The organism is Variovorax sp. GW821-FHT09A10 (assembly GCF_059418385.1).
In genome coordinates this window covers 995,594-1,104,628 of the sequence record NZ_JBWKPT010000001.1, presented here as the reverse complement: position 1 = coordinate 1,104,628, position 109,035 = coordinate 995,594, and the positions used below count along the sequence as shown (strand labels likewise).

The following is a 109,035-nucleotide window of genomic DNA, read 5'->3' as shown; positions in this document are numbered from 1 at the left end:
ACGGGCCTGCGACGCCAGGCCGTGATCGACGGCATGCGACCCTTGCGATTGGCCGGCGCACTGCGCGTGGCCGAAGGCGTGACGACCATCGAGGAAGTGCTCAGCGCCACGCCTCCGCTGGAATAGGAGCAGCGGCCTCGGGTCCTACGAGGCATGAGGCATTTCGGGTTATCCCTAGTCCCCCGGTTAGTGGAATCCACATCAGCCTGACCGGAGGCTGACTCGACAATCCCGCATCGAAATTGTTCGAGGAGACTGTTCGTGAAAATCAAAAGTCAGAAAGACTTTTTCTCGGGACTGATGTTCACCGTCGTGGGCGTGGCGTTCGCATGGGGCGCCACCACCTACAGCGTGGGCAGCGGCGCCCGCATGGGTCCGGGTTACTTCCCGCTGATGCTGGGCATCCTGATGGCGCTGATCGGCCTGGGCATCATGTTCAGCGGGCTCTCCGTTGAAACGACCGACGGCGAAAAGATCGGCAAGTGGGCCTGGAAGCAAGTGGTGTTCATCCTGGGCGCCAACCTCGCCTTCGGCGTGCTGCTCGGCGGCCTGCCGAGCATCGGCGTGCCGGCCATGGGCATGATCATCGCGATCTACGCGCTCGTGATCATCGCCAGCCTCGCGGGCCACGAGTTCAAGCTGCCGACCGTGCTGATCCTGGCCACCATCCTGGCCATCGGCAGCTACGTCGCATTCATCTGGGCGCTCAAGCTGCAGATCCAGGTCTGGCCGACCTTCATCACCGGTTGAGAAGAAAGCTGCTCACACCATGGAACTGTTTGAACACCTCTCGATGGGTTTTGGCGTTGCCTTTACCTTCACGAACCTGCTGTACTGCCTGGTCGGCTGCATTCTGGGCACGCTGATCGGCGTGCTCCCGGGCATCGGCCCGGTCGCGACCATCGCGATGCTGCTGCCCGCCACGTACGCGCTGCCGCCTGTGTCGGCGCTGATCATGCTGGCCGGTATCTACTACGGCGCGCAATACGGTGGCTCGACCACCGCGATTCTGGTGAACCTGCCGGGCGAATCGTCGTCGGTGGTGACCGTGATCGACGGCTACCAGATGGCGCGCAAGGGCCGTGCAGGTCCGGCGCTCGCTGCGGCCGGCCTGGGCTCGTTCTTCGCAGGCTGCGTCGGCACGCTCATTCTTGCCGCCTTCGCACCGCCGCTGACCGAGCTGGCCTTCAAGTTCGGCCCGGCCGAGTACTTCTCGCTGATGATCCTGGGCCTGATCGGCGCCGTGGTGCTGGCCTCGGGTTCGCTGCTCAAGGCGATCGCGATGATCGTGCTGGGCCTGCTGATGGGCCTGGTCGGTACCGACGTGAACTCGGGTGTCGCACGCTACAGCTTCGACATTCCTGAGCTCACCGACGGCATCGGCTTCGTGGCCATCGCCATGGGCGTGTTCGGCTACGGCGAAATCATTGCCAACCTCTCGCGCCCGGACGACGAGCGCGAAGTGTTCACCGCCAAGGTCTCGGGCCTGTTCCCGACCAAGGAAGACTTCAAGCGCATGGTGCCTGCCGTGCTGCGCGGCACGGCGCTGGGTTCGGCCCTGGGCATCCTGCCCGGCGGCGGTGCACTGCTGGCGGCTTTCGCGGCCTACACGATCGAGAAGAAGACCAAGCTGAAGCCGGGCGAAGTGCCCTTCGGCAAGGGCAACATCCGCGGCGTGGCAGCTCCCGAGTCGGCCAACAACGCCGGCGCGCAGACCTCCTTCATTCCGCTCTTGACGCTGGGCATTCCGCCCAACGCCGTGATGGCGCTGATGGTGGGCGCGATGACCATCCACAACATCCAGCCGGGCCCGCAGGTGATGACCAGCAACCCCGAGCTGTTCTGGGGCCTCATTGCCTCGATGTGGCTGGGCAATGCGATGCTGATCATCCTGAACCTGCCGCTGATCGGCATGTGGATCAAGCTGCTGTCGGTGCCCTACAAGTTCCTGTTCCCGGCGATCGTTCTGTTCTGCGCGATCGGCGTGTACTCGACCAACAACAACACCTTCGATATCTGGATGGTGGGCATCTTCGGTCTGGTGGGCTACACCTTCTTCAAGCTGGGTTGCGAGCCTGCGCCGCTGCTGCTGGGCTTCATCCTGGGCCCGATGATGGAAGAGAACCTGCGCCGTTCGCTGCTGCTGTCGCGTGGCGACTGGAGCGTGTTCGTCACGCGTCCGATCTCGGCCAGCCTGCTGGCGGCGGCGGCCCTGCTGCTCATCATCGTGCTGTTGCCGGCCGTGAAGTCCAAGCGCGAAGAGGCCTTCGTCGAAGACTGATCGACGGGCTTTCTCTGAACGCACAAACGGCGCCCTCGGGCGCCGTTTTTCTTTGGGGGACGCCGTCGTCCCTATCGGCCCAGCGCGCTGAGCACCGCGACGGTCATCGCGTGCACGCCGGTCTTGATCGACGGCTCGGGCACCGGCGCGAAGAAGGGCGAATGGTTGCGGGCCAGCGGCTTGCCGCCGGGTTGGGCGGAGGCCGCGATGTCCCGCGCATCGAGCACGCCGATCGTGAAGTACATCGACGGCACGCCGGCGTTGATGAAGGCCGAGAAGTCTTCGCTGCCCGTCGACGGCACCGTGGAGGCGATGACCTGCGCTGCGCCCAGCGCTTGCTTGAGCGCGGCGGCCGCGCGGGTCACGACCGCTTCGTCGTTGACCAGCGCTTCTCCGCCCGGCACCAGCTTGACCACGGGTTCGGGCGCCCCGCTCGTTGCCGCAGCCGCCATGGCCATGCGGCGCACGCCGGCCAGCAGCTGCTCGCGCACCTGCGGCTTGTACGAGCGGATGGTGCCGCGCAGCGTGACCGTGTCGGGAATGATGTTGCCGGCGGTGCCGCCCTGGATGGCGCCGATGGTCACGACACCGAATTCGGCCGGGTCTTTCTCGCGGCTCACCACGGCCTGCACGTCGGTCACGAAGCGCGCGGCGATCACGATCGGGTCGATGGTGGTGTGCGGCCGCGAGCCGTGGCCGCCGCGGCCCTTGAAGACGATTTCCAGCGCGTCGGAGTTGGAACTGCTGATGCCGATGCCGTAGCCGATGGCGCCGTGCGGCGTGGGCGCCGTGTGCAGCGCGAACGCGGCGTCGGGCTTGGGAAAGCGCGTGAACAGGCCGTCCGCGAGCATCGCCTTGGCGCCCGAGACGGTTTCTTCGGCGGGCTGGCCGATGAACATCAGCGTGCCTTTCCATTGGTCCTTGAGCGCGACCAGCGTGCGCGCGGTGCCGAGCCAGCTGGCCATGTGGATGTCGTGGCCGCAGCTGTGGGCCACGAAGCTGTCGCGCCCGCCCCAGTCGGTGCGGGCCTGGCTGGCGTAGGGCAGGCCGGTCTTCTCTTCCATCGGCAGGCCGTCCATGTCGGTGCGCACCATCACGACCGGCCCGGGGCCGTTGCGGTACAGCGCCACGACGCCGGTGCCGCCGACCTTCTCGGTCACCTCGAAGCCGATGGCGCGCATCTCGGCGGCGAGCAGGGCGGCGGTGCGCGTTTCCTTGAAAGCGAGCTCGGGGTGGGCGTGCAGGTCCTTGTAGAGGGCGTCGAGCCGGGGGTACATCGCATCGACGAGCGGCGGGATCGCCGACGCCTGCGGTGATGCGGCGGGCTGGGCCTGCGCGCCTGCGCCGAGGCTGAGGGCGAGGAGGGCGGCGGCGGCCAGTGAACGAAGGGCGAAGGTGTGTGCGTGGGTCGGCATGGAATGAGTGCAGGGGCGCATGAAGAGGAAGATCAGAAGATGTGGCGGATGCCGAAGTCGTAGCCCGTGGCGCTGCGCGGGCGCCAGCCGCTGGCGGCCAGGTAGCCCGGATAGGGCGCGTCGCTGGCGCTCGTCACGGCGCCGATCGCCTTGTCGTTCTGGCCGTCCCGGATGCGAACGCGCGCGAACGTGGCGTACAGCGCCGTGCGGCGGGACAGGTGGTGCACGTAGCCCAGCGCCCATTGGCTGGCGCTGGCGCCTTGCGCGGTGTCTCCCGGCAGGCCGGTGGCGCCGGCCTTGTAGCTGACGCGACCGAACGAGGCGCGGACGAGTCCCGGGCCCACGGGCACCGTGGCGCCCACCAGGTAGCCGTTGTACTTGTCGGTGCGATCCTGCATCCACGGCTGTGCCTGCGCGCGCCGGTGCCGCAGTTGCGACAACTCGCCCAGCAGCTTGACGGGGCCGAAGTCGTAGGTGGCACTGAGGCTGACGGTCTTCAGCCGGTCCTCGCCGCCGGCGTCGACGGGCGGCTTGGCTGCCGAACCCGAGGGCAGGCGGTCCTTGTTGTCTTCACCGAACGCCAGCGCCACGTTGAGCGGTCCCTTGGCGTAGCCGAAGCGCCCGCCCAGGTAGCGCCCGCGCGCGTTCGTCGGCGTCACGTCCGGGCTGTAGCGGGTGTTCTCGGGCAGGGCGTACTGGAGCTGCCCGTGGAAGCCGCCGAGGTCCGGCGGCAGGAAGTAGCCGATGCTGTTGCTGGCGCGCGCGTAGTTGTCGCCGGCCGCCACGCCGGCCGGTGCGCCGCCCAGGAGCGTGGACGAGGCGCTGTTGACGCGCGCGATCACCGACAGGCCCGCGCCCTGCACGGCGAAGGGGTCGGCCAGCGAGTCGTTGCGGAAGATCGGCGTGTAGTCGCGGCCCAGCCGCAGCTCGCCGAAGCCGCCCGACAGGCTCAGCGTCGAACGCTTGGCGAACGAGGCCAGGCCCGTCTTGCCGTCGTCGTTGGCGATGTTCGACTCCAGCCAGAAGCTCGCCGCCAGGCCACCACCCAGGTCTTCCGTGCCCCGAAAGCCCAGGCTGCTGCCGCGGTAGCCGCCGCGCGACAGCGTGGTCTGGCTTTGCGTCACCCGCGGCACGGCCGCGGCGAGCACGGCGGCGGCAGGGCGCCTCGGATCGAACGCCGGGCGGTACTCGCTGACGGTCTCGAAATGGCTGACGCCCGCATCCATGACGCCGAACAGCGTCACCGAGGACTGCGCCGAGGCCGCGCCGGCCAGCGCCAGCAGGGCCAGGCCGAGCGGGTGCCGCTTCACGCGAAGAACGCGCGAGCTGAAGCAGAGGGCGCCGGCATCGGCGCCCTCGAAGGAAGGAAGGTTCAAGGGGAGGTCTCCTGTGCGCCACTTCTGTGTCGAGTGGACTGGCGCGACTATCGGACGGCAGGGCGCCCGGGAGGAAATACCGTTTGCTGATGCGACCCCATCGCTATTTCTGATGGTCGGGCGCGGGGCCTCGCGCCGCGTGATGGCCGTGGCCACATTGATGCGCCAGATTCATATATCTATCCGATAAATCCATTTCCCTTTTCAATGCCCAGCGTGTCCAATCCTGCGGCCACGTCGGACAAGGCGCGCTCCCGACACACCACCTCGGACACAATGAATTCCATGAAACGAACCACCCGCGCCGCGCTTGCCGCGGCTGCGCTGGTGCTGGCCGCGGTGCCCGCACTGGCCCAGAACTACCCGAACCGGCCCATCCGCCTGATCGTGCCGTTCCCGGCGGCCGGTGCCACCGACCTGTTTGCCCGCACGCTGGGCCAGAAGATGGGCGAGAAGCTCGGCGCCACGCTGGTGGTCGACAACAAGCCCGGCGCGGGCGGTGCGATCGGTTCCGACCAGGCCGCCAAGGCGCCGCCCGACGGCTACACGCTGCTGCTCGCGACCACGAGCACGCACGCCATCGGCCCGGCCATCACGCCGAAGCTGCCCTACGACACGGTGCGCGACTTCACGCCCATCGCCCACGTGGGCGATGCGCCGAGCATCATGCTGGTGCCGATCAACACGCCCGCCAAGACGGTGCGCGAATGGATCGACAACGCCAAGAAGAACCCCGGCAAGCTCAACTACGCATCGAGCGGCAACGGCACCATCGTGCAGCTCACGGCGGAGCTGTTCAAGGCGCAGGCCGGCGTGTTCGTCACGCACATCCCCTACCGCGGCACGGCGCTGGCGGTGCCCGATCTCATCAGCGGCAAGGTCGACGTGCTGTTCGACTCGCTGCCCACCGGCATGCCGCACGTGCGCGACGGCCGGCTGCGCGCGCTGGGCGTGACCTCGCTCAAGCGCAGCCCGCTCGCGCCCGAGCTGCCGCCCATCGCCGACACGCTGCCCGGCTTCGAGTCGACCACCTGGTTCGGCTTCTACGGCCCGAAGGGCCTGCCGGCCGACATCGTGGCGCGCGTGAACAAGGCCGCCAACGAGGCGCTGGCCGATCCGGAGCTGAAGGACAAGCTCGCGCGCCTGGGCATCGAGCCGGCGAACGCGGGCACGCCCGAGCAGTTCGCAAAGATGGTGGCCATCGACGCCGCCAAATGGAAAAAGATCGTCGTCGATCGCAAGATCACGAACGACTAACGAGAGCACGCCGACATGAACTTCGACTTCAACAATCCCTACCTCTCGACCCGCCTCCCGGTCTTTGCGCGCAACGTGGTCGCCACGTCGCACCCGCTGGCTGCACAAGCCGGCCTGCGGATTCTTCAGCAGGGCGGCAACGCGGTCGATGCGGCCATTGCCACGGCCGCCGTGATGACGCTGGTCGAGCCCGTGAGCAACGGCCTGGGCAGCGACGCTTTCTGCATCCTGTGGGACGGCAAGGAACTGCACGGCCTGAACGCTTCGGGCCCTGCGCCGAAGGCCTGGACGCCCGACTACTTCAAGGCCAAATACGGCGCCGACGCCGCCACGCCGCCGATGCGCGGCATCGATTCGGTGACGGTGCCGGGCGCGGTGCGCGGCTGGGTCGCGATGAGCGAGCGCTTCGGCAAGCTGCCGTTCGCCGACCTGATGGCGCCCGCCATCGACATCGCAGAGCGCGGCTACCTCGTGCCGCCGGTGGTGCAGGGTAAGTGGGCGGCGGCCACGCCGATCCTGCAGTCGCAACCCGGCTTCGCGCAGGCCTTCCTGCCCTGGGGCCGCGCGCCCGAGGTCGGCGAGCTGTTCCGCTTCACCGCGGCGGCCCGCGCGCTCAAGGCCATCGCCCGCACCAAGGGCGAGGCCTACTACAGCGGCGAGATCGCCGAGGCCATCGCCAAGTTCTCGAAGGAGCAGGGCGGCGCGCTCACCGTGGCCGACATGGCGGCCTACCAGCCCGAGTGGGTCAAGCCCATCTCGCGCGACTACCGCGGCCACACGCTGCACGAGATCCCGCCGAACGGCCAGGGCATCGCCGCGCTGATCGCGCTGGGCATCCTCGAGAAGTTCGACATCGCCTCGCTGCCGGTCGACTCCGTGCAGTCGCAGCACCTGCAGATCGAAGCCATGAAGCTGGCCTTCGCCGACGTGTACCGCTACGTGTCGGAGCGCAAGACCATGGAAGTGACGACCGAGCAGATGCTCGACGACGCCTACCTCGCCTCGCGCGCCCGCCTCATCGACGTGAACAAGGCGCAGGACTTCAAGGCCGGCAACCCCGTCAAGGGCGGCACCATCTACCTCACGGCCGCGGACGAGAGCGGCATGATGGTGAGCTTCATCCAGAGCAACTACATGGGCTTCGGCTCGGGTTGCGTGGAGCCCGAGTTCGGCATCAGCCTGCAGAACCGCGGCCACGGCTTCAGCCTCAAGGCCGAGAGCCCGAACGTGGTGGCACCGGGCAAGCGCCCGTTCCACACCATCATCCCGGCCTTCCTCACCAAGGACGGCCAGCCGGTGATGAGCTTCGGCGTGATGGGCGGCAACATGCAGCCGCAGGGCCACATGCAGACGCTGGTGCGCATGCTCGACTACGGCCAGAACCCGCAGGCCGCGTGCGATGCACCGCGCTGGCGCTTCAACGCGGGGCTCGAGATCAACGTCGAGGCCGCGATGAATGCCAACACGCTGCAAGGCCTGCGCGACCTGGGCCACCACCTCGAGGTGATCAACGACTCCTACCAGGACTTCGGCGCCGGCCAGTTCATCTGGCGCGCGGGCGAGCCTTCGGTGGAAGGCTACGTGGCCGCGAGCGATCCGCGCCGCGACGGCCTCGCTGCAGGCTACTGAGGATCAAGGGATGATCGGGGGATGAACAAGACAGCCGCATCGGTCGGCATTCCCCCGCACGGACACGAGGCCGCCCGCAAGGGCTACGCCACCGGTCTCGTCCTGGCCACGCTGGGCGCCATCGCGTTCAGCGGCAAGGCCATCATCGTCAAGCTGGCGTACCGCTACGGCGTCGACGCCATCACGCTCATCATGCTGCGCATGCTCTTCGCGCTGCCGCTGTTCGCGCTGATGGCGTGGTGGGCCGGGCGCGGCAAGCCGGCGCTCACGACGCGCGACTGGCTCGGCATCCTCGGGCTCGGCTTCTCGGGCTACTACCTCGCGAGCTTTCTCGACTTTGCGGGGCTGGCCTACATCTCGGCCAGCTTCGAGCGGCTGATTCTTTACCTCAACCCCACGCTGGTGCTGTTCTTCGGCTGGCTGCTGTACCGGCGCCGCCCGACGCGCCCGCAGGTGTTCGGCATGGTCGTGAGCTACGCCGGCGTGCTGCTGGTGTTCGGCCACGAGCTGTGGACCGGCGGCGACGGCAAGGGCGGCGGCGCGGCCGCGTGGGGCGCGTTCCTCGTGTTCCTGAGCGCGGTGAGCTATGCGGGCTACCTCGTGTACAGCGGCGAGTTCGTCAAGCGGCTCGGGTCGCTGCGGCTCGTGGGGCTGGCGACCACCGTGGCCTGCGTGCTGTGCATCCTGCAGTTCGTGCTCACGCGGCCGATGAGCGCGGCGATGGCGGTCGCGCCCGAGGTGATCTGGCTGTCGGTGCTCAACGCCACGCTGTGCACGGCGGTGCCTGTCCTCATGGTGATGATGGCCATCGAGCGCATCGGCCCCGCCATTGCGGCGCAAACCGGCATGATCGGGCCCCTGTCGACCATCCTCATGGGGGTGGTCATACTGGGTGAGCCGTTCACCGCGTGGATCGCGGCCGGCACGGTGCTCGTCATCGCGGGCATCTTCGTTTTCACACGCAAGGGGCGTTAGCCGTCCTTGCAACATCGATCGATCGATCGACGGGAGCAAACACATGGATCTGGGCATTGCAGGCAGGACCGCACTCGTGTGCGGCGCGAGCAAGGGGTTGGGCTACGGCTGCGCCGAGGCGCTGGTGCGCGAGGGCGTCAACGTGGTGATCGTGGCGCGCGGCGCCGAGGCGCTCGACGCAGCAGCCAAGCAGCTGGTGGCAGCGGCCGGGCCGTCGGGTCCGTTCGTCAAGCACGTGGCGGCCGACATCACGACCGAAGCCGGCCGCGCGGCCGTGTTCGCGCTGGGCCACGACTTCGACATCGTCGTCACCAACGCTGGCGGTCCGCCCCCCGGCGACTTCCGCAACTGGGACCGCGAGGCGTGGATCAAGGCGGTGGACGCCAACATGCTCACGCCCATCGAGCTCATCAAGGCCACGGTGGACGGCATGGCCAAGCGCGGCTTCGGCCGCATCGTCAACATCACGTCGAGCTCGGTGAAGTCGCCGATCGACATCCTGGGCCTGTCGAACGGCGCGCGCAGCGGCCTCACGGGCTTCGTGGCCGGCGTGGCGCGCACGTCGGTGGCGGCGCAGGGCGTGACCATCAACAACCTGCTGCCGGGCTCCTTCGAGACCGACCGCCTCAAGGGCACGATGGCCGGCGCGGCGCAGAAGTCGGGCCAGGATTTCGACACCGTGTGGGAAGCGCGCAAGAAGAACATTCCGGCCAAACGCTTCGGCAACCCGGCGGAGTTCGGCGCGATCTGCGCCTTCCTGTGCAGCATGCAGGCCGGCTACATGACCGGCCAGAACGTGCTGGCAGACGGCGGCGCGTACCCCGGCACTTACTGACCGAAGCAGCGGCGCGTGTTCAGCGCCGCGACGACACCACGATCCCGCCCACGATCAGCACGAAGGCGGCGCCGTGGTACCAGTACGGCGCCTCGCCGAGGAAGGCCGCCGACAGCACGGCCGCGAACAGCGGCGTGAGGTTCATGAAGATGCTCGCCGCCTGCGGCCCCGCGCGCTGCACGCCGGTGCCCCAGCAGCGGTAGGCCAGCACGGCCGGGCCGATGCCGATGAACAGCATCGCCGCAATGAGCGGCCAGCCCAGGTCAATGTGGGCAGGTGTGAACGTCCATTCGCCGGCGGCCAGCGCACCTGACCAAGCCACGCCGAACACCAGCTGCGCCATGAGGAAGGCGGCCCAGTCGCTGCGCACATTGACGGGCTCGTGCGTGCGTGCCAGCAGCCAGCTGTAGAAGGCCCAGGCGATGGTGCCCGCGATCATGTACAGGTCGCCCGGCACCAGCCGCAGCGCCAGCAGCTGCTGCCACTCGCCGCGGCTCAGCACCAGCAGCACGCCCAGCATCGACAGCAGCGCGCCGCCCAGCGCGCGCCGGCTGACGCGCGCGCCGAAGCACAGCGTGCCCACGGCCAGCATCCACAGCGGCAGGCTGGAGCCCACCAGCGTGACGTTGATCGGCGTGGAGGTCTGCAGCGCCAGGTACTGGAAGGCGTTGTACAGGCCGATGCCCAGCAGGCCCAGCAGTGCGTAGCGCCGCCAGTGCGCCCACAGCGGGCTGTCGCGGCGCAGCACCCAGGCCGCCAGCGGCAGCAGCAGCACGAACGCGATCACCCAGCGCACGAAGTTCAGCGTCAGCGGCGACACCAGCGCACGCACCAGCCGGCCGACCACCGCGTTGCCGGCCCACAGCAGCGGCGGCACGGTGAGGAGCAGGGCGGTGAGGGGCGTGAGGCGGTGGTGCGATGCGGAAGACATGGCCGCCGACTCTACCGGGCCCGCGCAGTGTCCGTGGCCCGTCGAGAAATGGTCAAACGTGGCACGATGCCCGTCCCATTCTTTTTTCCCCTGCGTGGAGACAGCAACGATGTTGAGCAAAGCCGTCCGTATCGACCGCCACGGCGGTCCCGAGGAACTGAAGGTCGTCGAGGTCGAGGTGGGCGAGCCCGGCCCCGGCGAGATCCGCATCCGCCACAAGGCCGTGGGCCTGAACTTCATCGACACCTACCAGCGCACCGGCCTGTACCCGTTCCAGATGCCGCTGCAGCTGGGCATGGAAGCCTCGGGCATCGTCGAGGCGGTGGGCGAGGGCGTGACGCACCTGAAGGTGGGCGACCGCGCCGCCTACGCGAGCCAGCCGCCCGGCGCGTATTGCGAGCTGCGCGTGATGCCGGCCAAGTGCGTGTGCAAGCTGCCCGACGACATCTCCTTCGAGACCGGCGCGGCCATGATGCTCAAGGGCCTCACCGCGCAGTACCTGCTGAAGAAGACGCTGCCCGCCGAAGGCTTGCAACCCGGCGACTTTGTGCTGTTCCATGCGGCGGCCGGCGGTGTCGGCCTCATCGCCTGCCAGTGGGCCAAGGCGCTCGGCCTGCAGCTCATCGGCACGGCCGGCAGCGACGCCAAGTGCCAGCTCGCGCTGGCGCACGGCGCGGCGCACGCCATCAACTACAGCACCGAGAACTTCGCGGCACGCGTGAAGGAGATCACCGGCGGCCAGGGCGTGAAGGTGGTGTACGACTCGGTCGGCAAGGACACCTTCGAAGGCTCCATCGACAGCCTGCGCCCCTTCGGCCTGCTGGCGATCTTCGGCAACGGCTCGGGCCCGGTGCCGCCGGTCAACCTCGGCCTGCTGGCCTCGAAGGGTTCGCTCTACGTGACGCGCCCGACGCTGTTCACGCACATCGCCACGCGCGAGCGCACGCAGGCCATGGCCGACGACCTGTTCGCGGTGGTGCAAAGCGGCGCGGTGAAGATCCCGATCGACCAGCGCTACGCCCTGGCCGACGTGCAGCAGGCGCACCGCGACCTCGAGGCGCGCAAGACCACGGGCTGCACGATCCTCACGCTCTGAGTCCGACGGCGGCCGGCGGGTGATGTCCTACGCGCGGTGGGGTGTCACACCTTCGACTTGTGGCGGGCGCAATTTGTAGCCTGCACTTGTCCCTCCCGCAGAGCCCGCCATGACCACCGTCCGCGCCTTCATCGTCGAAGACAACCCCGCCCAGCGCGCCAGCCTGGCGGGCACGCTGCGCGAGATGGCGCGCATCGATCCGGTCGGCCAGGCCGAATCGGAGGCCGAGGGCACGCGCTGGCTCACGCGCAACCCGGCGCTGTGGGACCTGGCCATCGTCGATCTGTTTCTGGGCGACGGCACCGGCTTCAGCGTGCTCGAGGCCTGCCGCAACCGCGACCCGAGGCAGAAGATGGTGGTGCTGAGCAACCACGCCACGCCCGAGACGCGCCGCAAGTGCGCGCAGCTCGGCGCCGACGCGGTGTTCGACAAGGCCACCGAGGTCGAGGAGCTGATCGACTTCTGCGTGCGCCAGCGCCAGGAGCGCTTCTTCAGCGCGCCTTCGTCGGCGGGGCCGCGGGCGCCTCACTGAGCGCGGCCGTCTCGCGCACCATGCGCCAGACCCGCTGCGCGAGCGGCGACAGCTCGCGGTTGCGGCGCCGGATCAGCATGATCGCGCGCTGCACGTTGGGCACCAGCGGGCGCACCACCAGCCGCGCCAGCCCCTCGGGCGGCAGCGACAGGCCCGGCATCACGCTGATGCCGATGCCGGCCTCGACCATGCGGAACACGGTGGTCGCATGGCCCAGCTGCTGCTTCACGTCGCAGCGCGCGCCGTGCCGCTCCAGCGCCTGGTCGATGAGGCGCCGGCTGCCCGAGGCGTGGTCGAGCAGCACCAGCGGCTGGCCGTCGAGCGCCGACCAGTTCACCGAGGCTTTCTTTTCCGTCAGCCGGTGGCCGGGCAGCGTGACCACCATGAAGGGGTCGTTGAGGATCGACTCGCAGTGCAGGTCGTCGGCCTCGGAGGGCTCGATCACCACGCCGAAGTCGACCTCGCCGCTGCGCACGCTGTCCAGCACGTCCTGCTGGATGCGGTCGAGCAGCAAGAACTGGATGCCCGGCGCCTGCACCGCGCAGGCCGCGATGCAGTCGGGCATGAGGTTGGCCGAGAGCGTGGGGCTGCTGGCCACGCGCACCTTGCCGCCGCGCGCGCTGGCCAGGCCGGCCACGTCCTGCAGGGTCTGGTCGAGTTCGTCGAGCACGCGGTCGAGCCGGGCCGCGAACGAGTGGCCGGCTTCGGTCAGCACCACTTCGCGCGTGGTGCGGTCCAGCAGCTTGAGGCCGAGCTGGGCTTCGAGCTCCGAGATCGACCGGCTCACCGCCGGCTGGCTCAGGCCCACCTGGTCGCCGGCGCGGCTGAAGTTGCGGCCCTCGGCCACCGAGCGGAAGACGCGGAGTTGGCGCAGCGTGACGTTCATGCGCTCAAATCATATATCCATCCGATAAATCCATTTCTCTTTTGAATGGGCGGAAGGTCCAATGCAGGCCATGGCACGTTCACGCTTTCTCCCCGACAACTTCACGCTCACGCTCGTCGCGGTCGTCACCCTGGCCAGCCTGCTGCCCGCGAGCGGCCGTGTGGCGCATTTCTTCGAGGGCCTGACCACGGTCGCGATCGGGCTGCTGTTCTTCCTGCACGGCGCCAAGCTGTCGCGCGAGGCGATCCTCGCGGGCATCACGCATTGGCGGCTGCACCTGCTGGTGTTCGCCTGCACCTTCATCCTGTTCCCGGTGCTGGGGCTCGCGCTGCGGCCTGTGCTGGGGCCGCTGGTGACGCCGCAGCTGTACACGGGCGTGCTGTTCCTGTGCGTGCTGCCGGCCACGGTGCAGTCGGCCATCGCCTTCACGGCCATGGCGCGCGGCAACATGCCGGCCGCCATCTGCAGCGCGTCGGCCTCGACGCTGCTGGGCGTGTTCATCACGCCGGTGCTGGTGAGCCTGGTGGTGCTGCCTGAAGGCGGCGCGGTGGCGTCGTCTTCGTCGCTCGACGCGATCGGGCGCATCCTGCTGCAACTGCTGGTGCCGTTCGTCATCGGTCACCTGTCGCGCCCGCTGATCGGCAAGTGGATCCAGAAGCGCGCCGCGGTGCTGAAGTTTGTGGACCAGGGCTCGATCCTGCTGGTGGTCTACACGGCGTTCAGCGCAGCCGTGATCGAAGGGCTCTGGAAGCAGATTCCCGTGAGCGCGCTGCTGGGCCTGCTGCTGGTGTGCGGCGTGCTGCTGGCGCTGGCGCTGGGCCTCACGACGTTCATGGCGCGGCGCTTCGGCTTCAACATCGAAGACGAGATCACCATCGTCTTCTGCGGCTCCAAGAAGAGCCTGGCGAGCGGGATTCCGATGGCCAAGGTGCTGTTCGCCTCGCACGCCGTCGGCGCGATCGTGCTGCCGCTGATGCTGTTCCACCAGATGCAGCTGATGGTGTGCGCGGTGCTGGCGCAGCGCTACGCACGGCGCGCGGCGCCAGCCCCGGCGCCTGCGCTTCGCACGGCCGAGTAGCCTTTTCGGCGCAAGGCGTTCACGCACCGGCCGGCGCGTGAACGCAAAACAACACCCGCGAGGGGAGGGCTGGTGTCCACCAGATTCCTCCAATTTTGAACAGGACCATCCGGTCAGCGGCTCGATGAAGAGCAGCTGAAAACCCCGGAGAAACCTGAATGAAGAAATCCCTCACGGCACTCGCCGCGCTGGCCGTCACCGGCCTGGCTTCTGCCCAATCGTCGGTCACCCTGTTCGGCGTCGTCGATGCCGGCGTGAGCTACCAGAGCGCCACCTCGCGCAACCCCGTCACGGGCACCACCAGCAAGCAGAGCCAATGGAGCCTGGCCAACTCGGGCTACAACTCCAGCCGCATCGGCTTTCGCGGCACGGAAGACCTGGGCGGCGGGCTCGCCGCCAGCTTCTGGCTCGAGGCGCCGATCAGCAACGACGACGGCGCCACCGGCATCGCCAACTTCAACCGCCGTTCCACCGTCAGCCTGTCGGGCGGCTTCGGCGAAGTGCGGCTGGGCCGCGACTACACGGCCACGTTCTGGAACGACACGGTGTTCGACCCGTTCGGCACCAACGGCTCGGGCTCGAGCGTGATCAACACGGTGAGCGGCAGCACCGCGCTGGGCAACACGAACTACGTGCGCGCCAGCAATATGGTTGGCTACTTCCTGCCGCCGAACCTGGGCGGCTTCTACGGTCAGCTGCAGTACAGCCTGAACGAGAACACGAAGACGAGCGCGACCGACACCACCGCTGCCACCAGCAGCAGTGCGGGCCGCTACGTCGGCGGGCGTTTCGGCTATGCGAACGGGCCGCTGGACATCGCGCTGGCGGTGGGCCAGAACGTGGCGGTCGACACCACCACGCTCACGCGCAAGGTGCAGACCATCAACCTCGGCGCGTCGTACGACTTCGGTCCGGTCAAGCTGTTCGGCGAGTTGTCGAACGTGAAAAACAAGTTCGACCTTGCGGCGCTGGGCAACCGCCGCGACAGCTACAACGGCTACCTGATCGGCGCGAGCATGCCGGTGGGCGCGGGCCTGATCCGCGCGTCGTACTCGACGGTGCGCTACAACGAAGGCGCGGTCGGCGTCACGGGCGACGATCCGCGTGCGAACAAGCTCGCGATCGGCTACGTGCACAACCTGTCCAAGCGCACGGCGCTGTACGCCACCGTGGCGCGCGTGAGCAACCGCAACGACGCGAACTACACGGGCAGCCTCACGGCCGCCAGCACCACGGGCTACGGCAGCACGGGCGTGGGCTACTCGGGCCTGCCGCGTTCGTCGACGGGCTACGACTTCGGCATCCGCCACGCGTTCTGACCGGCCTCCGTTCGCGTGTGGCGGCGCTGCCGGTGCACGCGAACGGGCCCTGCCGTCGAACCAGTCATGCATCGATTCACATGATCCGAATTCATCACCTCGCAGGCGTGCTGGCAGCCCTTGGCCTGTCGGGCTGCATCGTGCTGCCGCCGCCTCTTTTTCCGCCCGGGCCACCGCCGGGGTTTCGCGAGGGGCCCCCGCCACGCTGCGAGGCTCCGAGCGGCTGCGCGCGGCCGGCCTTTCCTGAAACGCGCTGAGGACTGGCGACCGTGTACGGCAGTTCACTCGGCCTGGTCATTGCCACGCTCATCGGCCTCGGCCTGACCGGCGTGCTCGCGCTGATGGGCGCGCTGTTCGTCGCCAACGCCCGCGCGGCCGTGCACGCCCGTGGCCTTGCGCAGCAGGCCCGCACCGAGCTGCACCAGCACCTGGCGGACAGCCGCGTGCAGGATCTGCGGCCTTTGCTCGGCACTGAATCTGGCGATGCAACATCGCTGCACCTCGATGTGGACCTGCCCGCGGAAGCGGTGCCGGTCTTCGGCATTCCATCGGAGCTGCGCGAGTTGCTGGCCAAGGTGGCCGCGCATGCCGCGCGCGTGATGGCGGCGGACGCGACGCTGCAGGTGCGCGCGCGCATCGAAGGCACGCAGGCCGTCGTTCACTGGCGCGACCTCGACGCTGACAGCGAACGGCCCCCGCTGGCGCGCTTCTTCGATGCGCTCGACGCCGCCTCGCTGGCCAGTGCGCGCATCTGCGAGCGCATCGCGGGGCGCCACGGCGGGCGCATCTATTCGGCGCCGGACGACGGCGGCGTGCTCGGGTTGACGCTGCGCCTGCCGCTGTACGCGCCGGCGGTGGCCGCCGGATCAGTCGACTGAGGTGCGCGTCGGCCCCGACGCGGCCGGTACGCCCGAAAGTTCAAGGGCTTCGAGCGCCTCGTACTCCACCGCCAGGAAGTCCACCAGCTTGCGCACCGACGGCAGCAGGCCGCGGCGCGAGGGGAACACCGCATGCACGATGCCGCTGCGCGGCGCCCATTGCGGCAGCGCGTCGACGAGGCGGCCGGCCTGCAGGTCGTCGCGCACCATCATCGTCGGCATCTTGGCCACGCCCACGCCCTGCAGGGCGGCATGGCGCAGCGCGGCCATGTCGTCGGTCACCAGGCGGGGCTGGTGGCGCACCTCGGCGCTCGCGCCGTCGGGGCCTTCGAGCGACCAGGTGTGGTGCGGCTGGGCCGGGCCGAGGTCCAGGCTGGGCAGCAGGCCGATGTCGGCGGGGCTGGCCGGCGCCGTCAGGCCTTCGAGCAGGCGCGGGTGGGCCACCAGCCGCTGCGTGCTGTGGCCCAGCACCTTCATCACGAGGTCGGTGTCTTCGAGGGGCGGAAAGCGCACGCGCAGCGCGAGGTCGAAGCCTTCGCGGATCACGTCGACACGGCGGTTGGTGCTCTCCAGCTGCACCGTCACGCGCGGGCATTCGGTCATGAAGCGGGCGATCATCTCGGCCACCTGGTAGTACACGAGCGCCGGCGGGCACGACAGCCGCACCAGCCCCTGCGGCTGGGCCTGCAGGCGGTCGATGGCCTCCTGCGCGGCGTCGGCCTCGACCAGCATGGCCACGCAATGCTCGTAGTACTGGCGGCCGATGTCGGTGACGCTGAAGCGGCGCGTGGAGCGCTGGATCAGGCGCACGCCCAGCCGCTCCTCGAGCAGCGCGATGCGCCGGCTCAGGCTCGACTTGGGCACGCTGAGCGCGCGGCCGGCCGGGGCAAAACCGCCGTGGTCGACCACCTGGGCGTAGTAGTAGAGATCGTTCAGGTCGCGCATGGCTTTTTTGGGGCCCTCCGTGCCGTTGATCGTTCGCCAGATGGAACGATGAGGGCGAATTCTGGCATCTACTCAAAGCATCGTTGCGGCCCCATCCTTGATCCATGGCTTTCCCGTTCCGGGCGAGCCGCCAGATGGAAAGGAACACAGACCATGAAGAAGATCCTCGGCACCTACAGCGCACCGCGCCCGCACTGGGTGGGCGACGGTTTTCCCGTGCGCTCGCTGTTCAGCTACGACACGCTGGGCCGCCACGCCAGCCCCTTCTTGCTGCTCGACTACGCCGGCCCGGCTCAGTTCACGCCGACCGCACAGCCGCGCGGCGTGGGCCAGCACCCGCACCGCGGCTTCGAGACCGTGACCATCGTCTACAAGGGCGAGGTGTCGCACCGCGACTCGACCGGGCAGGGCGGCACCATCGGCCCCGGCGACGTGCAATGGATGACCGCCGGCGCGGGCATCCTGCACGAGGAGTTCCATTCCGAAGCGTTCACGCGCGACGGCGGCGAGCTCGAGATGGTGCAGCTGTGGGTCAACCTGCCCGCCCGGGACAAGATGGCCACACCCGGCTACCAGGCCATCGTCGATGCGCAGATTCCGTCGGTGCCGCTGCCGGAAGGCGCGGGCAGCGTGCGCGTGATCGCGGGCGACTACCTCGGCCACAAGGGGCCGGCCCGCACCTTCACGCCCATCGACGTGTGGGACCTGCGCCTGAACCAGGGTGCGCAGGTGACGCTGCCGGTGCCCGAAGGCCACACGGCTGCGGTGGTGGTGCTGCGCGGCACGGTGCAGGTGAACGGCGAGACGGTCGTGCGCGACGCGCAGATGGTGCTGCTCGACCGCGCGGGCGACGCGCTCACGCTGGACGCCAACAACGACGCGGTGGTGCTGCTGCTGAGCGGCGAGCCGATCGACGAGCCCATCGTCGGCCACGGCCCGTTCGTGATGAACACGCGCGACGAGATCGTGCAGGCGATGAAGGACTTCGGCAGCGGGAAGTTCGGGCAGATGCCGGAGGCCGTGGCGCACTGAGCGCCCACCGCCGCCCTGGTTGAAGAATCAGGCGGCGGTGAGCATGCCGCGGGTTTCGATGAAGGCGACCACCTCGGCGACGCCCGTGAGCGTCTTGAGGTTGGTCATCACGTAGGGGCGCTGGCGGCGCATGCGCTGGGTGTCCTGTTCCATCACGTCGAGGTTCGCGCCCACGTAGGGTGCGAGGTCGGTCTTGTTGATGACGAACAGGTCGCTCTTGGTGATGCCGGGGCCGCCCTTGCGCGGGATCTTTTCGCCGGCCGCCACGTCGATCACGTAGATGGTGAGGTCCGACAACTCGGGGCTGAAGGTGGCCGCGAGGTTGTCGCCGCCCGATTCGACGAACACGATGTCGGCGTCGGGAAAGTCTTCGAGCATGCGGTCGATGGCTTCGAGATTGATCGACGCGTCTTCGCGGATCGCGGTGTGCGGGCAGCCGCCGGTTTCCACGCCCATGATGCGCTCGGCCGGCAGCGCGCCGGCCACAGTGAGCAGGCGCTGGTCTTCCTTGGTGTAGATGTCGTTGGTGATGGCGACGAGGTCGTACTTGTCGCGCATCGCCTTGCAGAGCATTTCGAGCAGGGTGGTCTTGCCCGAGCCGACGGGGCCGCCGATGCCCACGCGCAGCGGCGGGAGCTTCTTGGTGCGGTTCGGGATGTGGTGCAGGGCGGAGGTCATGGGCGAAAAGGTCCGGTTCGGTCAGCTTCGGAAGAGGCGGGAATATTGTGTTTCATGGCGGGCCGACAACACCGCCAGCAGGGGCGCGAAGGCCTGGCGCTCGTCGTCGCCCAGGGCCATCGCACGGTCGACGGCCGCAGGGATTTCATTCGCGAGCCGCGCGAGGATGCGCTGGCCCGCGCTCTGACCCAGCGGCACGGCCTTGACGGCGGCGGCGACCATGTTCTCGGCCCAGCCGAAGGCGAAGGCCAGGCAGCCGTCCTGCACCGAGGCTTCGGTGCGGCTGGCGGCGAACGCGAAGGCCACGGGGTAGGTCGCGGGCAGGCCGGCGAAGACCTCGGCCGTGTCGGCGTGGTGCAGCTTGAGCCACTCGACGAAGGAGCGGCCCATCTGCTCGGTCTGCAGGAAGAACTCGGCGGATTCGCGGGTGTGCAGCACCCAGTCGTTGAGGGTGCGGATGCGTTGCGCGTCGTTCGCGCGCCAGGCGGTGATCGCCTGGGCGGCCAGGGCGAGGTCGCCGCGCGCGAAGCTCAGGTGCAGCTGGTCGGAGAGCCACTCGGTGGCGCTGGCTTCTGAATGGATGCCGGCCCATTCGACCGCGGCCTCGACGCCCTCGGAATACGAGAAGCCGCCGACCGGCAGGGCGGGGGAGGCCAGCCAGATGAGCTGGAGGAGGCTGTGCGGGGTCGGCATTTGTTTATGGGCGCGCGCCGCTGTTCAGGGCGCGTGCGCAGGCCACCGGGCACTTCCCTCCGCGAATGTCCCCCGGGCTTCGCCCTCCTCCTTGACTTCGCTGCGGGAAGCACCCAGTGTCCTGCGCACGGGAAGGGCGGTGGGTCATTTCAATGCGAGTGGCTGTGGCCGTGATCGTCGTCGAGCAGTTCGGGGGCGAGCACGAGGGGCTTGGGGCCGCTCTTGCCGTGGGAATGTCCGTGGTCGTGGCCATGGTCGTGGTCATGACTGTGGCCGCCATGCGAATGCCCTTGCGCGCCGTACGCGCCGCCTTCGGGCTCGAAGGCTTCCTCGACGGCGACGACGATCAGGTGCATCGAACGCAGCATGTCGGCCAGCACGTGGTCGGGTTCGATCTTCAGGTGGTCGGGCTTGAGCTCGATCGGCACATGCCGGTTGCCCAGGTGGTAGGCCGCGCGCGTCAGGTCGAAGGGCGTGCCGTGGGCGGTGCAGTGCGTGATGCGCAGCACCGGCTGCGGCGCCGCGATCACGCGCACCAGCGAGCCGTCTTCCGCCACCAGCACGTCGCCGCCGCGCACCGCGGTGCCGCGCGGCAGGAAGATGCCGATCTGCCGGCCCTGCGAGTCGGTGGCGTCGAAACGGCTTTTCTGGCGCACGTCCCAGTCGAGTTCGATGGTGGCGGCACGCTTGAGCAGCACGGGCGCGAGACCGCGGCCCTGGGGCATGAGTTTGTTGGCGGTGAGCATGGCGGGTTGCGGGGTCGAATGAGGCCGATGAATGTAGCGCCTCTTGCAGCCCCTGTTCGGCGTGGTGTCCCAAGCCCGTCGGCGAGGCCAACGTGCCGAGAACGGGCTTTCCTTGGTTAGCAAATATCGGGCCTTGTGGGCTCGGGGGCTTGCCTGCGCGCCCCATCCGCCCCAGCATCCGCGTCATGAACAGCCTGGCCTACCTGACGACCGATGTCGCGACCCCGCTGCGTTTCGACTACTGGCACGACGTCGTGTGCCGCCACTGCATTCCCGCGGCCAGCCGTGCGATGACGGCCGAGCCGTTCGAAGGGCGGCTCGATGTGCGCGACGTCGGCGCGGTCAGCGTCAACCGCATGTCGGCGCCGGTGCATCACTGGTCGCGCGACGCGCCCCACCTGCGCCGGCATCCGCTGGACGACCTGTGGCTGGCGTTCGTGCAGGAGGGCGAGGGCACCTTGGTGCAAGGCGGGCGGCAGGGGCGGTTGCGCAGCGGCGACATGCTGCTCTACGACGCCGGCCGGCCGTTCGAATGCACGCTGGACGCGCGCTCGGTCTACCTGGCGCGCATGCCGCGCCGGCTGCTGCTGCGGCGTTTCGCGAAGGCCGAGGACTTCACCGCCCGCACCATCGCCGCGGACCGCCCCGGCGCGGCGCCGCTGCACGCGATGCTGCGGGAGACGGCGAACCCGGCCTTTGCGCAGCCCCAATCCGCCGCGGCCGAACGCTTCGGCGGCGCGCTCATCGACCTGCTGGCCGTGACGCTCGAGCTGCAGCAGGACATGACTGGCGACGCCGGCGCCGAGCGCGGCCTGCATGCGCGCATGACGGCCTACATTGAACGCCACCTGGACGACCCGGCGCTGTCGCTCGAGGCGCTGGCGCAGGCGCACCATGTCTCGGCACGCACCGTGGCGCGGGCGTTCGCGCGCCAGGGCGAGACGGCGATGGGGGCGGTCTGGCAGGCGCGCCTGGCGGCCAGCCGCGAGGCGCTGGTGGGCGGGCGCGCGCACAGCGTGACCGACGTCGCGTTCCAGCACGGGTTTTCCGACCTGTCGCATTTCAGCCGGGTCTTCCGCAAGGCCTACGGCTGCGCGCCGCACACGCTGCTGAAGCCGCGCTGAGCGCCGCGTGCGGGGTGTCCGCCCCAGCACAAGTGCATGTCCGAAAGAGACCAGCGCGGGCCGCCGTGCGCCGATAAGGTTCGCCCGGGGTGGCAGCTTCGCCACTTGGATTCAGACCTTCTTTCTCAACCCTACACATGCGGGAGTCAGTCATGGCGGACAAGGAATTGCATCATCTCGAACTGCTGGAAGTCGGCCGGCAGATCCAGTCGCGCGAGCGCTCGTCGGAAGAGGTCACGCGCGCCATGCTCGCGCGCATCGAGGCCGTCGACGGCCGCTTGCGCAGCTACGCGACGCGCATGGACGCGCAGGCGCTCGACGAAGCGCGCCGCGCCGACACCGAAATCGCCGCCGGCCGCGCGCGCGGACCGCTGCACGGCGTGCCGCTGGCCGTGAAGGATCTTCTGTGGACCGAGGGCGTGCCGAGCGCGCACGGCATGACGATCCACAAAGCGTTCCGCCCGACGGAAGACGCGACCGTGGTGCACCGCCTGCGCGAGGCCGGCGCGGTGATCCTGGGCAAGCTGCAGCAGACCGAAGGCGCCTTTGCCGACCACCATCCGCAGATCGCGTCGCCGGTCAACCCGTGGGACGCCACGCTGTGGCCCGGCGTGTCGTCCAGCGGCTCGGGCGTGGCCACGGCGGCGGGGCTGTGCTTCGGCGCGCTGGGCACCGACACGGGCGGATCGATCCGCTTTCCGTCGGCGGCCAACGGCATCACCGGCCTGAAGCCGACATGGGGACGGGTGAGTCGCCACGGCGCCTTCGAACTCGCCGCCTCGCTCGACCACATCGGCCCGATGACGCGCAGCGCCGCCGACGCGGGCGCGATGCTGGCGGCCATCGCCGGCGCCGACCCGCGCGACCCCACGGCGAGCACACTGCCGGTGCCCGACTACCTGGCGACGATGACGCGCGGCCTGGCCGGCCTGCGCGTGGGCATCGACCCCGCGTGGACGCTGGACCGCGTGGACGCCCCCACGCGCGCCACGCTCGCGGCTGCGATCCGCACGGTCGAATCGCTGGGCGCTTCGGTGCGCGAGGTGGTGTTTCCCGACACGACGCAGGCCGTGCTCGACTGGTCGCCGCTGTGCGCGGTCGAGACCGCCGTGGCGCACGAGGCCACGTACCCGTCGCGGCGTGCGGAGTACGGCCCGGGCCTCTCGGGGCTGATCGACCTGGGCCTGTCGCAAAGCGCCACCGACTACCAGAAGCTGCTGCTGCGCCGCGCCGATTTCACCGGCCGCGTGCGCACGTTCTTCGAAGAGGTCGACCTGCTGCTGATCCCGGCCATTCCCTTCGCGGCGCCGACGCTCGAGCGTGCCGGCCAGCTCGGCGTGGACCCGGAGCTGCTGGCAGGCATGCTGCGCTACACCTGCCCGTTCGACCTCACGGGCAGCCCCACGCTCACCTTGCCGGGCGGCGCCACCGAGGCGGGCGTGCCGGTGGCCTTCCAGTTCGTGGCGCCGCACTTCGGCGAAGACCTGCTGGTGCGCGCGGGCTGGGCGTTCCAGCGGGCGACCGACTGGCACCGTCGGCACCCGGCGGTGTAAGTCACCGCAGCAGCCCCAGCGCGGCTTCGTTCAGAACAGGAAGTAGCGCTGCGCCATCGGCAGCACCTTGGCCGGCTCGCAGGTCAGCAGCTGGCCATCGGCGCGCACGGCATAGGTCTGCGCGTCGATCTCCATCTTCGGCGTGTAGCCGTTGTGGATCAGGTCCTGCTTGCGCACGTTGCGGATGTTCTTCACTGCGCTGAGGTGCTTGCTCAGGCCGTAGCGTTCCTTGATGCCCGCGGCCAGCCCGGCCTGCGAGACGAAGGTCAGCGAGCTCTTGGCGAGCGAGCCGCCGTAGGCACCGAACATCGGCCGGAAGTGCACCGGCTGCGGCGTGGGAATCGACGCGCTGGGGTCGCCCATCGCGGCCATCGCGATGGTGCCGCCCTTGATGATGGTGAAGGGCTTCACGCCGAAGAAGGCCGGCTTCCAGACCACGAGGTCGGCCCACTTGCCGACTTCGATGGAGCCCACCTCGTGCGCGATGCCGTGCGCGAGGGCCGGGTTGATCGTGTACTTGGCGACGTAGCGCCGCGCGCGGAAGTTGTCGTTGCGCTCGCTGTCCTCGGGCAGCGTGCCGCGCTGCTGCTTCATCTTGTGCGCGGTCTGCCAGGTGCGGATCACCACCTCGCCGACGCGGCCCATGGCCTGGCTGTCGGAGCTGAACATGCTGATCGCGCCCAGGTCGTGCAGCACGTCTTCGGCGGCGATGGTTTCCTTGCGGATGCGCGACTCGGCAAAGGCCAGGTCCTCGGCGATGCCGGCATCGAGGTGGTGGCACACCATGAGCATGTCGACGTGCTCGTCGAGCGTGTTCACGGTGTAAGGCATCGTCGGGTTGGTCGACGAGGGCAGGAAATTCGACTCGCCCACCACGCGCAGGATGTCGGGCGCATGGCCGCCGCCCGCGCCCTCGGTGTGGAAGGCGCAGATGGCGCGCCCGCCCACGGCGGCGATGGTGTTCTCGACGAAGCCCGATTCGTTCAGCGTGTCGCTGTGGATCGCCACCTGCGTGTCGGTGGCGTCGGCCACGTCCAGGCAGTTGCTGATGGCCGACGGCGTGGTGCCCCAGTCTTCATGCAGCTTCAGGCCCATGACGCCGGCCTCGATCTGCTCGTGCAGCGCGTCGGGCAGGCTGGCATTGCCCTTGCCGAGGAAGCCCAGGTTCATCGGGAAGGCGTCGGCCGCCTGCAGCATGCGCTCGATGTGCCAGGGGCCGGGCGTGGCGGTGGTCGCGAAGGTGCCGGTGGCCGGGCCGGTGCCGCCGCCGAGCATGGTCGTCACGCCCGAGGCCAGCGCTTCCTCGATCTGCTGCGGGCAGATGAAGTGGATGTGGCTGTCGATGCCGCCCGCAGTGACGATGGTGCCCTCGCAGCTGATGATCTCGGTGCCCGGGCCGATGACGATGTCCACGCCCGGCTGCACGTCGGGGTTGCCGGCCTTGCCGATGGCGGCGATGCGGCCGTCCTTCAGGCCGATGTCGGCCTTCACGATGCCCCAGTGGTCGAGGATGAGGGCGTTGGTCATCACCGTGTCGACGGCGCCCTGCGCGCGCGTGCGCTGCGACTGCGCCATGCCGTCGCGGATCGTCTTGCCGCCGCCGAACTTCACCTCTTCGCCGTAGCCGCCGGCGCGCAGCGTGTAGTCGGCCTCCACTTCGATCAGCAGGTCGGTGTCCGCAAGGCGGACCCGGTCGCCCACGGTGGGGCCGAAGATTTCTGCGTAGGCGCGTCGCCCGATGGTGGCCATGTTTTAGAGCTTTCCTTGAACCAGGCCGCGAAAGCCGTAGACGATGCGATCGCCCGAGAAGTCGACCAGCTCGACGGTGCGTTGCTGGCCCGGCTCGAAGCGCACCGCGGCGCCCGAGGCGATGTTCAGCCGCATGCCGCGCGCGGCGGCGCGGTCGAAGTCGAGGGCGCCGTTGGTCTCGGCAAAGTGATAGTGCGAGCCGACCTGGATCGGCCGGTCGGCCGTGTTGCGCACCACCAGCGTGAGGGCGCGGCGGCCGGGGTTGAGCGTGTGCTCGCCGTCGTCGGTGAGGAGTTCGCCGGGCGTCATGGCCGCCTCAGACCGCCTGGGCCAGCAGCGTGGCGCCCAGGGCGACGACGGCGGCACCGGCCACGCGCGGCAGCCAGGCGTTGGCATGGCGCAGCGCCCAGCCCAGCGCGATGCCGGCCGCGTGCAGCAGCAGCGTGGCGCTGACCATGCCGGCCAGCGTGAGGGCCGCGCCGTGCTCGCCCGCGAGTTCGTGGCCGTGCGCCACGCCGTGGAAGACGGCGAACAGGCCCACGACGGCCATGGCGACGCCGGCCGGCAGGTGCACGCGCGTGGCGACCAGCAGGCCCAGCACCAGCAGTGAGGCCGCGATCATCGGTTCGACGGCCGGCAGCTGCACACCGGCCAGCCCGGCCAGCGCGCCCGCGAGCAGCATGCCCGCGAAGGCCAGCGGCGCCCACAGCAGGTCGGGCCAGGCGCGGCGCGCGACCAGCGCGCTCCACAGGCCGACCGCGACCATCGCCGCGAGGTGGTCGGCGCCGGTGAGTGGGTGCATGAAGCCGGTGACGAAACCGTGGTGCACGCCGCCGTCGACGCCCGTGTGGGCGCTGGCGGCCAGCGGCAGCAGGAGGGTGACGAGCAGGGCGGAAGTCTTTGCGAAGCGCATGAAAGGGTCTTTCTTCTTGTGGCGGAGGTTCAGACGATCGGCTGGTGGACGGTCACGAGCTTGGTGCCGTCGGGAAAACTGGCCTCGACCTGGATGTCGGGAATCATCTCGGCGATGCCGTCCATCACGTCGGCGCGGGTGAGCACGCTGCGGCCCTCGCTCATCAGCTCGGCGACGCTCTTGCCGTCGCGGGCGCCTTCCATCACGGCGGCGGTGATCAGCGCGACGGCTTCCGGGTAGTTGAGCTTGAGCCCGCGCGCCTTGCGGCGCTCGGCCAGCAGCGCCGCCGTGAAGATCAGCAGCTTGTCTTTTTCGCGCGGGGTCAGTTCCATGGCGGGAGTGGGGTCGGGTGGCGGTCGGTGATTATGGGCAAGGCTGTGGCTTTGCAACAGTCGTGCCCTGTTCGCCAAATGCCGTACCCGGTGGCACGGAAGCTGCACCGAAACGGTGTGAATCCCGCCGACCCACCTCTCCTGACCGACGACGCCCCCCAGCGCATCGTCAAGGTGCGGCGCGACTACAACAGCTGGGTCGCGAGCGAAACGCTCGAGGACTACGCGCTGCGCTACACGCCGCAGCGCTTTCGCAAATGGTCCGAATGGCGGGTGGCCAACACGGCGTTCGGGGCGGCCTCGTTCCTGGTGCTGGAGGCGGTCGGCGCCACGCTGCTGGTGCAGTACGGCTTTGCCAATGCCTTCTGGGCGATCCTGGTCACGGCGCTCATCATCTTCCTGGCCGGACTGCCGATCAGCGTGTACGCGGCGCGCTACGGCGTCGACATGGACCTGCTCACCCGCGGCGCGGGCTTCGGCTACATCGGCTCCACGCTCACCTCGCTGATCTACGCGAGCTTCACCTTCATCTTCTTCGCGCTCGAGGCGGCCGTGATGGCCTATGCGCTCGAGCTGGCGCTGGGCATTCCGCCGGTGTGGGGCTACCTGGTGTGTGCGCTGGTGGTGATTCCGCTGGTCACGCACGGGGTGTCGGTGATCAGCCGGCTGCAGCTGTGGACGCAGCCGCTGTGGCTGCTGATGCTGGTGGTGCCCTTTGTCTTCGTGCTGGTGCGCGATCCTGGTGCGTTCGCGGGCATCACGCACTACGGAGGGGCGAAGTCGGGCGCACAAGGATTCAACCTGCACCTGTTCGGTGCCGCGCTGACGGTCGGCATCGCGCTCATCACGCAGATGGGCGAGCAGGCCGACTACCTGCGCTTCATGCCGGCGCGCACCGCGGGCACGGCGCGCCGCTGGTGGGCCGGGGTGCTGGCTGGCGGGCCGGGCTGGGTGGTGCTGGGCGTGGTCAAGATGCTGGGCGGCGCGGCGCTGGCCTACCTGGCGATCACGCACATGGTGCCGGTGGAGCGCGCGGTCGATCCGAACCAGATGTACCTGGCGGCCTACGAGTACGTGTTTCCGAACTACGGCTGGGCGGTGGCGGCGACGGCGCTGTTCGTGGTGGTCTCGCAGCTGAAGATCAACGTGACGAACGCCTATGCCGGTTCGCTGGCCTGGAGCAATTTCTTCTCGCGCGTGGCGCATAGCCATCCGGGGCGCGTGGTGTGGGTGGTGTTCAACGCGCTCATCGCCTTCATGCTGATGGAGATGAACGTGTTCGAGGCGCTGGGCGATGTGCTGGGGCTCTTCGCCAACATCGCCATCGCCTGGATGATGGCCGTGGTGGCCGACCTGGTCGTCAACAAGCCGCTGGGGCTGTCGCCGCCGGGCATCGAGTTCAAGCGCGCGCACCTGTGGGACATCAACCCGGTGGGCGTGGGCGCGATGGCGCTGGCGTCGGTGCTGTCGATCACCGCGCACCTGGGCGTGTTCGGGCCGCTGGCGCAGGCCTTCTCTGCGTTGATTGCGCTGGGCACGGCGCTGGTCGCGTCGCCGCTGCTGGCGTGGGCCACGGGCGGCAAGTACTACCTGGCGCGCACCTCCGACGCGGGCGGCTCGGTGCTGTTCACGCCGGCCGCGGGCGGGCGCAAGGTGCGCTGGGCGCGGGTCGAACCCTCGCCGGACGAGGGTGGCAGCTACCAGCGATTGAAGGTGCAGCACTGCGTGATCTGCGAGCGCGAGTACGAAGGCCCCGACATGGCGCACTGCCCGGCCTACCAGGGCGCGATCTGCTCGCTGTGCTGCACGCTCGACGCGCGCTGCGGCGACCTGTGCAAGCCGCACGCGAGCCTGTCGGCGCAGTGGTCCGCGGTGTTGCGCTGGCTGCTGCCGCGCCGCAGCTGGCGCTACCTGGACACGGGGCTCGGGCACTTCCTGCTGCTGATGCTGGTCATCGTGCCGCTGCTGGCGGTGGTGTTCGGCGTGCTCTACCAGCAGGAGCTGCGGGCCCTGAGCGAAGGCGCACTCGCGCTGGCGGCGCAGGCCGACGTGGGCGGGGCGCTGGTCGCGGTGCAGCAGGCGTCGCTGCGCTCGGGTTTTCTCAAGGCCTACATGGCGCTCTTGGTCATCGCGGGCATCGTCGCGTGGTGGCTGGTGCTGGCGCACCAGAGCCGCAAGGTGGCGCAGGAAGAGTCGAACCGCCAGACCCACCTGCTGGTGCGCGAGATTGCCCTGCACCGCGAGACCGACCGCGCACTGCAGGACGCCAAGCAGAGCGCCGAAGAGGCCCGCGAGATCGCCGAGCACGCCAAGCTCGCGGCCGACCAGGCGCGGCGCGCGGCGGACCTCGCGAACCAGGCCAAGAGCCGCTACATCAGCGCCATCAGCCACGAGCTGCGCACGCCGCTCAACAGCATCCTGGGCTACGCGCAGCTCATGGGCGAAGACCACTCGGTGCCGCCGCACCGCCAGCAGGCGGTGGCCGTGATCAAGCGCGGCGGCGAGCACCTGCTGTCGCTCATCGAGGGCACGCTGGCCATCGCCCACATCGAGGCCGGCAAGCTCACGCTCGATGCGCGGCCGATGCGCTTTGCCGATGCGATGCGCGAGCTGGCCGACATGTTCGAGCTGCAAGCGGCCGAGAAGGGCCTGCGCTTCCGTTTCGAGGCGGCAGGCACGCTGCCCGACGTGGTGCGCGCCGACGAAAAGCGCGTGAGCCAGATCCTCATCAACCTGCTGGGCAATGCGATCAAGTTCACGGCGGCGGGGCAGGTGACCTTGCGCATTTCGTACGCGCGCGAGTTCGCCGCCATCGAGATCGAGGACACCGGGCCGGGCATGACGGCGGCCGACATCGAGCGCATCTTCGAGCCCTTCGCGCGCGGCCACGCGGCGGTGTCGTCGGCGCCGGGCGCGGGCCTGGGCCTGACCATCGCGAAGATGCTGACCGACCTGATGGGCGGCGAGATGAAGGTGCGCAGCACGCCGGGCGAGGGCTCGCTGTTCTGCGTGCGGCTGTTCCTGCCGCGGGTGCACGAGGCGGTCGCGGGCAGTGCGCGCGTTGCACCGGCGCCGCGCGCGCGGCGCGGCTACGAGGGCGCGCGCCGGCGCCTGCTGGTGGTCGACAACGAGGAGGCCGACCGCGAGCTGCTGGGCCATGTGCTCGCGCCGCTGGGCTTCGAACTGCGCAGTGCGGCCAGCGGGCACGATGCGCTGGACCTCATCGCCGCCGGCTACCGGCCCGACGCCATGTTCGTCGACCTCGCGATGCCCGGCATCGACGGCTGGGAGACCATCCGCCGCGCGCGCAAGCTGGGGCTGGCCGAGGCGTCGGTGGCCATCGTCTCGGCCAACGCTTTCGACAAGGGGCTGGACAACGACGTGGGCATTGCGCCCGAAGATTTCTTCGTCAAGCCTGTGCGCCACACCGAACTGCTCGACTGGCTGGAGCGTCGGCTGGCCCTGCAGTGGACCGACACCGCCGACCGGCCCGCGCCCGCCGCGGCCGCGCCGCGCGCGATGCAGCCGCCGTCGCTGGCGCGCTTGCGCGCGCTCGACGAGGCGGTGAGCCTGGGCTACTTCCGGGGCATCATGAACCAGCTCGACGACATCGACGCCGCGCAGCCCGAGTGCGCCGCGTGGACCGAGGCCCAGCGCGCGCTGGCCCGCCAGTTCCAGTTCGAGGCCATGGGCCGCGCGCTGGCCGAAGCCGCCGAGGGCGCCGCATGACCCTGTTGTCTCCACCGACCCTGCCCGCTTCGCCGCTCGCCCGGACGCTGCGAGAGCAGCAGGGCTCCCACGGCGACCTGGTGCTGATCGTCGACGACGTGCCCGACAACCTCGCCGTGCTGCACGACGCGCTCGACGAATCGGGCTACACCGTGCTCATCGCCACGAACGGCGAGCAGGCGCTGCAGCGCGCCGCGCAGGCACGGCCCGACATCGTGCTGCTCGACGCGATGATGCCGGGCATCGACGGCTTCGAGGTGGCGCGCCGGCTCAAGGCCGATGCGGCCACCGCGCACATCCCCATCGTGTTCATGACGGGCCTCACCGAAACCGAGCACCTCGTGGCCGCGCTCGAGGCGGGCGGGGTCGACTACGTCACCAAGCCGATCAAGCCGAAGGAAGTGCTGGCGCGCATGAACGTGCACCTGCAGGGCGCCCGCCGCGCGCGGCAGGAGGCGCACCAGGCCGGGCAGGCGCGCAATGCGCTCGACGCCTTCGGCTACGCGAGCATCACCGTGCGGCTGCCCGAGGGGCGGCTGATCTGGCAGACGGCGCTGGCGCGCGAGCTGCTGGCGCGCTACTGCGAGACGCAGGCGCCCGAGACGCCGCCGGCCGTGCTTGGCTGGCTGCGCCAGCACGCGCCCGACGCCCGCGCACGCGGCATCGAGCCGCCCGCGCTGGTGATCGCGCAGGGCGCGCGCAGCCTGAGCCTGCGGCTGCACCGCCAGACCGGCGAGGACGACGCCGGCGACGAATGGATGATCGTCATGCGCGAGGTGTCCGACACCGCCGTGATCGAGGCCATGAGCCTGAGCCTGAAGCTCACGGCGCGCGAGGCCGAGGTGCTGTACTGGGTGGTCAAGGGCAAGACCAACAAGGACATCGGCGAAATCCTCGGCAGCAGCCCGGCCACCGCCAAGAAGCACCTGGAGCGCGTGTACGTGAAGCTGGGCGTGGAGACGCGCACGGCAGCAGCCGGCGTGGCGATCAAGCGCATCCGCGAGCTGCAGCCGCAGTTCGAGTTCTGAGGTCGTGAAGGGTGCGAGGGCCGCGCCGCGTCATGGCGTGGACTTTCCGGCTTCCTAGAATGAGGCAGGGCTCTCTGAGGGAAGCACGAGATGAAGAACAACAACAAACGCACCGCACGCCTGCTCGTTGCCGCCGTCGCGGCGTTGCCGGGCCTCGGCGCGCAGGCCGCCGGCCACTTCGATGTCGACGATGCCGGCACGCTCGATCCCGGCCAGTGCCAGTACGAAACCTGGTGGGGCCGCAGCGGCGCCGAGCCTGTCACGACGGGTTTCCATGTCGGGCCGGCCTGCCGGGTCGGGCCGGTCGAGCTGGGGCTGAACTTCGACCGGCTCTCGGCGCAGGGCGTTCATTCGGTCACGGGCGGCCCGCAGCTCAAATGGACCTTTGCCGGCACCGCCGCCGACGCGCCTTTCAGCGCCGCCGTGTCGATGGGCGCGGTGGCCGACCTGCGGCGTGGCGGTCGCTGGGGCGGCCAGCTGGTCGTGCCGCTCACCTGGCGGCCCACCGACAGCCTGCAATTCCACGCCAACCTGGGCGCCGACTGGGCGCTGGGCACCGGCGCACGCACGCCGCGCGGCGGCCTGGCGGTGGAGTGGGCGCTGAACGACGCCGTGTCGCTGATCGCCGAGCGCAACCGGGCAGGGGGCCTGTGGACCTCGCGCGTGGGCGGCCGCTTCAGCCTGACGCCGCTGATCAGCGTCGACATCAGCACCTCACGCACCGGGCCGCAGGGCGTGCGCGGCGTGGTGATCGGGCTGAACCACGAATTCACGTGGAAATAAGTGAAGGAAATCTGAAATCCACTGCAATGGGATGAACTCCCGTATCGTGGATTTCGTTGATTTTGAATAAGATTCGGTCACATTTATTAACGAGTCAACGATCCGTGACCCCATCGCCCGTTCTGGACTTCAAGTTCACCGCGCCGCCGGAGAACCCCGCGCAGACCTTCCTGCCGGGCCGGCCGGCCGGGGTGCTCGGCCGCTCGTTCACGCCGCAGCGCAACCCGCGCCTGCAGGGGCTGCAGTGCCTGCGCTGCGACACGCTGTACCCGGTCACGCTCGCCAACGACGGCTGCCCGGCCTGCCGGCAGGCCGGCTTTCACGTCGGGCTGCGCGCCAGCTACCGGCCCGGGGGCCCGGACGTGGTGCCGATGCCCTACGTGCAGGGCTTTTCGCTCGGCGAGGGGAACACGCCGCAGCACGACATGCCCGATCTCGCGCAGCAGTTCGGCGTGGCGCGCCTGAGCATCAAGGACGAATCGCGCAACCCGACCGGCTCGCCCAAGGACCGGCTGACCGCGATGGGCGTGGCCCAGGCGCTGGACGCCGGCGCCCACACGCTGGTGCTCGCTTCGTCGGGCAACACGGCGGTCTCGGCGGCGCATTACGCGTGGGCCGCGGGGCTCGGTTGCGAAGTGGCCACTTACGAGGCGATGCCCGCCACCTATGCCCGGCAGCTCGACGCGTTGGGCGCGCGGCGTTACGTGTTCGCCGACAACACCGGCCGCTGGGGCTTCGTGCGCGAGCGCTCGCAGTACCCGGGCTATTTCGCGCTCTCCAACTACCGCCTGCCGGCGCTCGGCAGCGCGCCGTTGGGCGTGGAGGGCTACAAGGCCATCGCCGAAGAGTGCCTGCAGGACGGCGGCCTGCCCGACCACGTCGTGGTGCCGACCGGGCGCGGCGACATGGCCTGGGGCATCTACGCGGGCTTTCGTGACCTGCTGGCGGCGGGGCGCATCGCGCGCCTGCCGCGGATGTGGCTGGTCGAGCCTTTCCCGCGGCTGTCGCGCGTGCTTGAGGGCGGGGCGCTCAACGGCAGCTACCCCGGTCGCACGGCGCAGCTGTCGAGCGCGGGCGCGACGGTCACCTATCTGCAATGGCAGGCCGCCACGGCCAGCGGCGGCGGTGCCGTGGTGGTGGGCGACGACGAAGCTCGCGCGGCGCGGCGGCTGCTTACTGCGGCCGGCGTGAGCGCCGAGCTGGCGGCAGCAGCGGGCCTGGGGGCGGTGCGGCAACTGCGCGAGGCCGAGACCATTGCGGCCGATGCGCACGTCGTGCTGGTGCTGACCTCCGACGCGTCGAGCGATCCGAGCTGGCCCGATCGCGCTGTTGCCTGAGCGGCGCGTGCCGTGCGGCTACGGGGCTCAGCGCCCCGTGTACACCTTGATGCGGATCGTCGCGACGTCCCAGCCCCGGTTCTTCAGCCGCGTGACCAGCATCGGCGACAGCTGGCGCAGCTTGGCGGCTGCGGCACTGCCCTTGACCAGCAGGCACCACACGTCGCCCTCGGCTGGCCCCGGCTGGATGGCCGCGCGCATGGCCGGCGGAATCAACCCTTCGATCGCCTTCAGCCGCTCGGCCGTGTCCCGCGCGCGCGCCATCAGGCTCCCCAGGGTGGGGGCGCCTGCCGCAGCTTCGTGCAGTGAAATGGCGGGGGGAAGTCGGCGATACATGGGTAATCCAGGGGTTAGAAACAAGACAGCTAAAATGCCCGGTTTGCCGACGCGTGCGTCGGCGTTTGTTCCGGAACGGGGCCATCCGACTTCGAGACTTGCCAAGCTTGCATTCGAAGAAGGTGCGCCCAACTGCTTTCACCATATCTTAGGGAATCCGGTCGCAGTGCCTGTCGTGTCAGGTGCCCGCCCCTCTCCACGCCCATGGCAACCAACTTCCTGACCCAGATCTTCGGCAGTCGCAACGACCGGCTCCTCAAGCAGTATCGCAAGACGGTGACGCGCATCAATGCGCTCGAACCCGAATTCGAAAAGCTCAGCGACGACGCGCTGCGCGCCAAGACGCAGGAATTCAAGGACCGCATCGCCAAGGGCGAGTCGCTCGACGACCTGTTGCCCGAAGCCTTCGCCACCGTGCGCGAAGGCTCCAAGCGCGTCATGAAGATGCGCCACTTCGACGTCCAACTGCTCGGCGGCATGGCGCTGCACAACGGCAAGATCTCCGAAATGCGCACCGGCGAAGGCAAGACGCTGACCGCCACGCTGCCCGTGTACCTGAATGCGCTGTCCGGCAAGGGCGTGCACGTGGTCACGGTGAACGACTACCTGGCCAACCGCGACGCGACCTGGATGGGCCGCCTGTACAACTTCCTGGGCCTGTCGGTCGGCATCAACCTGCCGCAGATGCCGCGCGAGGAAAAGCAGGCCGCCTACGGCAGCGACATCACGTACGGTACGAACAACGAGTACGGCTTCGACTACCTGCGCGACAACATGGTCTACGAGCCCGGCGACCGGGTGCAGCGTGGCCTGAACTTCGCGATCGTCGACGAGGTGGACTCCATCCTGATCGACGAGGCCCGCACGCCGCTGATCATCAGCGGCCAGGCCGAAGACCACACCGACCTGTACCTGGCGATCAACAAGGTGGTGCCGCTGCTCAAGAAGCAGGAAGGCGAAGCCGATCCGCGCACGGGCGAGGGCGTCACGGTGCCTGGCGACTTCACGGTCGACGAAAAGACCCACCAGGTGTTCCTGACCGAAGACGGCCACGAGAACGCCGAGCGCATCCTGGGCGAGCTCAAGCTGATTCCCGAGGGCGCATCGCTGTACGACCCGGCCAACATCACGCTGATGCATCACCTGAATGCTGCGCTGCGTGCCCGCCACCTGTACCACCGCGACCAGCACTACGTGGTGCAGCAGGGCGAAGTGGTCATCGTCGACGAATTCACCGGCCGCCTCATGAGCGGTCGCCGCTGGAGCGATGGTCTGCACCAGGCCGTGGAAGCCAAGGAAGGCGTCGAGATCCAGGCCGAGAACCAGACGCTGGCCTCGATCACCTTCCAGAACTACTTCCGCCTGTACGGCAAGCTGGCCGGCATGACCGGCACGGCCGACACCGAGGCCTACGAGTTCCAGGAAATCTACGGTCTCGAGACCACGATCATTCCGCCGAACCGCATCAGCAAGCGCGACGACCAGCTCGACCGCGTCTACAAGACGACGCGCGAGAAGTACGAAGCGGCCATCCAGGACATCCGCGAGTGCTACGAGCGCGGCCAGCCGGTGCTGGTGGGCACCTCGTCCATCGAGAACTCGGAAATCATCGACGCCCTGCTTGAGAAGGCAGGCCTGCCGCACCAGGTGCTCAACGCCAAGCAGCACGCCCGCGAAGCCGACATCGTCGCGCAGGCCGGTCGCACGAAGATGATCACCATCGCGACCAACATGGCCGGCCGCGGCACCGACATCGTGCTGGGCGGCAACATCGAGAAGATGATCGAGGCGATCGAGAACGACGAAGGCCGCGACGAAGCCACCAAGCAGGCCGACATCGCCCATGTGCGCGCCGAGTGGACCAAGGACCACGAGTTCGTGAAGTCGCTGGGCGGCCTGCGCATCATCGCCACCGAGCGCCACGAGTCGCGCCGCATCGACAACCAGCTGCGCGGCCGTTCGGGCCGCCAGGGCGACCCGGGTTCCTCGCGCTTCTACCTGAGCCTGGACGATCCGCTGATGCGCATCTTCGCGGGCGACCGCGTGAAGGCGATCATGGACCGCCTGAAGATGCCCGACGGCGAAGCCATCGAGGCCGGCATCGTCACGCGCAGCATCGAGAGCGCGCAGCGCAAGGTCGAGGCGCGCAACTTCGACATCCGCAAGCAGCTGCTCGAGTACGACGACGTGTCGAACGACCAGCGCAAGGTGATCTACCAGCAGCGCAACGACATCCTCGACGCGGCCGACCTCACGGCGCAGATCGCCGCGCTGCGCGAAGGCTGCTTCACCGACCTCGCGCGCCAGTACGTGCCGCGCGAATCGGTCGAAGAGCAATGGGACCTCGACAGCCTCGAGAAGAGCCTGTTCAGCGAGTGGGGCATCGACATGCCGCTCAAGCAGCAGGTCGAGGCCGCCGATGCCATCTCCGACGAGGAAGTGGTCGAGAAGATCGTGGCCTACGCCAACGAGAGCTTCGACGCCAAGGTCACGCTGATCGGCCAGGAGAACTTCACCCAGTTCGAGCGCATGGTGCTGCTGCAGAGCATCGACACCCACTGGCGCGAACACCTGGCCTCGCTCGACTACCTGCGCCAGGGCATCCACCTGCGCGGCTATGCGCAAAAGCAGCCCAAGCAGGAATACAAGCGCGAGGCCTTCGAGCTCTTCGGCCAGCTGCTCGACTCGGTCAAGAACGAAGTCACCCGCCAGCTCATGACGGTGCGCGTGCAGTCGGGCGAACAGCTCGAGCAGGCGGCCGAGGAAATGGAAAGCCGCGGCGAGAACGTCTCGAACATCACCTACACCGCGCCCACCGAGACCGGCGAGGTCGAGGTGCGCGTCGACGAAGAGAACCAGCGTCGCCTGGCGGCCGTCGGCACGGGCGCCCTGAGCGCCGAAGCCGCCGCCTTTGCGCGCGTCGGCCGCAACGACCCCTGCCCCTGCGGCAGCGGCAAGAAGTACAAGGCGTGCCACGGCAAGCTGAGCTGAGCTGAAGTCCCGCACCTTTCATTGAGAGAAATCCCATGCCCGTGAACCTGTCCGCTCCCGATCCCGCCGCCTTGTTCGCGGTGCCCGGCGTCCGCATCGGCGTGGCCGAAGCCGGCGTGCGTAAGGCCAACCGCAAGGACCTGACCGTCGTGCTGATCGACGAAGGTTCGGCGGTCGGCGGCGTGTTCACGCAGAACCGTTTCTGCGCCGCGCCCGTGCAGGTCTGCCGCGACCACCTGAAGGCCAGCTACGGCATTCGCGCGATGGTGATCAACACCGGCAACGCCAACGCCGGCACCGGCGAAGACGGCCTGATGCGCACGCGTTCCACCTGCATCGCGCTGGCACGTCACCTGGAGCTGGCACCCGAGCAGATCCTGCCGTTCTCGACCGGCGTGATCATGGAGCCGCTGCCCGTGGACCGCATCGAAGCCGGCCTGCCGGCCGCGCTGGCCGACGCGTCGGAAAACAACTGGGCCCGTGCCGCCGAAGGCATCATGACCACCGACACGATCCCCAAGGCGTTCAGCCGCCGGGTGCAGATCGGCGGCGCTACGGTCACGATCACCGGCATCAGCAAGGGCGCCGGCATGATCCGCCCGAACATGGCGACCATGCTTGGCTTCATGGCGACCGACGCGAAGATCGACCCGGCGCTGATCCAGCCGCTGGCCACGCAGCTGGCCGACGCCTCGTTCAACCGCGTGACCATCGACGGCGACACCTCGACCAACGACTCGTTCGTGGTCATCGCCACGCAGAAGGCCGCGCACACGACCATCACCTCGCTCGACTCGGCCGACGGCCAGGCGCTCGTGGCCGCAATGCGCGACGTGGCCCGCCTGCTGGCGCAAGCCATCGTGCGCGACGGCGAAGGCGCGACCAAGTTCATCACCATCCACGTCGATGGCGGCAAGGACGGGGCCGAGTGCCGCCAGGTGGCTTATGCCGTGGCGCATTCGCCGCTGGTCAAGACCGCCTTCTTCGCCAGCGACCCGAACCTGGGCCGCATCCTGGCGGCCGTCGGTTACGCCGGCATTGCCGACCTCGACCAGACCGGCATCGACCTGTTCCTGGACGACGTGCATGTGGCGGTGAAGGGCGGGCGCAACCCGTCGTACCGCGAGGAAGACGGCCAGCGCGTGATGAAGCAGAGCGAAATCACCGTGCGCATCGGCCTGGGCCGCGGCACCGCCAGCGACACCGTGTGGACCTGCGACTTCAGCCACGAGTACGTGACCATCAACGCCGACTACCGGTCATGAACGAGCAGTTCCAGAAGCTCATCGAGCGCGCCGAACAGCTCATCGGCCGCATCGAATCGATCCTGCCGCAGCCGCTGTCGGCCCCTCCCGACTGGAATGCGTCCATCGCCTGGCGCTACCGCCGTCGCAACTCCGGCCATGGCGTGTTGGAGCCCGTGAAGCACGTGGCCACGATGGCGCTCGATTCGCTCAAGGAAATCGACGTCCAGAAGGAAAAGATCGAGCGCAACACGCGCCAGTTCGTCGAAGGCAAGCCGGCCAACAACGTGCTGCTGACCGGCGCACGCGGCACGGGCAAGTCGTCGCTGATCCGCGCCTGCCTGCAGGCCTACGCGCCGCAGGGCCTGCGCCTGATCGAGGTCGACAAGGCCGAACTCACCGACCTGCCCGACATCGTCGAGGTGGTGTCGCAGCGCCCCGAGAAGTTCATCGTCTTCAGCGACGACCTGAGCTTCGACGAGGGCGAGCCGGGCTACAAGGCGCTCAAGTCGATCCTGGACGGATCGATTGCCGCCTCGACGCCCAACGTGCTGATCTACGCGACCAGCAACCGGCGCCACCTGCTGCCCGAGTACATGAAGGACAACCTCACGTACAAGCACACGGACGACGGCGAGGTGCATCCGGGCGAGGTGATCGAAGAGAAGATCTCGCTGTCGGAGCGCTTCGGCCTCTGGGTGAGCTTCTACCCCTTCAGCCAGAACGAATACCTGACGATCGTGGGCCAGTGGCTCTCGTCGTTCGGCGTCGACGACGCGGCCATCGCGGCGGCGCGGCCCGAGGCGCTCGTGTGGGCGCTCGAGCGCGGCTCGCGCAGCGGTCGCGTGGCCTACCAGTTCGCGCGCGACTACGCAGGACGGGCCGGCGCGTGAGCGAGGTGACGCGCAAGCACACCGAAGTGGCCGTCGGCGTGCTGATCCGGCTGGCCGACGATGCGTTGTTGCTCACCACGCGGCCCGAAGGCAAGGCCTATGCGGGCTACTGGGAGTTCCCGGGCGGCAAGATCGAGGCCGGTGAAACGGTCGAAGAGGCCCTGCGCCGCGAACTGCAGGAAGAGCTGGGCATCACCATCGGCGGTGCCGAGGTCTGGAAGGTCACCGAGCACGACTACCCGCACGCGCTGGTGCGCCTGCACTGGTGCAAGGTGACGGACTGGACCGGCGAATTCGAAATGCGCGAAAGCCAGGCCATGGCCTGGCAGCAGCTGCCGCTGGAGGTGGCGCCGGTGCTGCCGGGCGCGCTGCCGGTGCTGCAGTGGTTGGTCGAGGAGCGCGGGCTGCCCGCGTCGGCCGCCGAGGCGGTGTCGACCCTCGCCTGACGTTGCACGGCGAGACCGTGGTCGAGAAGTAAGAGACATGCATCCCAAGTACCGTGCCGACATTGACGGCCTGCGCGCCGTGGCCGTGGCCTCGGTCGTCATCTTTCACGCGTTTCCGAAGCTGCTGCCTGGCGGCTTCATCGGCGTCGACATCTTCTTCGTGATCTCGGGTTTCCTGATCACGACGATCATCATGCAGAGCCACGCGGCCGGCGATTTCAGCTACCGCGATTTCTATGCGCGACGCATCCGCCGGATCTTCCCGGCGCTGATGCTGGTGCTCGCGGCGGTGCTCGCCTTCGGCTGGTTCGTGCTGCTGAACAAGGAGTTCGTCGAGCTGGGCAAGCAGGCGCTGGGCGGCGTGGCCTTCGTGGCCAACTTCGTCTTCTGGAGCGAGGCCGGCTACTTCGACACGGCCGCCGAGACCAAGCCGCTGCTGCACCTGTGGTCGCTGGGCATCGAGGAGCAGTTCTACATTTTCTGGCCGCTGCTGCTCGGGCTGGCCTGGCGCCGGCGCTGGCCGATCGTGCGGGTGTTGTGGGTGCTGGCGGTGGTGTCGTTCCTCATCAACGTGACGACGATCCACCCGTTCCGCACGGCGGCCTTCTATTCGCCGGCCTCGCGCTTCTGGGAACTGATGGTGGGTGGCATCCTGGCCTGCATGCGGCTGAAGCCTTCGGTGCCGAACATCTGGCGCAGCCATGTGCAGTCGGTCCTGGGCGTGGGCCTGATCGTGCTCGGCCTCGTGATGATCCGCAGCGACAAGGCCTTCCCGGGCTGGTGGGCGCTGCTGCCGACCCTGGGCGCGGTGAGCTGCATCGCGGCCGGCCCGACGGGCGTGCTGAACAAGTATTTCCTTTCCAACCGCGTGATGGTGTGGATCGGCCTGATCAGCTATCCGCTGTACCTCTGGCACTGGCCGCTGCTGGTGTTCGAGCGGATCATCAAGGGCGCCGAGTTGTCGGTGGCCACGCGTGTGACGATGGTGGTCGCGAGCGTGCTGCTGGCCTGGCTGACCTATCGCTTCATCGAGCGGTTCACCCGGGCTCGCGTGGGCGTGGGCATGCTGCGCAGCCTCGTGGGAACGGGCGCCTTCGTTGCGGTGGCGGGCCTGGCCGTGTTGAACGGCCTGCCGGCACGCCACAACAGCGAACTGCTGCAGAAGGTGACCGACGCGACGGTGGACGGCGATTACTACGCCGGCTTTTCTTCGGAAAACTTCGGACCCTACGCGGTGAACCGCATCGGCAACGGTGCTCGCAAGGTGCTGCTGATCGGCGACAGCCACGTCATCGAGTACGGCCCGCGCGCCGCAGAGCTGGCACGCATCGCGCCCGAGCGCATGGCGACGACCTATTTCTTCACCTATGGCGCGTGCCCGGCCATTCCGAACGTCTTTGCCGAGCAGAACCCCGGCTGTGGCCCGGCCCGTGACCAGTGGATGGCGATGGCGCGCGACCCGCAGATCGACACCGTGGTGATCGGGAGCTGCTGGAACTGCTACTTCACGGGCGAGTTCCCGCTGGACTACGTGCTGCGCCAGAACGGCGCGTCGCTCTCCCTGACCCGCGGCGACCGCGCCGGCATCGAGCCCTCGCTGGTGGCGCTGCAGGCGTGGGTGACCGAGCTGGTCAAGCAAAAGAAAAAGGTCTACCTGCTGCTGGACAACGCGCTGGGCGATGATTTCGAACCCCGCCGCATGATCGAGGGCAGCCGCCTGCGCACGCTGTCGGTGGTGGGCAATTCGCCGACCGCGCCCGTGCTGGCCGATCAGGTGAAGCTCAACCAGCGGCTCCTGCAGATCGCGGCCGCCAGCGGCGCGGAGGCGATCGACGTGCTGGGCGCGCTGTGCAAGGACGGTCAGTGCCCGCGGACGATGCCCGATGGTGCGCCCGCCTACAAGGACCACGGCCACCTGCGGCCTGCGTTCACGCGGCAGTTTGCGACCTACCTGGACAAGGTGTTCCTGGAAGAGGGCGTGCAGCCCGCGACGGCCAACTGACGGCGACCTCGCAGCCCTGGGGCTGCGGCGCCGCTGGACAACAACCTATTGCGTCAGTTTGGGATCGCCGAAGGGCTCTTCGTCAGGCGGCGCCTCCGCCGGCATCCTGAACTCTTCGCTGGCCCAGGCACCGAAGTCGATGCCCTTGCAGCGTGCACTGCAGAACGGCCGGAACGGGTTGCGTTCGGCGTAGATGCTGTCGCCGCCGCAGCTCGGGCAGCGGACGATGCGCTCGTCTTCTTTCTTCGTGCTCACGCCGGGCCTCACGCGCAAAGCGTCAGTTCGAAGGGGGTGTCCCCCGTGCTCGGGTGCAGGCGGTCGTCGGCTTCGTGCCGCATAAGCCGCACCGAGACCATGAGGCGGTTGCCACTGATTTCCGGGACCAGGCCCAGCTTGGGATCGATGCGCAGCCGCAGCAGCTGGAAGCTGCGTCCCTGCGGCAGGTTCTGCTGGAACTGCCCGTGGGTGGCGATCACCTTGTAGGGCACGTCGGCGTCGCGCAGCAGCTTGAGCAGCAGGTAGATCGACGAGGCCAGCGGCGACAGCGTGTTCGACCAGCGTTCCAGGTCGGCGCGGCGGCTGGCCGGCGTGCGGTGCTGCCAGGCGTAGTAGGCGGGCAGGTCGAACTCGCAGGTGCCGCCGGGAATGCCGGCGCGGCTGCGGATGCTCATGAGCCACTCGTTCTCGGTGAGCGCTTGGCCCGCCTTGCCAGCGACGCCGTTGAGCGCGCTGAAGTTGCGCTCGAGCTGGTCGACGACCTGGTTCAGCACCGTCTCGGCAATGGCCGGATTGCCCCGGTAGCTGTTGAAGACGTTCTTGTGCTTGTCGAGGTCGCGCAGCACGTCGGCCTTGAGGTCGGCGCGTGCCGCCACGTCCATGATCTCGAAAATCGTGACCAGGGCGTAGTGGTGCGAAAGCGGCGATTCCGAGGGCACCAGTTCCCCGAGACGACGGAACAGATGCTCCAGCCTCAGGTACGTGCGGATGCGCTCGTTGAAGGGGTACTCGTAGAGGATCACGCGTATTTGTCGGTTTCCTGTCGCGGAATCATAACTTCAGGGCGATTTGGAAGGGGGTGTGGGCATCACTTCGCGCACGGCGGCCAGCATGCGCTCGCCTAGCGCGAGCTGTCCGTGCATGGACATGTGCGTGTCGTTCGAGAAGTAGAAGTCGCGGATCTGCGTGTGCTTTTCGCGGGTGAAGGCGTAAAGGTCGGGGCCGAGCTTCGCATCGCGCAAACCGCTTTCGAAGTCCTTCGAGAAATCGGGCTTGAGGTAGACCGTGGTCTTGTTGGGCACCACCATCCACAGGAGCGGGATGGTGCTGTGCGCAGCGGTGAAGTTCTTCATTCGCGCCAGCGTGTCGAGGGTCAACGGGCCATTGTCTTCGTCTTCCTGGAAGAAGGGCATCCGGTCGCACTGGCGATGCGAGAAGAATTTGCAACCGTCGGGGACTTTCCTTACCCAGGTGTCACGATCGAAATAGGTGTCTACCGGCGAGTTCTTGGCCTTCCATGTGTGGTAGTAGGTCACGACGCCGGTCATGTACTGGACTTCCCAGTTGGGCGCGAAGGCCGGCACGGTCTCGTCGGGCTCGATGAGGGGCTCGGCCTTGGCGCTGTAGGGGAAGATGGTCTTGCCGTCCTTGCAGCGCTCGCTGTAGCGCATGCGCATGTCCAGCAGGCGCTCCACGCTTTCGATGATGACCAGCTTGCCCTTGAAGCCGGAGTCGTGGACCCACTGGCTGAAGTCGCCGCACAGCGATTCGCCGTACTGGCCCCAGTAGGAGGTCGAGACCCGGTAGCCGGCCTTGGCGAGCACGGACTGCCAGCGGTGCGTCATGGAGAAGCTGTCGCCCACGACCATCACGTCCGCCTGTTCGATGGGCGTGCTGGCAAGGTAGACCGGGTCGACCTTGGGTGGTGGGTCACGCCAGCCGAACTCGCGTTCGGACAGGCGTCCGATGCGCGTGAGGTCGCCGTAGGGCACCGGGCTGGTGAGCGAAATGATCCACAGGGCCATCAGGACGAAGTAGCCGAAGAGGAAGAACCGCAGCCAGACTTTCGCGGGCGTCGTGGTCGTCGTCATGTCGAATCAGAATTGGAAATAGAGGAAGGGGCTGTAGCCGCCCAGCTTCGAAACGCACCACGCGAACAGTGCGAAGGTACCGATGGCGAGCACCACGGTCGACAGGCGGGCCATCACCGGACGGCCGGCCATCGACTTCGGATGAGGGATCCAGCGTTCCAGGGTGATGGTCGGCGGCAGCGTCAGGCAGATGACGATCGCCACCAGCATGAGCTGGAAGAACTCCGGCTTGCGGAACGGCACCTTGCCGAATTCGCTGAACGCCGAGGCCGGCGCGCCGTGCAGGCCGAGCATGCCCTTGTAGATCGACATGGCTGTGTTCATGCCGTCGGCGCGGAAGACGATCCAGGCCACCACCACGCACAGGAAGGTCAGCAGCCAGCCCAGCACGCGCGCGATGCGCCCCGGGGTGGCGTTGCGACGGACCTTGGCGTTCCAGAGGTGGTTGACCATCAGGAACGCGCCGTGCATCGCGCCCCAGACCACGAAGGTCCAGGCCGCGCCGTGCCACAGGCCGCCCAGCAGCATCGTGAGGAACAGGTTCAGGTAGCGCCGCGCCGGGCCCTTGCGGTTGCCGCCCAGCGGCACATAAAGGTAGTCGCGCAGGAAGGTCGACAGCGAGATGTGCCAGCGGCGCCAGAACTCGATGATGTTGGTCGACTTGTAGGGTGAGCGGAAGTTGAGCGGCAGCTGCACGCCCAGGCACATCGAGAGGCCCACGGCCATGTCCGAGTAGCCCGAGAAGTCGAAATAGATCTGCAGCGTGTAGGCCAGCGCGCCGAACCACGCGGTGTACAGCGTGGGCTCGATGCCCTTGTGAACGCCGTTGAACATCAGGTCGGCGTACTGCCCCATGGGGTCGGCGATCAGCAGTTTCTTGGCGAGGCCGAAGACGAAGATCGTGAGGCCGATGGCGACCTTGTTCGGGTCCATCCGGTAGGTCGCGGGGTTCGCGAACTGCGGCATCATCTGCGCGTGGTGCAGCACCGGGCCCGCGATCAGGTGCGGGAAGTAGGTGACGAACAGCATGTAGTGGATGAAGCTGCGCTCGTGCACCTTGCCCTGCCAGCAGTCGACCAGGAAGGCGATCTGCGTGAAGGTATAGAACGAGATGCCGATCGGCAGCACGATGTGCACCAGGTCGATCGGCGTGAGACCCGCCGCGACCAGCCCGGCGTCGACGTTTTCCAGGAAGAAATTGGCGTACTTGAAGACGGCCAGCACGCCCAGGTTGATCACCAGCGCGGTGATCAGCAGCGTCTTGCGCTTGCGGTCGTTGCGGCCCGGCGCGGGTGTCAGCTGCAGGCCGAACCAGTAGTTGACGCAGATGGAGCCCAGCAGCAGCGGCAGGGCCTGCATGCTCCACCAGCCGTAGAAGAACAGCGAGGCCAGTCCGAGGAAGCCGGCGGCGGCGCGGGTGTTGCGCTTGCCGATCAGGAAGAACCCGATCAGGACCAGCGGGAAATAGACAAAAATGAAGGGATACGAGTTGAAAAGCATCTCGGGGAGGGCACTGCAGTGGCGAGCGCCTTTTTGTCGTAATCGTTATAGAGCCGCCGGGGCGGCTGGTCTCCGATTATCGCGTGGTGGCCGCGGCCCACAGCTTCCAGAGACCCCGCACCTCGGTGCCCAGTTCCGCGAGCGTCAGTGACTCGTTGTAAATCACGGCGTCAGCGGCGGCCCGGCGTGCCTTGCGCGGGGCCTGTTGGGCGATCACGGCGCGCACGGCCTCGGGCGTCCATCCCGAGCGTGCGACCACACGCTGCAGCTGTGTGTCTTCGCAGGCATCGACCACCAGCACGCGGTCCACAAGGGCGCGCCAGCGGCCGGATTCAACCAGCAAGGGCACGTCGAACACGACGACGGCATCGTTGCCGGCCGCGGCGGCCTGGCGCTGGGTCTCGGTGCCGATCAGCGGGTGCAGGATGGCTTCGAGGCGGGTCTTGGCGCCTGCATCGGTGAATACCAACTGGCGCATGGCGGCCCGATCTAGGCTGCCATCGGAGGCGATGACGGAAGGGCCGAACGCGGCCTCGAGAGCGGGCATCGCAATGCCGCCGGCCTGCGCGATGCTGCGTGCGATGGCGTCGGTGTCGACCAGCACCGCCCCTTCAGCCACCAGCAGCGCTGCGACCGTGCTCTTGCCGCTGCCGATGCCGCCGGTCAGGCCGATGCGCTTCACCGCCATGCCGCTGCTGTTCCTAGAGCGCCAGGGCCCCGAAGGGGAATGCGAAGGGGATCCACTGCTTCACGACGGCGGGACCGGCCACGAGGCAGATCAGGCCGGCACCGGCCAGGAAGGGGCCGAAGGCGATGGGAATGTCCTTGTGGGCCAGCTTGCCGGCAAAGCGCAGCGTGAGGCCGATCACGGCGCCCACCACCGAGGAGACGAGGATGATCGCGATGAGGTAGTCGGCGCCGAGCCAGGCGCCCAATGCGGCGAGCAGTTTGAAGTCCCCATGTCCCATGCCTTCCTTGCCTGTGGCCAAGCGATAGCCATGGTACACAAGCCACAGGCTCAGGTAGCCGAACACGGCGCCCCAGACGGCGGCACTCAGGGCAACGCCGGTCCAGCCCATGGCGGCGCCGACCAGACCGAGCCAGAGCAGCGGGTAGTTCAGCGCATCGGGCAGGAACTGGGTGTCGAAGTCGATGAGAAACTGGCAGATCAACACGGCACCGAAGGCCGCCCACAGTGCGCCGGTGGGGGTGAGGCCGAAGCGATATGCGCACAGGGCGAACAGCGCGCCTGTGATGAGCTCAACGAGAGGGTAGCGGGGGCTGATCGAGGTCTTGCAACTGGCGCATCGGCCACGCAGCAGCAGGTAGCTCAGCACGGGGATGTTCTGATACCAGCGAATCTTGTGACCGCAGGCACCGCACCGAGACGCAGGGCGCGACAGGTCGAAAGGCGGCAGCTTCTCGAGGGCTTCGGCCGCCTTGTCCGCCGCCGCTTCGAGGCCCGCGGGCGGCTTCGCCTTCGGGCCGAAGACCAGCGACCAGAGCGATGGCATGTCCTTCGACGACATGAGGTTGGCGACCGCATCGCTCAGCCAGCCCCGGTACATCATGACCGGGGTGCGGTAGATCACCACATTCAGGAAGCTGCCGACCAATAGCCCCAGCACACCGGCCAGCGCGGTGTCGAACCCTTGCGACACCAGCATCAGACGACCTGGCCGAGCTTGAAGATGGGCAGGTACATCGACACCACGATGCCACCGATGATGACGCCCAGGAACACGATGATGATGGGTTCCATCAGGCTGGAGAGTCCGGCGACCATGTCGTCGACTTCGGACTCGTAGAAGTCCGCGGCCTTGCCGAGCATGTGGTCGATCGAGCCCGACTCCTCACCGATGGCGGTCATCTGGATCACCATCGAGGGGAACAGGTTGACGTTGGTCATGGCCGTCGTGAGGCTGGTGCCGGTCGAGACTTCCTGCTGGATCTTGGCCGTGGCATCGCCGTACACGGAGTTGCCCGAGGCGCCGCCCACGGAGTCGAGGGCTTCCACCAGCGGCACGCCGGCTGCGAACATGGTGGCGAGCGTTCGGGTCCAGCGGGCCACGCAAGATTTTTCGATCAGCGCGCCGAAGATGGGCAGGCGCAGCAGCAGGCGGTCCATGACCTTCTGGACGCGCTCGTTGCGCTTCCAAGCTTGCAGGAAGAAGTAGATGCCGCCGCCGAGCACGCTGAAGATCAGCCACCAGTAGGAAACGAAGAACTCGCTGATTCCCATCACGATCAGCGTCGGCGCGGGCAGGTCGGCACCGAACGAGGTGAACACCTCCTTGAACGCGGGGATCACGAAGATCATGATGATCGCCACCACGATGAAGGCCACGACGACCACCGAGGTCGGGTACATCAGTGCCGACTTGATCTTCGACTTGATCGCCTCGGTCTTTTCCATGTAGGTGGCCAGACGGTCGAGCAGGTCTTCCAGAATACCGGCCGCCTCACCGGCTTCCACCAGGTTGCAGTAGAGGTTGTCGAAATACTTCGGAAACTTGCGGAACGCGGCCGACAGCGAGGTGCCGGTCTCGACATCACTGCGGATGTCGTTCAGCAGCTTGGCGACACTCGCGTTCGCGTTGCCGCGACCCACGATGTCGAAGGACTGCAGCAACGGCACGCCGGCCTTCATCATGGTCGCGAGCTGGCGCGTGAAGATGGCGATGTCCTTGGGCTTGATCGCCTTGCCCGAGCGCATGCGGCGCTTCTTGATCTTGGACGCCAGCACGCCCTGGCGACGCAGTGCCGCCTGCACCTGGTTCTCCCCGGCGGCGCGAAGCTCGCCGCGCACCAGCTTGCCGTTGCGGTCCTTGCCTTCCCATTCGAAGACGAATTCCTTGTGTGTGACCTGCGAGCGGGAGGGTGCCACTGTTGCCATTCGATCTCCGGTTCAGTGTGTTCGTTATAGGTTGGTGCAGGCCACGACTTCTTCGAGCGAAGTGAGGCCCTGCATGACTTTGCGAAGGCCGGACTGGCGCAGCGAGCGCACGCCTTCGGCTTCGGATTGGTTCGCGATGTCCAGTGCGCTGCCATCGCGCAGGATGATTTCCTGGATGGCTTCCGAAATCGGCATCACCTGGTAGATGCCGACCCGGCCCTTGTAGCCGCCGCTGCAGGCGGCGCATCCGACCGGGCGGTAGGGCTTCCAGGTGCCGTTGATGTCTTCCTCATTGAAGCCGGCTTCGAGCAGGGCTTCACGCGGGATATCGATCGGCGCGCGGCACAGCATGCACAGCCGGCGCGCGAGGCGTTGCGCGGTGATCAGGATCACGCTCGACGCGATGTTGAACGGTGCGATGCCCATGTTGCGCATGCGCGTGAGGGTGGTTGGGGCGTCGTTGGTGTGCAGCGTCGACAGCACCAGGTGACCGGTCTGCGCGGCCTTGATCGAGATGTCGGCGGTTTCGAGGTCGCGGATTTCGCCGACCATGATGATGTCGGGATCCTGCCGCAGGAAGGCACGCAGCGCCGCCGCGAAGGTGAGGCCGGCCTTCTCGTTGACGTTGACCTGGTTGACGCCAGGCAGGTTGATTTCCGACGGATCTTCCGCCGTCGCGATGTTGACGCCCGGCTGGTTGAGCAGGTTCAGGCAGGTGTACAGCGACACGGTCTTGCCCGAACCCGTGGGGCCGGTCACCAGCACCATGCCATAGGGGCGACCGATGGCGTGGAGCAGTCGTTCCTTTTCGTCGGCGTCGTAGCCCAGGGCATCGATGCCCATGCGCGCGCTGCTCGGGTCCAGGATACGCACGACGATCTTCTCGCCGAACAGCGTGGGCAGCGTGCTCACGCGGAAGTCGATCACGCGGTCGGGACCGATCTTGAGCTTCATGCGGCCGTCTTGCGGCACGCGTTTTTCCGAGATGTCGAGCCGGGAAATGACCTTGATGCGCGAGGCCAGCTTGTCCTTGATGACCGTGGGCGGGGAGGCGATTTCGCGCAGTTCGCCGTCGACCCGGAAGCGCACCCGGTAGTGGTGTTCGTAGGGCTCGAAGTGGATGTCCGAGGCCCGCATGCTCACGGCGTCGAGCAGCATCTTGTGCAGGAAGCGCACCACAGGTGCGTCTTCGACCTCGGCGATGGCCTGTTCGTTGGCGTCACCCGAGGTGTCGGCCGTGACATCGTCGAACTCGAATTCGGCGCCGACGATGCTGTTGATGGACTCCGCCGCGCTGACCGCAGCGGCCTCGATCATGCGAGAGAGCTTGTCGTACTCCGCAATGACCCAGTCCACGCCCATCTGCGAGGCGAACTTGATTTTTTCAGCAGCCTGTTGGTCCGATGGGTCGGCCGTTGCGACGATCAGGCGGTTGTTGCGCTTGCTGAGAACGACGATGCGGTACGCATGGCAGAGCTTCGGATCGAGCAGGTCCTTGGGCAGGCGCTGGTGATCGATGGCATCGAGGTCGAGCAGTGGGGCGCCGAAAGCGCTTGACAGGGTGTGGGCGAGGTCTGCGGCCGAGACGGCACCGGTGCCGGTCAATTCGGCGATGAAGCTCGTGCGCCCGCTCAGTGACTTCTGGTAGATATCTTCGGCTGATTTCGCTGCAAGCTTGCCGGCGGACACCAAGGCGCGCGCCAAGCCGGGAAGGGCGATCTGCGTAGTTTCTTTAACGGGAATTTCGGCAGCGGCCATTCAGCGAATGCAAAAGATGTGAAAAAGTGCTTCACGATCATCGCTGAACACGCCTGTGCTGTAAATCGTTACACAGCAACAGGAGCTGACATTAACTGGACCAGTCGAGAAAAACTGGTCGGGGTGAGAGGATTCGAACCTCCGGCCTCTACGTCCCGAACGTAGCGCTCTACCAGGCTAAGCTACACCCCGATTGGTTGCAAAAATGAAATCGTCCTAGAGGTCAACTCTGGTGAGGTGTTCAGGCACGTCGCTCAAGCAACTGAGCCGCTAATTGTAGCAAACCTGAAGCGTGCAAATTCGACGGAAGGTCGCGCAATGCATGAATTGCGCGTTCGGCCTCTGCCGCGGCCGCTGCACGCGAGGCTTCCAGCGCGCCCGTTTCGCGAACGATCTCGACGATTTTTCCCAGCTGGGCAGTGTCGCCGGCCTCGATGGCGGCGCGCACCAGCGCGCTCTGTTCGGGCGTGCCGCGCTGCATGGCGAAGATCAGCGGCAAGGTCGTCTTGCCTTCGCGCAGGTCGTCGCCGACGTTCTTTCCGGTTTCCTGGGCGTCGCCCGCGTAGTCGAGCACGTCGTCGATCACCTGGAAGGCGGTGCCCAGTGCTTGCCCGTAAGTGGCGCAGGCCTCTTCGACTTCGGGCGTGGTGCCGGCCAGCACGGCTGCCAGCCGGGTGCTCGCCTCGAAGAGTTTGGCGGTCTTGGAGCGGATCACGCGCAGATACGCCGCTTCGTCCAGCGAGGCGTCGTGCATGTTCATCAGTTGCAGCACTTCACCTTCCGCAATCACGTTGGTCGCTTCGGCCAAGATCTGCATGATGCGCATGTTGTTTGCATCCAACATCATCTGGAAGGCGCGCGAGTACAGGAAGTCGCCCACCAGCACGCTGGCGGGGTTGCCGAAGGATTCGTTGGCGGTGGCGCGGCCCCGGCGCAGGGTCGATTCGTCGACCACGTCGTCGTGCAGCAGGGTGGCGGTGTGGATGAACTCCACCACGGCCGCCAGATTGAAGCGTTGGTCGCCGGTGTAGCCGAGTGCGCCTGCCATGAGCAGCAGCAGCGCCGGCCGCAGCCGCTTGCCGCCCGCCGAGATGATGTATTGCGAAACCTGGCTGACCAGCGGGACGCCGGTGTTGAGGCGCTGGGCGATCACACGGTCGACTTCGACCATGTCGCCGGCAATCAGGTCCAGCACGGTGGCGGTGGGGGAGGTGTCGGCGGCGGGAACTGGCAAAGCGAAGGCGCGGGGCGCTGCGAAGATGAGGGCGGCCCTGGGGGCCGGAACGCCGGAATTATAGGGAGCCGTGCACGAATCCCAGGCGTGTCTCAGAGTCGGGGTGGTGAGCGATCGCAAACCGCGCTATAATCTTGGGCTCTGCGGAATTCGCTGCGGGGACTCATTTCTAAGAGGTTTACATGTACGCGGTCATAAAAACCGGCGGCAAGCAATATCGCGTTGCTTCCGGCGAAAAAATTAAAGTAGAACAGATTGCTGCGGACGTAGGCCAGGAAATCGTGATCGACCAGGTTCTGGCTGTCGGAAACGGCGCTGAAATCAAGGTTGGTACGCCCCTGGTGTCCGGCGCAACGGTGACAGTCACAGTACTGTCGCACGGCAAGCACGACAAGGTCGGCATCTTCAAGATGCGCCGTCGCAAGCACTATCAGAAACGTCAAGGCCATCGCCAGCAGTTCACCGAACTGCAAATCGGCGCGATCGCCGGCTAAGGAGCACATTCCATGGCACAGAAAAAAGGCGGCGGCTCCACGCGAAACGGGCGCGATTCCAAGCCCAAGATGCTCGGCGTGAAGGCCTTCGGCGGCGAACTGATCAGCGCAGGCTCGATCATCGTGCGCCAGCGCGGCACCCAGTTCCACCCCGGCGTGAACGTCGGCGTGGGCAAGGACCACACGCTCTTCGCCCTGGTCGACGGCCACGTGTCGTTCGGTCACAAGGGTGCGCTGAACAAGCACATGGTCAACGTGACGCCCGCGGCCTAAGCCCCGCAGTCACTTCGATCTTTCCGAGGCCCCGCATTGCCGGGGCTTCTTCATTTGTAAACTGGACATCCCATGAAGTTCGTCGACGAAGCCTTCATCGACATCGCCGCGGGCGATGGCGGCAACGGCTGCGTGTCGTTCCGTCATGAGAAGTACAAGGAGTTCGGCGGCCCCAACGGCGGCGACGGCGGCCGTGGCGGCCACGTGTTCGCGGTGGCCGACTCGAACCTCAACACCTTGGTCGACTTCCGCTACTCGCGCCGGCACGAAGCCAAGCGCGGCGAGCACGGCATGGGCTCCGACATGTTCGGCGCCGCGGGCGATGACATCGTGCTCCGGATGCCGGTCGGCACGATCATCACCGACGCCGAAACCGGCGAGGTTCTGTACGAGATGCTGACGGAAGGTGAGGTCGTCACCATCGCCAAGGGCGGTGACGGCGGTTTCGGCAACATGCGCTTCAAGAGCGCGATCAACCGTGCGCCGCGCCAGAAGACGCCCGGCTGGCCCGGTGAGAAGAAGAGCCTCAAGCTCGAGCTCAAGGTGCTGGCCGATGTGGGCCTGCTGGGCATGCCCAACGCGGGCAAGTCGACCCTGATCAGCGCCATCTCGAATGCCCGTCCCCGTATCGCGGACTACCCCTTCACCACGCTGCACCCCAACCTGGGTGTGGTGCGCGTCGGCCCGGAGCAAAGCTTCGTGGTCGCCGACCTGCCCGGGCTGATCGAAGGCGCATCCGAAGGCGCCGGCCTCGGTCACCTGTTCCTGCGGCACCTGCAGCGCACGCGCCTGCTGCTGCATGTGGTCGATATGGCACCGTTCGACGATGCCGTTGACCCGGTCGCCCAGGCCAAGGCCATCGTGGGCGAACTGAAGAAGTACGATGCCGCGCTCTACGACAAGCCGCGCTGGCTGGTGCTGAACAAGCTCGACATGGTGCCTGGCGACGAGCGCGCGGCACTGGTCAAGGACTTCGTCAAGCGGCTGCGTTTCAAGGGCCCGGTCTTCGAGATTTCGGCGCTCACGCGCGAGGGCTGCGAGCACCTGATCAAGGCCGTGTACCAGCAGGTCAAGGCGCAGCAGGTGGCCGAGCACGAAACCGTCGTGGTTGATCCGCGCTTCGTTCCGCTGCCGCCCGAAGAAAACTGAGGGCGTTGCGGCGCCTTCGGTGCTGCAAAATGGATAGCAAGCAGCGCAGGCTGCATCCCTGAAACACGCCTTCTTCCTTCATGACCTCGAATTCCGGTTCCACTGCCTTGCGGGATGCCCGCCGTATCGTCGTCAAGGTGGGCTCCAGCCTCGTGACCAACGAGGGGCGCGGCCTCGACGAAGCAGCCATCGGCGAGTGGTGCCGGCAACTGGCGCAGCTGGTGCGCGACGGGCGCGAAGTGGTGATGGTGTCGAGCGGCGCCATCGCTGAAGGCATGAAGCGCCTGGGCTGGAAGACCCGGCCGCACGAGATCCACGAACTGCAGGCGGCAGCCGCCGTCGGGCAGATGGGCCTGGCCCAGATGTACGAGACCAAGCTGCGTGAGAACCAGATCGGCAGCGCGCAGGTGCTGCTGACGCACGCCGACCTCGCGGACCGCGAACGCTACCTCAACGCACGCTCGACCCTCGTCACCTTGCTGCGCCTGGGCGTGGTGCCGGTGATCAACGAGAACGACACCGTCGTCAACGACGAGATCAAGTTCGGCGACAACGACACGCTGGGCGCGCTGGTCGCCAACCTGGTCGAGGCCGACGCCCTGATCATCCTGACCGACCAGAAGGGCCTGTACACGGCCGACCCACGCAAGGACCCCGACGCCAAGTTCGTGCACGAAGCCGCTGCCGGCGACCCGGCGCTCGAAGCCATGGCCGGCGGCGCCGGCTCGAGCATCGGGCGGGGCGGCATGATCACCAAGATCCTCGCGGCCAAGCGCGCGGCGGGTTCCGGTGCTTCCACGGTCATCGCCTGGGGTCGCGAAGCCGATGCGCTGTTGCGGCTCACGCGTGGCGAATCCATCGGCACGCTGCTGGTGGCGCAGACCGCCAAGCACCAGGCGCGCAAGCGCTGGATGGCCGATCACCTGCAACTGCGTGGTGCCGTCATCGTCGACGCCGGCGCGGCTGCGAAGGTGCGCGGCGAAGGCAAGAGCCTGTTGCCGATCGGCATGACGGGCGTGTCGGGTGAGTTCTCGCGCGGCGACGTGATCGCGGTGCGCGACGTCGACGGCGTCGAGCTGGCCCGTGGATTGGCCAATTATTCGAGCGTGGAGGCCCGGCTGCTGTGCCGCAAGCCTTCGGCCGAGTTCGAGCGGCTGCTGGGCTACGCGGCCGAGCCGGAGATGGTGCACCGCGACAACATGGTGCTGATGCCGGGTTGATCTTCAGGGCGGGGCGCCGTGCCCCGCCACCGCCTCAGGGCAGTTCGCGCAGCGGATTGCGGATGTTCTGCACCATCTCTGTGACCGAGCTGCGCGGCGCGTTGCCGCGGCACAGGCCCTGGGTCGCCAGCGCCGGCACGTAGCTGGAGTTCATGTCCCTCACGCGCTTCCATTCGGGCGACTTCGTTTCCTGCCAGGCACCGTTGTTGAAGCGGGCATAGCTCTTCATCTCTGCTGTCGAGCAGCGCACGCCTTCATAGAACGCATTGACGGCGCCGCCGGCCCGGTTCTGTGCCACCACCACGTAGCGCACGATGCCGTCCTTCGTGATGGCGATGGTGTTCGGGTCGACGCCAAACTTCAGTGTCATGTAGGGCGGCATCGCGATCGGTAGCAGACGGCTTTCGCTGAAGGTCGGCGGTGGCGGCACCGCGGTTTCTTCCCACTCCTTGTCCTGCTCGGTGCTCTTGGGCGCCGGTGGCATGCCAGTCTGGGCCCAGTCGGGGTTGTCGGTGTCGTAGCCGCGGGAGGCGCAGGCGGCCAGCAGGCTGACGCAGGCGATGACGAGCGCACGCTCAGCGTGGCGTCGGGAAAGAAGAAGACGCGCTGTTCTTGGGAGGAGGTTCATCGCTCGCAGAAGGAAGGTCGGGATGCGGATCGAAGCTGCCGCCGGGCGGCAGGTCGAGGCCCGCAGGTGCTCCATGGTCCAGCGTGTGGCGCTCGAATTCTCGGGCGCGCACATTGCTGCGCAGGAAGCGGTTGCGGAAATCCTGCCGGGGCAGGTAGCGAGCAAGCTCGGTAAGCGCCATCTCGTAGACGCCGCGCTTGAACTCGACGACCACGTCGAGCGGGACCCAGTAGTCATGCCAGCGCCAAGCGTCGAATTCGGGATGGTCGGTGGCACGCAGGTTGAGATCCCAATCGTGGCCGACAAGTTGCAGCAGATACCAGATCTGCTTCTGGCCTTTGTAGTGGCCCCGTGCGTCACGGCGGATGAACCGATCCGGCACCTCGTAGCGCAACCAGTCGCGGGTACGGGCCACGATGCGCACATGCTCCGGGTGGAGCCCGACTTCCTCGTGCAGTTCCCGGAACATGGCTTGCTCGGGACTTTCGCCACGGTCGATGCCGCCTTGCGGAAACTGCCAGGAATGCGTGCGTATGCGCTTGCCCCAGAAAACCTGGTTTCTCTGGTTGAGCAGGATGATGCCGACGTTGGGCCTGAAGCCGTCCCGGTCGAGCATAATCAAACCCCAATTTTTGAACTGAGTCGATTATGCATGCCGGGTTGCCCTCGGCAAGCGACCGGTTCCGGGCTCTCAGGGTCTCTCCGGGGTGCCTGTCTCCCTCCTCACTTCGAACCCACCTGCGCGATCCCGATGAAAGCTTCCCGATTTTTTGTCTCCACCCTGAAGGAAGCGCCCGCTGACGCCGAGGTCGCGAGCCATCGGCTCATGATGCGCGCCGGCATGATCAAGAAGCTCGGCACGGGCATCTACACGTACATGCCCATGGGCCTGCGCGTGATCCGCAAGGTCGAGGCGATCGTGCGCGAGGAAATGAACCGCGCCGGCGCCGTCGAGCTCACGATGCCCGTGGTGCAGCCGGCCGAGTTCTGGCAGGAGACCGGCCGCTTCGAGAAGATGGGCCCTGAGCTCTTGCGCATCAAGGACCGCCACGACCGCGACTTCGTGATCCAGCCGACCAGCGAAGAAGTGGTGACCGACATCGCGCGCCAGGAAATCCGCAGCTACAAGCAGCTGCCGAAGAATTTCTACCAGATCCAGACCAAGTTCCGCGACGAGCGCCGTCCGCGCTTCGGCCTGATGCGCGGGCGCGAGTTCATCATGAAGGACGCCTACAGCTTCGACCGCGACCTCGACGCGGCCAAGGCCAGCTACCAGGTGATGGCTCAGGCCTACCGCAACATCTTCGACCGTTTCGGCCTGCGCTACCGCGCCGTGGCGGCCGACAGCGGCGCCATCGGCGGCGACCTGAGCGAAGAGTTCCAGGTGATCGCCGCCACCGGCGAAGACGCCATCGTCTACTGCCCCGACAGCAATTACGCCGCCAACATGGAAAAGGCCGAGGCGCTGGCCCCGGCCGGCCCGCGTCCCGCCGCCGCCAACGCGCTCGAGAAGACGCCCACGCCCGGCAAGAGCACCTGCGCCGACGTGGCCGAGCTGCTCGGCGTGCCGTTGGCCACCACGGTCAAGTCGCTGGTGCTGGCCACCGACATCCTCGACGATGCCGGCAACATCAAGGGCGCGCAAATCTGGCTGCTGCTGCTGCGCGGCGACCACGACATGAACGAGATCAAGGTCAGCAAGCTGCCCGGCCTGGACAAGGGCTTCCGCTTCGCCACCACCGCCGAGATCGACGAGCACTTCGGATGCAAGCCGGGCTACCTCGGCCCGCTGAACCTCAAGAAGCCCGTCAAGCTCGTCGCCGACCGCGAGGCCGCCGTGCTGGCCGACTGGATCACTGGCGCCAACGAGATCGACTTCCACATGACCGGCGTCAACTGGGGCCGTGACCTGCCCGAGCCCGACCTGGTCGCCGACCTGCGCAACGTGGTCGCCGGCGACGCCTCGCCCGACGGCAAGGGCGTGCTGGCCATCGAGCGCGGCATCGAAGTGGGCCACGTCTTCGTGCTGGGCACCAAGTACAGCAAGGACATGAACGCCACCTACCTCGACGAAGGCGGCAAGCCGCAGTTCCTCGAGATGGGTTGCTACGGCATCGGCATCACGCGCCTGCCGGCCGCCGCCATCGAACAGAACCACGACGAGCGCGGCATCATCTGGCCCGACGCGCTGGCACCGTTCACCGTGGTGGTCTGCCCGATCGGCATGGACCGCAGCCCCGAGGTCAAGGTCGCGGCCGAAGCGCTCTACGAAGAGCTGCTGGCCAAGGGTGTCGACGTGCTGCTCGACGACCGCGGCGAGCGCCCGGGCGCGATGTTCGCCGACTGGGAACTGATCGGCGTGCCGCACCGCGTGGTCATCTCCGACCGCGGCCTCAAGGAAGGCCAGCTCGAGTACCAGGGCCGGCGCGACACCGCCGCCACCAAGGTGCCCGCGGCCGGCATTGCCGACTTCATCGCCGGCAAGCTCGCGGCATGAGCGTGGCGGGGGGCCTTTCGCGACGCAGCTGCCTGTTAGGTGTGGGCAGCGCTGCGGCAGGCGCCCTGACGGTTCTGTCGCTGCCGCAAACGGCCTGGGCCGGTGCGCAGATCGAAGAGCCGCTGATCGACTCGGTGCGCACCGCGCTGAGTTCGGCCATCCACAACAAGGCGCCGCCGGTGCCGCAGTTTGCCGACACCGAGGCCCGCCTCGCGTACCTGCGGTGGCTCGGCGAGATGAGCGAACGCCTGCGCAAGAAGGTGGCCGATGCGTCCACGCGCATCGAGTTCCTGCAGACCGTCTGGTACGAGGCCAAGCGCTCGGGGCTCGACGTGAGCCTGGTGCTGGGCCTGATCCAGGTCGAGAGCAACTTCCGCAAGTTCGCGGTCTCCAGTGCGGGCGCGCGCGGCTACATGCAGGTGATGCCGTTCTGGACCCGCGTGATCGGCGACAGCGACTCCGCCAAGCTGTTCCACATGCAGACCAACCTGCGCTTCGGCTGCGTGATCCTGCGCCACTACCTCGACCGCGAGAAGGGCGACCTGTTCATGACGCTGGGCCGCTACAACGGCAGCCGGGGCCGGGCGCCGTACCCGGACGCCGTGTTCGCGAACCAGCGGCTTTGGGCGTACGCCGACAAGGACCGCGAGCGCGACCGCTCGGCCGCCTGAACACTGTCGCTCAGTCGGCGACCACGGCCTTCGCGGTGGCCGAGCCCCTGGTGACCATCACCTGGTCGATGCGGTAGCTGTCGACGTCCATCACCTCGAAGGTGTAGCCGCCCCAGGTCACGCTGTCCGTGCGCTTGGGCACGCGACGCAGCATCACCATCAGGAAGCCGGCCAGCGTCTCGTATTCCTCGGCATGCGGCAGTTCGTCGATGTGCAGCGCGCGTTGCACGTCCTGGATCGGTGTGATGCCGTCGATCAGCCACGAGTTCTCGTCGCGCTTCACGATCTGTTCTTCTTCGGGCGTCGAGGTCGACACCAGGTCGCCCATCACCGTGCTCATCACGTCGTTGAGCGTGATCACGCCCACCACCAGGCTGTACTCGTTGACGATGATCGCGAAGTCTTCGCGCGCCTGCTGGAACTGCTCGAGCACCTCGGTGAGCGAGAGCCGGTCGGGAATCACCAGCGCCTTGTGCAGCGTCAGGCCCTGGTCGAAGGCCAGCGGCTGGCCGCTGAGCACGCGCTGGAACATGTCCTTGGCGTCCACGTAACCCAGCACGTGGTCGATGTCGCCGTCGCACACCGGGTAGGCCGAGAACGGCTCGGCCACGATGCGCGCACGCAGCACTGACTCGGGGTCGTCGTGCAGGAACCAGGCGATGCTCTCGCGTGCGGTCATCACGCTGCTGACGAGGCGCGTTTCCAGCTCGAACACGTTGGCGATCACTTGCTGCTCGCGCGCCGCCAGCACGCCGGCCTGTGCGCCGGCTTCCGTCATGGCGAGGATGTCGGCCGAGGTGATCTTGTCGTCGCGCGCCATCGGCATGCCCAGCACCTTGAACAAGAGGTCGGTTGCGCGCGTGAAGAACCACACCAGCGGCTTGAAGGCGGTGATCAGCAACAGCATCGGCCCGACGATGCGCACGGCAAGCCGCTCGGGCGCGCTCATGCCCAGGCGCTTGGGGAACAGATCGGCGAACACCAGGAACACCGCGATCACGATCACGAACGAGCACAGGAAGGCGATGTTGGCCGCGAGTTCCACGTTCAGCCAGTTCTCGAAGAAGCGGGCGAAATATGGGCTCAGCGAACCTTCGCCGACCACGCCGCCGAGGATCGCCACCGCATTCAGGCCGATCTGCACCACGGTGAAGTAGTGGCCCGGCTGCTCCTGCACGCGCAGCACCTTTTCCGCGCGCGGGTCGCCCTCGTCGGCCATCTGGCGCAGACGCAGGCGGCGCGAGGCGGCCAGGCAGATTTCGGCGAGGGAGAAGAAGGCGCTCATCGCGATCAGCAGCGCGATGATGAGCAGGCTTTGGGTGAGAGTCATGGCGGCACGTTGTAGACCGCCATGGTGCCATGACTGGCACCGGGTTCGGGCGCGCGCGGGGCGCGGCGCCCGTCAAACAGGGCGCGGAAGGCTCAGGCGGACGCGCCGCCGCCGATCACCTGCTGCAGCTCGCCCGACTCGTACATCTCCATCATGATGTCCGAGCCGCCCACGAATTCGCCCTTCACGTAGAGCTGGGGGATGGTGGGCCAGTTGCTGTATTCCTTGATGCCCTGGCGGATGCCGTCGTCTTCGAGCACGTTGACGGTCTTGAGCGCCTTGGTGTCGACACCCACGGCCTTGAGGATCTGGATGGCGCGGCCCGAGAAGCCGCACATCGGGAAGCTGGCGTTGCCCTTCATGAAGAGCACGAGTTCGTTGGATTTGACGAGGTCGTCGATGCGTTGTTGAGCGTCGGACATGGGGACTCCTGAAGAAAAGTGGGCTGGGGGATTATTTCACCGTGCGCCAGATGCCGCCGGAGCAGCGCGCGATGCCGGCGAGGTCGTCACGGCTTTGCACTTCGGCGAAGCCGCGGGCGGCCAGCAGTTGGCGCACGGCCTCGGCCTGGTCGTGGCCGTGCTCCAGCAGCAGCCAGCCGCCGTCGGTCAGGTGGGCCGGGGCGTCGCGCACGATCTGGCGGATGTCGTCCAGGCCGTCGGCGCCCGCGACCAGCGCGCGGGTGGGCTCGTGGCGCAACGCGGGCAGGTGCGGGTCGCCGGCGGCGATGTACGGCGGGTTGCTGGCGATGACCGCGTAGCCGTCGGCAGCGCCGTCGAGCCAGCTCGATTCGGTGAAGCGCACCGGCAGGCCCAGGCGCTGTGCGTTGGCGCAGGCCACCGCGAGGGCGTCGGCGCTGGCATCGACCGCGTCGACCTGCGCGTCGGGGCGCGCGTGCTGCAGCGCCAGCGCGATCGCGCCGCTGCCCGTGCCGAGGTCGAGCACGCGCGGGGCGGGGCGACCATCGAGGCAGGCCAGGGCCCATTCGACCAGCGTCTCGGTGTCGGGGCGCGGCACCAGCACGCGGGCATCGACTTGCAGCTGCAGGCCGTGGAATTCCTTCTCGCCCAGCAGGTAGGCGACCGGCTCGCCCGCCGTGCGGCGTGACAACTGGCGCGCGAACGCGGGCCAGGCCTCGCCGGGAAACGGGTCGGTGTCGTGCGCGAGCAGCCAGGCGCGGTCGTTCACGGGACGGCCCAGCGCGTGCAGCAGCAGCAGCTGGGCGTCGAGGCGGTCGATGCCCAGGGCCATGGCCGCGGCCAGTGCCTGCGCCACGGTGGAGGGTGCGGAGGCTTCGGTCATCACGCCGGCAGGCTCAATTCCAGCTCGGCCAGCTGCTCGGCCTCGCGCGCGGCGCGCAGCGCCTCGAGCACGTCGCCCAGGTCGCCTTCCATGATGGCGAGCAGCTTGTAGAGCGTGAGGTTGATGCGGTGGTCGGTGAGCCGGCCCTGCGGGAAGTTGTAGGTGCGGATGCGGTCCGAGCGGTCGCCGCTGCCGATCAGGCCCTTGCGCATGGCGGCGTCCTTGGCGGCGCGCTCGCTGCGCTCCTTTTCCTGGATGCGCGCCGACAGCACCTGCAGCGCTTTGGCCTTGTTGCGGTGCTGGCTGCGGTCGTCCTGGCACTCGGCCACGATGCCGGTCGGGATGTGCGTGATGCGCACGGCCGAGTCGGTCTTGTTGATGTGCTGGCCGCCGGCGCCGCTGGCGCGGTAGGTGTCGATGCGCAGGTCGGCCGGGTTGATCTGCACCGCCACGGTCTCGTCGGGCTCGGCCAGCACGGCGACGGTGCAGGCGCTGGTGTGGATGCGCCCTTGCGTCTCGGTGGCCGGCACGCGCTGCACGCGGTGGCCGCCCGACTCGAAGCGCAGGTGGCCGAAGACGTCGTCGCCCACGATGCGGATCACCACTTCCTTGTAGCCGCCGAGCTCGCTCTCGCTTTCGCTCACCACCTCGCAGCGCCAGCCGGCGCGCTCGCAGTAGCGCGTGTACATGCGCAGCAGGTCGCCCGCGAACAGCGCCGACTCGTCGCCACCCGTGCCGGCGCGGATTTCCATGAAGGCGTTGCGCGCGTCGTCCGGGTCCTTGGGCAGCAGCAGGCGCTGCAGCTCGTCTTCGAGCTGCTCCAGCTCGGCCTCGGCACCGGCGATTTCTTCCCTGGCCATCTCGGCCATGTCGGGGTCGTCGAGCATTTCCTTCGCGCCCGCGATGTCGGCTTCGCGCTGCTTGAAGCGCTCATAGCGGCCGGCGATCTGCGTGACCTCGGCGTGCTCGCGCGAGATGGTGCGGTACTGCGCCATGTCGCTCATGATGTCTTCGCGCGAGAGCAGGAAGTCGAGCTCGCCCAGGCGTTGGACGTAGCGTTCGAGTTGGTGGCGCAGAAAGGATTTCACGACGGAAGGGGCTCGAAAAATGGGGAGGGGAACGCCGCAGTGCAGCGGCAGGGCGCATGGAGACCGCGGCCCGCGCGACGAGCGGGGCCATCGACGCGCGTCGTCGCTAACGCTCTTTGCGCAAGAACAGGCGCGAGAGCGTCTGCGCCGTCTGTTCGCGCGAGGCGGCATCGCCCGCGTGAAGCTCGGCCATGGCGCCGTGCATCATCTTCTGCGTGAGGCCGCGCGACATGGCTTCGAGCACCGCGTCAATCGATTCGCCCTTGGCGAGCAGCTTGCGCGCACGGGCCATCTCGGTGGCGCGCCATTCGTCGGCCTGCGCGTTGAGCTGCTGGATCAGCGGCACGGTGCCGCGCTGGCCCAGCCAGTGCATGAAGCTCTGCACACCGGCGTCGATGATGACTTCGGCCTGCGCCACGGCGGCCTGGCGGTTGGCTTGGCCCTGCTGCACGACCTGGGCGAGGTCGTCCACGGTGTACAGGTAGATGTCTTCGAGGGCCTTCACCTCGGGTTCGATATCGCGCGGCACGGCCAGGTCGACCATGAACATCGGGCGGTGCTTGCGCGCCTTGAGCGCGCGCTCCACGGCGCCCAGGCCGATGATCGGCAGCGTGCTCGCGGTGCAGCTGATGACGATGTCGAACTCGGCCAGCCGCGCCGGCAGGTCGGCCAGGCGCATGGCTTCGCCGCCGAAGCGCGAGGCCAGCTTTTCGCCGCGCTCCAGCGTGCGGTTGGCGATGGCGATGGCCTTGGGCTCCTTGGCCGCGAAGTGCGTGGCCGCGAGGTCGATCATTTCGCCCGCGCCGACGAACAGCACGCGGGTCTTGCGCAGGTCTTCGAACAGCTGGCCGGCCAGGCGCACGGCGGCGGCGGCCATGCTGATCGAATGGGCGCCGATCTCGGTGGCGGTGCGCACTTCCTTGGCGACCGCGAACGAGCGCTGGAACAGCTGGTTGAGCGTGCTGCCGAGCGCGCCGGCGGTTTCGGCCGCGCGCACGGCGTCTTTCATCTGGCCGAGGATCTGGGCCTCGCCGAGCACCATGGAGTCGAGCCCGCTGGCCACGCGGAAGGCATGGCGCGCGGCTTCGTCGTCGTGCAGGGTGTAGGCGTGCGAGCGCAGCAGGGCGGGGGCCACGCCGCCGCTCTGGGCCAGCCAGCCGAAGGTGTGGTCGAGCGCGATGTGCTCGGAGGCGCAATAAATCTCGGTGCGGTTGCAGGTCGAGATGATCGCGGCCTCGACCTGCGGGTGGCTGCTGTTGCCGGCGAAAGAGCTGCGCAGGCTGTGCAGCGTCGGGGCGATCTGGTCGAGCGCGAACGCGAAACGACCGCGCAGATCGAGCGGCGCGGTCGTGTGGTTCAAGCCGAGAGCCCAGACTGACATGTCCATGATTATAAAATCAGCAGCCGGGCGAGGTTTGCCGAGGGGCAAATGGCTTTCCCTATGACAGCCATATGCGCCGCCACATGGCCTTGCGCTCACTCACAGCCCCTCATGGACCTGCTGGACCTCTTCAACCACCTGCTTAATTTTGCGGCACCTGCGGCTTTCATTGCCTTGGTGCTGGTGGCGGTCGGGCGCTTTCTCGGCGGCCCGCGCACCGGCATCCCGCACTGGTGGAAGCAATGGGCGATCACCTTCGGGGCCGGCCTGCTGACCTCGCTGGCCGGGCTGATCGTCACGGGCCGCGACGGCTCGATGGCCACCTATGCCGCGCTGGCGGTGGTCTGCGGCACCGTGCAGTGGCTCGCGATGCGCGGCTGGGGCCGCTGAGCCGACCTGTTCAGTCCAGCCGGCGGGCCATGTAGACCGACTGCCCGGGGTAGGTCGCCAGCCGGGCTTGCTGCAGGTCGTCGGCCGGCACCGTGGCCGCATAGCCCTGGCGCTCCCAAAACCCCACCGAAGCCTGCACCGACACCAGCGTCGAATGCCGCCAGCCCGCGCGCAGCGCGTGGGCCCAGGCGTGGCGCACGAGGCGCGGCCCCAGGCCCAGCCCCGAGGCCTCGGGGTGCACGGCCAGGTCGTGCAGGTACAGCGCGTCGGCGTCGGGCGCCACCTCGAAGTCGCCGTGCAACGGCGTGAGCTTGCCGCGCTGCGAGGGGTAGGCCGCCAGGTAGGCCCGCACGGCACCGCCGTGCTCGGCCACCCAGCCGGTGTGCGGCGAGGCCGCCAGCCGCCGCGCGATGAGCACGCCGTCCTCCACGAACCCCGCGCCGTAGCAGGCCAGCTGGATCGCCAGCACCGCGTCGAGGTCGTCCGCACGCATGTCGCGCACGAGGGGAGGGGAAAGCGTCGCGTCCATCAGGCCAGCAGCAGCTTGTCGTCGTCCAGCTTCTCGCCGCGCGTCTGCTCGAACATGCGCAGCAGGTCTGGCACGTCCAGGCCCGCGCGCTGGTCGCCGGCCACGTCGAGGATCACCTGGCCTTCGTGCAGCATCACGGTGCGCGAACCGTAGTCCAGCGCCTGGCGCATGCTGTGCGTGACCATCATCGCGGTGAGCTGGCTGCCTTCGACGATCTTGGCCGTCAGCTCCAGCACGAAGGCCGCAGTCTTCGGGTCGAGCGCAGCGGTGTGCTCGTCCAGCAGCAGGATGCGCGAGGGCCGCAGCGAGGCCATCAGCAGGCTCACGGCCTGGCGCTGGCCACCCGAGAGCAGGCCGATGCGGTCGGCCAGGCGGTTTTCCAGGCCCAGCTTCAGGATCGACAGCTTCTCGCGGAACAGCTCACGCAGGTTGCGGTTGAGCGAGAAGCCGAAGCCACGTCGCTCGCCGCGCTTCCACGCCAACGCCATGTTCTCCTCGATGGTCAGCGCCTCGCAGGTGCCGGCCATCGGGTCCTGGAACACGCGCGCCACCATGCCCGAGCGCTGCCAGGCGTTCAGGCGGGTCACGTCCTTGCCGTCGATCTCCAGGCGGCCCTTGTCGACCATCAGGTCGCCGCTGATCGCGTTGAGGAAGGTCGACTTGCCCGCGCCGTTCGAGCCGATCACGGTGACGAACTGGCCGGTGGGAATGTCCAGGCTCAGGCCGCGCAGCACGCGGTTTTCGATCGGCGTGCCCGGGTTGAAGGTGATTTCGAGTTGTTGGGCGCGCAGCATCAGTTCTTCCCCTTGAAGAGTCCGCCCAGCTTGCGCTTGTAGGCGGGCACCAGCAGCGCGAACGCCACGAGCACGGCGGTGACCAGGTTCAGGTCCTGCGCCTGCAGGCCCATGAAGTCGGTGTTCAGCGCCATCGCGATGAAGAAGCGGTACAGCAGCGCGCCCAGCACGCAGGCCAGCGTGGTGATGACCATGCTGCGCGCGGGCAGCAGGGTCTCGCCGATGATCACGGCGGCCAGGCCGATCACGATCGTGCCCACGCCCATCGAGATGTCGGCCGTGCCCTGGCTCTGCGCGAACAGCGCGCCGGCCAGCGCCACCAGCGCGTTGGAGAGCGCCAGGCCCGCCATGGTCTGGAAGTCGGTCGAGATGCCCTGGGCCCGCGCCATGCGCGCGTTGCCGCCGGTGGCGCGCATCGCGAGGCCCGCTTCGGAGGCAAAGAACAGGTCGACCACGATCTTCGCGGCGATCACGATGATCAGCAGCAACAGCGGCTTGGCCCACTGCTCGGGCATGCCGCCGAAGCTGACCATGCTGAACACGGTGGGTTCGGTGATGAGCGCCACGTTGGGCTTGCCCATCACGCGCAGGTTGATGGAGTACAGCGCGATCATCACCAGGATGCTCGCGAGCAGCTGCATGATCTTCAGCTTGACGTTGAGCCAGGCCGTGAGCCAGCCCGAGGCGGCGCCGGCCACGCAGGCCACGGCCGTGGCGGCGGCGGGGTTCCAGCCCGCGACGATCAGCGTCGCGGCCACGGCGGCGCCCAGCGGAAAGCTGCCGTCCACCGTGAGGTCGGGAAAGTTGATGATGCGAAACGACATGAAGACGCCCAGCGCGACCAGTCCGAAAATCAGACCGATCTCGATGGCGCCCAGCGAAGCAATGAGGGACATGGGGGCTTCCGGCGGGAGCGCAGTCGGCGGGCCCCGGCGCCCGGCCTGCGCCGGGAGCAAAAGGCCCGCCGGGGCGGCGTTTACTTGGTGCTGACGACCTTCGCCGACTTCAGCAGCGCGTCCGACAGGGTCACGCCCTGCAGCTTGGCCGCGCCGGGGTTCACCACCAGCTCGAAGTTGGTGCTGGTCTGCGAGGCGATGGCGCCGGGCTTCTCGCCCTTGAGGATGCGCACCACGATCTTGCCGGTCTGGCGGCCGATGTCGGTGTAGTTCAGGCCCAGTGCGGCCACGGCGCCGCGCTCGACGGTGGCGGTGTCGGCGGCCACCACGGGCAGCTTGGCCTGCTGGGCCACCTTCACGATGCCTTCGAAGGCCGAGACCACGTTGTTGTCGGTGGGCGTGTAGATCACGTCGGCCTTGCCGACCAGGCTCTGGGCGGCGGTGGGCACGTCGACCGTGCGCGCGGCGGCGGCTTCGACCACCGTCATGCCGGCGGCCGAGGCGGCCTTCTTGAGCGACTCGACGATGGCCACCGAGTTGGCTTCGCCCGGGCTGTAGATCACGCCGATGCGCTTGGCGTTCGGCACGACCTTCTTGATCAGGTCGATGTGCTTCTCGAGCGGCGACAGGTCGGACACGCCGGTCACGTTGGTGCCCGAGGGCTCCCAGTTCTTCACCAGCTTGGCGGCCACCGGGTCGGTGATGGCCGAGTACACGACGGGAATCGTCTTGGTGGCGGCTACGGTCGCCTGCGCCGACGGCGTGGCGATGGCGACGATCACGTCGGGCGCATCGCCCACGTACTTGCGGGCGATCTGGGCGGCGGTGCCCACGTTGCCCTGGGCGCTCTGGTAGGTGAACTTGAGGTTCTTGCCTGCTTCGTAGCCGGCGGCCTTCAGCTCTTCCTTCACGCCGTCGCGCACGGCGTCCAGCGCCGGGTGCTCGACGATGGCGGTCACGGCGACCGACTTGTCGGCGGCCAGGGCCGGTGCGGCGGCGAGCACGCCGAGGGCCAGGGCCACGGCGCTGAAGGGGGTGCGAAGCAAAGCGTTTTTCACGTAAGGGTCTCCGGGTGGGGAAAGGGGTGTGGGTGCGTTCGAAGCCGCCGGCAAGGCACCGGCAAAGCACCAGGGCGCGCAATTCAGCGGCCCGGCGTGGCGCAACGCCGTCCGGGCGCGTCGAAGTCTAGATCGTACTTTGCACAATTAAGGTGCATGAATGCCTCGGGCTTTCCCCGCTTTAGGAAACATAATTGCATCATTGATGCGTATGGGGAGACGAAATTGCAGATCATCGAACTCGACCGGACCGATCGGCGGATTCTGGACCACCTCCAGGCGCACGGCCGCGCGTCCAACCTGGACCTGGCCGAGGTGGCCCAGCTGTCGCCCGCGCAGTGCCTGCGGCGCCACCGGCGGCTCGAGGAACTGGGGCTGATCAGCGGCTACGCCGCGCGGCTCAACGCGCGCCACATCGGGCTGGGCGTGATCGCCTTCATCCACGTCACGATGGCGCGCGGCCATGTCGACGAGCTGCCCAAGTTCCAGGACCTGATCGCCGACATGCGCCAGATCCTGGAGTGCTACTCGGTGACCGGCGACTTCGACTACGTGCTCAAGGTGGTCGCGCGCGATCTGGAGGCGCTGTCGCAGTTCCTGATGCACACGCTGATGCACATGCCGGGCGTGTCGGCGGTGCGCTCCAGCGTGTGCCTGAACGAGATCAAGTGCACGGGAGCGCTGCCGCTCGAATAGGGCAGCGGGTGCTTCAGGTGCTGGTGGTGCCCGGCAAAGGAGAGGCCGGCGTGGCCGGCGCAGGCGACGGTTCGGCGGGCAGCACCGGCGCGGGCGCCGCCATCACGAGTGTCGTGGGCGTGGCCAGCGGCAGGTCGGCCTGCTTGAGCGCGTCGAGGATCGTGAACAGCAGGTCGCTGCGCACGCCGCCCGCCAGCCGGGGGCTCGGCACGTAGGCGATGGCCTGGAAGATCAGCAGCCCGTTCTCGATGCCTTCGAGCGTGAGCGAGGGCGCCGGCGTTTCCAGCACGCCCTCGTGTGCGCGGCAGGCCTCGAGGATCAGCTCGCGCACGCGCTGCGCGTCGGTGGTCAGCGGCATCGGCAGGCGGATCAGCACGCGGCCCTCGGCGTTGGCCAGCGTCATGTTGCGCACGGTCTTGGTGATGAACTCCGAGTTCGGCACGATCAGCGTCGAGCGGTCGCCCAGCTGGATTTCCGTGGCGCGCACGTTGATGCGCCGCACGTCGCCCTCGGTGGTGCCCAGCACCACCCAGTCGCCGACCTTCACCGGCTGCTCGGCCAGCAGGATCAGCCCCGAGATGAAGTTCTGCACGATGGCCTGCAGGCCGAAGCCGATGCCCACCGACAGCGCACTGGCCACCCACGCGATGCGCTCGATGCCGATGCCCAGCGCCGACAGCGAGAACGCCACCACCAGGATGCCGCCCACGTAGCCCAGCAGCGTGGTGATCGAGCTCTGCATGCCCGGCTCGAACTGCGTGCTCGGCAGGTAGCTGCGCGACAGCCAGCGCTTGAACACCCGCAGCACGATGAAGCCGACCACCGCCACGGCCACGGCGCTGAGGATCGCGCCCGGCACCAGCTGGAACTCGCCCACCTTCACGCCGGTGCCGAGCTTGCCGCCGCGCTGGAACACCTCGCCCGGGCCCGTGCCCAGCGGCGCGGCCAGCGCGACCAGCATGTAGAAGAACAGCGCTACGCGGCTCAGGCCCGAGAGCACCGTGGCCGCCTGGTCCAGCGTCTGCGGCGCCAGGCCGAAGCTCTTCTGCAGCCGCTGGCCGGAGGCGCTGCGCGAGGACACCACGGCCATGAACAGGTCGTCGGCGAACTTGAACAGCACATAGAAGGCCGCCGCGACGATGCCGCTCCAGGTGAGCTGCGAGGCCAGGAAGCTCGCCAGCGCCACGTAGCCGAAAGCCACCAGCACCCAGATGGTGATGACCAGCACCACGATCAGCGCCACCAGCACCCCGACCCACATCGGCCGTTCGGGCAGGCCGGCGTCGGGTGCGTCGGCGCGCAGTGCCTTCAGGCGGTACACGACGGTGCCGACCAGCGCGGTGAGCAGCAGCGCCGTCGCCACATGCGTGGTGACCACGGCGGCAAAGCTGGCGTCGATGAGTGCGTTGAGTTCGGCGGGCGTCCACGCCAGCGCGGCCACCAGCGCCACCAGCCACGGCAATGCCGACAGGCGCTGCGCCGTGAGGTCGGGAATGGCCGGCAGGCGCCACGACGGCCGCCCCGTGGCCAGCAGCCCGCGCCCCAGGCCGATGATGAACGCCATGAAGGTCAGCGTCTGCGCCGCCGACTGCAGCGCCTTGCGCGCCTGCGCGTCCCACGTGGCGTGCGCCTTGAGCACTTCGACGACGCCGTGCGCGGCCACGGCGACCAGCAGCACGTGCGTGGCGACGATGGCGATCACCAGCAGCGAGCGGCGCAGCCGCCCGGCCGGCAGCACGCGCGTGGCCAGGTGCGCCAGCCCGCGCTCGGCGGCCCAGACGCCGAGCCAGGCGAGCAGCAGCGCGCCGATGAACGAGGCGATCACCGGTGTGCGGCTTTCGGGCTGCAGCGCCTGATCGAAGCCGTCGCCGAGCGCCGCCCCGATCGCCTGCAGCCGTTCGAAATCGTCGGGCCAGGCGTCGCGCAGGTCGTCCCAGAACTCGCTGCCGAGCGGCGAGGCGGCGCGGCTGGTGAGTTCGGCTTCGAACTGCTGGCGCCGCTGCGACACCACGTCGGTGCCGCGCTGGCGCACGTCGATCGCCAGCAGCTTGGCCAGGCGGATGTCCGCATCGAGCGCATTGCGCTCCTTGGTCAGCTGCGCGCGCTGGCGCGTGATGTTGGGGTCTTCGGTGGCGCCGGCGGCAGGCGGGTTGCCGAGTTCGCCGAGCCGCGCGTTCAGGTCGGCCAGCTCGCCGGTGCGGGCGGCGACGAACTTGTCGGCCTGCACGCCGATCTCGTTGATCTGCGCGAGCTGCTTGCGTGCGTCGTCTTCGGCGCCCGGAACGACCGTGGCGTTGGCTTTGCCCGAAGGGGCGATCCGGGCGAACTGCGCGCGCAGCTCCGCGATGGTGGGCGGCGCGGCGGCGGCTGTCGCGGTGTTGGCGCTGTTGTTGGGGTTGCCGCTGCCGGCGTTCATGCTGGCGTCCGGCTGCGCGAGGGCGCTGCCGCACGTCAGCAGGGCCCACAGAGCCAGGAGGGCGGGAAGGCGCAGGCCCGTCAGGCGAGAGGTCCGATTCATGGCCGCATCATAGAAGCCGCCATGACGTAAGAACGGGTAAGAAATGCAGCGTCAGCCCGCGGGACTGAACAGGTCCACCCGGTCGGTGATGATGCCGTCGGTGCCCAGGTCGATGAGCCGCTGCGCGGCCCATTCGTCGTTCACCGTGTAGCTCAGCGAGCGCAGGCCCGCGCCATGCACCTGCGCCACGGTGGTGGCGTCCCACAGCGCGTGGTTGCAGACGATGGCCTGGCAACCCAGGCCCAGCGCGGTGTCGAGCCAGCCGTTCCAGAGCGTGTCGAGCAGCAGGCCGCGCGGCAGTTCGGGCGCCACGGCCTGTGCGCCCTTGAGCGCATCGACCTGGAACGAGGTGAGCAGCGGCGGCACGGCCGCACCCTGCCAGAGGCGCGCGGCTTCGCGCGCCACCACCTCGCCGGTCTCGCGCTCGGTGCCGGGCGTGGGCTTGATCTCGATGTTCAGCAGCAGCTCGTTGGCGCGGCAGAAGCGCGCCAGGTTCTCCAGCGTGGGCAGCGGCTCGCCTGCGAAGGCGCGCGAATGCCAGCCGCCGGCGTCGAGCTGCGACAGCGCACTCCACGCCTGCTGGCCGCCGATGCCGTGGCCGTTGGTGGTGCGCTCCAGCGTGGCGTCGTGCATCAGGAAGACCACGCCGTCGGCGCTGAGCTTGGCATCGCATTCGAACATGCGGTAGCCGTGCGAGGCGCCGAAGCGGAAGGCCGCGAGCGTGTTCTCGGGCGCCAGCTTGCCCGCGCCGCGGTGCGCGACCCAGCGCGGGTAGGGCCAGGGGCTGCGTTCGGCCATTGCTCAGTCGGCGCGCTTGCCGGAGCCGGCGTCGAACCAATGGAGCTTGTCTTCGCGCGCCGCGATCTTCACCGTGTCGCCGGCCACCGGCGGGTGGTCGCCTTCGTCGGTGCGCATGATGATCTGCTCCTCGCCGATGCGGCCGTACACCAGGCGCTCGGCGCCCAGCAGTTCGACCTGCTCGACCTGCACCGTCCAGCCGCTTTCGTCGAGCTTCATGTGCTCGGGGCGGATGCCCAGGATCTGGCCCGGGCGCACGCCCGGTGCGTGCTTGAGCAGGTTCATCGGCGGCGAGCCGATGAAGCTCGCCACGAAGGTGGTCGCGGGCTTGGAGTACACCTCTTCGGGCGTCGCGAACTGGTCCATCACGCCGCCGTTCATCACGATGATGCGTTGCGCCAGCGTCATGGCCTCGACCTGGTCGTGCGTGACGAACAGCGAGGTGATGCCAAGCTCGCGGTGCAGCTTCTGGATCTCGAGGCGGGTCTGCGCGCGCAGCTTGGCGTCGAGGTTCGACAGCGGTTCGTCGAACAGGAACACGCGCGGCTGGCGCACGATGGCGCGGCCCATGGCCACGCGCTGGCGCTGGCCGCCCGAGAGCTCGCGCGGCTTGCGTTCGAGCAGGTGGCCCAGCTCGAGGATCTTGGCCGCCTTGTCGACGCGCACCTTGATCTCGGCGGTCGGCACCTTGGCGATCTTCAGGCCGTAGGCCATGTTCGCGAACACGCTCATGTGCGGGTACAGCGCGTAGTTCTGGAACACCATGGCGATGTCGCGCTCGGAGGGTTCGAGCTGGTTCACCACCTTGCCGCCGATGGCGATCTCGCCGGCCGAGATTTCCTCGAGGCCGGCCACCATGCGCAGCAGCGTCGATTTGCCGCAGCCCGAGGGGCCGACGATGACGATGAATTCATGGTCGGCGATCTCGGCGCTCACGCCGTGGATGACCTGGTTGGCTTTCGGCCCGTGGCCGTAGCGCTTGATGACGTTGCGTAGGGAAAGTGCAGCCATGTTCTTCTCGATTTCGACCTCTATCTCGAGGCACTGTTATTTCCAGAACCACCGCGGAACCGGCTTTGCCGGGCCGCTGGTGGTGCCCCCGGTAGGGGGTTGGCGAAGCGACACGAAGTGCGCGAAGCCTGGGGGCGAGCCTATTTCTCGGTATCAACAAGGCCCTTGACGAACCATTTCTGCATCAGGATCACCACCAGCGCGGGCGGCAGCATCGCCAGGATGGCGGTGGCCATCACGACGTTCCATTCGTTCTGTCCGTCGCCGCCGGCAATCATCCGCTTGATGCCGACCACCACGGGGTACATGTCTTCGCTCGTGGTCGCGAGCAGCGGCCAGAGGTACTGGTTCCAGCCGTAGATGAACTGGATCACGAACAGCGCCGCGATCGAGGTCTTGGACAGCGGCAGCAGCACGTCGAAGAAGAAGCGCATGGGGCTCGCGCCGTCCATGCGCGACGCTTCGGTGAGCTCGTCGGGTACGGTGAGGAAGAACTGGCGGAACAGGAAGGTCGCCGTGGCCGACGCGATCAGCGGCACCGTCAGGCCCGCGTAGGTGTTCAGCATGTTCAGGTCGGACAGCACCTTGTAGGTGGGCAGGATGCGCACCTCCACCGGCAGCATCAGCGTCACGAAGATGGCCCAGAAGCAGATCTTCTTGAACGGGAAGCGGAAGTACACGATGGCGAAGGCCGACAGCAGCGAGATGGTGATCTTGCCGATGGCGATGACCATGGCCGTCACGAAGCTCACCCACATCATGTGCGCCACCGGGGCGTTGGAGCCCGCGCTGCTCTCGCGCCCGAACAGGGCGCCCTTGTAGCTGTCGACGATGTTCGAGCCGGGTGTCAGGGGCATCGGCGCCTGCACGATCTCCTGGGCCGTGTGCGTGGAGGCCACGAAGGCCAGGTAGAGCGGGAAGGCGACGATGAACACGCCCAGGATCATGATGACGTGGGCCAGGATGCCCTGCGTGCCGCGTTTCTCAACCATGCTGCGCTCCGCCCAGTTCGATTTGTTGTTCTTGTTGCTTCATCAGTACTGCACCTTCTTCTCGACGTAGCGGAACTGGATGACGGTCAGCGCCACCACGATCACCATCAGCACCACCGACTGCGCGGCCGAGCCGCCCAGGTCCAGGCCCTTGAAGCCGTCGTGGTAGACCTTGTAGACCAGGATGGTCGTGTCCTTGCCCGGGCCGCCCTGCGTCGCCGCATCGACGATCGCGAAGGTGTCGAAGAAGGCGTAGACCACGTTGATCACCAGCAGGAAGAAGGTGGTGGGCGACAGCAGCGGGAACTGCACGGTCCAGAAGCGGCGCCACGGGCGCGCGCCGTCGATGGCCGCGGCCTCGATCAGCGACTTCGGAATGGACTGCAGCCCGGCCAGGAAGAACAGGAAGTTGTACGAGATCTGCTTCCACACCGAGGCCATCACGATCAGCGTCATGGCGTGGCCCGAGTCGAGCAGGTGGTTCCAGTTGATGCCGATCTTGCCCAGGGCATAGGCCACCACGCCCAGCGAGGGCGAGAACATGAAGACCCACAGCACGGCGGCCACGGCGGGCGCCACGGCGTACGGCAGGATCAGCATGGTCTTGTAGAACATGCCGCCGCGGGTGATGCGGTCGGCGAACACGGCCAGCATCAGCGACAGGCTGATGCCGATGCCGGCCACCAGCACCGAGAACAGCGCGGTGGTCTTGAACGACTCGCCATAGGCCGGGTCGTCGAAGAGCTGGCGGAAGTTGTCGAACCCGACGAACTCGACCGACGTGCCGAACGCGTCCTGCTGCTGCAGCGACTGCAACAGCGCCTGGCCGGCCGGCCAGAAGAAAAACACGAGGATCACCGCCATCTGCGGTGTCAGCAGCAGCCAGGGCAACCAGCCCGAGCGAAAGAAAACGCGTTTTTCCATGAAGCCCCTACATAAAAAATCCCGCCCGGCGCGCCCTGGAAGAAGGGCGTGCGGGGGCGGGCGATATTAGCCGGACACGGAGCCCGGAACTTCAATCGTTAGCTTTTGTTCGCCTTTTGGAAGCGTTCGAGCTGTTCGTTGCCGCGGGTCACGATGGCGTCGAGGGCTTCCTTGGCCGTCTTCTTGCCGCCCCAGACCTGTTCGAGCTCTTCGTCCTCGATGGCGCGGATCTGCACGTAGTTGCCCAGGCGGATGCCGCGGCTCTTGTCGGTGACCTTGCGGATCATCTGCGTCACGGCCACGTCGGTGCCGGGGTTCTGCTTGTAGAAGCCCGACTCTTCGGTGAGCTTGTACGAGGCGGTGGTCACCGGCAGGTAGCCGGTGCGCTTGTGGCTGGCGGACTGCACTTCAGGCGTCGAGATGAAGCTGAAGAACTTGGCCACGCCCTTGTACTCGGCGGCCTTCTTGCCCGACATGACCCACAGGCTGGCGCCACCGATCACGGTGTTCTGCGGTGCGCCCGGCACGTCCGGGTAGTAGGGCAGGGGTGCCAGGCCGTAGGCGAACTTGGCGTTCTTGGCCACGTTGCCGTAGAAGCCCGACGAGGTGTTGATCATGGCGCACTCGCCCGACACGAACGAGGCTTCAGGCACGTTGCCGCGGCCCTTGTAGATGAACAGGCCCTGCTTGGACATGCTGGCCAGGTTCTCGATGTGGCGCTGGTGCAGCGGCGAGTTCACCTTCAGGCGCGCGTCCAGGCCCTGCAGGCCGTTGGCCTTGCTGGCGAACTCCACGTTGTGCCAGGCCGAGAAGCTCTCGACCTGCGTCCAGTTCTGCCAGGCCGTGGTGAACGGGCACTTGTGGCCGCTGGCCTTGAGCTTGGCGGCTGCCGCGACCACTTCGGGCCAGGTGGCGGGTGCCTTGTCGGTGGGCAGGCCGGCCGCCTTGAAGGCGTCCTTGTTGAAATAGAAGATGGTGGTCGAGCTGTTGAACGGGAAGCTCAGCATCTGGCCGTTGGGGGCGGTGTAGTAACCGGCCACGGCGGGGATGTAGGCGGCCGGGTCGAACTTCTCGCCCGCGTCCTTCATGACCTGGCCGACCGGAATGACGGCGCCCTTGCTGGCCATCATGGTGGCGGTGCCCACTTCGAACACCTGCAGGATGTGCGGTGCATTGCCGGCGCGGAAGGCCGCGATGGAGGCCGTCATGGATTCGTCGTACGTGCCCTTGAAGGTCGGGACGACCTTGTAGTCCTTCTGGCTCTCGTTGAACTGCTTGGCCAGGTCGTTGACCCACTCGTTGTTGACGGCGGTCATGGAATGCCACCACTGGATCTCGGTCTGGGCCTGGGCTGCATTGAACAGCGTGGCGGCCAGCGCCGATGCCAACGCGAGCGTCTTGAATCGCATGAAGACTCCTGAAGGGAAAAATGGAAAGCGCGAATGCTAGGGCATGTGCGTGACACAGCCGCGTCACATTGGGGCACGGACCCGGGGGCTATTCCAATCGGGGAAACCCCTTTGGCGCCAAGCCCGGCGCGGGTTGCGGGGCTCATGCTGCGCTGCACCATGCTAGCATCGTCCTCCCCTTTTTTGGCCTAGCTTGTCGCCATGGCCGGGGCCTCCTCGAGTACGTCATGAGCAGCAAAACCTCCCTCGACAAAAGCAGGATCAAGTTCCTTTTGCTCGAAGGCATCCACCCCTCGGCCGTGGAGGTGCTGCGCGCCGCCGGCTATACCAACATCGAGTCGCTGCCGGGTGCATTGCCCGACGCCGAACTCAAGGCCAAGATCGCCGACGTGCACTTCGTGGGCATCCGCTCGCGCACCCAGCTGACGGCCGACGTGTTCGCAGCCGCGCACAAGCTGGTGGCGGCCGGGTGCTTCTGCATCGGCACCAACCAGGTCGACCTCGAAGCCGCCCGCGAACACGGCGTGGCCGTGTTCAACGCCCCGTACTCCAACACCCGATCGGTGGCCGAGCTGGTGCTGGCCGAAGCCATCCTTCTGCTGCGCGGCGTGCCCGAGAAGAGCGCCGTGGCGCACCGTGGCGGCTGGCTCAAGTCGGCCGACAACGCCTTTGAAATCCGAGGCAAGACGCTGGGCATCGTGGGCTACGGCTCCATCGGCGCACAGCTGTCTGTGCTGGCCGAGGCGCTGGGCATGCATGTGGCCTTCTTCGACGTGGTCACCAAGCTGCCGCTGGGCAACGCCCGCCAGGTGCGCGAACTGCACCAGTTGCTGGGCCAGAGCGACATCGTGACCCTGCACGTGCCCGAGACCCAGGCCACCCAGTGGATGATCGGTGCGGCCGAGATCGCCGCCATGAAGCCAGGGTCGATCCTGATCAACGCCTCGCGCGGCACTGTGGTCGAGATCGAAGCGCTGGCCGAGGCGCTGAAAGACAAGAAGCTGCTGGGCGCCGCGATCGACGTGTTCCCGGTGGAGCCGCGCAGCAACAAGGACGAGTTCCAGTCGCCGCTGCGCGGGCTGGACAACGTGATCCTGACACCGCACATCGGCGGCTCGACCATGGAGGCGCAGGCCAACATCGGGCTCGAAGTGGCCGAGAAGCTGGTCAAGTACAGCGACAACGGCACCTCGACCTCGTCGGTCAACTTCCCCGAGGTGGCGCTGCCGGCGCACCCGGGCAAGCACCGCCTGCTGCACATCCACCGCAACGTGCCGGGCGTGCTGTCCGAGATCAACAAGATCTTCTCGGACAACAACATCAACATCTCCTCGCAGTTCCTGCAGACGAACGAGAAGGTCGGCTACGTCGTGATGGACATCGACGCCGCTTCTTCGGACCTGGCGCTGGAGAAACTGGCCAAGGTGAACGGGACGATTCGCAGCCGCGTGCTGTTCTAAGCCCCTTGTCTTTCCCCCTCTCCCTCGGGAGAGGGCGGGGGTGAGGGCCGGCGGGCTCCACGGCAGGCATCGGGCCTGCCATAGGGAATAGCGGAACGGGAAGGGCAAAGACCCCAAGGCCTGCCCTAAAATCCACCCCCCGGCTACATGGGCGCGCAGCGCCTGGCCAAGGGCCCCACCCGATGAATGCTCCGACCGCGTTGAATACGCTGTTGTCACAGGCCGCAGAGCCTGTACGACTGCGCGAGATCCCTTACAACTACACCAGCTTCTCCGACCGGGAGATCGTGATTCGCCTCCTGGGCGAACGCGGCTGGGACCTGCTCCAGACCCTGCGCGCCGAGCGCCGCACCGGCCGATCGGCGCGCATGCTCTACGAGGTGCTGGGCGACATCTGGGTGGTGCAGCGCAACCCCTACCTTGTCGACGACCTGCTCGACAACCCGCGCCGCCGCGGCCAGTTGGTCGACGCCCTGCGCCACCGCCTGGGCGAAGTGCAGAAGCGCCGCACCCCTGACAGCGACCTGCCGCGCGATCAGCTCGTGGGCGAGCTCACCGGCCTCGTCAGCCAGGCCGTGGCCGCCTTCGACGACACCTTCCGCGAAGTCGCCGCCCTGCGCCGCAAGGCCACGCGCGTGCTGCGCCGGCTCACGGCCAAGGACAACATCAAGTTCGACGGCCTCTCGCGCGTGTCGCACGTGACCGACGCCACCGACTGGCGCGTCGAGTATCCGTTCGTCGTGCTGTGCCCCGACACCGAGGCCGAGATGGCCTTGCTGGTCAAGGGCTGCATCGAGCTGGGCCTGACCATCATTCCGCGCGGGGGCGGCACCGGCTACACCGGCGGCGCCATTCCGCTGACCTGGAAGAGCGTGGTCATCAACACCGAGAAGCTCGAGGCCATGACCGAGGTCGAGCACGTGTCGATGCCCGGCCTCGACCACCCCGTGCCCACCATCTGGACCGAGGCCGGCGTGGTCACGCAGCGCGTGGCCGACGCGGCCGAGCGCGCGGGCTTCGTGTTCGCGGTCGACCCGACCTCCGCCGAGGCCTCGTGCGTCGGCGGCAACGTCGCCATGAACGCCGGCGGCAAGAAGGCCGTGCTCTGGGGCACGGCCCTGGACAACCTCGCCTCGTGGCGCATGGTCACGCCGCAGGCCGAATGGCTCGAAGTGACCCGCATCGGCCACAACCTGGGCAAGATCCACGACGCCGAGAGCGCCCTGTTCGAGCTGCAGTACTTCGCCGCCGACGGCAAGACCAAGCTGCGCACCGAGCGCCTCGACATTCCGGGCAAGACCTTCCGCAAGGAAGGCCTGGGCAAGGACGTGACCGACAAGTTCCTCTCGGGCCTGCCGGGCATCCAGAAAGAGGGCTGTGACGGCCTCATCACGAGCTGCCGCTGGGTGGTGCACAAGATGCCGGCGCACACGCGCACCGTGTGCCTCGAATTCTTCGGCAACGCGAAAGATGCGGTGCCCAGCATCGTCGAGATCAAGGACTTCATGTTCGCCGAGCAGAAGCGCTCGGGCGTGCTGCTGGCCGGCCTCGAGCACCTGGACGATCGCTACCTCAAGGCCGTGGGCTACGCCACCAAGTCGAAGAAGCACGGCGGCCTGCCGAAGATGGTGCTGTTCGGCGACATCGCCGGCGACGACGCCGACGCGGTGGCGCGCGTCACCTCGGAAGTGGTGCGCATCGCCAACTCGCGCAGCGGCGAAGGCTTCATTGCCATCAGCCCCGAGGCGCGCAAGAAATTCTGGCTCGACCGCAAGCGCACGGCCGCCATCAGCAAGCACACCAACGCCTTCAAGATCAACGAAGACGTGGTGATCCCGCTGCCGCGCATGGCCGAGTACAGCGACGGCATCGAGCGCATCAACATCGAGCTGTCGCTGCAGAACAAGCTGGCGCTCACCGACGCGCTCGAGGCCTTCCTCACGCGCGGCAACCTGCCGCTGGGCAAGACCGACGACGCGCACGAGATTCCGGCGGCCGAGCTGCTGGAAGACCGCGTGGCGCAGGCCGTGGCGCTGGTGCACGAGGTGCGCGCGCTGTGGGCCGGCTGGCTGCAGAACGTCGACACGCTGTTCCCGCAACTGCAGGACCACACCTTGCGCGCCAGCTGGAAGACCCAGCTGCGCCAGCCGCTGCAGGAGATCTTCTCGGGCGCCGAGTTCGGGCCGATCCTGGCCGAGTGCACCGCTATCCACAAGCAGGTGCTCAAGGGCCGTGTGTGGGTCGCGCTGCACATGCACGCGGGCGACGGCAACGTGCACACCAACCTGCCCGTGAACAGCGACAACTACGAGATGCTGCAGACCGCGCACGCCGCGGTGGTGCGCATCATGGCGCTGGCACGCAGCCTGGACGGCGTGATCTCGGGCGAGCACGGCATCGGCATCACCAAGCTCGAATTCCTGAGCGACGAAGAGCTGCGTCCGTTCACCGAATACAAGGCCCGGGTCGACCCCGAAGGCCGTTTCAACAAGGGCAAGCTGCTGCGCGCACCCGCAGGGCAGGCGCAGACGCTGCACGCCGACCTGACCAATGCCTACACGCCGAGCTTCGGCCTCATGGGGCACGAGTCATTGATCATGCAGCAGAGCGACATCGGCGCCATTGCCGACAGCGTGAAGGACTGCCTGCGCTGCGGCAAGTGCAAGCCGGTGTGCGCCACGCACGTGCCACGCGCCAACCTGCTGTACAGCCCGCGCAACAAGATCCTCGCGACCTCGCTGCTGGTGGAGGCCTTCCTCTACGAAGAGCAGACGCGGCGCGGCATCAGCATCAAGCACTGGGAAGAGTTCGAGGACGTGGCCGACCACTGCACCGTGTGCCACAAGTGCCTCACGCCGTGCCCCGTGAAGATCGACTTCGGCGACGTGTCGATGAACATGCGCAACCTGCTGCGCAAGATGGGCCAGAAGAGCTTCCGCCCCGGCAACGCGGCCGCGATGTTCTTCCTGAACGCGACCAACCCGCAGACCATCAAGGCGGTGCGCGCGGGCATGGTGGGCATCGGCTTCAAGGCGCAGCGCATGGCCAACGACCTGCTGCGCGGCCTCGCGAAGAAGCAGACCGGCGCGCCGCCGGCCACGCTGGGGCCTGCACCGATCAAGGAGCAGGTGATCCACTTCATCAACAAGAAGATGCCGGGCAACCTGCCGAAGAAGACGGCGCGCGCGCTGCTCGACATCGAGGATGCCGACTACGTGCCGATCATCCGCGACCCGAAGACGACCACGTCGGAAACCGAGGCGGTCTTCTACTTCCCGGGCTGCGGGTCGGAGCGGCTGTTCTCGCAGGTCGGCCTGGCCACGCAGGCCATGCTCTGGCACGCGGGCGTGCAGACCGTGCTGCCACCGGGCTACCTGTGCTGCGGCTATCCGCAACGCGGCAGCGGCCAGTTCGACAAGGCCGAGAAGATGATCACGGACAACCGCGTGCTCTTCCACCGCGTCGCCAACACGCTCAACTACCTCGACATCAAGACGGTGGTGGTGAGCTGCGGCACCTGCTACGACCAGCTGCAGGGCTACCAGTTCGACAAGATCTTCCCGGGCTGCCGGATCATCGACATCCACGAGTACCTGCTCGAAAAGGGCATCACCCTGGCCGATGCGGGCGGTGGCGGCTACCTGTACCACGACCCCTGCCATTCGCCGATGAAGCAGCAGGACCCGATGAAGACCGTGAAGGCGCTGGTCGGCGACAACGTGCTCAAGAACGACCGCTGCTGCGGCGAGTCGGGCACGCTGGGCGTGTCACGGCCCGACATCTCGACACAGATCCGCTTCCGCAAGGAAGAAGAGCTGAAGAAGGGCGAGGCCGCGCTGCGCGAGAGCGGCAATGTCGGCGCGACCGACAACGTGAAGATCCTCACCAGCTGCCCGAGCTGCCTGCAAGGCCTCTCGCGCTACGGCAACGACCTGAACAACGGTCTGCTCGAAGCCGACTACATCGTGGTCGAGATGGCCAACAAGCTGCTCGGCGACGACTGGATGCCGAACTACGTGGCGGCCGCCAACCAGGGCGGCATCGAGCGGGTGCTCGTATGACGGCAGTGGCGGGTTGCCCGCTGTGCGACGCGCCCGGCGGGCGCATCGTGTTCGAAGGCGCGAAGCTGCGTGTCATCCATGCGCAGGAAGAAGGCTTTCCGGCTTTCTACCGCGTGGTGTGGCGCGACCATGCGGCGGAGTTCTCCGACCTCGACGCGGCCGACCGCGTGCTGTGCATGGAAGCCGTGGTGCGCGTGGAGCAATGCCTGCGTGATGCGCTGGCGCCCACCAAGCTCAACATCGCCGCGCTCGGCAACATGGTGGCGCACCTGCACTGGCATGTGATCGCGCGCTTCGACTGGGACAGCCATTTCCCGGGTTCGGTCTGGGCCGCCGTGCAGCGGACCGCGCCGGCCGAGCGGCTGGCCGCCGTGCAGGCGCTGCTGCCGCAGGCGGAGGCCGACATGGTCCGCCGGCTCGCGTCGCTGGCCTGAGGCCTTCGTTTTTTCTCAGCTGGCCGCGGCGACCGTCTTGCGGTCGGCGCAGGCCTGCTTGAATTCCGGCGTGGCGCGCGTTTCCTTCGAGAAGCGCTTCGAAGCCACGCTGCCGTCCCTGCACACGCGATCGAGCTCGGCCTGCGCGCTCTTATTGCCCGCATGCGCGGCGTGGGCCAGCAGGCGCACCGCGTGGAAGGGCAGCGCACCCGAGGTGCCGGGCGACGCCGTGGCTGCAGCGGACGTCGGTTGCGGTGTTGCTGCGGCCTTGACGGGCTCCGCAGGCAGCGTGCGTGCGGTGCCCGCCGAGGTCGGCATGCGCTCGACGGCGGTGAAGTCACCGCTCTTGCCGGCGCGCTCGACCATCTGCCGGTAGCTGTCCATCATGAACGACGTGTCCTTGGGCGTGAGCTCCTTCGCCGGCTTGGCGAGGTAGGCCGCGACCTCGGGCGGCAGCGCGGCGTTCACGGCGCTCAGTTCGTGCGCGCCGCCGAAGCCCCGCGAGCCGACCTGCGCGGCATGCGCCGCATCGTCGCCCAGCGCCATCGCACCCTTGGCGGCCACGCCCGTCGCGCCTTCGGCCGCCACTGCACCGGCGCCGACCGCCGCGCCCTTGCCCGCCACGCCGGCCGCCTTGCCGGCGGTCGCGGCCTTGCCTGCCGCCTTGCCGATCAGGCCCCAGAAGGCATGGGCGGGTGGGGCGAGGGCCGTGCCCGCAAGCGCGGCGCAGAGGACGAGGGCGGCCCGGTTCGGACGCGACAGGAGCGGGTGGAAGCGTGTGCGTGACGGCATGCCGCAATGCTAAGCGCAGGCCGCCGGCACGCTGGCGCGGAGCGCGCGGCATACTGCGCGAGTCCCACCCTTTTTCTCTTCTTCCGAACGGATTCCCTATGGCAGGTTTGCAAGCCGGCGCGCCGACGCCCCAATCGATCACCGTGCATGGCCAGTCGCGCGTGCTCGAAGTCGGCTTCTCGGACGGCGCGACCTTCCGCATCCCCTTCGAGCTGATGCGCATCTACTCGCCGTCGGCCGAGGTGCAGGGCCACGGCCCGGGGCAGGAGGTGCTGCAGACCGGCAAGCGCGATGTCGACCTGGTCGGGCTCGAGCCGGTCGGCAACTACGCCGTGCAGCCGGCCTTCAGCGACGGCCACAACTCCGGCATCTACACCTGGAGCCTGCTCTATGACCTGGGCGCCCGGCAGGCCGAGCTGTGGGCCGACTACGAGCGGCGCCTGGCCGCGGCCGGCGTGGACCGCGATGCGCCGATGGCCGACAAGGGTGGCCACGCCTGCAGCAGTCACTGAGCGTCGCTGGAACCGAGGGTAAACATACCCTGTTGCTATTGAAAAGATAGCCTTACAGATAGCAAAGACGCGCGTTGCGGCGGCCCTCCGTTGGAGGAAAAAGCAACAAATGTCCGCCGTGCCTGCGGGGTCGTCGCCTTGAAGGAATGCCTTCCGGCCTAACATCCACCGCATGAGTACAACCCACTTCGGCTTCGAGAAAGTCGACGAAAGCGAGAAGGCGCAACGCGTTCGCGGCGTCTTCGACTCGGTGGCCTCGCGCTACGACATCATGAACGACCTGATGTCGGCCGGCCTGCACCGGGCCTGGAAGGCCTACACCGTGATGGTCGCGAACGTGGGCGAAGGCTCGCGCGTGCTCGACATCGCGGGCGGCACCGGCGACCTCGCGCTCGCCTTCTCGAAGAAGGTCGGCGCCACGGGCCAGGTGGTCCACACCGACATCAACGAAGCCATGCTGCGCACCGGCCGCAACCGCCTGCTCGACGCCGGCGTGGTGCTGCCCACCACGGTCTGCGACGCCGAGAAGCTCCCCTTTCCCGACAACCACTTCGACGTGGTCACCGTGGCCTTCGGCCTGCGCAACATGACGCACAAGGACGTCGCGCTCAAGGAGATGAACCGCGTGCTCAAGCCGCGCGGCAAGCTGCTGGTGCTCGAGTTCTCGAAGGTCGCCAAGCCGCTCACGAAGGCCTACGACTGGTATTCGTTCAACGTGCTGCCGCGCCTGGGCAAGCTCGTGGCCGGCGACGACGCGAGCTACCGCTACCTGGCCGAATCGATCCGGATGCATCCCTCGCAAGAGGAGCTCAAGACCCTCATGAAAGAGGGCGGTTTCGGACATGTGGACTATCACAACATGACGGGGGGAATTGCAGCCCTCCATGTTGGAATCAAGTGTTGATCACGATGACGACGCGAATTTTTCGCTCAAGAGGAGACGGCATGAAGAGTTTGGGTTCTTTGTTTTTGGCAGCAGCGCTGGTGCTGGGGAGCGTTCAGGCGGAAGCCGCACGCATGGGCGGCGGCAAGTCCGTCGGTCGCCAGTCGTCCAACGTGACGCAGCGCCAGGCCACGCAGCCCGCGGCCCCCGCGCAGCAGAACGCGACCAATGCGGCGCCCAAGCCCGCAACGCCCGCCGCCGCTGCACCGAAGCGTCCGTGGGGCGCAATGCTCGGCGGCCTCGCCGCCGGCCTGGGCCTGGCATGGCTCGCGAATTCGCTCGGCCTCGGCGCCGGCTTCGCCAACATCCTGCTGATCGCGCTGCTGGCCTTTGCTGCGCTCGCGGTGTGGCGCATCTTCAAGGCGCGCTCGGCCGCGTCGTCGGGCAATGCCAACCGCCAGGGCGCTTTCGCCTTCCAGGGCGCCGGCAGCCCCGCCGATGCACGCGCACCGGCACAGTACAGCCCGGCCAACGTCGGCAACGACGCCTCGGCACGGCCGTGGGAGCGCAACGCCACCGCGTTCGATGCCGCACCGGCATCGCACGGCAGCAGCCTGTCGGCCGCGGGTGCCGCAGCCGGCGGCAGCATGATCGGTTCGGCGCTCGCCGGTTCGCAGTCCTGGGGCATCCCTGCGGGCTTCGATGCCGACGGCTTCCTCACCGCCGCCAAGCGCAACTTCGTGACCCTGCAAGACGCCTGGGACCGTGCCGACGTGTCGATGCTGCGTTCCATGATGACCGACAGCATGGTCGAAGAGATCCGCACGCAGCTGGCCGACCGCGCCAGCCACACGGGCGGTGCGCTCAACAAGACCGAAGTCGTGATGCTCGACGCCAAGCTGCTGGGCATCGAAGAGCTGCCCGACGCCTACATGGCGAGCGTGGAGTTCTCCGGCATGATCCGTGAAGACGCGTCGGCGGGCCCGGCCCCGTTCCGTGAAGTCTGGAACATGACCAAGACCGGCAGCGCCGGCTGGCTCGTCGCAGGCGTGCAAGCGCTGCAGTGAAGTAAAAGGCTCGCCCCCAGGCTTCGCGCACTGCGTGTCGCTTCTCCAACCCCCTACCGGGGGCAACACCTGCGGCCCGGCAAAGCCGGTTCCGCGGTGTTTATGAAAGGAGACGATGCAGTTCACGGGTTACGGGGCGCAGCACTGACGGGATAATGGGGACCATGGCTACACCATCGTCCCCTTTTTCTTTGCTCGGCGACCTGTTCAACCGCATCGGCGAACGCCTGCAACCGCCGGCCTGGGCTGTCCACGAGATCCAGCACCGCGCGGTCCTGTTCCTGAACCACGTGCTGCAGCAGGAGCCCGAAGCGCAGCAGCGGCTGCTGCGCCAGCAGGGCAGGGTGGTGCGCTTCCAGTGGCGCTTCGTGACGATGGAACTGGTGGCCACGCCGGCCGGCCTGCTCGATCTGGCACCTGCCGGCTCCACGCCCGAACTCACGCTCACCGTGATCGATGACTCTCCCTTCGACATCGCCCGCGCCACGCTGCGCGGCGACAAGCCTTCCGTGCAGATCGTCGGCGACGTGCAGCTCGCAGCCGAGGTCAACTGGCTGGTCGACCACGTGCGCTGGGACGTCGAAGACGACCTGGCCCGCGTGATCGGCGACGTGCCCGCGCACACGCTGGGCAACGGCGTGCGGCGTGTGGTGGGCGCGCTGCGCCAGTTCGTCGGCGACCGCTCGGCCCGCGCCGGCGGTGCGGCGGGCCACGCCGAATGAGTCGCTTCTATCGCGGCCTGTTCATCGTCTGGGTCGCACTGCGCTATGGCCTGGACGAGCTCGTGCTCACGAGCTTCCAGAAGCCCTGGCTGCGTGTGGTGGCACGCATCGTCTCCGTTGGACGCAACCTCGACGCGCCGCGCGGCCAGCGCCTGCGCGAAGCACTGGAGCGGCTGGGCCCCATCTTCGTGAAGTTCGGCCAGGTGCTGTCCACGCGCCGCGACCTGCTGCCGCCCGACATCGCCGACGAGCTGGCCTTCCTGCAGGACCGCGTGCCGCCGTTCCCTTCTGCAGTGGCCATTGCGACCATCGAGCGCGCCTTCCGCCGTCCGGTGAGCGACGTGTTCGTGCAGTTCGACGAAACACCCATTGCCAGCGCGTCGATCGCCCAGGTGCACTTCGCGACCATCCGCACCAACCAGGGCGAGATCCGCGACGTGGCGGTGAAGGTGCTGCGCCCGAACATGCGCGGCGTGATCGAGAAAGACCTCGCGCTCATGGCCATGATGGCCGGCTGGATCGAAGGCCTCTCGGCCGACGGCAAGCGCCTGAAGCCGCGCGAGGTGGTCGGCGAGTTCGACAAGTACCTGCACGACGAGCTCGACCTCGTGCGCGAGGCGGCCAACGCCGCGCAGCTGCGCCGCAACATGGCCTCGCTCGACCTGGTGCTGATCCCCGAGATGTTCTGGGACTTCTGCCACCCCGAGGTGATGGTGATGGAGCGTATGAACGGCGTGCCCATTGCCCAGCTCGACAAGCTGCGCGCGGCCGGCGTCGACATTCCCAAGCTTGCGCGCGACGGCGTGACGATCTTCTTCACGCAGGTGTTCCGCGACGGTTTCTTCCACGCCGACATGCATCCGGGCAACATCCAGGTGAGCCTGGCGCCCGAGACCTTCGGTCGCTACATCTCGCTCGATTTCGGCATCATCGGCACGCTCACCGAGTCCGACAAGGAGTACCTCGCGCAGAACTTCGCAGCCTTCTTCCGGCGCGACTACAAGCGCGTGGCCGAGCTGCACCTTGAAAGCGGCTGGGTGCCGCAGGGCACGCGCATCGACGAGCTCGAGGCCGCGATCCGCACCGTGTGCGAGCCCTACTTCGACCGGCCGCTGAAGGAGATCTCGCTGGGCATGGTGCTGATGCGCCTGTTCCAGACCTCGCGCCGCTTCCACGTCGAGATCCAGCCGCAGCTGGTGCTGCTGCAGAAGACCTTGCTGAACATCGAGGGCCTGGGCCGCAGCATCGACCCCGAACTCGACCTCTGGGCCACGGCCAAGCCTTTCCTCGAGAAGTGGATGCTCGACCAGATCGGGCCGAAGAAGCTGTTCCAGCAACTGCGGGCCGAGGCGCCGCGCTACGCGAAATTGCTGCCGCAATTGCCGCGTCTGCTGCACGATTTCCTGGAAAATCGGCCGCCCGATCACCGCCGCGAATTGCAGGAGCTGCTGGCTGCGCAGAAGCGCACCAACCGGCTGCTGCAGGCCATTCTTTACGGCGGCGTCGGATTCGTCCTGGGTTTGCTCGCCATGCAACTGCTGCTGCGCGTGCGTTTGTTCTAGAGGCTGGAGGAGTTTCGCCGTGTTGTTGACGCTGGTCATCGTCTATCTGCTGGTCACCATCGCCATCGGCCTGTATGCGGCCAAGCGGGTGAAGAACACCACCGACTTCGCGATCGCGGGGCGGCACCTGCCGCTGTTCATGATCATCACGACCACCTTCGCGACCTGGTTCGGGTCCGAGACGGTGCTCGGCATCCCGGCCAAGTTCATCGAGGGCGGCCTGAGCGGCGTGGTCGAAGACCCGTTCGGAGCGGGCACCTGCCTGATCCTGGTGGGCCTGTTCTTCGCGGGCAAGCTGTACCGCATGACGCTCTTGACCATCAGCGACTACTACCGCGAGCGCTACGGCCGCAGCGTGGAAGTGGCCTGCTCGCTGATCATCATGCTGAGCTACCTGGGCTGGGTGTCGGCGCAGGTCACGGCGCTGGGGCTGGTGTTCAACGTGCTGTCGGCCGGCGCCATCAGCATCCCGGTGGGCATGGTGATCGGCGTGGTCTCGATCCTGGCCTACACGCTGTTCGGCGGCATGTGGTCGGTGGCCGTCACCGACTTCATCCAGATGATCATCCTGGTCGTCGGCCTGGCGGTCATCGCGATGTTCGCGGGCGACATGGCCGGCGGCGCCGACAAGGTGATCGCCTTCGCGGTCAGCAAGGACCTCTTCAAGTTCTGGCCCGAACCCAACTGGCACGACATGGTGTTCTTCTTTGCCGCGGCCATCACGATGATGCTGGGCTCCATTCCGCAGCAGGACGTGTTCCAGCGCGTGATGTCGGCCAACAGCGTCAAGGCCGCGACGCGCGGCCCGGTGATCGGCGGCGTGGCCTACATCCTGTTCGCCTTCGTGCCGATGTTCCTCGTGGCCAGCGCGCTGCTGATCATGCCGGAGGAGGTGGCCGTGCTGCTGAAGGAAGATCCGCAGAAGGTGCTGCCCACGCTGGTGCTGCAGAAGATGCCGTTCGTGATGCAGGTGCTGTTCTTCGGCGCGCTGCTGTCGGCCATCAAGTCGACCGCCTCGGCCACCTTGCTGGCGCCCAGCGTCACCTTCACCGAGAACATCTGGCGCCAGTTCCGTCCCGCCGGCACCGACCGCGAGAACCTGATGACCATGCGCATCACGGTGCTGCTGTTCAGCGCCGCCGTGCTGGCCTACGCGATCCGCATGCAGGGCACGCCGATCTACGAACTGGTGTCTGGCGCCTACCAGGTGCCGCTGGTGGGGGCCTTCGTGCCGCTGGTGTGCGGCCTGTACTGGCGCCGCGCCACCACCCAGGGCGCCATCGCCTCGATCGTGGGCGGCATCGGCGTCTGGCTGCTGTTCATGGCGACGCCCTGGGGCACTGCATTCCCGGCCCAGCTGGCGGGCGTGCTGTCCTCGTTCGCGGGCATGGTCGTCGGCTCGCTGCTGCCGCAATGGATAGCGAACACTCACACGCCGCACCGCCTCCTGGCGACCGAGCCGGCCTGACGGCGGGCAGGGCCGCAGCCCCGCGGCCCTTGTGGGCGGGGGCGCCCCTATAATCGAGGGCTTTGCGAGCGGCTCGCTGCGAGTTGCTACGCCCCCCATTCCCACCCGATTTTCCATGCCCATTTACGCCTACAAGTGCAGTTCCTGCGGCTTTGCCAAGGACGTTCTGCAGAAGATGTCGGACACGCCGCTCTCGGTGTGCCCGGAATGCGGTGCGAGCGCATTTGAAAAGCAGGTCACCGCCGCCGGCTTCCAGCTCAAGGGCTCGGGCTGGTACGTGACCGACTTCCGCGAGGGCGGCGGCAAGAAGTCCGAGCCCGCCACGGCGCCCGCTGCTTCCGGCGACGGTGCCAAGTCGGCCGACGCGTCTTCTTCGTCCTCCGCCTCCAGCCCCGCACCGGCGCCCGCGCCGGCCCCCGCTGCACCGGCTGCCGCCAAGAGCGGCGACTGACGGAACCCTCTCCCATGTCCGCCCTGCGCAAATGGCTGCTGTCCGGCTTGCTGGTGATCGTGCCGCTGGTCATCACGCTCGGCGTGCTGAACTGGATCATCGGCACGCTCGACCAGACGCTGTGGCTGCTCCCCGAGCAGTGGCAAACCTGGCTCAGCGACCACAAGGTGCGCGGCCTGGGCGTGCTGCTCACGCTGGCGATCCTGCTGGTGGTGGGCGCCACGGCCAGCAACTTCGTCGGCAAGCGCCTGCTCGGCTGGGGCGACGCCGTGGTGCGCCGCATCCCGGTGGTGCGCTCGATCTATTCGAGCGTCAAGCAGGTGTCGGACACGCTGTTCTCCGAGAACGGCAATGCCTTTCGCACCGCGGTGCTGATCCAGTGGCCGCGCGAAAACGTGTGGACCATCGCCTTCGTCACCGGCGCGCCCGGCAATGAAGTCGCCGAGCACCTGGGCGAGGGCGAGTTCCTCAGCGTCTACGTGCCGACCACGCCCAATCCCACGGGCGGCTACTTCGTGATGCTCAAGCGCAGCGACTGCATCGAACTTCAGATGAGCGTGGACGAAGCGCTCAAGTACATCGTCTCGATGGGGGTGGTCGTTCCAGGCAGCCCCGCCGCGGTGACGGTGAAGCCATCCAACTCATAAAAAACGAACGCGCCACGACGGCGCCGGAAGTCCTTCCTATGGCCATGCGTACTCACTATTGCGGTCTTGTGACCGAAGCCCTGTTGGGCCAGACCGTCACCCTGTGCGGGTGGGTCAACCGTCGCCGCGACCACGGCGGCGTGATCTTCATCGACGTGCGCGACCGCGAAGGCTACGTGCAGGTGGTGTGCGACCCCGACCGCGCCTCGACCTTCGCGGTGGCCGAGAACCTGCGCAACGAGTTCTGCGTGCAGATCACCGGCTTGGTGCGTGCGCGCCCCGAAGGCACGACCAACGACAGCCTCAAGAGCGGCAAGATCGAAGTGCTGTGCCACGAACTGAAGGTGCTGAACCCGTCGGTCACGCCCCCGTTCCTGCTGGACGACGACAACCTGTCGGAAACCACCCGCCTCACGCACCGCGTGCTCGACCTGCGCCGCCCGGCCATGCAGCGCAACATGATGCTGCGCTACAAGGTGACGATGGAAACGCGCAAGTTCCTCGACGCCAACGGCTTCATCGACATCGAAACCCCGATGCTCGGCAAGTCCACACCCGAAGGCGCGCGCGACTACCTCGTGCCCAGCCGCGTGCACGACGGCAGCTTCTTCGCGCTGCCGCAGTCGCCCCAGCTGTTCAAGCAGCTCTTGATGGTGGCCGGCTACGACCGCTACTACCAGATCGTGAAGTGCTTCCGCGACGAAGACCTGCGCGCCGACCGCCAGCCTGAATTCACGCAGATCGACATCGAGACCTCGTTCCTCGCCGAAGAGGAAATCCGCGAGATGTTCGAAGGCATGGTCCGCACCATGTTCCGCAACGCCGCGGACATCGACCTGCCGGTGTTCCCGACCATGAGCTACGCCGACGCGATGTTCAAGTACGGATCGGACAAGCCCGACCTGCGCGTGAAGCTCGAATTCACCGAACTCACCGAGCTGATGAAGCGCGTCGAGTTCAAGGTGTTCTCGAACGCCGCCACCATGACCGGCGGCCGCGTCGTCGCACTGCGCGTGCCTGGCGGCGGTGCCGAGGGCGGCCTGTCGCGCGGCGAGATCGATGCGTACCAGGAATTCGTGAAGATCTACGGCGCCAAGGGCCTGGCCTACATCAAGGTCAACGACGCCGCCGCCGGCCGCGAAGGCCTGCAAAGCCCGATCGTCAAGAACCTCGACGACGCCACGCTGGCCGAGATCATCGCCCGCACGGGTGCGCGCAACGGCGACATCCTGTTCTTCGGCGCCGACAAGGAAAAGGTCGTCAACGACGCCATCGGCGCGCTGCGCGTGAAGATCGGCCACAGCGCCTTCGGCAAGAAGGCCGGCCTCTTCGAGGACCGCTGGGCCCCGCTGTGGGTGGTCGACTTCCCGATGTTCGAGTTCGACGAGGAAGGCCAGCGCTGGAGCGCCGTGCACCACCCGTTCACCGCACCGAAGGACGGCCATGAAGACCTCATGGACACCGCGCCCGAGAAGTGCATCGCCAAGGCCTACGACATGGTGCTCAACGGCATCGAGATGGGCGGCGGCTCGGTGCGTATCCACCGCGAGGAAGTGCAGAGCAAGGTGTTCCGCGCGCTGAAGATCAGCGCCGAAGACGCGCAGCTCAAGTTCGGCTTCCTGCTGGACGCGCTGCAGTACGGCGCCCCGCCGCACGGTGGCATCGCCATCGGCCTGGACCGCCTGGTCATGCTCATGACCGGCGCCGAGTCGATCCGCGACGTGATCGCCTTCCCCAAGACCCAGCGCGCACAAGACCTGCTGACGCAGGCGCCGAGCCCGGTCGACGAGAAGCAGCTGCGCGAACTGCACATCAAGCTGCGCAACACGCCGCAAGCGGCAGCCTGAGGCCGGTTGGCACGGACAGGGTGATTGGCTAAAATGGCTAATCACTCCCCGGAGCCAGCCATGCAGATCACTGCCACCGAAGCCAAGAACCGATTCGGCTACTACCTCAGCCAGGCCGAGCGCGAACCGGTGCATGTGATGAAAAACGACCGCGTGGCGGTCGTTCTTGTTTCTGCGGCGCGTTTTGCGGAACTCGAGGCGCTGGAGAAGCAGAAGTCGATGGCGCAGCGCAAGCGCGAGTTCAACGAGGAATACAAGGACTGGATTGCTGCGCAGAACGAGCTGGTCGAGACGCACGGTGTCTTCGGCGAAAACTTTCGCCCCTGGTAGGCACCTGTGGCGCAATTCGACATCTACGCCAATCCCGACAAGGCCCAGCGCGCTGCATTTCCGTGGTGCGTCGACATGCAAAGCGACCTGCTCGGCGTGTTGCCGACGCGATTGATCATGCCGCTGACCACCCAGAAGTACCTGCCGGCCAAGGCGCCGCGCCGGCTGTGTCCGCCCGTCCAATGGGACGGCGAAACCTTTTTTGCATTGCCTCAGATGACTGCGCCTTTCCGGGTGAAGGACCTGGGAACCGCGAAAGGCAATGTGCGCATCGCTTCGAATGACCTGGTGGCTGCGCTCGACGCGGTCATCAGTGGCGTCTGAACACCGCTGTGAAGCCTTTCAAGATCCCCGAATCTGTGCTGGTCGTGATCCACACGCCGGCCCTCGACGTGCTGCTGATCCGTCGCGCCGACGCCCATGAATTCTGGCAATCGGTCACCGGCAGCAAGGACGCCCTCGACGAGCCGCTCGCGCTCACCGCGGCGCGCGAGGTGGCCGAGGAAACCGGCATCCAGTGCGGCGAGGGCACGCCGCTGGCGTCGCAACTGGTCGACTGGCAGCTGCGCAACATCTACGAGATCTACCCCGGCTGGCGCGCGCGCTACGAACCCGGCGTCACCCACAACACCGAGCACCTGTTCGGCCTGTGCGTGCCCGAGCGCCTGACGCCCGTGCTCGCCGCGCGCGAGCACACCGATTGGCAATGGCTGCCGTACCGGGAGGCGGCTGATGCGTGCTTTTCCCCGTCGAACGCCGAAGCCATTCTGTTGCTGCCAGAATTTGCCCGATGAACCCACCGGCAGCCGCAGCAGCAGCAACGCACAACCTCCGGGTCGCGACCTACAACATCCACAAGGGTGTGCAGGGGATCGGGCCAGCGCGGCGGCTCGAGATTCACAACCTGGGCCACGCCATCGAGCAGCTCGATGCCGACATCGTCTGCCTGCAGGAAGTGCGCAAGATGAACCGCCAGGCCGCTGCCCGCTTTCCGCGCTGGCCCGAGCTGCCGCAGGCCGACTTTCTGGCGCCCGAGGGCTACACGGCGGTCTACGAGACCAACGCCGTCACGCGCCACGGCGAGCACGGCAATGCGCTGCTCACGCGCTGGCCGGTGATCCGCACCAGCCACCAGGACATCTCCGACCATCGCTTCGAGCAGCGCGGCCTGCTGCACGCGGTGATCGAGGTGGAGGGCCGCCCGATCCACGCCATCGTGGTGCACCTGGGGCTCATCAAGGGCAGCCGCGTGCGGCAGGTGGCGCGGCTGCGCGAGTTCATCGAGCGCGAGGTGCCGGCCGACGAGGCCGTGGTGGTGGCTGGCGACTTCAACGACTGGGGTGCGCGCATGCGCTACGCCATGAACGCCATGGGCCTGCGCGACACCAGCGACCTGCGCGGCCCGCGCACGCTCACGTACCCGTCGCGGCTGCCGGTGGCGCAGCTCGATTTCGTCTACGGCCGCCAGCTCGAACCATTGGCCTGTGCGGTGCCGCGCGGTCCCATCTGGGCCCGCATGTCCGACCATCTTCCGCTGGTAGCCGACTTCGCGCTGGCCTGAGCTCGCCCCCAGGCTTCGCGCACTGCGTGTCGCTTCTCCAACCCCCTGCCGGGGGCAACACCAGCGGCCCGGCAAAGCCGGTTCCGCGGTGTTTCCCCTCTGGCGGTGCTGAAAAAGCGTTCACTGATACCATCTGCGGATGCTGAGGAAAACCGACGTCGAACCGCTTCCCGATCGAAAAGACGATGACGAGGGCACCCCCGTCTCCGTCAAGATCCGCGAGCGACTGAATGCAGCGCGCAAGCGTTTCAACGCCAACGACAACATCGCCGAGTTCATCCAGCCCGGCGAGTTGGAGTCCCTGCTCGACGAGGTCGAGGTCAAGATGAAGGCCGTGCTCGAGAGCCTGGTCATCGACGTCGAGAACGACCACAACACCGACAACACCGCGCGCCGCGTGGCCAAGATGTACCTCAACGAGGTGTTCCGTGGCCGCTACGTGCCGCCGCCGCCGCTCACCGAGTTTCCCAACGCCGAGCACCTGAACGAGCTGATGATCGTCGGCCCGATCACCGTGCGCAGCGCCTGCTCGCACCACTTCTGCCCGATCATCGGCAAGCTCTGGATCGGCGTGATGCCCAACGAGCACACCAACGTGATCGGCCTGTCGAAGTACGCGCGCCTGGCCGAATGGGTCATGGGCCGTCCGCAGATCCAGGAAGAAGCCGTGGTGCAGCTGGCCGACCTGATCCAGGAAAAGACGCAGCCCGACGGCCTGGCGCTGGTCATGGAAGCCGAGCATTTCTGCATGGCCTGGCGCGGCGTGAAGGAAATGGACAGCAAGATGATCAACTCCGTCATGCGCGGCGTGTTCCTCAAGGATCCGAGCCTGCGTCGCGAATTCCTTTCCCTCCTGCCCAGAAAGAGCTGAGCCATGCTGGTCCGACTTCTCTACGCCAGCCGCGCCGTCGATACCAGCCCCGAGGCCATCGAGGCGATCCTCGCGAAATCGCGCACGCACAATCCGGCCTGCGGCATCACCGGCATCCTCTGCTATGGCGCCGGCACCTTCCTGCAGGCGATCGAGGGTGGGCGCGAGGCCATCAGCGACCTCTACGGCCACATCCAGCGCGATGCGCGCCACAAGGACGTGGTGCTGCTGCACTACGAGGAAATCTCCGAGCGCCGCTTCGGCGGCTGGACGATGGGGCAGGTCAACCTGTCGAAGCTCAACGCCTCGACGCTGCTCAAGTACTCCGAGAAGCCCGAACTCGATCCGTACAAGGTCTCGGGCAAGGTCTCGCTCGCGCTGCTCGAAGAACTGATGGCCACGGCAGCCATCGTCGGCCGCCACTGATCCCGGTTCGACCGGGGTGCCCCTTTCCGCTTTCGCACTGATCCTGCTGGCTGGCGTCATCCACGCCAGCTGGAACATCGCCGCCAAGAAGGCGAACGGCGATTCGCGCTTCGCGTTCCAGAGCGGCGTGTTCATGGCCGTGGTGTGGGCGCCCGTGGGCATCACGCTCGGCTGGAGCGTCGTGCCGACCTGGGGCACGAAGGAGTGGGCCTTCATCGTGCTGAGCGGCGTGCTGCACGTCTTCTATTACGTCGTGCTGCTGCGCGGCTACCGCAAGTCGGACCTCACGGTGGTCTACCCGCTGGCGCGCGGCTCGGGGCCGCTGCTCTCGTCGCTGATCGCGATCCTGTTCCTGGGCGAGAAGATCAGCCTCGTCGGTGTGGCCGGCATCTTCGGCGTGGTGCTCGGCGTGTTCCTGGTAGCAGGCGGCCCGCGCCTCTTTCACAAGAAGCATGACCCGGTGCAGCGCGAACGCGTGCAAAAGGGCATGCGCTACGGCGTGCTGACCGGCGCCTTTATCGCGGCCTACACGGTCACCGACAGCTACGCCGTCAAGTTTCTGGCGATGTCGCCGATCCTGCTCGACTACATGAGCAACTTCGTGCGCCTCATGCTGCTGCTGCCCGCTGCGCTGCAGGACCGCGCGACCACCGTACGCATGTGGCGTGAGCAGTGGAAGTACGCGCTGCTGGTGGCGGCGATCAGCCCTGTCTCGTACGTGCTCGTGCTGTACGCGGTGCAGCAGGCGCCCATTTCGCACGTCGCGCCGGCGCGCGAGGTGTCGATGCTGTTCGCCGCGCTGATCGGAGGGCACCTGCTGCGCGAAGGCGATCGCATGCTGCGATTGCTGGGCGCGCTGTTCATCGCGGCCGGCGTGATCGCGCTCGCATTGGGTTGACCGAAGGCGGGCGATGCTCTTCGGCTGCGATTTCTCGAGCGCACCGACCGCCCGCAAACCCATCGTCGTGGCCGTCGGCGAGAGCGCAGGCCCGGACGCCGTCACGCTGACCGGCCTGCACCGCTTCGCCACGCTCGACGCCTGGGGCCAATGGCTCGACAGCAGCACGCCCGCCTGGGTCGGCGGCTTCGACTTTCCCTTCGGCCTGCCGCGCGAATTGATCGAGCACTTGCAGTGGCCGACCGCGTGGGATGCGCTGATCGCCCACTACGCCGCCCTGAGCCGCGCCGAGATCCGCGACACCTTCGCCGCCTTCTGCGCGGCGCGCCCGGTCGGCGGCAAGTTCGCGCACCGTGCGACCGATGCGCCGGCCGGCTCGAGCCCGTCGATGAAGTGGGTGAACCCGCCCGTCGCCTACATGCTGCACGCCGGCGTGCCGCGCCTGCTCGCAGCGGGTGCCACGTTGCCGGGCCTGCACACGGGCACGCACAGGGACCGCATCGCGCTGGAGGCCTACCCGGGCCTGCTGGCGCGCGAACTCATCGGCCGGCGCAGCTACAAGAGCGACGACCTCGCGCGGCAGTCGCCCGAACGCGAGGCCGCGCGCGCCGACCTGCTGGCCGCGCTGGAGGCCGGGCAGACACGGCTCGGCCTGCGGCTTGAACTCACAGCCGCGCAGCGTGACGGGTTGCGCGCCGATGCCAAGGGCGACGAACTCGATGCGGTGCTGTGCCTGCTGCAGGCCGCGTGGGCCCGGCAGCGTGCCGACAGCCCCGGGCCTGGCTATGGATTGCCGGGGGGCATGGACCCGCTCGAAGGCTGGATCGTCAGCGCCTGAGCGGCTCGCCGTCGCTTGCTTGTCCTACAGCGCTTCGGGCCTGCGGCGACACCCGCAGGCGGGCGGCGGGCGCTAGATTGCTTGACGTGGACCAAGCCGGTCCATGCATTCATTCCGACCGCAGGAGGATTTCCGCATGACAACATCGAACCGTTCCCTCGCTTCCTTTGCCGCCTCGCGCACCTGGCTCGCCGTGCTCGCAGCCGGCGCCGCCCTGACCCTGGCCGCTTGCGACAAGCCGGGCAACCAGACGGCCGGCGAGAAGCTCGACAGCGCGGTCGCCAAGACCGAGCAGGCGGCCTCCGATGCCAAGGCCAAGACCGAACAGGCCGCAGCCGATGCGAAGACCGGCATGGCCGGCGCCGCGGCCGATGTGAAGGAAGCGACCAAGGAAGCCACCGCCGCCGTGACCGCCACGGTCGACGACGCTGCGATCACCGCCTCGGTCTCGGCCGGCCTGGCCAAGGACCCGGACCTGAGCGCAATCAAGATCGACGTCGACACCAAGGGCGGCGCCGTGAGCCTCAAGGGCCCGGCCCCGACGGCCGCCGCCAAGTCGCGCGCCGAGGAGATCGCCAAGGCCGTGCAGGGCGTGAAGTCGGTGGACAACCAGCTTGAAGTGAAGGGCTGATCGGCCCTTCCGCTGCGCCAAGCAAAAAGCCCGGTTCGACCGGGCTTTTTCTTGTCTGCGTGCAGCATGCGCAGGGGGATGTCAGGGCGGGTCCTGGCGCGGCGGTCGCGCGGGCTTCTGCATCAGCGTGTTGACCAGGTCGGCCACGTCGGAGGTCTTGAGAACCGCCGCGATCACGGCCGTGGCCGAGATCAGCCGCCAGGGCCGCACGAGCACCAGCAGCGAGCCCGTGGCTGCGGCGGCGGCCATGAGCTTGACGGGCTCCGTGCGGGCGTAGTGCTCGAGCAGGGGGCGGGCCAGCTGGCCGGCCGCGTGCGCGGGATGACGGCGCCACCAGCGTTGCACCACGCCGCGCGCCATGGCGCTCCAGACGTTGTGACGGCGCCCCGGCGACGCGGGTGGCGCATCACCCGCGTCGGTGTGTGCGTATTCGAGATCGTCGTCGGCCTCGCCGGCGGCAAAGGCACGGTGGGGCGCCGGTGCGTCGGGCTCGCCGCCGTTCAGTTGCCGCACGAGCGCGCGGCGCGAAATGGCCAGCCGCTGCTGCGGCGTCAGCGGCGATGCGGAAGGGCGGCGGGGATCAGGGCTGCTCATGGCGGGCTCCGGCGGCATGCAGCGCGTCGAGGTCCGCGGCCAGCTGGGCGCGCAGATCGTCGAAGCCGTAGTTCGGACTCGGGCGGGTGGCGATCCAGGTGCAGATCGCCGCAATCACCACCGCCACCGCGGGCACGGCCACCAGCACCCAATGGAAGCTGCCGTGCAGCACACCGAGCAGCACGGCCACGCCGATCAGCCCGAGCGCCAACACGGCGGTGGCCACGGCCAGGACGCCCGCGACCAGTCGGGCGACGAGGCCGCGCCCCGCCACGGCACTCTCCTGCCGGGCAAGGGCCGCGTAGTTGGCGATGTGATCGGCAATGAGCTCCGGGTGCCCGAGCACCGTCGAGAAGATCGGATGAAGCATGTGCGAGGGTGGTCGGGCGGGTCGGTGGGTCAGTGGCGGTTCAGCGGATCAGTAGTCGTCGCGGCTGCGGCGGCTGGCCAGCACGATCAGTGCCGTGATGGCGGCGCCGGCAGCAGCGGCCAGCAGCACCGAGCGCACGGGCTGGTCGGAGATGTAGCGGCCCGTCACGTCGGCGGCCTGTTCGATGCGGCGGTGTGCGCGGGCGCCGGTGGTCGAGGCGGCGTCGAGGCCGCGCTGCACGGCCTGCTGCACGCGTGCGGCCAACTGCTCGACACCCGGTTCGGCGTCGCGGCGCAGTTCGCGGACCTTTTCGCCCGCCGCATTCACCGCGTTCTGAGCGTAGGCGCGGGTGGTTTCTGCCGCTTCCTGAGCGGTCTGGCGCACGTCGTCGGCGAGTTGCGAAGGGGTCTTGGTCGTGTTCATGGGAGAGTCCTTTCCGGGAAGATGAAATGCGGGAGCCTGTGGATCGTAACTACGCTACTTGCGTCGTAGCAAGCCGGCCAGGAAGCTGGCGATGGCGAGCACGGCAAAGATGATGAAAAGGACCTTGGCGATCCCCACCGCGCTGGCAGCGATGCCGCCGAAGCCGAACACGGCGGCGATGAGTGCGATGACCAGAAATACCACGGCGTAGTGCAGCATGCGGAACTCCTTCGAGGCTTCCCTCTTTGTGGTTTGAAACCGTGCATCCGGACGCATCGCTGAAGACGCGGCCCGGTGCCGGATGGCACAGGACCCACCTTAAGGGCAGGGCCGCATCGGCCCTGTCAGCGACCGGGGCGGGGGAGCGTAGGAGGCGACCGAGTCGCCGCAGGCCGTGGCGTGAAGAAATGCCGCGGCCCCTCAGGCCGAGGCCGCGCGTGGCGCGGTGGTGTCGGGGCTCGCCGGCTTCACCACCGGCAGCATCGCGGTGAGCCGCGTGCCCTGCCCGGGCGTGGAGGTGATGGTGAGCTTGCCGCGCGCCGCCTCGACCCGGTGGCGCATGCCCGCCAGGCCGTGCGTCGACGGGCGCATGCGCTGTGCGTCGAAGCCCTTGCCGTTGTCGGTCACTTCCACGATCACGTGGTTGGCGTAGTTCTTCAGCACGATGGTGGCTTCGGTGGCCTCGGCGTACTTGCCGATGTTGGTCAGGCTCTCCTGCACCATGCGGTAGATCGTGAGCTGGCGCGACTCGTCCATGGTCACGGGCTCCAGCGCCATCTCGATCGCCAGCCCCGAGCGTTCCCCGAACTCGCGCCCCAGAATTTCCAGCGAGGCGACCAGCCCGAGGTTGGAGAGCGACGAAGGCCGCAGGTCCTCGATGATGCGGCGCTTCAGTGCGATGCCGCTGTTGAGCAGCTCGGTCAGATGCTGCAGCCGCTGGATCGCGTCGGGCGCGTCGGCCAGCCGCGACTTCAGCCGCGCCACGTCGAGCTTGGCGGCGGTGAGCAGCGAGCCCAGCTCGTCGTGCAGTTCGCGTGCGAGGTAGCCGCGCTCGGTCTCGCGCACGTCCTGCAGGTGGGTGGCGAGCTCGGCCAGCGAGGCGGTGCGCTCGCGCACCTCGTCTTCGAGCGCATTGCGCTCGCGCTGCAGCACCTCCTGCTGGCGTTCGCCCACGGAGCGCAGCGCGTGCGTCTGGCGCAGGTACAGGAAGAAGGCGATCAGCGCGGCCAGCGCCACGATGCCGGTGCCGATGCGCGCCAGCTGCAGCGACTTCATCACCTGCAGCTGGCTGGCGTGCAGTGTCTGGTTGCTGGCTTTCACCAGCTCGCTGGCGGTGGCGCGGATGGCCTCCATCTCCTCGCGCCCGACGTCGGTGGTCATGACGAACTTCCAGGCGTCCTCGTTGCCTTCGTGGCGCAGGCGCACGCTCATGTCCATCTCGGCCACCTTGCGCAGCACGTGTTTCGACAGCTCGGTCAGCTGGGTTCGCTCGGCCGGGCGTTCGGCATACAGTTGGCGCAGGGTCGCGAGGTGGCCGTCCACCTGCTTGACCGCGACGTCGTAGGGCTGGCGGTAGGCGGCTTCGCCCGTGAGCAGGAAGCCGCGCTGGCCGGTTTCGGCGTCCAGCATGTTCTGCAGGATCTGGTTGAGCGTGCCGCGGATCTGCTGCGCCTCGTCGATGTCCGCCAGGGCCCGGCTCGATTGCCTGTACCCTGCCTCGTTGATGCCCACGAGGGCCAATGCAGCCAGCGCTGCGAGCAGCAGGCTGACGGCCATTTTGGGAGGGGCTAACCAGTGCATGTCACCTTTAAGGTCGCATTCAATGCAACTTCGTGAATAATTGATAACAATCAGGGACCGGCATGCTGCGGCTTCCAAGTCCGCAGCACAACGACGAAAGTAACAGATGATCAAAATTGGAATTGTGGACGACCACGCCATCGTGCGATCGGGCCTCCGGCAGTTCTTCTCCGAGCACGTGGACCTGCGCGTGGCGGGCGAGGCAGCGAGCGGGCGTGAAGCCATCGAGCTGGTCCGCACCACCGAGCTGGACGTGCTGGTGATGGATCTCTCCATGCCGGGACAAAGCGGTATCGATGCCCTCGCCATGATCCGCGCCAAGGCGCCGGACGTGGGCATCCTGATCCTCAGCGGCTACCCCGAGGAGCACTACGCGATGAACCTGATCCGTCAGGGCGCCAGCGGCTACCTCAACAAGGAATGCGATCCCATCGAGATCGTGAACGCCATCCGCACCATTTCGCTGGGTCGGCGCTACATCACGCCCGCCGTGGCCGAGCTGCTGGCCCGCCAGCTCGACCGCAAGGATGACGCCGCGCCGCACGAGCAGCTCTCGGAGCGCGAGTTTCAGGTGTTCCTGAAGCTGGCCAAGGGCGAGACCGCCGGCGACATCGCCAAGACGCTGTCGCTGTCGGTGAAGACGGTGAGCACCTACCGCACGCGGCTGATGGAGAAGATGAACCTGTCGTCCAACAGCGACCTGACCTACTACGCGCTGAAGAACAAGCTCATCGATTGAGCGTGCTCCCGCAGGGCGGCCAGCGGCTGGGGCGCGTCCCCGCGCTGGCCTGCGTTCAGTTCGCATCGGGCGCGGCATGCATGCCTCCGGCCTGCGCCAGGCAGAAGTCGACCAGCGCATCGATCTCGTTCGACTTGTCGAACACCGCGTCGACCCCGAACTCGGCGCAGCGGCGCCGGATGTCGGGCGTCGCATAGTTGCTGAGCACCACCACCTTCTGGCCGGGCTTGCGCGACTGGCAGGCCTGCAGGATGCCCAGGCCACTGCCTTGCTTGAGAAAGAGATCGACGATGGCCAGGTGCCATTCGTCGGCATGGCTGTGCAGCCATTCGCGCGCATGCTGCTCGGTCTCGGCAAAGCCGACGACCGTCGCGCAGGCGAGCTCCTCCAGAGTGCCGATGAGGTTTTCACGGATCGTGGGGTTGTCTTCGACGACGTAGGTCTGCAATCTGGAATCCATGCCGAGCCGCTTCCTCCGAGGTGGGCAGGTGCTCGTGTCCTGAAGCGTCCCGCGAAGGGGAGCGTCTGCCCATGCACACATTGAGGCCTCCCCGCGTCCGATCATGCAGGGTTCGAGGGCCGCGTGTTGTAGGCGGGTTCCGACGCACGATCGCGCCGTTGCCGCCGTAGGCCATGCCGCACGGGGTCTGCGGCCCGCCGCCGACCCGGCGGGGGCCGTCATCCGGGTAAGAATCGGGCATGGCAACCCAATCCCTTCGCACCCGGCCGCGCTGGCAGAAGCTGCTGGCGGTCCTCGTGCTGCTGGTCGCCGTGCTGCTGACCGCGTTCGCGCTCCTCGTCGCCTTCTTTCCGTGGGACACGCTGCGCGAGCCGCTCAACCGTTTCTTGAGCGAGAAGACCGGGCGCAAGTTCGAGATCACCCGCCGGCTCGATGTCGACCTCGGCTGGAAAGCCGCCACCGTGACCTTCGATGGCATCGAATTCGCCAACCCCGACTGGGCGCGCGACCCCTACCTGGTGAAGGCCGAGCGCGCGAGCTTCGAGATCCGGCTCTGGCCGCTCATCGACAAGCAGGTGATCATCCCGCGCCTGGCGCTGTCCGGGCCCACGGTGGGGCTGCAGATGGAGTCCGACGGGCGCCGCACCTGGGCCTTCGGCAAGGACACCTCGGACACCGGCACCGTGCCCACCATCGGCCTGATCCAGGTCGACAAGGGCGCCGTCGACTTCCTGGCCACGCACCTGGGCGTCGACGTGCACGCCGACCTGGACTACGACAGCACCCGCGGCGAGCTGCCGCTGCACTACCGCATCAAGGGCCGCTACAAGGGCCAGCCGCTCACGGCCGACGGTCGCACGGGCGACGTGCTGCAGATCAACGCCGCGGGCGCACCGCCGTTCCCGCTCGAGATCAACGCCGCCGCCGGCCAGACGAAGCTCAAGGCCAGCGGCACCGTGGCCCAGCTCGCGGGCTTTGACGGCATCGACGCCACGTTCCAGGTCAAGGGCCAGACGTTGAGCGCGCTGTACCCGCTGACCGGCGTCGTGCTGCCGCAGACCCCGCCCTATGCGCTGAGCGGCAGCCTGAGCAAGCGCGGCAAGCTCTGGGCGGCGGCGGGGCTCAACGGCCGGCTGGGCCTGTCGGACATCGGCGGCGACATGGCGTTCGACCAGGCCGGCAAGGTGCCGCGCCTGTCGGGCACGCTGCGCTCGCGCGTCATGGACATGGACGACCTCGGCCCGCTGATCGGCCTGCCGCCCACGGCGCGTTCCGCCAACGCGGTGGAAGGCGTGGCGCCGGTCGCCTCGGCCCAGCCCAAGCGTCCGCCCGGCGGCAAGGTGCTGCCGACCACGCCCTTCGACTTCGCGCGGCTGCACGCCATGAACGCCGACGTGGGCTACACCGCCGAGCGCATCCGCAACGTGCGCGAGGTGCCGCTGGACCGTGGCAGCGTCAAGATCAAGCTGACCGACGGCGTGCTGTCGCTCGACCCGCTCGACCTCGGCGTGGCCAGCGGCAAGCTGGTGGGCGCGGTGCGCATCGATGCCGGGAAGACGCCGACCGACATTCGCATGTCACTCGACGTGCGTGGCCTGAAGCTCGCGCGGCTGATTCCCAAGCTGGAAAACTCGGGCAACAGCGTCGGCCAGCTCGACGGGCGCATCAACCTGTCGGGCGCCGGCAATTCGGTGGCCGGCTGGCTGGGCGGTGCGTCGGGCGACATGGCGGTGCTGTCGGGGCGCGGCCAGTTCGGCAACCTGATGCCGGTGTTCGCGACGCTGGTGGGCGGCGACATCCTCAAGTTCCTGCTGCGCGGCGACCGCGATGTGGAGCTGCGCTGCGCGGCGCTGGCCTTCGACGTGAACAAGGGCGTGATGAGCGGGCGCACGCTGGTGCTGGACACCACCAACGCCGTTTTCACCGCCACCGGGCAGGCCAACCTCGCGACCGAGTCGCTGGACTTCGTGATCCGCCCCGAGCCCAAGAGCGCGAGCTTCCTGTCGCTGCGCACGCCGTTGGTCGTGAGCGGCACCTTCGGCGCACCCAAGGGCGGCGTCGAGATCGGGCCGCTGGCCGGCCGTGGCTTGGCGGCGCTGGCGCTGGGCGCCATCAACCCGCTGCTGGCGCTGGCCGCGACCATCGAGACCGGTCCCGGCGAGAACGCCGACTGCACGGGCGTGCTGGCGCTGGCGAACCGGCCCACGGCCGGGGCGGCGTCGCGCGGTGCCGCGCGGGCCAAGGGGGCTCGCCAGCCCTAACGAAAGAAAGAAGAGGGCAGGCGGGCGCTCAGGCGCTGGCCTGGGGCCGCTGCGCGCAGACGCTGCAGTGCGGGTCGCGCGAGACGCGCAGCGTGTCGAAGCCGGTGCTGCGCCCGTCGAACATCAGCAGCTTGCCCGCCAGCGACGGGCCGATGCAGGCCAGCAGCTTGAGCGCCTCGCTGGCCTGCAGCGTGCCGATGGTGCCAACGACCGGGCCGAACACGCCGAGCACCGCGCAGCGCGTTTCCTCGAAGCTGGCTTCGGGCGGGAACAGGCAGGCGTAGCAGGGGCAGGCCGCGTCGCGGGTGTCGTAGACGCTCAGCTGGCCGTCGAAACGGATCGCCGCGCCCGCCACCAGCGGTTTGGCGTGCGCCACGCAGGCGCGGTTCACGGCCTGCCGGGTGGCGAAGTTGTCGCAGCAATCGACCACCACGTCGACCCCGGCCACCAGCCGTGACAGCAGTGCCTCGTCGGCGCGCACGGCGTGGGTTTCGATGGCGATGCCGGGGTTGATGTCGCGCATGGCCTGCGCGGCGGATGCGACCTTCGGCTGGCCCACCCGCGCATGCGTGTGGGCGACCTGCCGCTGGAGATTGGTGAGATCGACCTCGTCGTCGTCGACCAGCACGATGTGGCCGACCCCTGCTGCCGCGAGGTACAGCGCCACCGGCGAGCCCAGCCCGCCGGCGCCGATGACGAGCACCCGGCCGGCGCTGACGCGCGTCTGGCCGTCGATGCCGAATTCTTCGAGAAGGATGTGCCGCGAATAGCGCAGCAGGTCGTGGTCGTCCATGCGCGCCTGCCTGGGCCTGTGCGGGGGAGGGGAAAAGGCCGGTGGCGCGAACCGCACGGCGTGTGCGGCCCGCTCGCCGGGATCAGTTTTCCTTCTTCTCGTCCTTGTTGTCGACGATGACCTGCGTCTTGCTGACGAGCACCGGCTGGCCCTTCAGGCGGTTGAGCGCCTGCACCAGCGGGAAGTCCTTGTCGGTGCCGAACTCGGGCACCTTGCGGTCCTGCGGCGGCTTCTTGGCTTCTTCTTCGAGGCGCTTGCGGGCTTCGTCGCGGGCCTTTTCACGTTCGGGGTCCTTGACCTCGGGGCCTTGGCCGCTGGCCAGGTGCTTCTCGAGGTCGGCCTCGCGCATGCGCAGGGCGGCGAAGGGGCTGCCCTCGGCGCTTTCGTCGACCAGCACGTTGGGCACGATGCCCTTGGCCTGGATCGAGGTGCCGCTGGGCGTGTAGTAGCGCGCCGTGGTGATCTTCAAGCCGGTGTCGGGGCCGAGCGGGCGCACGGTCTGCACCGAGCCCTTGCCGAAGGTCTGGCTGCCCATGATGGTGGCGCGCTTGTGGTCTTGCAGCGCGCCCGCCACGATCTCGCTGGCCGAGGCCGAGCCTTCGTTCACCAGCACCACCAGCGGCACGTTCTTGAGTGCGGCCGGCAGGTTGCGCAGCGGGTCGCTGCCCGAACGGCGCTGGTAGTACTCGGGCGCTGCCTTGTAGATCGACTTGCTTTCGGCCAGCTGGCCGTCGGTGGTGACCACCGTGACGTTCTCGGGCAGGAAGGCCGCCGACACCGCCACGGCCGCGTCGAGCAGGCCGCCCGGGTCGTTGCGCAGGTCGAGCACCAGGCCCTTGAGGTTCGGGTCTTCCTTGTAGAGCTCCTCGATCTTCTTGACGAAGTCGTCGACCGTGCGCTCCTGGAACTGCGACAGGCGGATCCAGCCGTAGCCCGGCTCGATCATCTTGCCGCGCACCGACTGGGTACGGATTTCCTCGCGCGTGATCGTGACCGGGAAGGTGCGGCTCTCGTCCTTGCGGAAGATGGTCAGCAGCACCTTGGTGTTGGCCTCGCCGCGCATGCGCTTGACGGCTTCATTGAGCGACAGGCCGCGCACGGCGGTGTCGTCGATCTTGGTGATCAGGTCGTTCGGCTTGAGGCCGGCGCGGAAGGCCGGTGAGCCCTCGATGGGGGAGACGACCTTGATGAGGCCGTCTTCCTGCGAGATCTCGATGCCCACGCCGACGAAGCGGCCCGTGGTGCCCTCGCGGAATTCCTTGAAGGACTTCTTGTCGAAGTACTGCGAGTGCGGATCGAGCCCGGCGACCATGCCCGAGATGGCGTCCGAGATGAGTTTCTTCTCGTCGACCGGTTCGACATAGTCGCTCTTGACCATCCCGAAGACGGCCGCGAGCTGCTGCAACTCCTCGAGCGGGAGCGGCGCGAGCGAACCCCGCGCGACCGTCTGCAGCGAGACGGTGGTCAGGACGCCAGCAACGGCGCCGGCGGCGACCCAGCCGGTGATCTTCAGTTTCTGGCCCATCATGAGTGAAATGTCCTGTATGTCGACGGCTGTCGAACCAATATACACAGCTTGGAAGCAAATTGCCTGCCGGGGTTCCACGGAGGGGCCGACAGGACGGATTTTGTTCCTTTGCTTACTTCTTCAACCCTTGCCTTGCGAGGCCACCGCGGCGGCGGCCTTTTCGGCGGCGGCGGCATCGCCCAGGTAGTAGTGGCGCAGGGGCTTGAGGTCGTCGTCGAGCTCGTAGACCAGCGGAATGCCGTTCGGGATGTTCAGGCCGACGATGGCGTCGTCCGAGATGCCGTCCAGGTACTTCACCAGCGCGCGGATCGAGTTGCCGTGCGCGGCCACGACCAGGCGGCGGCCGGTGCGGATGGCCGGGGCCATCGACTCGTTCCAGAACGGCAGCACGCGCGCGACCGTGTCCTTCAGGCATTCGGTCAGCGGGATCTGCTCGGGCGACAGCTTGGCGTAGCGTACGTCGGAGCGCTCGCTGCGCGGGTCGTCGGCTTCCAGCGGCGGCGGCGGGGTGCTGTAGCTGCGGCGCCAGACCAGCACCTGCTCGTCGCCGTACTTCTTGGCCGTTTCGGCCTTGTTCAGGCCCTGCAGGCCGCCGTAATGGCGTTCGTTGAGGCGCCAGGAGTGCACCACGGGCAGCCAGGTGCGGTCGAGTTCGTCGAGCGTGTGCCAGAGGGTGCGGGTGGCGCGCTTGAGCACGCTGGTGTAGGCCACGTCGAAGTCATAGCCCTCGGCCTTGAGCAGCCGGCCGGCCTGCTTGGCCTGCTCGACGCCGGTTTCGGTCAGGTCGACGTCGGTCCAGCCGGTGAAGCGGTTTTCGAGGTTCCAGGTCGATTCGCCGTGGCGGATCAGTACCAGTTTGTGCATGTCGGAGGCCTTTGGAAGCGCGTGGGAAAACCAGCATTCTAAAATCCCGGGTTTGCCATCCAAGGAACCCCCGTGAAATTGATCGAATTCGTCACCGCGAACTGGATGCTGATCCTGATGGCGCTCACCTCGGGCGGCATGCTGGCCTGGCCGATGATCCGGGGTGCGGGCGGCGGCACGCTCACGGCCCAGGGCGCCGTGCAGCTCATCAACCGCGAACGCGCCGTGCTGGTCGACGTGCGCGAACCCGAAGAATTCGCGACCGGCCACATGATCGGCGCCAAGAACGTGCCCCTGAACCTGCTGGACGAGAAGCTGGCCAGCACGGTCAAGAACAAGAACGTGCCGCTGCTGCTGGTGTGCGCCACCGGCGCCCGCGCCCAGCGCGCCGTGGCCACGGCCAAGAAGCTCGGCTACGAGCAGGCCCAAGCCGTCGCCGGCGGGCTCAAGGCCTGGAAAGAGGCCAACCTGCCGGTTGAAAAAGCCTGATTGTTCCCAAGGTAGAGCGCATGCAAGCCGTCAAGATGTACACCACCGCCGTCTGCCCGTACTGCACGCGTGCAAAGCAGATCCTCAAGGCCAAGGGCGTCGAGCAGATCGAAGAGATCCGCATCGACACCGACCCGCAAGCCCGCACCACCATGATGGAGATCACCCAGCGCCGCACGGTGCCGCAGATCTTCATCGGCGACACCCACGTGGGCGGCTGCGACGACCTGATGGCGCTCGATAGCCGCGGCGGCCTCGTTCCGCTGCTGCAAGGCGCCTGAAGCCTTTCGCGGCCGGGCGTCACGAAAGTGCGCGGGCCGTCGGGCGATAATCGTTTGTTCCCTCATCTGCAGCCCGCTGCGGGACCCTCTCCCCGGCGGGCATTGTTTTGATCCTCGAAAGTTCAGCCATGGCCGACCAGCAAGCCCAAGATCCCGTGTTCCAGATCCAGCGCGTCTACCTCAAGGACCTGTCGCTCGAACAACCCAACTCGCCCGCGATCCTGCTGGAGCAGACGCAGCCCACCGTCGACATCCAGCTCGGCGTGGACGCCCAGCCCGTGGCCGACGGCATCTTCGAGATCACCGTGTCGGCCACCGTGCAGACGAAGATCGACGACCGCACCGTGTTCCTGGTCGAAGCCAAGCAAGCCGGCATCTTCGAGATCCGCAACCTGCCGGAAGACCAGATGGGCCCGATCCTGGGCATCGCCTGCCCGCAGATCGTCTACCCGTACCTGCGCGGCAACGTGGCCGACGTGATCCAGCGCGGCGGCTTCCCGCCCGTGCACCTGGCCGAAATCAACTTCCAGGCCATGTACGAGCAGCAGCAAGCCCAGGCCGCCGGCCAGGCTGCCCCCACCCTGGCCCAGTAAACCGGCCGCACGACGCCGCCAGCGCACGATGAAGATCTGCGTTCATGGCGCCGGTGCCTGGGGCACGGCCGTCGCAGTCAACGCGGCGGCCCGCCACGAGGTCACGCTGTGGGCGCGCGACGCCGCCCAGGCCGACGCCATGTCGGCCGCGCGTGAAAACACCCGCTACCTTCCCGGGCTGGCCCTGCCGGCCTCGCTGGCCGTGCGCGCGGGCGACATCGCCCAGGCGCAGGCCGGGGCCGACCTCGTCATCGTGGCCACGCCCATGGCCGCCCTGCGCGAACAGCTGATCGCCCTGCGCGGCACCAGCGCCCAGGTGGCGTGGCTGTGCAAGGGCGTCGAGCCCGCGCTCGATGCCTCTCCCACCGCCTACGGCCTGCTCGCCCACGAGATCTGGGCCCAGGTGGCTCCCGAACTGAAGGCGGGCGTGCTCAGCGGCCCCAGCTTTGCGCAGGAGGTCGCCGAAGGGCGCCCGACCGCGCTGGTGGCCGCCAGCCCGCACGCCGGCGTGCGCGATGCGCTGGTCGACGCCTTCCACGGCCCGGCCCTGCGCGTGTACGCCAACGACGACATCGTCGGCGTCGAAGTCGGCGGTGCCGTGAAAAACGTGCTCGCCATCGCCACAGGACTGTGCGACGGCCTCGCGCTCGGGCTCAACGCCCGCGCGGCGCTGATCACCCGCGGCCTGGCCGAAATGACCCGCTTCGGCCTGGCGCTCGGCGCCCGCGCCGACACCTTCATGGGCCTGTCGGGCCTGGGCGACCTCGTGCTGACCGCCACCGGCGACCTGTCGCGCAACCGCAAGGTCGGGCTGCTGCTCGCCCAGGGCCGCACGCTCGCGCAGGCCGTCGATTCGCTGGGCCACGTGGCCGAGGGCGTGTACTGCGCCCGCACCGTGGTGCAGCGCGCGCGCGGCCTGGGCATCGAGATGCCCATCGCCGAAGGCGTGGTCGCGCTGCTCGACGGCCAGGTGAGCCCGCGCGACGCCGTCGCGGCGCTGACCGGGCGCGATCCGGTGCCCGAGTCGGTGCAGCCGCCCACCGGCCCGGCCTCGCGCCATTCCTCCTGAAGAAGATTAGAGATTCCAGAGACATGAGCCCTCGCTTTGATTTCTCGGCGTCGGCCGTCGCCGCGCTGGCCGAGTCCGACGTCGCCCGCGCCCTGCAGGAAGACGTCGCCGACGGCGACCTGACCGCCTCGCTGGTCGACGCCTCCCGCACCGCCCATGCCCGCGTGCTTGCGCGCGAAACCGCCGTGGTGTGCGGCGCGCCTTGGGTCGAGGCCACCGTGCGGCGGCTCGATCCGCAGGCGCGCATCACCTGGCTGTGCGGCGAGGGCCAGCGCTGCGCCGCCGACCAGCCCGTGCTCGAAATCGAAGGTGGCGCCCGCGCGCTGCTGACCGCCGAGCGCACCGCGCTCAACTTCCTGCAGCTGCTGAGCGCCGTCGCCACCAAGACCGCGCTGTACGCCGACGCCGTGAAGGGCACCCGTGCCCGCATCGTCGACACCCGCAAGACCCTGCCGGGCCTGCGCCTGGCGCAGAAGTACGCGGTGCGCACGGGAGGCGGGCTGAACCACCGCATCGGCCTGTACGACGCGGTGCTCATCAAGGAAAACCACATCGCCGCGGCCGGTGGCGTGGCCGCCGCCCTGCGCGCGGTGGCGCCCGTGGCCGCGCAGGCCGCCTTTGTCGAGGTCGAGGTCGAGACCCTGGCCCAGCTGCAGGAAGCGCTGGACGCCGGCGCCCGCATGGTGCTGCTCGACAACATGGACCTGCCCACGCTGCGCGAGGCCGTGCGCCTGAACGACGCCGT

109 protein-coding genes and 1 tRNA gene (2 of these 110 only partly in view) are annotated in these 109,035 nt (G+C 67.8%); 60 read left to right on the top strand and 50 right to left on the bottom strand.

The annotated features are described in order from the left end of the window. The 3 genes from tfpB to AC07Q9_RS05290 form a co-directional block, all read left to right on the top strand. Positions 1 to 126: the 3' portion of a type IV pilus assembly ATPase TfpB gene (tfpB, locus tag AC07Q9_RS05300; protein WP_489059850.1), read on the top strand. The gene continues 1,662 nt to the left of window position 1, outside the view; the window shows 126 of its 1,788 coding nt (coding positions 1,663-1,788); the start codon falls outside the window, past its left edge; it ends in the stop codon at positions 124 to 126. A gap of 135 nt (positions 127 to 261) precedes the next feature. Continuing rightward, on the top strand, positions 262 to 750 hold the full coding sequence (locus AC07Q9_RS05295) for a tripartite tricarboxylate transporter TctB family protein (RefSeq protein ID WP_495307809.1): 489 nt from the start codon (positions 262 to 264) through the stop codon (positions 748 to 750). Positions 751 to 769: 19 nt separating this feature from the next. Continuing rightward, positions 770 to 2,281, top strand: coding sequence for a tripartite tricarboxylate transporter permease (locus AC07Q9_RS05290; RefSeq protein ID WP_390346221.1), 1,512 nt, complete (start codon positions 770 to 772; stop codon positions 2,279 to 2,281). A 71-nt stretch (positions 2,282 to 2,352) separates the two neighbouring features. Here the strand turns inward: AC07Q9_RS05290 and AC07Q9_RS05285 are convergent, their stop codons facing one another. Both AC07Q9_RS05285 and AC07Q9_RS05280 read right to left on the bottom strand, forming a co-directional pair. Next, on the bottom strand, positions 2,353 to 3,696 hold the full coding sequence (locus AC07Q9_RS05285; protein WP_495307807.1) for an amidohydrolase: 1,344 nt from the start codon (positions 3,694 to 3,696) through the stop codon (positions 2,353 to 2,355). 32 nt (positions 3,697 to 3,728) lie between these two features. Beyond that, positions 3,729 to 5,006, bottom strand: coding sequence for a porin (locus AC07Q9_RS05280; protein ID WP_495308225.1), 1,278 nt, complete (start codon positions 5,004 to 5,006; stop codon positions 3,729 to 3,731). Positions 5,007 to 5,357: 351 nt separating this feature from the next. Here AC07Q9_RS05280 and AC07Q9_RS05275 point away from each other — a divergent pair, with 351 nt between their 5' ends. From AC07Q9_RS05275 to AC07Q9_RS05260, 4 genes are read left to right on the top strand one after another with little or no spacing between them, the layout of a single operon-like run. Beyond that, positions 5,358 to 6,329, top strand: coding sequence for a Bug family tripartite tricarboxylate transporter substrate binding protein (locus AC07Q9_RS05275; RefSeq protein ID WP_495307805.1), 972 nt, complete (start codon positions 5,358 to 5,360; stop codon positions 6,327 to 6,329). Positions 6,330 to 6,344: 15 nt separating this feature from the next. Then, complete coding sequence (locus AC07Q9_RS05270) at positions 6,345 to 7,958, top strand: gamma-glutamyltransferase family protein (RefSeq protein WP_495307803.1); 1,614 nt, start codon at positions 6,345 to 6,347, stop codon at positions 7,956 to 7,958. Between the two features lie 21 nt (positions 7,959 to 7,979). Further along, positions 7,980 to 8,933 (top strand): DMT family transporter, encoded by a 954-nt coding sequence (locus AC07Q9_RS05265; RefSeq protein ID WP_070063637.1) that lies wholly within the window; start codon positions 7,980 to 7,982, stop codon positions 8,931 to 8,933. Between the two features lie 43 nt (positions 8,934 to 8,976). Further along, complete coding sequence (locus AC07Q9_RS05260; protein WP_159274987.1) at positions 8,977 to 9,768, top strand: SDR family oxidoreductase; 792 nt, start codon at positions 8,977 to 8,979, stop codon at positions 9,766 to 9,768. A 19-nt stretch (positions 9,769 to 9,787) separates the two neighbouring features. Here AC07Q9_RS05260 and AC07Q9_RS05255 read toward each other — a convergent pair whose 3' ends face one another. Continuing rightward, positions 9,788 to 10,699, bottom strand: a complete 912-nt coding sequence (locus AC07Q9_RS05255; protein WP_495307801.1) for a DMT family transporter — start codon at positions 10,697 to 10,699, stop codon at positions 9,788 to 9,790. 109 nt (positions 10,700 to 10,808) lie between these two features. Between AC07Q9_RS05255 and AC07Q9_RS05250 the strand changes: the two genes are divergently transcribed. Both AC07Q9_RS05250 and AC07Q9_RS05245 read left to right on the top strand, forming a co-directional pair. Next, positions 10,809 to 11,795: a quinone oxidoreductase family protein gene (locus AC07Q9_RS05250; RefSeq protein ID WP_095949395.1), complete on the top strand. Its 987-nt coding sequence runs from the start codon at positions 10,809 to 10,811 to the stop codon at positions 11,793 to 11,795. A gap of 109 nt (positions 11,796 to 11,904) precedes the next feature. Beyond that, positions 11,905 to 12,327: a response regulator gene (locus tag AC07Q9_RS05245; RefSeq protein WP_095743895.1), complete on the top strand. Its 423-nt coding sequence runs from the start codon at positions 11,905 to 11,907 to the stop codon at positions 12,325 to 12,327. On the opposite strand, the gene AC07Q9_RS05240 is transcribed toward AC07Q9_RS05245, so the two are convergent. Next, the gene (locus AC07Q9_RS05240; protein ID WP_062479435.1) at positions 12,287 to 13,213 is read right to left on the bottom strand and encodes a LysR family transcriptional regulator; all 927 of its coding nucleotides are present in this window, start codon (positions 13,211 to 13,213) and stop codon (positions 12,287 to 12,289) included. The two genes, AC07Q9_RS05245 and AC07Q9_RS05240, sit on opposite strands and share 41 nt — an antisense overlap. Before the next feature lie 70 nt (positions 13,214 to 13,283). On the opposite strand from AC07Q9_RS05240, the gene AC07Q9_RS05235 reads away from it, so the two are divergent. The 3 genes from AC07Q9_RS05235 to AC07Q9_RS05225 all read left to right on the top strand — a co-directional run bounded on the left by AC07Q9_RS05235 (position 13,284) and on the right by AC07Q9_RS05225 (position 16,488). After that, positions 13,284 to 14,291 carry a bile acid:sodium symporter family protein gene (locus tag AC07Q9_RS05235; RefSeq protein WP_095747468.1) on the top strand — a complete coding sequence of 336 codons (1,008 nt, stop codon included), beginning with the start codon at positions 13,284 to 13,286 and terminating at the stop codon, positions 14,289 to 14,291. Between the two features lie 158 nt (positions 14,292 to 14,449). Next, positions 14,450 to 15,610 (top strand): porin, encoded by a 1,161-nt coding sequence (locus tag AC07Q9_RS05230; RefSeq protein ID WP_495307799.1) that lies wholly within the window; start codon positions 14,450 to 14,452, stop codon positions 15,608 to 15,610. Between the two features lie 269 nt (positions 15,611 to 15,879). Beyond that, the gene (locus tag AC07Q9_RS05225) at positions 15,880 to 16,488 is read left to right on the top strand and encodes an ATP-binding protein (RefSeq protein ID WP_495307797.1); all 609 of its coding nucleotides are present in this window, start codon (positions 15,880 to 15,882) and stop codon (positions 16,486 to 16,488) included. On the opposite strand, the gene AC07Q9_RS05220 is transcribed toward AC07Q9_RS05225, so the two are convergent. Then, the gene (locus AC07Q9_RS05220) at positions 16,477 to 17,433 is read right to left on the bottom strand and encodes a LysR family transcriptional regulator (protein ID WP_495307795.1); all 957 of its coding nucleotides are present in this window, start codon (positions 17,431 to 17,433) and stop codon (positions 16,477 to 16,479) included. The genes AC07Q9_RS05225 and AC07Q9_RS05220 overlap by 12 nt on opposite strands. Positions 17,434 to 17,586: 153 nt before the next feature. Here AC07Q9_RS05220 and AC07Q9_RS05215 point away from each other — a divergent pair, with 153 nt between their 5' ends. Continuing rightward, positions 17,587 to 18,465 (top strand): pirin family protein, encoded by an 879-nt coding sequence (locus AC07Q9_RS05215; protein ID WP_495307794.1) that lies wholly within the window; start codon positions 17,587 to 17,589, stop codon positions 18,463 to 18,465. Positions 18,466 to 18,492: 27 nt separating this feature from the next. Here the strand turns inward: AC07Q9_RS05215 and ureG are convergent, their stop codons facing one another. The 3 genes from ureG to ureE form a co-directional block, all read right to left on the bottom strand. Then, a complete protein-coding gene (gene ureG, locus AC07Q9_RS05210) occupies positions 18,493 to 19,143 on the bottom strand; it encodes an urease accessory protein UreG (RefSeq protein ID WP_095949388.1) in 651 nt (216 codons plus the stop codon). Between the two features lie 21 nt (positions 19,144 to 19,164). Beyond that, positions 19,165 to 19,836, bottom strand: coding sequence for an urease accessory protein UreF (locus AC07Q9_RS05205; protein WP_495307793.1), 672 nt, complete (start codon positions 19,834 to 19,836; stop codon positions 19,165 to 19,167). A 149-nt stretch (positions 19,837 to 19,985) separates the two neighbouring features. Further along, positions 19,986 to 20,582 carry an urease accessory protein UreE gene (gene ureE, locus AC07Q9_RS05200; RefSeq protein WP_495307791.1) on the bottom strand — a complete coding sequence of 199 codons (597 nt, stop codon included), beginning with the start codon at positions 20,580 to 20,582 and terminating at the stop codon, positions 19,986 to 19,988. A 185-nt stretch (positions 20,583 to 20,767) separates the two neighbouring features. Here ureE and AC07Q9_RS05195 point away from each other — a divergent pair, with 185 nt between their 5' ends. Beyond that, positions 20,768 to 21,706: an AraC-like ligand-binding domain-containing protein gene (locus AC07Q9_RS05195; RefSeq protein ID WP_495307789.1), complete on the top strand. Its 939-nt coding sequence runs from the start codon at positions 20,768 to 20,770 to the stop codon at positions 21,704 to 21,706. 152 nt (positions 21,707 to 21,858) lie between these two features. Then, on the top strand, positions 21,859 to 23,259 hold the full coding sequence (locus AC07Q9_RS05190) for an amidase (RefSeq protein WP_495307788.1): 1,401 nt from the start codon (positions 21,859 to 21,861) through the stop codon (positions 23,257 to 23,259). A gap of 30 nt (positions 23,260 to 23,289) precedes the next feature. Here AC07Q9_RS05190 and ureC read toward each other — a convergent pair whose 3' ends face one another. Genes ureC through AC07Q9_RS05170 form a run of 4 tightly spaced genes read right to left on the bottom strand, consistent with a single transcriptional unit; the run spans position 23,290 to position 26,253 of the window. Continuing rightward, a complete protein-coding gene (gene ureC, locus AC07Q9_RS05185) occupies positions 23,290 to 25,008 on the bottom strand; it encodes an urease subunit alpha (protein ID WP_095949383.1) in 1,719 nt (572 codons plus the stop codon). Positions 25,009 to 25,011: 3 nt separating this feature from the next. After that, positions 25,012 to 25,317: an urease subunit beta gene (locus AC07Q9_RS05180; RefSeq protein ID WP_070063624.1), complete on the bottom strand. Its 306-nt coding sequence runs from the start codon at positions 25,315 to 25,317 to the stop codon at positions 25,012 to 25,014. A gap of 7 nt (positions 25,318 to 25,324) precedes the next feature. Beyond that, on the bottom strand, positions 25,325 to 25,921 hold the full coding sequence (locus AC07Q9_RS05175; RefSeq protein ID WP_495260839.1) for a HupE/UreJ family protein: 597 nt from the start codon (positions 25,919 to 25,921) through the stop codon (positions 25,325 to 25,327). Positions 25,922 to 25,950: 29 nt separating this feature from the next. Beyond that, a complete protein-coding gene (locus AC07Q9_RS05170; protein ID WP_062474548.1) occupies positions 25,951 to 26,253 on the bottom strand; it encodes an urease subunit gamma in 303 nt (100 codons plus the stop codon). A 78-nt stretch (positions 26,254 to 26,331) separates the two neighbouring features. Between AC07Q9_RS05170 and AC07Q9_RS05165 the strand changes: the two genes are divergently transcribed. From AC07Q9_RS05165 to AC07Q9_RS05150, 4 genes are all read left to right on the top strand, one after another. Next, positions 26,332 to 29,982 carry a hybrid sensor histidine kinase/response regulator gene (locus tag AC07Q9_RS05165; RefSeq protein ID WP_495307786.1) on the top strand — a complete coding sequence of 1,217 codons (3,651 nt, stop codon included), beginning with the start codon at positions 26,332 to 26,334 and terminating at the stop codon, positions 29,980 to 29,982. Beyond that, positions 29,979 to 31,010 carry a response regulator gene (locus AC07Q9_RS05160; protein WP_495307785.1) on the top strand — a complete coding sequence of 344 codons (1,032 nt, stop codon included), beginning with the start codon at positions 29,979 to 29,981 and terminating at the stop codon, positions 31,008 to 31,010. The genes AC07Q9_RS05165 and AC07Q9_RS05160 overlap by 4 nt, the downstream gene beginning before the upstream one ends. A gap of 90 nt (positions 31,011 to 31,100) precedes the next feature. Continuing rightward, a complete protein-coding gene (locus AC07Q9_RS05155) occupies positions 31,101 to 31,793 on the top strand; it encodes a PA4824 family protein (RefSeq protein ID WP_495307783.1) in 693 nt (230 codons plus the stop codon). Between the two features lie 104 nt (positions 31,794 to 31,897). After that, positions 31,898 to 33,130, top strand: coding sequence for a threonine synthase (locus tag AC07Q9_RS05150; protein WP_489059815.1), 1,233 nt, complete (start codon positions 31,898 to 31,900; stop codon positions 33,128 to 33,130). A gap of 27 nt (positions 33,131 to 33,157) precedes the next feature. On the opposite strand, the gene AC07Q9_RS05145 is transcribed toward AC07Q9_RS05150, so the two are convergent. Further along, on the bottom strand, positions 33,158 to 33,466 hold the full coding sequence (locus AC07Q9_RS05145; protein WP_056578205.1) for a DciA family protein: 309 nt from the start codon (positions 33,464 to 33,466) through the stop codon (positions 33,158 to 33,160). A gap of 204 nt (positions 33,467 to 33,670) precedes the next feature. Here AC07Q9_RS05145 and secA point away from each other — a divergent pair, with 204 nt between their 5' ends. The 5 genes from secA to AC07Q9_RS05120 are packed head-to-tail and all read left to right on the top strand — an operon-like array spanning position 33,671 to position 41,042. Beyond that, positions 33,671 to 36,457: a preprotein translocase subunit SecA gene (gene secA, locus AC07Q9_RS05140; protein WP_495301041.1), complete on the top strand. Its 2,787-nt coding sequence runs from the start codon at positions 33,671 to 33,673 to the stop codon at positions 36,455 to 36,457. Positions 36,458 to 36,492: 35 nt separating this feature from the next. Then, the gene (gene argJ, locus AC07Q9_RS05135) at positions 36,493 to 37,722 is read left to right on the top strand and encodes a bifunctional glutamate N-acetyltransferase/amino-acid acetyltransferase ArgJ (protein ID WP_495307781.1); all 1,230 of its coding nucleotides are present in this window, start codon (positions 36,493 to 36,495) and stop codon (positions 37,720 to 37,722) included. Continuing rightward, positions 37,719 to 38,594 (top strand): ATP-binding protein, encoded by an 876-nt coding sequence (locus AC07Q9_RS05130; protein ID WP_495307779.1) that lies wholly within the window; start codon positions 37,719 to 37,721, stop codon positions 38,592 to 38,594. The genes argJ and AC07Q9_RS05130 overlap by 4 nt, the downstream gene beginning before the upstream one ends. After that, positions 38,591 to 39,040, top strand: a complete 450-nt coding sequence (locus AC07Q9_RS05125; protein WP_495307777.1) for an NUDIX domain-containing protein — start codon at positions 38,591 to 38,593, stop codon at positions 39,038 to 39,040. The genes AC07Q9_RS05130 and AC07Q9_RS05125 overlap by 4 nt, the downstream gene beginning before the upstream one ends. 37 nt (positions 39,041 to 39,077) lie before the next feature. Then, positions 39,078 to 41,042, top strand: a complete 1,965-nt coding sequence (locus AC07Q9_RS05120) for an acyltransferase family protein (RefSeq protein WP_495307774.1) — start codon at positions 39,078 to 39,080, stop codon at positions 41,040 to 41,042. A 45-nt stretch (positions 41,043 to 41,087) separates the two neighbouring features. On the opposite strand, the gene AC07Q9_RS05115 is transcribed toward AC07Q9_RS05120, so the two are convergent. From AC07Q9_RS05115 to AC07Q9_RS05070, 10 genes are all read right to left on the bottom strand, one after another. Further along, the gene (locus tag AC07Q9_RS05115) at positions 41,088 to 41,297 is read right to left on the bottom strand and encodes a DNA gyrase inhibitor YacG (RefSeq protein WP_492677258.1); all 210 of its coding nucleotides are present in this window, start codon (positions 41,295 to 41,297) and stop codon (positions 41,088 to 41,090) included. 8 nt (positions 41,298 to 41,305) lie between these two features. After that, entirely contained in the window at positions 41,306 to 42,061 is a 756-nt protein-coding gene (zapD, locus tag AC07Q9_RS05110; protein ID WP_489059805.1) for a cell division protein ZapD, read from the bottom strand. A 36-nt stretch (positions 42,062 to 42,097) separates the two neighbouring features. Further along, positions 42,098 to 43,129, bottom strand: a complete 1,032-nt coding sequence (locus tag AC07Q9_RS05105; RefSeq protein ID WP_390346177.1) for an alginate O-acetyltransferase AlgX-related protein — start codon at positions 43,127 to 43,129, stop codon at positions 42,098 to 42,100. A 6-nt stretch (positions 43,130 to 43,135) separates the two neighbouring features. After that, positions 43,136 to 44,629 (bottom strand): MBOAT family O-acyltransferase, encoded by a 1,494-nt coding sequence (locus tag AC07Q9_RS05100; RefSeq protein ID WP_489059802.1) that lies wholly within the window; start codon positions 44,627 to 44,629, stop codon positions 43,136 to 43,138. 76 nt (positions 44,630 to 44,705) lie between these two features. Next, positions 44,706 to 45,317 carry a dephospho-CoA kinase gene (gene coaE, locus AC07Q9_RS05095; RefSeq protein WP_495307766.1) on the bottom strand — a complete coding sequence of 204 codons (612 nt, stop codon included), beginning with the start codon at positions 45,315 to 45,317 and terminating at the stop codon, positions 44,706 to 44,708. A gap of 13 nt (positions 45,318 to 45,330) precedes the next feature. Further along, positions 45,331 to 46,296 carry a prepilin peptidase gene (locus AC07Q9_RS05090; protein WP_495307764.1) on the bottom strand — a complete coding sequence of 322 codons (966 nt, stop codon included), beginning with the start codon at positions 46,294 to 46,296 and terminating at the stop codon, positions 45,331 to 45,333. After that, complete coding sequence (locus AC07Q9_RS05085) at positions 46,296 to 47,525, bottom strand: type II secretion system F family protein (RefSeq protein ID WP_495307761.1); 1,230 nt, start codon at positions 47,523 to 47,525, stop codon at positions 46,296 to 46,298. The genes AC07Q9_RS05090 and AC07Q9_RS05085 overlap by 1 nt, the downstream gene beginning before the upstream one ends. Before the next feature lie 24 nt (positions 47,526 to 47,549). Next, positions 47,550 to 49,283 carry a type IV-A pilus assembly ATPase PilB gene (pilB, locus tag AC07Q9_RS05080; protein WP_495301050.1) on the bottom strand — a complete coding sequence of 578 codons (1,734 nt, stop codon included), beginning with the start codon at positions 49,281 to 49,283 and terminating at the stop codon, positions 47,550 to 47,552. A 115-nt stretch (positions 49,284 to 49,398) separates the two neighbouring features. Next, a tRNA-Pro gene (locus tag AC07Q9_RS05075) sits at positions 49,399 to 49,475 on the bottom strand. Between the two features lie 49 nt (positions 49,476 to 49,524). After that, on the bottom strand, positions 49,525 to 50,517 hold the full coding sequence (locus AC07Q9_RS05070) for a polyprenyl synthetase family protein (protein WP_062474516.1): 993 nt from the start codon (positions 50,515 to 50,517) through the stop codon (positions 49,525 to 49,527). A 182-nt stretch (positions 50,518 to 50,699) separates the two neighbouring features. Here AC07Q9_RS05070 and rplU point away from each other — a divergent pair, with 182 nt between their 5' ends. The 4 genes from rplU (at position 50,700) to proB (ending at position 53,653) form a co-directional block, all read left to right on the top strand. Next, positions 50,700 to 51,011, top strand: coding sequence for a 50S ribosomal protein L21 (gene rplU, locus AC07Q9_RS05065; RefSeq protein WP_042578903.1), 312 nt, complete (start codon positions 50,700 to 50,702; stop codon positions 51,009 to 51,011). A gap of 12 nt (positions 51,012 to 51,023) precedes the next feature. Continuing rightward, positions 51,024 to 51,284: a 50S ribosomal protein L27 gene (gene rpmA, locus AC07Q9_RS05060; RefSeq protein ID WP_013543198.1), complete on the top strand. Its 261-nt coding sequence runs from the start codon at positions 51,024 to 51,026 to the stop codon at positions 51,282 to 51,284. A gap of 72 nt (positions 51,285 to 51,356) precedes the next feature. After that, on the top strand, positions 51,357 to 52,433 hold the full coding sequence (gene cgtA, locus AC07Q9_RS05055) for an Obg family GTPase CgtA (RefSeq protein ID WP_307696280.1): 1,077 nt from the start codon (positions 51,357 to 51,359) through the stop codon (positions 52,431 to 52,433). 80 nt (positions 52,434 to 52,513) lie between these two features. Further along, positions 52,514 to 53,653 (top strand): glutamate 5-kinase, encoded by a 1,140-nt coding sequence (gene proB / locus AC07Q9_RS05050; protein ID WP_489059791.1) that lies wholly within the window; start codon positions 52,514 to 52,516, stop codon positions 53,651 to 53,653. 34 nt (positions 53,654 to 53,687) lie between these two features. On the opposite strand, the gene AC07Q9_RS05045 is transcribed toward proB, so the two are convergent. Together AC07Q9_RS05045 and AC07Q9_RS05040 are read right to left on the bottom strand one after the other, a co-directional pair. Continuing rightward, entirely contained in the window at positions 53,688 to 54,281 is a 594-nt protein-coding gene (locus tag AC07Q9_RS05045; RefSeq protein ID WP_495307758.1) for a CNP1-like family protein, read from the bottom strand. After that, the gene (locus AC07Q9_RS05040) at positions 54,229 to 54,897 is read right to left on the bottom strand and encodes an RNA pyrophosphohydrolase (RefSeq protein ID WP_495308223.1); all 669 of its coding nucleotides are present in this window, start codon (positions 54,895 to 54,897) and stop codon (positions 54,229 to 54,231) included. Before AC07Q9_RS05040 ends, AC07Q9_RS05045 begins: the two co-directional genes overlap by 53 nt. 135 nt (positions 54,898 to 55,032) lie before the next feature. Between AC07Q9_RS05040 and AC07Q9_RS05035 the strand changes: the two genes are divergently transcribed. Further along, entirely contained in the window at positions 55,033 to 56,778 is a 1,746-nt protein-coding gene (locus tag AC07Q9_RS05035; protein WP_495307757.1) for a proline--tRNA ligase, read from the top strand. Further along, positions 56,775 to 57,449 carry a lytic transglycosylase domain-containing protein gene (locus AC07Q9_RS05030; protein ID WP_495307755.1) on the top strand — a complete coding sequence of 225 codons (675 nt, stop codon included), beginning with the start codon at positions 56,775 to 56,777 and terminating at the stop codon, positions 57,447 to 57,449. Before AC07Q9_RS05035 ends, AC07Q9_RS05030 begins: the two co-directional genes overlap by 4 nt. Positions 57,450 to 57,459: 10 nt before the next feature. Here the strand turns inward: AC07Q9_RS05030 and paeA are convergent, their stop codons facing one another. From paeA to hemA, 5 genes are all read right to left on the bottom strand, one after another. Beyond that, positions 57,460 to 58,779, bottom strand: coding sequence for a polyamine export protein PaeA (gene paeA / locus AC07Q9_RS05025; protein ID WP_495307751.1), 1,320 nt, complete (start codon positions 58,777 to 58,779; stop codon positions 57,460 to 57,462). Positions 58,780 to 58,871: 92 nt separating this feature from the next. Continuing rightward, complete coding sequence (gene grxD / locus AC07Q9_RS05020; protein WP_056578246.1) at positions 58,872 to 59,201, bottom strand: Grx4 family monothiol glutaredoxin; 330 nt, start codon at positions 59,199 to 59,201, stop codon at positions 58,872 to 58,874. A 31-nt stretch (positions 59,202 to 59,232) separates the two neighbouring features. Further along, complete coding sequence (gene prmC, locus AC07Q9_RS05015; protein ID WP_495307749.1) at positions 59,233 to 60,081, bottom strand: peptide chain release factor N(5)-glutamine methyltransferase; 849 nt, start codon at positions 60,079 to 60,081, stop codon at positions 59,233 to 59,235. Beyond that, positions 60,081 to 61,169, bottom strand: a complete 1,089-nt coding sequence (prfA, locus tag AC07Q9_RS05010) for a peptide chain release factor 1 (RefSeq protein WP_495307746.1) — start codon at positions 61,167 to 61,169, stop codon at positions 60,081 to 60,083. Before prfA ends, prmC begins: the two co-directional genes overlap by 1 nt. A gap of 106 nt (positions 61,170 to 61,275) precedes the next feature. Then, positions 61,276 to 62,550: a glutamyl-tRNA reductase gene (gene hemA, locus AC07Q9_RS05005; protein WP_062474496.1), complete on the bottom strand. Its 1,275-nt coding sequence runs from the start codon at positions 62,548 to 62,550 to the stop codon at positions 61,276 to 61,278. 111 nt (positions 62,551 to 62,661) lie between these two features. On the opposite strand from hemA, the gene AC07Q9_RS05000 reads away from it, so the two are divergent. Beyond that, positions 62,662 to 62,940, top strand: coding sequence for a hypothetical protein (locus tag AC07Q9_RS05000; RefSeq protein ID WP_495307743.1), 279 nt, complete (start codon positions 62,662 to 62,664; stop codon positions 62,938 to 62,940). A 10-nt stretch (positions 62,941 to 62,950) separates the two neighbouring features. Here the strand turns inward: AC07Q9_RS05000 and AC07Q9_RS04995 are convergent, their stop codons facing one another. The 4 genes from AC07Q9_RS04995 to AC07Q9_RS04980 form a co-directional block, all read right to left on the bottom strand. Beyond that, complete coding sequence (locus tag AC07Q9_RS04995; protein WP_495307741.1) at positions 62,951 to 63,469, bottom strand: GNAT family N-acetyltransferase; 519 nt, start codon at positions 63,467 to 63,469, stop codon at positions 62,951 to 62,953. Next, positions 63,469 to 64,263, bottom strand: coding sequence for an ABC transporter ATP-binding protein (locus tag AC07Q9_RS04990; protein ID WP_192193320.1), 795 nt, complete (start codon positions 64,261 to 64,263; stop codon positions 63,469 to 63,471). Before AC07Q9_RS04990 ends, AC07Q9_RS04995 begins: the two co-directional genes overlap by 1 nt. Beyond that, complete coding sequence (locus AC07Q9_RS04985; RefSeq protein WP_062474491.1) at positions 64,263 to 65,159, bottom strand: ABC transporter permease; 897 nt, start codon at positions 65,157 to 65,159, stop codon at positions 64,263 to 64,265. The genes AC07Q9_RS04990 and AC07Q9_RS04985 overlap by 1 nt, the downstream gene beginning before the upstream one ends. Before the next feature lie 80 nt (positions 65,160 to 65,239). Further along, the gene (locus tag AC07Q9_RS04980) at positions 65,240 to 66,217 is read right to left on the bottom strand and encodes an ABC transporter substrate-binding protein (RefSeq protein ID WP_495307738.1); all 978 of its coding nucleotides are present in this window, start codon (positions 66,215 to 66,217) and stop codon (positions 65,240 to 65,242) included. A gap of 225 nt (positions 66,218 to 66,442) precedes the next feature. Between AC07Q9_RS04980 and AC07Q9_RS04975 the strand changes: the two genes are divergently transcribed. Further along, complete coding sequence (locus AC07Q9_RS04975; RefSeq protein WP_056578260.1) at positions 66,443 to 66,913, top strand: Lrp/AsnC family transcriptional regulator; 471 nt, start codon at positions 66,443 to 66,445, stop codon at positions 66,911 to 66,913. 13 nt (positions 66,914 to 66,926) lie between these two features. Here AC07Q9_RS04975 and AC07Q9_RS04970 read toward each other — a convergent pair whose 3' ends face one another. From AC07Q9_RS04970 to ugpB, 6 genes are all read right to left on the bottom strand, one after another. After that, positions 66,927 to 69,431 (bottom strand): DUF3772 domain-containing protein, encoded by a 2,505-nt coding sequence (locus AC07Q9_RS04970; RefSeq protein ID WP_495307736.1) that lies wholly within the window; start codon positions 69,429 to 69,431, stop codon positions 66,927 to 66,929. 51 nt (positions 69,432 to 69,482) lie between these two features. Continuing rightward, complete coding sequence (gene ugpQ / locus AC07Q9_RS04965) at positions 69,483 to 70,229, bottom strand: glycerophosphodiester phosphodiesterase (protein WP_495307734.1); 747 nt, start codon at positions 70,227 to 70,229, stop codon at positions 69,483 to 69,485. Positions 70,230 to 70,232: 3 nt separating this feature from the next. Beyond that, a complete protein-coding gene (ugpC, locus tag AC07Q9_RS04960; RefSeq protein WP_489059766.1) occupies positions 70,233 to 71,240 on the bottom strand; it encodes a sn-glycerol-3-phosphate ABC transporter ATP-binding protein UgpC in 1,008 nt (335 codons plus the stop codon). A 140-nt stretch (positions 71,241 to 71,380) separates the two neighbouring features. Beyond that, positions 71,381 to 72,232 carry a sn-glycerol-3-phosphate ABC transporter permease UgpE gene (gene ugpE, locus AC07Q9_RS04955; protein ID WP_062474482.1) on the bottom strand — a complete coding sequence of 284 codons (852 nt, stop codon included), beginning with the start codon at positions 72,230 to 72,232 and terminating at the stop codon, positions 71,381 to 71,383. A 42-nt stretch (positions 72,233 to 72,274) separates the two neighbouring features. After that, positions 72,275 to 73,156, bottom strand: a complete 882-nt coding sequence (gene ugpA, locus AC07Q9_RS04950; protein ID WP_489059764.1) for a sn-glycerol-3-phosphate ABC transporter permease UgpA — start codon at positions 73,154 to 73,156, stop codon at positions 72,275 to 72,277. Between the two features lie 98 nt (positions 73,157 to 73,254). Then, positions 73,255 to 74,565 carry a sn-glycerol-3-phosphate ABC transporter substrate-binding protein UgpB gene (gene ugpB, locus AC07Q9_RS04945; RefSeq protein ID WP_495307731.1) on the bottom strand — a complete coding sequence of 437 codons (1,311 nt, stop codon included), beginning with the start codon at positions 74,563 to 74,565 and terminating at the stop codon, positions 73,255 to 73,257. A 227-nt stretch (positions 74,566 to 74,792) separates the two neighbouring features. Here ugpB and serA point away from each other — a divergent pair, with 227 nt between their 5' ends. The 3 genes from serA to AC07Q9_RS04930 all read left to right on the top strand — a co-directional run bounded on the left by serA (position 74,793) and on the right by AC07Q9_RS04930 (position 80,520). Then, positions 74,793 to 76,025, top strand: a complete 1,233-nt coding sequence (gene serA / locus AC07Q9_RS04940) for a phosphoglycerate dehydrogenase (protein ID WP_495307729.1) — start codon at positions 74,793 to 74,795, stop codon at positions 76,023 to 76,025. A gap of 182 nt (positions 76,026 to 76,207) precedes the next feature. Further along, positions 76,208 to 80,086, top strand: coding sequence for a DUF3683 domain-containing protein (locus AC07Q9_RS04935; RefSeq protein WP_495307727.1), 3,879 nt, complete (start codon positions 76,208 to 76,210; stop codon positions 80,084 to 80,086). Then, complete coding sequence (locus AC07Q9_RS04930) at positions 80,083 to 80,520, top strand: HIT family protein (protein ID WP_495307725.1); 438 nt, start codon at positions 80,083 to 80,085, stop codon at positions 80,518 to 80,520. Before AC07Q9_RS04935 ends, AC07Q9_RS04930 begins: the two co-directional genes overlap by 4 nt. 15 nt (positions 80,521 to 80,535) lie before the next feature. On the opposite strand, the gene AC07Q9_RS04925 is transcribed toward AC07Q9_RS04930, so the two are convergent. Further along, on the bottom strand, positions 80,536 to 81,312 hold the full coding sequence (locus AC07Q9_RS04925; RefSeq protein ID WP_495307723.1) for a hypothetical protein: 777 nt from the start codon (positions 81,310 to 81,312) through the stop codon (positions 80,536 to 80,538). Between the two features lie 98 nt (positions 81,313 to 81,410). Between AC07Q9_RS04925 and AC07Q9_RS04920 the strand changes: the two genes are divergently transcribed. From AC07Q9_RS04920 to AC07Q9_RS04835, 18 genes are all read left to right on the top strand, one after another. Next, entirely contained in the window at positions 81,411 to 81,824 is a 414-nt protein-coding gene (locus tag AC07Q9_RS04920; RefSeq protein ID WP_062477026.1) for a gamma-butyrobetaine hydroxylase family protein, read from the top strand. A gap of 172 nt (positions 81,825 to 81,996) precedes the next feature. Continuing rightward, entirely contained in the window at positions 81,997 to 82,728 is a 732-nt protein-coding gene (ubiE, locus tag AC07Q9_RS04915; RefSeq protein ID WP_070063595.1) for a bifunctional demethylmenaquinone methyltransferase/2-methoxy-6-polyprenyl-1,4-benzoquinol methylase UbiE, read from the top strand. A gap of 41 nt (positions 82,729 to 82,769) precedes the next feature. Further along, positions 82,770 to 83,774, top strand: coding sequence for a Tim44 domain-containing protein (locus AC07Q9_RS04910; protein ID WP_489059753.1), 1,005 nt, complete (start codon positions 82,770 to 82,772; stop codon positions 83,772 to 83,774). Positions 83,775 to 83,938: 164 nt separating this feature from the next. Continuing rightward, positions 83,939 to 84,496 carry a ubiquinone biosynthesis accessory factor UbiJ gene (locus tag AC07Q9_RS04905; protein WP_062477123.1) on the top strand — a complete coding sequence of 186 codons (558 nt, stop codon included), beginning with the start codon at positions 83,939 to 83,941 and terminating at the stop codon, positions 84,494 to 84,496. After that, on the top strand, positions 84,493 to 86,058 hold the full coding sequence (gene ubiB, locus AC07Q9_RS04900) for a ubiquinone biosynthesis regulatory protein kinase UbiB (protein ID WP_495301064.1): 1,566 nt from the start codon (positions 84,493 to 84,495) through the stop codon (positions 86,056 to 86,058). The genes AC07Q9_RS04905 and ubiB overlap by 4 nt, the downstream gene beginning before the upstream one ends. A 19-nt stretch (positions 86,059 to 86,077) precedes the next feature. Beyond that, positions 86,078 to 87,526, top strand: a complete 1,449-nt coding sequence (locus tag AC07Q9_RS04895) for a high affinity choline transporter 1 (RefSeq protein WP_495307721.1) — start codon at positions 86,078 to 86,080, stop codon at positions 87,524 to 87,526. A 115-nt stretch (positions 87,527 to 87,641) separates the two neighbouring features. Next, entirely contained in the window at positions 87,642 to 87,977 is a 336-nt protein-coding gene (locus AC07Q9_RS04890) for an FmdB family zinc ribbon protein (protein ID WP_489059747.1), read from the top strand. Between the two features lie 14 nt (positions 87,978 to 87,991). Continuing rightward, positions 87,992 to 88,624: a DUF502 domain-containing protein gene (locus AC07Q9_RS04885; RefSeq protein ID WP_489059745.1), complete on the top strand. Its 633-nt coding sequence runs from the start codon at positions 87,992 to 87,994 to the stop codon at positions 88,622 to 88,624. Between the two features lie 38 nt (positions 88,625 to 88,662). Further along, entirely contained in the window at positions 88,663 to 90,471 is a 1,809-nt protein-coding gene (gene aspS, locus AC07Q9_RS04880) for an aspartate--tRNA ligase (protein WP_495270052.1), read from the top strand. Between the two features lie 60 nt (positions 90,472 to 90,531). After that, positions 90,532 to 90,801, top strand: a complete 270-nt coding sequence (locus AC07Q9_RS04875) for a type II toxin-antitoxin system prevent-host-death family antitoxin (protein WP_307584105.1) — start codon at positions 90,532 to 90,534, stop codon at positions 90,799 to 90,801. Positions 90,802 to 90,807: 6 nt separating this feature from the next. After that, the gene (locus tag AC07Q9_RS04870; RefSeq protein ID WP_495307718.1) at positions 90,808 to 91,125 is read left to right on the top strand and encodes a CcdB family protein; all 318 of its coding nucleotides are present in this window, start codon (positions 90,808 to 90,810) and stop codon (positions 91,123 to 91,125) included. Positions 91,126 to 91,133: 8 nt separating this feature from the next. Beyond that, positions 91,134 to 91,595 (top strand): dihydroneopterin triphosphate diphosphatase, encoded by a 462-nt coding sequence (gene nudB, locus AC07Q9_RS04865; RefSeq protein WP_495307715.1) that lies wholly within the window; start codon positions 91,134 to 91,136, stop codon positions 91,593 to 91,595. After that, positions 91,592 to 92,362 (top strand): endonuclease/exonuclease/phosphatase family protein, encoded by a 771-nt coding sequence (locus AC07Q9_RS04860; RefSeq protein WP_489059737.1) that lies wholly within the window; start codon positions 91,592 to 91,594, stop codon positions 92,360 to 92,362. The genes nudB and AC07Q9_RS04860 overlap by 4 nt, the downstream gene beginning before the upstream one ends. A gap of 139 nt (positions 92,363 to 92,501) precedes the next feature. Then, the gene (gene folE, locus AC07Q9_RS04855; protein WP_495307713.1) at positions 92,502 to 93,233 is read left to right on the top strand and encodes a GTP cyclohydrolase I; all 732 of its coding nucleotides are present in this window, start codon (positions 92,502 to 92,504) and stop codon (positions 93,231 to 93,233) included. 3 nt (positions 93,234 to 93,236) lie between these two features. Further along, entirely contained in the window at positions 93,237 to 93,659 is a 423-nt protein-coding gene (locus AC07Q9_RS04850) for a BLUF domain-containing protein (protein ID WP_489059734.1), read from the top strand. Between the two features lie 16 nt (positions 93,660 to 93,675). Next, positions 93,676 to 94,557: a DMT family transporter gene (locus AC07Q9_RS04845; RefSeq protein ID WP_495307710.1), complete on the top strand. Its 882-nt coding sequence runs from the start codon at positions 93,676 to 93,678 to the stop codon at positions 94,555 to 94,557. Positions 94,558 to 94,570: 13 nt separating this feature from the next. Continuing rightward, complete coding sequence (locus tag AC07Q9_RS04840; protein WP_495307708.1) at positions 94,571 to 95,395, top strand: DUF429 domain-containing protein; 825 nt, start codon at positions 94,571 to 94,573, stop codon at positions 95,393 to 95,395. Positions 95,396 to 95,531: 136 nt separating this feature from the next. After that, positions 95,532 to 96,026 (top strand): BON domain-containing protein, encoded by a 495-nt coding sequence (locus AC07Q9_RS04835; RefSeq protein ID WP_489059730.1) that lies wholly within the window; start codon positions 95,532 to 95,534, stop codon positions 96,024 to 96,026. An 81-nt stretch (positions 96,027 to 96,107) separates the two neighbouring features. Here the strand turns inward: AC07Q9_RS04835 and AC07Q9_RS04830 are convergent, their stop codons facing one another. From AC07Q9_RS04830 to AC07Q9_RS04810, 5 genes are all read right to left on the bottom strand, one after another. Beyond that, on the bottom strand, positions 96,108 to 96,620 hold the full coding sequence (locus AC07Q9_RS04830) for a hypothetical protein (RefSeq protein ID WP_495307706.1): 513 nt from the start codon (positions 96,618 to 96,620) through the stop codon (positions 96,108 to 96,110). Next, positions 96,607 to 96,990, bottom strand: a complete 384-nt coding sequence (locus AC07Q9_RS04825; protein ID WP_492728690.1) for a hypothetical protein — start codon at positions 96,988 to 96,990, stop codon at positions 96,607 to 96,609. The genes AC07Q9_RS04830 and AC07Q9_RS04825 overlap by 14 nt, the downstream gene beginning before the upstream one ends. Before the next feature lie 48 nt (positions 96,991 to 97,038). After that, positions 97,039 to 97,413, bottom strand: a complete 375-nt coding sequence (locus AC07Q9_RS04820; protein WP_099792261.1) for a hypothetical protein — start codon at positions 97,411 to 97,413, stop codon at positions 97,039 to 97,041. Positions 97,414 to 97,467: 54 nt separating this feature from the next. Next, positions 97,468 to 97,632: a DUF1328 domain-containing protein gene (locus tag AC07Q9_RS04815; RefSeq protein WP_070063586.1), complete on the bottom strand. Its 165-nt coding sequence runs from the start codon at positions 97,630 to 97,632 to the stop codon at positions 97,468 to 97,470. Between the two features lie 201 nt (positions 97,633 to 97,833). Next, a complete protein-coding gene (locus tag AC07Q9_RS04810; protein ID WP_492677288.1) occupies positions 97,834 to 99,189 on the bottom strand; it encodes a CHASE3 domain-containing protein in 1,356 nt (451 codons plus the stop codon). Positions 99,190 to 99,319: 130 nt separating this feature from the next. Between AC07Q9_RS04810 and AC07Q9_RS04805 the strand changes: the two genes are divergently transcribed. Then, positions 99,320 to 99,952: a response regulator gene (locus tag AC07Q9_RS04805; protein ID WP_007837167.1), complete on the top strand. Its 633-nt coding sequence runs from the start codon at positions 99,320 to 99,322 to the stop codon at positions 99,950 to 99,952. A 55-nt stretch (positions 99,953 to 100,007) separates the two neighbouring features. Here the strand turns inward: AC07Q9_RS04805 and AC07Q9_RS04800 are convergent, their stop codons facing one another. Then, on the bottom strand, positions 100,008 to 100,412 hold the full coding sequence (locus tag AC07Q9_RS04800) for a response regulator (RefSeq protein WP_495307705.1): 405 nt from the start codon (positions 100,410 to 100,412) through the stop codon (positions 100,008 to 100,010). Positions 100,413 to 100,651: 239 nt separating this feature from the next. Between AC07Q9_RS04800 and AC07Q9_RS04795 the strand changes: the two genes are divergently transcribed. After that, on the top strand, positions 100,652 to 102,673 hold the full coding sequence (locus AC07Q9_RS04795) for an AsmA family protein (RefSeq protein WP_495307703.1): 2,022 nt from the start codon (positions 100,652 to 100,654) through the stop codon (positions 102,671 to 102,673). 28 nt (positions 102,674 to 102,701) lie between these two features. Here the strand turns inward: AC07Q9_RS04795 and AC07Q9_RS04790 are convergent, their stop codons facing one another. The 3 genes from AC07Q9_RS04790 to gpmA all read right to left on the bottom strand — a co-directional run bounded on the left by AC07Q9_RS04790 (position 102,702) and on the right by gpmA (position 105,858). Then, positions 102,702 to 103,466 carry a HesA/MoeB/ThiF family protein gene (locus AC07Q9_RS04790; RefSeq protein WP_495307701.1) on the bottom strand — a complete coding sequence of 255 codons (765 nt, stop codon included), beginning with the start codon at positions 103,464 to 103,466 and terminating at the stop codon, positions 102,702 to 102,704. 82 nt (positions 103,467 to 103,548) lie between these two features. Continuing rightward, positions 103,549 to 104,991: a S41 family peptidase gene (locus AC07Q9_RS04785; RefSeq protein WP_099797176.1), complete on the bottom strand. Its 1,443-nt coding sequence runs from the start codon at positions 104,989 to 104,991 to the stop codon at positions 103,549 to 103,551. A gap of 123 nt (positions 104,992 to 105,114) precedes the next feature. Beyond that, positions 105,115 to 105,858 (bottom strand): 2,3-diphosphoglycerate-dependent phosphoglycerate mutase, encoded by a 744-nt coding sequence (gpmA, locus tag AC07Q9_RS04780; RefSeq protein ID WP_013543140.1) that lies wholly within the window; start codon positions 105,856 to 105,858, stop codon positions 105,115 to 105,117. 105 nt (positions 105,859 to 105,963) lie between these two features. On the opposite strand from gpmA, the gene AC07Q9_RS04775 reads away from it, so the two are divergent. The 5 genes from AC07Q9_RS04775 to nadC form a co-directional block, all read left to right on the top strand. Then, positions 105,964 to 106,347 carry a rhodanese-like domain-containing protein gene (locus AC07Q9_RS04775; protein WP_492677924.1) on the top strand — a complete coding sequence of 128 codons (384 nt, stop codon included), beginning with the start codon at positions 105,964 to 105,966 and terminating at the stop codon, positions 106,345 to 106,347. Positions 106,348 to 106,367: 20 nt separating this feature from the next. Then, positions 106,368 to 106,628, top strand: coding sequence for a glutaredoxin 3 (grxC, locus tag AC07Q9_RS04770; RefSeq protein WP_062477087.1), 261 nt, complete (start codon positions 106,368 to 106,370; stop codon positions 106,626 to 106,628). Positions 106,629 to 106,756: 128 nt separating this feature from the next. Further along, the gene (gene secB / locus AC07Q9_RS04765; RefSeq protein WP_099792246.1) at positions 106,757 to 107,221 is read left to right on the top strand and encodes a protein-export chaperone SecB; all 465 of its coding nucleotides are present in this window, start codon (positions 106,757 to 106,759) and stop codon (positions 107,219 to 107,221) included. Between the two features lie 28 nt (positions 107,222 to 107,249). Beyond that, positions 107,250 to 108,290, top strand: a complete 1,041-nt coding sequence (locus AC07Q9_RS04760) for an NAD(P)H-dependent glycerol-3-phosphate dehydrogenase (protein ID WP_495307699.1) — start codon at positions 107,250 to 107,252, stop codon at positions 108,288 to 108,290. 23 nt (positions 108,291 to 108,313) lie between these two features. Further along, a protein-coding gene (gene nadC / locus AC07Q9_RS04755; RefSeq protein ID WP_487847817.1) for a carboxylating nicotinate-nucleotide diphosphorylase crosses the window boundary here: on the top strand, positions 108,314 to 109,035 show its 5' portion. Its footprint extends 157 nt past the window's final position; only the first 722 of its 879 coding nucleotides appear in the window; the start codon lies at positions 108,314 to 108,316; the stop codon falls past the right edge of the window.

What these genes read in the sequence shown, in the direction of transcription:
- AC07Q9_RS04830 (WP_495307706.1), bottom strand. Translation starts at nt 96,620, where the DNA reads ATGAGCAGCCCTGATCCCCGCCGCCCTTCCGCATCGCCGCTGACGCCG.
- proB (WP_489059791.1), top strand. Translation starts at nt 52,514, where the DNA reads ATGACCTCGAATTCCGGTTCCACTGCCTTGCGGGATGCCCGCCGTATC.
- cgtA (WP_307696280.1), top strand. Translation starts at nt 51,357, where the DNA reads ATGAAGTTCGTCGACGAAGCCTTCATCGACATCGCCGCGGGCGATGGC.
- AC07Q9_RS05215 (WP_495307794.1), top strand. Translation starts at nt 17,587, where the DNA reads ATGAAGAAGATCCTCGGCACCTACAGCGCACCGCGCCCGCACTGGGTG.
- AC07Q9_RS05085 (WP_495307761.1), bottom strand. Translation starts at nt 47,525, where the DNA reads ATGGCAACAGTGGCACCCTCCCGCTCGCAGGTCACACACAAGGAATTC.
- ugpQ (WP_495307734.1), bottom strand. Translation starts at nt 70,229, where the DNA reads ATGGCCGAACGCAGCCCCTGGCCCTACCCGCGCTGGGTCGCGCACCGC.
- AC07Q9_RS05165 (WP_495307786.1), top strand. Translation starts at nt 26,332, where the DNA reads ATGCCGTACCCGGTGGCACGGAAGCTGCACCGAAACGGTGTGAATCCC.
- AC07Q9_RS04885 (WP_489059745.1), top strand. Translation starts at nt 87,992, where the DNA reads ATGTCCGCCCTGCGCAAATGGCTGCTGTCCGGCTTGCTGGTGATCGTG.
- AC07Q9_RS05285 (WP_495307807.1), bottom strand. Translation starts at nt 3,696, where the DNA reads ATGCCGACCCACGCACACACCTTCGCCCTTCGTTCACTGGCCGCCGCC.
- AC07Q9_RS05030 (WP_495307755.1), top strand. Translation starts at nt 56,775, where the DNA reads ATGAGCGTGGCGGGGGGCCTTTCGCGACGCAGCTGCCTGTTAGGTGTG.
- ugpC (WP_489059766.1), bottom strand. Translation starts at nt 71,240, where the DNA reads ATGGCTGCACTTTCCCTACGCAACGTCATCAAGCGCTACGGCCACGGG.
- AC07Q9_RS04875 (WP_307584105.1), top strand. Translation starts at nt 90,532, where the DNA reads ATGCAGATCACTGCCACCGAAGCCAAGAACCGATTCGGCTACTACCTC.
- AC07Q9_RS05260 (WP_159274987.1), top strand. Translation starts at nt 8,977, where the DNA reads ATGGATCTGGGCATTGCAGGCAGGACCGCACTCGTGTGCGGCGCGAGC.
- ureC (WP_095949383.1), bottom strand. Translation starts at nt 25,008, where the DNA reads ATGGCCACCATCGGGCGACGCGCCTACGCAGAAATCTTCGGCCCCACC.
- ugpE (WP_062474482.1), bottom strand. Translation starts at nt 72,232, where the DNA reads ATGGTTGAGAAACGCGGCACGCAGGGCATCCTGGCCCACGTCATCATG.
- AC07Q9_RS04990 (WP_192193320.1), bottom strand. Translation starts at nt 64,263, where the DNA reads ATGCTGCGCGCCCAACAACTCGAAATCACCTTCAACCCGGGCACGCCG.
- AC07Q9_RS05160 (WP_495307785.1), top strand. Translation starts at nt 29,979, where the DNA reads ATGACCCTGTTGTCTCCACCGACCCTGCCCGCTTCGCCGCTCGCCCGG.
- secB (WP_099792246.1), top strand. Translation starts at nt 106,757, where the DNA reads ATGGCCGACCAGCAAGCCCAAGATCCCGTGTTCCAGATCCAGCGCGTC.
- AC07Q9_RS05270 (WP_495307803.1), top strand. Translation starts at nt 6,345, where the DNA reads ATGAACTTCGACTTCAACAATCCCTACCTCTCGACCCGCCTCCCGGTC.
- coaE (WP_495307766.1), bottom strand. Translation starts at nt 45,317, where the DNA reads ATGGCGGTGAAGCGCATCGGCCTGACCGGCGGCATCGGCAGCGGCAAG.
- AC07Q9_RS05105 (WP_390346177.1), bottom strand. Translation starts at nt 43,129, where the DNA reads ATGACGACGACCACGACGCCCGCGAAAGTCTGGCTGCGGTTCTTCCTC.
- AC07Q9_RS05000 (WP_495307743.1), top strand. Translation starts at nt 62,662, where the DNA reads ATGGACCTGCTGGACCTCTTCAACCACCTGCTTAATTTTGCGGCACCT.
- AC07Q9_RS05145 (WP_056578205.1), bottom strand. Translation starts at nt 33,466, where the DNA reads ATGTATCGCCGACTTCCCCCCGCCATTTCACTGCACGAAGCTGCGGCA.
- AC07Q9_RS05035 (WP_495307757.1), top strand. Translation starts at nt 55,033, where the DNA reads ATGAAAGCTTCCCGATTTTTTGTCTCCACCCTGAAGGAAGCGCCCGCT.
- AC07Q9_RS04935 (WP_495307727.1), top strand. Translation starts at nt 76,208, where the DNA reads ATGAATGCTCCGACCGCGTTGAATACGCTGTTGTCACAGGCCGCAGAG.
- AC07Q9_RS04930 (WP_495307725.1), top strand. Translation starts at nt 80,083, where the DNA reads ATGACGGCAGTGGCGGGTTGCCCGCTGTGCGACGCGCCCGGCGGGCGC.
- argJ (WP_495307781.1), top strand. Translation starts at nt 36,493, where the DNA reads ATGCCCGTGAACCTGTCCGCTCCCGATCCCGCCGCCTTGTTCGCGGTG.
- gpmA (WP_013543140.1), bottom strand. Translation starts at nt 105,858, where the DNA reads ATGCACAAACTGGTACTGATCCGCCACGGCGAATCGACCTGGAACCTC.
- AC07Q9_RS05175 (WP_495260839.1), bottom strand. Translation starts at nt 25,921, where the DNA reads ATGCGCTTCGCAAAGACTTCCGCCCTGCTCGTCACCCTCCTGCTGCCG.
- AC07Q9_RS04905 (WP_062477123.1), top strand. Translation starts at nt 83,939, where the DNA reads ATGGCTACACCATCGTCCCCTTTTTCTTTGCTCGGCGACCTGTTCAAC.
- AC07Q9_RS05130 (WP_495307779.1), top strand. Translation starts at nt 37,719, where the DNA reads ATGAACGAGCAGTTCCAGAAGCTCATCGAGCGCGCCGAACAGCTCATC.
- AC07Q9_RS05235 (WP_095747468.1), top strand. Translation starts at nt 13,284, where the DNA reads ATGGCACGTTCACGCTTTCTCCCCGACAACTTCACGCTCACGCTCGTC.
- ubiB (WP_495301064.1), top strand. Translation starts at nt 84,493, where the DNA reads ATGAGTCGCTTCTATCGCGGCCTGTTCATCGTCTGGGTCGCACTGCGC.
- AC07Q9_RS05040 (WP_495308223.1), bottom strand. Translation starts at nt 54,897, where the DNA reads ATGCTCGACCGGGACGGCTTCAGGCCCAACGTCGGCATCATCCTGCTC.
- AC07Q9_RS05120 (WP_495307774.1), top strand. Translation starts at nt 39,078, where the DNA reads ATGCATCCCAAGTACCGTGCCGACATTGACGGCCTGCGCGCCGTGGCC.
- AC07Q9_RS05290 (WP_390346221.1), top strand. Translation starts at nt 770, where the DNA reads ATGGAACTGTTTGAACACCTCTCGATGGGTTTTGGCGTTGCCTTTACC.
- rpmA (WP_013543198.1), top strand. Translation starts at nt 51,024, where the DNA reads ATGGCACAGAAAAAAGGCGGCGGCTCCACGCGAAACGGGCGCGATTCC.
- AC07Q9_RS04995 (WP_495307741.1), bottom strand. Translation starts at nt 63,469, where the DNA reads ATGGACGCGACGCTTTCCCCTCCCCTCGTGCGCGACATGCGTGCGGAC.
- AC07Q9_RS04925 (WP_495307723.1), bottom strand. Translation starts at nt 81,312, where the DNA reads ATGCCGTCACGCACACGCTTCCACCCGCTCCTGTCGCGTCCGAACCGG.
- serA (WP_495307729.1), top strand. Translation starts at nt 74,793, where the DNA reads ATGAGCAGCAAAACCTCCCTCGACAAAAGCAGGATCAAGTTCCTTTTG.
- AC07Q9_RS05265 (WP_070063637.1), top strand. Translation starts at nt 7,980, where the DNA reads ATGAACAAGACAGCCGCATCGGTCGGCATTCCCCCGCACGGACACGAG.
- AC07Q9_RS05240 (WP_062479435.1), bottom strand. Translation starts at nt 13,213, where the DNA reads ATGAACGTCACGCTGCGCCAACTCCGCGTCTTCCGCTCGGTGGCCGAG.
- AC07Q9_RS05205 (WP_495307793.1), bottom strand. Translation starts at nt 19,836, where the DNA reads ATGCCGACCCCGCACAGCCTCCTCCAGCTCATCTGGCTGGCCTCCCCC.
- hemA (WP_062474496.1), bottom strand. Translation starts at nt 62,550, where the DNA reads ATGTCAGTCTGGGCTCTCGGCTTGAACCACACGACCGCGCCGCTCGAT.
- AC07Q9_RS04775 (WP_492677924.1), top strand. Translation starts at nt 105,964, where the DNA reads ATGCTGATCCTGATGGCGCTCACCTCGGGCGGCATGCTGGCCTGGCCG.
- ureE (WP_495307791.1), bottom strand. Translation starts at nt 20,582, where the DNA reads ATGCTCACCGCCAACAAACTCATGCCCCAGGGCCGCGGTCTCGCGCCC.
- AC07Q9_RS04790 (WP_495307701.1), bottom strand. Translation starts at nt 103,466, where the DNA reads ATGGACGACCACGACCTGCTGCGCTATTCGCGGCACATCCTTCTCGAA.
- AC07Q9_RS05155 (WP_495307783.1), top strand. Translation starts at nt 31,101, where the DNA reads ATGAAGAACAACAACAAACGCACCGCACGCCTGCTCGTTGCCGCCGTC.
- AC07Q9_RS04890 (WP_489059747.1), top strand. Translation starts at nt 87,642, where the DNA reads ATGCCCATTTACGCCTACAAGTGCAGTTCCTGCGGCTTTGCCAAGGAC.
- rplU (WP_042578903.1), top strand. Translation starts at nt 50,700, where the DNA reads ATGTACGCGGTCATAAAAACCGGCGGCAAGCAATATCGCGTTGCTTCC.
- AC07Q9_RS04760 (WP_495307699.1), top strand. Translation starts at nt 107,250, where the DNA reads ATGAAGATCTGCGTTCATGGCGCCGGTGCCTGGGGCACGGCCGTCGCA.
- AC07Q9_RS04910 (WP_489059753.1), top strand. Translation starts at nt 82,770, where the DNA reads ATGAAGAGTTTGGGTTCTTTGTTTTTGGCAGCAGCGCTGGTGCTGGGG.
- AC07Q9_RS04970 (WP_495307736.1), bottom strand. Translation starts at nt 69,431, where the DNA reads ATGAATCGGACCTCTCGCCTGACGGGCCTGCGCCTTCCCGCCCTCCTG.
- ubiE (WP_070063595.1), top strand. Translation starts at nt 81,997, where the DNA reads ATGAGTACAACCCACTTCGGCTTCGAGAAAGTCGACGAAAGCGAGAAG.
- AC07Q9_RS04795 (WP_495307703.1), top strand. Translation starts at nt 100,652, where the DNA reads ATGGCAACCCAATCCCTTCGCACCCGGCCGCGCTGGCAGAAGCTGCTG.
- AC07Q9_RS04815 (WP_070063586.1), bottom strand. Translation starts at nt 97,632, where the DNA reads ATGCTGCACTACGCCGTGGTATTTCTGGTCATCGCACTCATCGCCGCC.
- AC07Q9_RS04785 (WP_099797176.1), bottom strand. Translation starts at nt 104,991, where the DNA reads ATGGGCCAGAAACTGAAGATCACCGGCTGGGTCGCCGCCGGCGCCGTT.
- ugpB (WP_495307731.1), bottom strand. Translation starts at nt 74,565, where the DNA reads ATGCGATTCAAGACGCTCGCGTTGGCATCGGCGCTGGCCGCCACGCTG.
- aspS (WP_495270052.1), top strand. Translation starts at nt 88,663, where the DNA reads ATGGCCATGCGTACTCACTATTGCGGTCTTGTGACCGAAGCCCTGTTG.
- AC07Q9_RS05250 (WP_095949395.1), top strand. Translation starts at nt 10,809, where the DNA reads ATGTTGAGCAAAGCCGTCCGTATCGACCGCCACGGCGGTCCCGAGGAA.
- prmC (WP_495307749.1), bottom strand. Translation starts at nt 60,081, where the DNA reads ATGACCGAAGCCTCCGCACCCTCCACCGTGGCGCAGGCACTGGCCGCG.
- AC07Q9_RS05195 (WP_495307789.1), top strand. Translation starts at nt 20,768, where the DNA reads ATGAACAGCCTGGCCTACCTGACGACCGATGTCGCGACCCCGCTGCGT.
- AC07Q9_RS04860 (WP_489059737.1), top strand. Translation starts at nt 91,592, where the DNA reads ATGAACCCACCGGCAGCCGCAGCAGCAGCAACGCACAACCTCCGGGTC.
- grxD (WP_056578246.1), bottom strand. Translation starts at nt 59,201, where the DNA reads ATGTCCGACGCTCAACAACGCATCGACGACCTCGTCAAATCCAACGAA.
- paeA (WP_495307751.1), bottom strand. Translation starts at nt 58,779, where the DNA reads ATGACTCTCACCCAAAGCCTGCTCATCATCGCGCTGCTGATCGCGATG.
- AC07Q9_RS04805 (WP_007837167.1), top strand. Translation starts at nt 99,320, where the DNA reads ATGATCAAAATTGGAATTGTGGACGACCACGCCATCGTGCGATCGGGC.
- AC07Q9_RS05100 (WP_489059802.1), bottom strand. Translation starts at nt 44,629, where the DNA reads ATGCTTTTCAACTCGTATCCCTTCATTTTTGTCTATTTCCCGCTGGTC.
- AC07Q9_RS04825 (WP_492728690.1), bottom strand. Translation starts at nt 96,990, where the DNA reads ATGCTTCATCCGATCTTCTCGACGGTGCTCGGGCACCCGGAGCTCATT.
- AC07Q9_RS05245 (WP_095743895.1), top strand. Translation starts at nt 11,905, where the DNA reads ATGACCACCGTCCGCGCCTTCATCGTCGAAGACAACCCCGCCCAGCGC.
- AC07Q9_RS04850 (WP_489059734.1), top strand. Translation starts at nt 93,237, where the DNA reads ATGCTGGTCCGACTTCTCTACGCCAGCCGCGCCGTCGATACCAGCCCC.
- AC07Q9_RS05275 (WP_495307805.1), top strand. Translation starts at nt 5,358, where the DNA reads ATGAAACGAACCACCCGCGCCGCGCTTGCCGCGGCTGCGCTGGTGCTG.
- AC07Q9_RS05230 (WP_495307799.1), top strand. Translation starts at nt 14,450, where the DNA reads ATGAAGAAATCCCTCACGGCACTCGCCGCGCTGGCCGTCACCGGCCTG.
- AC07Q9_RS05255 (WP_495307801.1), bottom strand. Translation starts at nt 10,699, where the DNA reads ATGTCTTCCGCATCGCACCACCGCCTCACGCCCCTCACCGCCCTGCTC.
- AC07Q9_RS05170 (WP_062474548.1), bottom strand. Translation starts at nt 26,253, where the DNA reads ATGGAACTGACCCCGCGCGAAAAAGACAAGCTGCTGATCTTCACGGCG.
- ureG (WP_095949388.1), bottom strand. Translation starts at nt 19,143, where the DNA reads ATGACCTCCGCCCTGCACCACATCCCGAACCGCACCAAGAAGCTCCCG.
- AC07Q9_RS05045 (WP_495307758.1), bottom strand. Translation starts at nt 54,281, where the DNA reads ATGAACCTCCTCCCAAGAACAGCGCGTCTTCTTCTTTCCCGACGCCAC.
- AC07Q9_RS05090 (WP_495307764.1), bottom strand. Translation starts at nt 46,296, where the DNA reads ATGCTGGTGTCGCAAGGGTTCGACACCGCGCTGGCCGGTGTGCTGGGG.
- AC07Q9_RS04810 (WP_492677288.1), bottom strand. Translation starts at nt 99,189, where the DNA reads ATGGCCGTCAGCCTGCTGCTCGCAGCGCTGGCTGCATTGGCCCTCGTG.
- ugpA (WP_489059764.1), bottom strand. Translation starts at nt 73,156, where the DNA reads ATGGAAAAACGCGTTTTCTTTCGCTCGGGCTGGTTGCCCTGGCTGCTG.
- folE (WP_495307713.1), top strand. Translation starts at nt 92,502, where the DNA reads ATGCTGAGGAAAACCGACGTCGAACCGCTTCCCGATCGAAAAGACGAT.
- AC07Q9_RS05190 (WP_495307788.1), top strand. Translation starts at nt 21,859, where the DNA reads ATGGCGGACAAGGAATTGCATCATCTCGAACTGCTGGAAGTCGGCCGG.
- AC07Q9_RS04820 (WP_099792261.1), bottom strand. Translation starts at nt 97,413, where the DNA reads ATGAACACGACCAAGACCCCTTCGCAACTCGCCGACGACGTGCGCCAG.
- AC07Q9_RS05220 (WP_495307795.1), bottom strand. Translation starts at nt 17,433, where the DNA reads ATGCGCGACCTGAACGATCTCTACTACTACGCCCAGGTGGTCGACCAC.
- AC07Q9_RS05180 (WP_070063624.1), bottom strand. Translation starts at nt 25,317, where the DNA reads ATGACGCCCGGCGAACTCCTCACCGACGACGGCGAGCACACGCTCAAC.
- secA (WP_495301041.1), top strand. Translation starts at nt 33,671, where the DNA reads ATGGCAACCAACTTCCTGACCCAGATCTTCGGCAGTCGCAACGACCGG.
- AC07Q9_RS04920 (WP_062477026.1), top strand. Translation starts at nt 81,411, where the DNA reads ATGGCAGGTTTGCAAGCCGGCGCGCCGACGCCCCAATCGATCACCGTG.
- AC07Q9_RS04835 (WP_489059730.1), top strand. Translation starts at nt 95,532, where the DNA reads ATGACAACATCGAACCGTTCCCTCGCTTCCTTTGCCGCCTCGCGCACC.
- AC07Q9_RS04985 (WP_062474491.1), bottom strand. Translation starts at nt 65,159, where the DNA reads ATGTCCCTCATTGCTTCGCTGGGCGCCATCGAGATCGGTCTGATTTTC.
- AC07Q9_RS04800 (WP_495307705.1), bottom strand. Translation starts at nt 100,412, where the DNA reads ATGGATTCCAGATTGCAGACCTACGTCGTCGAAGACAACCCCACGATC.
- grxC (WP_062477087.1), top strand. Translation starts at nt 106,368, where the DNA reads ATGCAAGCCGTCAAGATGTACACCACCGCCGTCTGCCCGTACTGCACG.
- AC07Q9_RS04840 (WP_495307708.1), top strand. Translation starts at nt 94,571, where the DNA reads ATGCTCTTCGGCTGCGATTTCTCGAGCGCACCGACCGCCCGCAAACCC.
- pilB (WP_495301050.1), bottom strand. Translation starts at nt 49,283, where the DNA reads ATGGCCGCTGCCGAAATTCCCGTTAAAGAAACTACGCAGATCGCCCTT.